Raw genomic sequence first — 112,592 nt, 5'->3', positions numbered from 1 at the left:
CACTTTAAAAAAGTGAAAAAAGTTTCTCGGGGTAATCAACTTCAGTTAAACACGTTTTTCTGACCATATTCTCGATTAGTGGGCGTTTTTTTCTCATTTCAGCGTGCAACGACATTTTTTACTTTCTCGCTTCACGTAATGCCGCTAGTTCAGCTTCATGGTCGACTTCTTTGTGAGCACTTGCACTTTCTAAATCGGCTAAGGCTGCATCCGCACGATCTCGCATTGCTTCCTGTAAGAACCCTATCTTCTTTTTGAAAAAGGCAAGATGCAGGTACTCTTCCGCTCGCGTAATGCCAACATAAAACAAGCGACGTTCTTCTTCCCAGTGAGGCAACCCTAAACCATCTTTATCTGGTTGCGGTATCCGCTCATCTTGACAGCTGAGTATTGCAACGTTTTTGAACTCCAACCCTTTCGAACCATGCAGTGTTGCTATTACCACTTCATCATCGGAAATCTTCTGGTCTTTTTTGGAGGTAAAACCTGCTATCCGGTCATGAAACTGATCTATCGCTGCTTTGAAACTGTTAAGGCCTTCGGCAGTTCGAGTGATGATGTCTGCCATAGCCCCTATTGCACCAGGACTGCTCATGAGCCTCTGCGCCATAATCATCGATATAATTTGACGTTGATAGTGAGCAGTTTGCTTTTTATCCTGTCCATTGGGCAAGTCTTCATGGAAGTAGTGTTGCAGCGCAGAATGGGAGTGGATACCAAGGCCTCCTGATTGCTTTAGGGACGTAATAATGTTGTCAAAACTTATCCCACTTTCAATCATGTCTTTTGCTACGTCGATGGATAATTCTGACTCATGCATGTAGCCCATAAAGTCAGCAAGATATCTACTGTTTCGGTGACAAAACATCCACATCAATTTGATGTACGCTATCACATCTGGCGCATCAAAAAAGCTTTTGCCACCGAGACGTTTTATCTTAAGTTTGTGCTTTGTTAGCTCAATTTCAACGGTGTCTATTTCTTTGTTCGTTCGAGCTAGAACTGCCCATCCTTTGGGGTCCACCAGTATCTTCTCAACGACCTTCTCTACCTGATCGTCTTCGTCTAGATAGCCTTTGCAGTCAACCTTACCTCCAGTCTCCAAATGGGATTTCAACTGTTTGGGGATGCGTTCCTCATTGTGTTCAATAAGATTATTGGCCACTTCAAGAATGGCTGGTGGACATCGATAGCAGGTTTTCAAGCTATAAGCCTTAGCAGCTAACTCTGCCTGTAGGTTGCGAAAGTTGTTCACGCCGTTGGCATTTCGAAAACCATAGATACTCTGATCATCATCACCAACAACGAAGATATTGACCCCACGTTTTGCATGTTCCAACAAAAACAGATATTGAAGATCATCACTATCTTGAAACTCATCGGCGACAATGTGTGTTACACCCATGGTTTCACTTAGTGGACGTATCGAACCATCACGTATACCTAAAATAACGTCGCGAGATATTTGATTTAGATCTATTCGCTTTTCCTTTTTCATGATGCTTTGATAGGTGTGGAAAAGCTTCAGTTCCATTGTGTTGTATTTGGACCGATCGAGTTTAAGCTCCTGCCCCATCTTATCGATGGTGGCAAATGCTTGGTCGAAATCCATGGCGCTGCTGCATGAACGCATCGAGCGCTCAACATAAATGTTCAGATGTCCACCCATCACAATTCGCTTGTAGCTATTCAGCTGACGCCACATTTGAACCGCAGCCGAATGAAATGTACTTGGAAATGCACGTACAGATTGCGACTTGTTTAACGACCCCTCCAGTCTTCGTTTCATGTTTTTCGCCGCTGCATCAGTAAATGTGAGCATTGCGATAGCGTCGGTTGGACTAATGGTCAAAATACGTTCAGCGTAACGGACGGACACCTCTGTTTTTCCAGAGCCCGGAATGGCTACTACCATGGTGTGGCCATCCGCATTGACGGCAAGTTTCTGGTCTGAATTGAGCATTAATGGTGTACCTGATTGATTTCGATTTCAGTTATTTACACCAATGTAACGGTTAATTAAGTAAATAGTGGTTATTAGAGAGCGAAATTTATGCCGCTAATCCCTAAATCCCAATCTTATTGGGTGTATAAATGGCCTAAACAACAATGACATTCTCTTTGAAATGGAGTCCACATGGCGTTAGATAAAGCGAAGTTGAGAGAAGTAAGACTTAAGAGCGAGGCGAAAGCTAAGAAATGGTTTCCAATAGCACTTTTCATCACGTTGGCGCTATTGGCTACTGCCATCTACCTAATTTGGGTCAATGAATCAGAATCGTTTCCTGTAGGGGTTTTGATCTTAGTTGTACCTATAATCTTGTCTATGTATTGGACAATCGATCTCTTCGCATCTTTGAACCCAGATCTCGAAGCAGGTGATGAACTGATCGACCGAATAAACCGCAGGTTTGAGGAGTGATGAATAATGTTCCGCCTGTAACAACGCTCATATAAACAGCTAAATAGCTAAGTAAATGAAAGTTGATTCCAACTGAATTGAATGTATTAGGAATAAAACATGAAAAAGGCACTCATAGTTGCATCTGCATTGCTTGCCGCCCAGGTAAGCGCTAAATGTACTGAACCATCTGGTTCAATTAACTATCTCCCAATGGATATAACGGCCGAGTATTGCTTCGACTCTGATATTGAAAAATGGACATACACACCGTCACTCATTACGTCAAAGGGCCTTACTGCAAATAGCTTTTTCGTAACCCCTAGAGATAGCGGAGTGCTCTCGAACATCATTGTATATCTTCAAGACGGGACAAGGCATGAGGTCAATATTCTCTCGCTAGCTCGGGCTGAGGTTGAACGTGTAGAAGTCATTAAAGTCATTGATTGACTGGAATAGATACATTTTCAAAACTATCTCGATATGTTGCCTTATGGGGCCAAATGCCCCTCCTCTCTTTTCACAATATCTCTCACCAATTCTAATTCTTTGATGTTCCCCCCCTTTTCCCCCCGTTTTTGACCGTGCAATTTTTCAATTCTGCTCCAGCTAATGTATAACTAACTGTAACAACGCTCATATAAACAGCTAGGACGTAGATTATGAAAAACTTTAAAACAATTGCATTACTTACCGCAGCATCTTTATTGACTGCTTGCGCATCAGGACCCAACATCGCGGAGAAAGAAGACTCCAGTGAGGCACTACAAATCGTTACCTCCGCTGGCGCTTATGGCATTTTCCGTGACAAAACGGTGCCGAAAGACGAAGTTGGTGACGTAGGTTTAACCGGTTACGTGGGCTCAACTTTAATGGGCTTATCGCTCGGTTCTGCTCAAACTGGTTTTGCTATCGCTTTGATGGCTGACTCTACGTTTGGATGGGAGTATGAAAACTACGTCATGTACCTTGATGCCAATGAAGTTAAAGGCAAAGATAAGTATCAAGTCTGTGAGTTAGTCATTGAAAATATGGCTAAAACTATGCCCAATGACTTACAAACGCTACAAGCATTTTCTAAAGCACCATTGACCGAAGCCGATAAATTTACTGAATCACAGTACAACGGTGGAGCTTATCAATGCGTCGATGGTTACAAGCTTTCAGACCGTGAAGACTCGTTGAGTGAAGTCTTTTTCAATCGCGATGAGTTCTTAGTTGGTACGAATGTGATTGTAAGAAGCGTGTCTGAACCAATCGATACGATGAAGTTTGATGACGATCTTCGTAGTAAAATGCCAAGTGGTAATGTAGTCGCGGTGCGTTACTTCTATGACTCAAGTCATATTGCTGACCGCCTGTTCTCGAAGAAAGTAAAAGGTAAGTTCGTCAATCCAGATGGCTTGTATACAAGCCCAAGCATTACCTTACCACCAGCTACGTTCTTGAGTATGCCGCGTAAGCAGTTCATAGCCGAAGGTATGCACTTGAACATGATTTCAATGGTACGTGATAACGATACTGCCTATCTGTTTGTGAAACCGGATAACGAGGTTCCACAATCTATGCCTCTCGCTGATTATCACGAACAATTGGTTAAGAGTTATGAAAGCATTTTAGCCAAGCAATAACATTGCCTTTCACTTACTAAAAGCCCCGCTATTTTGCGGGGCTTTTTAATTGTCTCCTCGGTTACTCTGGACTTAGAATCGATAGTGGTGAGTCACAGACTGGCGGTCGTGGATACACCGAACAATCGACGTTATCTGGCAACGCAGAATCGTGATTTTCTTTGAATGTGTCACTCGCATTTGTTGAATCAAATCGTTCTTTGTTTAGGTCAACTGGATTGAGAGCATGGTCATTGTTAGGCATCCATGGCTGACTAGACAGTGTGTCGATATCGAGTTCATTATGAGTAACAGGTAACCCCGAGGCCATGATGAGAGCTTCCCACTCTGAAAGGTCAATGTCATTCTCCCAATCTAACGTGCTGATTTGGTCAAACGTCATGCCTGAACAATTACCATTTCTTGGATCCAAGCTAATACCCAGAATCGGTGCGGCTTGCTCCATAATAATGCGTCCAAGTGGGCTTGGATAACAACAATAATGTCTTCTTTCAATCCAACAGCCGAATAAGGTATCAACATGGCAAGACGTATTCGAATAGATACACTGACCCATATCGAGTTTTATACCCATTCCAGACTCTTTGTCATCACACTCTGACACCATCATTGCTGCAAGTTTTACTAACTGGTAGGCAGCATACAACGCCATGATCGTGGACATGGCACCTGTAATAGCAGGGTTCATCGTGATCACCGTTGCACCAGTACTTGTGGTGGTCTCTGTGAACAAAATCTTGTTCAAAGCATCGGGCAGTATGTTTTGGATTTGTTGCATGATTTGCTGTTGTATTCCAGAAAAAACAGCTTCGCTCGTGGCCTCTGTCGCTACCCCTTCTACCGTTTCACCTGTAACGTTACGTACAATGGCATCCCATCCAGAACTTACCGCATCGGTGACGTATGATACCGTGTCGTTAACAGGCGTTGGGAAGTGAGTCGCCCAAGAGCCATAGGTGAACCCGCCTTCTGCCGCCATCGCAATTTGCTGTATCGCATTCTCCATAGAATACTGATCCATGATGCCTTTGATGTAGTCGAACTTATTCACTTGACCCGCCGTCAATGAACAACAGTTAAAGCCAAGGCCGGTCTTCTCCACGCCGCAGTATGACGCTTCACCATTAAATACTTTACAAGTGCTAATATCGTCGGGGTTATCACACTCCATGTTTTGCTTAAAGTCTTCAAGCATTTTGAACACGGCCATGGCTTCACCAAAGTCCCCGTTGCTCTCTAATGTTGAATAATCACAGTCTCCCGCAACACATTTCATCTCTCCCGAACACGTCTCTTCCTCAACGGTATATTCATAACTGGCATCAGTATACGTGTTACATTCATAGACTGAGTTGGTTACGTAGGAACGTCCCGTTACAGGGTCTTGGAATGACGGCGAAGATGATATCAGCGAACAATCACCGCTCTCGCGATATGGTGCGCACCTATCCGGTATTCGGTCGTTCATTTCAGCGAATGTGCCACATGTCCTTTCTTGGCTCTCTGGCCAGTTCAACATCCCACAAATTTCTTGTCCGGGTAGTGGGTTACATTCGTAATTCTCCGCGTTGACCTTGGAGCACTCTTTACCATTAGAAGTAACGCCACCCAATGTAATTGGAAGACTACTAACCGCATGTTGATAGGTCGGTGGAGAGTCTTGGTACTCCACGCAGCGCCATCCATCAAACGTACACATAGCAGATTGCGTCCCGTTGCCGCCAAAGGTGTAGTCGGCATCACACTGAGGATCAATGAAATTTGGAGTGCCTGGGGTTCCGTAAGTGTCACAGGTACTTCTAGGTTGTTCATAACCAAGGTGAGTCGCACACCCTGCCGGTTTTTGCTCTATGTACTCTTTAGGTGCTGCACGGGTACGCGTTTTGATTTCAATTTGGGAATATGAGTAACCAATATCATGAGCAGCAACACGGTTTCTGAAGTTAATGAAGCCATTACCTGTTGATCGAGCTTCGTTAAATAATGCAGTTACATCCCCACCATTTGGGAAAGAACCATGTCGACAACCATCACAAATTTGCCATATGGTGCTCTTTTCACATCCACTCCAAGTTCCATCTGGCCTTGGGTTCAGATCCGTGTATGGGAAACCTCCATTCCATCTTCCCCACGCAAATTCCATAATCTCAGTGTCATTGAGGTACACCTGAATATGGTCGTCAAATTGCGCCTTAAGTAATCTTGCCGACTCAATTTCTAGATCATCTCGCAGTTTGATCTGCACGGAGCGATTATATTCTCTACAATATCCCGTCAGTGCCTCTCCGGGATTACCAATTGTCAGTCTGAACGTATAATCATCGACAAATTCAATACTGCCTGTTCCACCTGTTTTTAAGATTGGGTAATCCACAAAACGATTGATTTCACAGCTGCTTAAGTTTGTTCGGTCAGGTTCTTGGCATTCGTATTGGACTTTCCCGATGTATTCTCGCGACTCTGTGTAGGTGTTGGTCACCGTGGTGCATTCTGAGAAAAAATCGGAATCAGGGTCCGTGAGGTCGTCAGCCAAATCCGAGAGAATTTGGTCAGCATCGGTCATGATGGTGTCGTCTGACTCAAGTTTGGTGAAGTTATTTTGATAGTTCTCTTTCAAGGTATTATAGGCAGCAGCATCATAGTCCGTCTCGTTACCTACAACATTGTTTCCTATTCTTGTCGATAGACCGTCAGCAGATTGTCTCAAACGACTTTCGTTCTGATACGCTTGGTCGGCATCAAAATGACCTTCGTTTTTGGCATCAGTGTAACCGCGTCCAAACAGCTCACCATCGGCAAACGTTACGCCACCAACATTCGAATTGTCTCCCCCCATTGAAGGCGTATTGTAACCGTTAAACATCTCATCCAGTGTCATGTTCTGCGCATAAACCACGGGAGCCGTTGCCGCATACAACACCCCTATGTATGAGATGTGAAACAACTGCGTAAAAAACGCGAGTAATGAAAAGTGAGTGAGTATTTTTTTGAACATGACCGCCACCTAATATGGATTACTTAGACAGCGTATAAAAATTGTCAGATGTTTTAGGCGATTAGAGGGCTTTTTTTCAGCCATTAAGGGGGCAAGCTTTCAGATCGAATCAGCCCCAGGTACAGGACTCTGGGGCTGACTTAGGTGGTAATGAGCGCAAAGCTACCTTAAACAGCAATCGTTCCACGAATACATCAAGTAAACAAACGCTTCCCTTCCGGGGATCAACCTAGCATTACCCCATTTCAGGGTGCTATCACCCAATTTATGGCAACATCCACCAGCAGCAGGTACGTTGTTACCATGAAATGGCGGTGTTGAACTCGACTCACGCACAGGATAGAGCATCGACGCACGGTACTGTGGTTTCGGAATCATTGGGGAATACTCAGGTTCACACGACCCCGATGTCATATGATTGCCCATGGTTTTTAACGCTTGCCCTTTCCTATGAAGACCTGCAAGCAATCGAGTCGTTAAGAGGTCAGTACCGCGAATTGGGTCATCTGAGTATTGATTGTTACCTGTTAGCGGGTACATGTTCCCTGCACAACCAGCGCAGAAATAGTTCGCTTCTACCGACCCTCCGGCCATGATGGTCGCACAATCAGCAGTACAGATAGAGGTCGCAATAGGGTTAGCAAATATGGCGGTTTCCGGCGCTAATACAAAAGCAAGCATATCCGATTGGTACAGCGGGTCTGCTTCCGAAAAGTATGCCAAATCAAGGGTAGTCATTGGATCATAGGTACAATCTGCATTGGCAAACATTTCTATCATCTGCATGACTGGGAAGACCCAATACTTATAATGAAAGAACGAAGTCTCAGTGTCATCTAGTGCTGTTTCTGTTCGTCCCTGACCTGCACGAGTGTTGTCGTCAGAAAGTCGTGTTCCAAAGGAAGGCATGCAGTACGGTGTAGGACTAAAAGACACGATGCGATTAGGCTGGTAAAAACCCAAAGGCATGCCAATTTCAGGTATACCCCAATCATCCATGCAGGCACAAAATGGAGAAGGCGAAGAAGCTCCGTTCGGTACATCGGTACCGCCAACGCCAGCAAGCCGAATTGGCAACAGACAACTCCAACAAATCCCGTCAATGATGGATGAGAGAATATTGGCATTAGGACATAGATCCCCAGCCATCTCATTCGCTTGTACTGGCTGAACACTAGAAAGCGCTATCAGGCCGGCTACCAAGCATACTTTGATACGCTTCCACATAACCTTACTCTCTGCTTTCGTTGACTCTATCCATTACCACTTCTGCAGCATCCATCCCCTGCCTTGAAATGGTTTGGACCGACTCTGCTAGTTGGGGATTCTCATTCATAACGTTTTGAGCAGCATCCAGCGTGCTATTGGTAATGCCACGAACAGATTCAGCTATTTGCGGATACGAGTCTGCTAACCAAACGCCTATAGCGACTCCGATAAATACTTTGATTAGGTTACTGAGCATAGTTTCGTCCTTAGTTGTTTAAGTTGATCATGGGTAGTGATTGATTGCTCGAATCCTTATTTAACTTTGATTCAGTAATCTTGGATGTCGTGGTCACAAGGGCTTTGTCAGCTTCTATCATGTTGTATTGCACGACGGATTGACGCGAGTATTCGTTAATTTTGAACATCCCTTCATCCGTACTGACCAAACGCGTTGGGGTCACCTCGATGTCAAATCGATTGATAATGTCCTCTGTCAACAACGTGACAGGAATCGTGAACTGTTTGTTGAGTTCACTGAGATGGTCGAAGCCTCTATTTCGGTCAATTTTCGTTGCTAGAAGATGCAGTAGTCCTCTCGAATTATTCACCGACATGCTTTTCACAAATGCGACTTCATTTTCATCGGTAGCGTCAAAGACATACATCGTCATATGAGCCGGTACAATGTCGTGACCTTTGAATGGTTTCAAAGGGTTTACGACGTCTCCTTTACTCGCTAATACGACACCATTAGTTGCGACCACATCATCAGTTACCACGACAGACGGGTCGAAGATGTACTCGCGGTCTTTCGTAGTAGGCGGCAAAGTATGGAACCTACGCTTAACCCAGTAGCGTTTTAGGGCTTCCTCCTTCATCCTCTCCATGTCTAAACGTTCTAGTCTCGCCTTTACTTCTTCTATCAAGCTTCTTTCTACGATATCGAAGGTATTACCCATTTCTCCCAAGTAGATATCTCCACCATCGTGATTGGGCATTGAAGCAAGTTTCTCCACTTCACTTTGCAGAAAGTCTCCACTGATCAACCCGCGTACTTTACCTATCTGCTTTGTACCATCGGGTCGCATGCGCTCGTAAACCATCATCGGCGCTCTATCAATCCCAAATCGGTCAAATGCCATTGGATCGATATAGATAGATGCCTTGTTGATTTCTTCCATAATCTCTGGATTATCAACATGCATCTTCATGTCATCTTGCGTCTCAGCGAGTTTGGTTTTGAGTTTCCAAACACCACGTATCATGTCATTCAATGAGTGGTCTTGTGGACGCAGCCCTCGGTATACAACGCGAGCTCCCCACAATGACGCCACGTCCAAAACAGCTCGCATTTGATGGTCAGGCATTGAGCTAGAGACAAATATCCACATGACCATTGGGTCACCAGCATTGTCATAGTCTTTGTTTTGCAGTTGGTTTCCATTACTGGCCACCCCTGCTGACTCATCCACTGGCAATAGTGCAAATGAACCATCTGCATCAAAGCCGGTCGGATTTGCATTTAATACTTCAGCCATGGCTTCGAAATTAATTTGCGGGACTTGGTTCGAATCTGATGAGGTTGGATAGGTGATAATGTCACTGCGAGACAATGAACCATTCAGTTTCCGCGCATGGTCTCTCATCAAGCTAAGCTCTTTGTTCAACTTTTCAGATACTTGGGGCGGTTCTAACAGTGCTTTCAGTTCTTCATTATCGTGCGCTTGATTAATGATTTCGTAGCTATCATCTACGGTATCCAGATCGGCCTGTGTCAGTTGCCCGTTATTGGCAGCCACACTTGCTGCGATGGAAAAAAGGCTGATAGCCAATACTGATTTACAAAATTGCATATCCAACTCCAATGACATCACTTTGCTTCACTAATCCCCAGTAACGTGAATCGAATGATGCAGGTAAAGTACCCAGTGCGAAATACTGCCCTTCAGGCACGACAAACTCTCTTTTGATATCGCTTTCGGACAACTTTGTATAAGCCAACATGCGAGTTGCTGAAGTGTCGTAGCGGATCACTTCTCCTTCGGGACTGGTTACCGTGACGCCATCTTCATCAATGGTCACCGTATCTCCCGCAATACCCGCCGCAATCTTGACGAAATTGGTTCCCTCCGCAAAATATGGCTCAGCTTTGCGAATCAAAAAGGACATTAGGTGTCCTCTTTTGGGTGAGTGATTTCGTGTATCAATCATTGCAGCTGTGATTGGCAAACAAGCGGTAGCAGACTGAGTAATTGAGATCTGGTAACGCTGACTAAAGCCAAGCAAAAGCATCACCATAATGAGCATTGTGATAGCAACAGTCAGGTAACGTTTCGTCATGTTCAACATCTTCGTTCCGTGATTAGTTAGGGTTATATGCAATGGTGACCCAAAATTAAGCGGTTTTAGCCGATTAAAGAGCTTAATTTCGTCGACTAATCTGTAATCTGGTTTTTTTCATTGAAAGCCGACAGATTCCAAGTGCATCAGGTTGCCCGGTCTCCAATTGTGTTGACTGTTTGCCTTGATTGTCTTTGAATGACATTCGAACGATTGATGGGCATTGTTATAAATCCAGTCCGGCATCCTAAACTGGTGCTTTTCACTAGGAACATAACAAGCAAAACTAGATATAAACGCTTCGCTTAAACGATGAAGACAACTCTCTATCACTTCTCCCGAGTGCTCAAGTTCAATATCTGTCACGTTAAAGCTCACTATTTTCGGCTGCGAGTTGGTATCCGTCGAAGAAGAGGCTATTGCACTCATCATTGCAAATAGGGTGATTTGCAGCGCTGCTTTGGGGCTCAAGCATGAGGTGTCGAATATTACCGCCCTACCGAAATGCTGCTTTGACCATAAAGGCTTTGCAGGATTATTGATTATTTCAAGATCTGAATAGTTGGCGCGGTACAACTCCACAAAGTGACTCATCCGTCTATCTTGAATTTTGTCACAGGCTTGTAAGAGCGTTCTTATGGTAAATTGGCTGTCATTATGGTGGTCTCTAAACACGGCCGGTAACTTACACCTAACTAGAAAATCTTCTTTGAGCTCAAGGCCTGCTAGCATCATGGCCACTAGTAGGTCTGGCTGTGTTCCAAACTGATTGCTTGTTCGCTTTTGGGTTAATTGATGCCAAAGGGATACGACATCAAAACTATAACCATTACCTTTGTCTGTGAAAGTAACGATATCCACGTCATCCATTGCAGCCAGACTAGGATAATCTTCAACCCTGCCTATCACCCAGGGTTGTATCGGTTTAAGGTGTTTGGGATGTGCATAGTGAGTGAGCATTGAGTCAATGACCTGATAAGATTCGGGTTCTTGAGTTCCCAATGCATGGCTGATTACATTCTCAAAACCAAATGGATCATAAGCCACCATCTCGTTCAAATCGCTTTTGAACAAATACGGCTCTCGTTCACTGGTACAGTTAGTCATGGTAAAAGCATCAATGTCCGGTAATACCTTGGCTAACTCATTGTGATCAAACTTACGTTTTTCATAATTCAGTCGTAGTCCATTGTAAGTTTCGGTATTGTCCTCCAATGACAATTGCACCGTTCGTTCGTTTTCAATCAATGCGCCCCAGTTATGGCAACCAATTTGGATTGTGATATGGAGTTCGAAAATATCGTACAACGTGAGTTTGCGACATTCTTGTAGATTTCTGAGTTCGTTCTCATCCTTGGACGAATGGTCAAATGAAATAGTTACTTCATAATACTCACAGTCAAGAGAGTGAATGAGACAACGTAGATTCTCGATGCTGCGGAGCAAACTGGGATTGACGATAAAGCGTCTTGAAAAGAGTTGGAGGTCTTTCTGTTTATCTTGACTGTCTGGAATTAGCTGAGTGTCGAGTATTTCAGTCGCTAACCTCCCTGTTTGGTCTTCAACCAAAGACTTACTTTTATAGAGATCAGTATCTTGTTTCTCTCGTTTAACAACAAAACTTGCCGGTATCGATTGAGATTTCTCGGCCGATAAGGAGAGATGATCAAGGTATTCGAGATAACACTCCAGCGCTGACTGAGCAGTGTGTTCACTTAACCGATAATATTGACGATTATTGAAATGGTGCATCTGGATAGCCCTTATAATGGAGACACCCAGATATTTTTGCACCTCTAGTTACAATTTTTTACGATTAACGAGGGGAATTTCTCGTTATGGAATGATCACGCATCTGTTTTGAAGTACTTAACTATGCGTAGGACATGACTGTGACTGCGCCTACTTAAAATAGTATCCAAACGCTTTACTTAGCTGCCCCTAATCAAGCTTTAGAGTTGTATTTTCAATTAGCAACTCAAGCAAGGAGACATCAATACTAGCCTTCTCGTAGCCCACTTCTTTTGCATATCGGACAGCTTCCCGTACTACCGCCATTTGTGCTTTAAGCTCTGATTCGTAAACTGCCAACTCATTAGTTTCCATTTCGTTCTCCTATATTACTGTTTATGGTCTGATGTGCTCTGATGCCCCTAGCTATCGACGATTAGAAAGACCATGTATGTAGCTAAGACCTCTCTTGTATTGCCACAGAAATTCTTTAACTACTTCAAATTGCGAGAGATGCATAACCAACGACATAATCAATATCGAAGTAGACAGTAAAATTCCTAAAGCCCAGAGGCTGATCTCATTTTGTATTATTGCTATTGAAATTAGAAAGAACATCAGTGGCGCCATCACTGTCACCACCGAACACCTGCGATCCAAAACCCTTTTCTTTACGTGCCTGTTCTTCTGTGGAATTACTCATACCCACACTCCCTGTTGATAAGCCTGACTCTCAATCAAAGTCTGAATCAGTGGCTTTGCGTAACGTTAAATACGCCCCGAAGTCGACATTATGTGTAACTCGCGTAACCACATACCTATGGAAGACCTGTTGCGAGACGGGAAGTTGTTTTTGATATTTGGGTAGCAACGTAACGATGTCACCTCTACTGGCAGGAACAGTCAATTTGAACCAATTTTTTTCTAGTTCGATTCCCTCACCCTTTTCAAAGGTGTAGTAGTACTTATATCCGAACATATTAGCCCCCTGTTTTCTACGGCCAAGAGAGTTCTACTCAACTATCCCAGTCTATTGGTCTTCTAACGATATTCTCTGCTAGTGATCTCATTGCAGTTCGCTCATCGTCAAGCCTACGCATGCTTTCCCTGTGCTTCGTGATTATCAATAGAATAAAAGAGAAGACGGCCAGCATTAGCGTACAAGTCAGGAGTACCAAAATCTGTTGCTTCCACGCCAATTTATCTAACCATGTTGCTGCACGAGCCACTACCTGCGTAACGCTCACAAAACCAACAAAGATAACCAACCCTAGCCCTATAAAAGCCTTCCTCATGTCTGTACCCCCCCAACTATCTAATAAAGGTTAAGCGCAACCGTGAGCACAAATGCACAGAATCCAACCAACATCATCTGCTTGCCGTACTGAACATTTTTCAACGTAGAGAAAATTCCAAAAAAGAAAACGCTCGCGCAAATGTAGGGGGCTGATGTAATCGGTGATGTTGGAGTTATAGGCTCACTTAGTAGCTTAGCAATAGCGAGCACCGCGAGAATGAATGCACCAAGCGCAGATCCAAATCCAACCACCAGCCATACCTTCCACAAATGGTGATCGATAAATAATTCTATCTTCCTCATCGTATCTGGAGATAGGTCTTCGGCGTTGGGATTAAAGAAAAGGACTATAAGGTGCAATCCAATGACGATGGTGGTAACGGACAATGCGATTTCCCCGAACGGGTTCTCACCTACCTCAATCAGTAACCATGAAGCCAGTATCGAGGCTGTCCCTATAACGAGCACCTTCCACTCTCTGCAAAGCGCCTTGCCAAATATCTTCCAGTGATCAGATTTCGCGATTCTAGTACCCATCATTTTTCTCCTGAGTAGCATTGTCGTGTGCTTTAGGTGCTTCATCCCCATATTTACGAAGATCTTTCATTTGAGCTAAACCCAGCGCAATACACGCAATACCACATATTCCAATCGAGGTATGTTGAGTTAGATGGCTTACTGGGATTAGCACAAGACCTAGTGCAAGTGGGATTGAACCGACGATGAGCGAATGATAGAACGATAGGATCCATTTTCTCATGGTCTCGCCCCCAGGGAATTTCCTCTTCGCGGAAAATAGCTAGCAGTCGTGTTTGGGTTTTCTTGAACACCTGAACGTAATTTTAATGAACCAAGACCTACATCGATGATAAAGCTCATACCGCTACGTGCTGCCCCAAAGTACGATTGATTAAACTTCTTTAGCGGGTTCCACCAACTAGCCTGAATCGCACAGAGAAATGGTATCGAATGCCTTTTTCGAGTACCCATCGCTATGACAATTTTGTTGTGTTTCATGCATGCCTCACTAACCTAGTTAACTGACGTTCTCCAACAAGGCTAAATCTACCTCTAGCCTCCGTGCTTTAGATATACATGTTTTGTGCTTGTTTTTTAGCGAATAAAGAGCGTAATTTTGTTCCTTAATTCCTATTTTTTTGGTGTATCACATGGGTACCTAACCCCACAAATCGACAGGTGATTACCATGAATACTCAAGCATTTAAACCGGGACCGCGACCTGTACAGAAGCCTCAAAACCATCCTTCTCACGCAGCAAACGAGTCATCTAGCACTGTTCATAACATGCCTACACCTGCGCCTAATCAACCTGCGGTATCGCAAAATTCTGGACATGCATTGCATCAACAACCACCTCAGAATCATTCCATGACACCGAGCCCGTCGCATTCTAAACCTTTTCCTTCAGTTCAGAGTCATTCAGGGACTTCGAGTCAGCCGTCACCGGAGAGTAATGCCAAACAAAACCCATTCAAGAAGCAAGGCGCTAATCCTACTGGAAGTCAGAATAATCAAAACACCGACTTTAGAAAGATACACTCCCATGGGTATAAAGTTCATGGTGGACGAGCTGCACTCGAGATTAAACCCGACACAAAGCAGAAAGCTCGTGACGCGGGGCTCGTTGACGAGAATGGTGAGGAAAATATTTTCCATACTATAAGGCTTGAAGCGGCACAGAGTAACAACTCGGGTGACCGAACCTATAACTGGGGTAATAAGATTGCACTGCAACTTACCGATATAGAACTCCCACTCTTTATCGGTGTTTGTATGGGGTACTTCCCAAGGATAGAGTTTGGCAATCATGGGGTGGGTGGAGAAAAGTCGTCTAAATCATTTACTGTGGAATTTCAGAAAAATAATTTGTTCGTTTCCTTATCACAAAAGGATAAATCGCTCTGTGCTGTCCCAATTAATTTTGTTCAGGCGAATCACATTGGCTTAATTGCTTTGGAAGTGTATACCCGAAATTTTTCAGGGTTGGATAGTCAAACGGTGCTCAACTCAATCATCAATCTCTGTTCAATGTACTTGGAAAAAGGGGATAGAAGTATTAAAGACCGAGCATAATTCTCGGGATAAAGTAAAGGAAGGTTCATAAACGACACTCATTGGGGCTCATCGAGCCCTAATTTAGACGCTGAATCAAGGAGTATTGAACGAGTTAGTGAATTGCTAGCGACTTCATTAGTTGAGATACTTCTAGTTCACTTCCGTCAGCTTCCCACCGTCAGTCTTTGGAAACCGAGTTGACAGGACAATCAAATAGTATTCATTTTCACTATATCGATCTTTACTCGATGCGTAGTTGTATCCATTTCTTACCACATGAGCGTAAACCCCAGTCGCGACTTCGAAACAATCGCCTAATCGCAGAGAGTCTGGCAAAGACTCCCTAAGCCACGAAAGAAACTCCTGCTTAGCCCAAACTCGTGGCATGTCATTCATACATGACTGTGGGAGGGTATTAAGATGAGCAATTGCAGTGTGAACGTCGGACTCGGAAATAAGCAGTTGACGTTGGGGATGATTGTAAGATTGCCTGTGCTCTACAAACCGCGTCAAACCATAAAACAGCAATCCCACCAGCGTGAAACTTACAAGCTTATACGCACTGAAATCTACTACAGCGAGCGTTCCCAAGCCAAGATAACAAGCACTGGTAACAAAATAAATCATACTGGTAAAAAAGAAAGCACCTGAAACACTATAGTTTCCTGTTTGGTTCTTGCCCTTCACCGATTCTAGAAGTCTCATGCTCGATATTCGCTCTTTTTAAGCTTGCCATGCACCGACATCGTGACGGTACCATTTATATTGGCAGTCTTGCTTATTTGAGCGAATGCACTTCCCATAACAATACAAATCATGGCTGCAGATGCACTGCGCCAATCACCATTAGCACTTCCTAAGTACAATCCAATGCTACCAATGATGATATTGATTATCCCAAGTAGCTTAAGCCCACCCAATGAGAGTACTTTGTTCATGCTCATCTCCTATTTCGTGCTTATGCGATACCTTGGATGATACGAGTCCTCAGTCGGTGACTCCCCACATCCTGCGAGTAGGGTCTATCCTTTTATCTTGAACATACGGTCGAATACATTAATCATGACCGTATCGTCATAGTGGTTAACATACATTGCGTTACCATTGAGAGGTTTAGTGTTTTGGCCGCTATAAAGGACTGTGTATCGATATCGGTTAGGATTTTGAAGGTCAATGAGAACCGCACCATAATCGTAGCTACTGAAATACTTCGATTTCGCCTTAGTAAATACCAAAGCATAAGGTTTATTGTTCACCGTAATTGCTGTTTCAAATTCGAATTCGACGAACTCTCCAAGAATTGCTGTCCGTGCTTCTATTTCATCCCACTGCACGCGACCTTTGTATCCGCGATCGTTTAGCGGTATTTGTTTGATATTGACCGTGTTTCGTTTTTTACTTTTGGTCAACACCATCGCATAGTTTTTGTCGACAACCACTGAGGGGTTATCCGCTGTCTGTGCAAGAAATGCAATATCGGGGTGAGCAAAACGGTTGTTGTTAATGTCTGCGTGCCTTACGACGTACAAAGACTCTTTGCCAAAATCCTCCGCCATCAGCTTATATCTATCTGAATCGCGCTTTATATGTACTTCACCATCAACGGTTGGCAGCTCGTATGTCTTTCGATTAAAGTCATTGACAACCATCGGCTCATATTGTCGTACTTCACTGGCGTAATGTTGCTGTTCACCGGGCATGCTATATGTCGTGACACAGTATTCGTCTTGATCGGCTGCATGAGCAGCGATTGTCATCAAAGCACTCGCCACGGCCACTGTAAGGATCTTGATTTTCATTGTCTGCTCCCTCTTTTGATAAACCTAAGTCTAAAGAAACCACACTTCGTAAATCGCGATTAGTGGGCTTATTTTTGCTCACTAACGAGTAACTTTAAAAATTTGTCTCAATTAAACAGGCAATTGATGTATAATTTGAAACTGAACGGGATGACATTATGTTTGTTCTAGTTCCTCCAAATAAATCCAAGCGGAGAGGGGTCTTCGTGACGGTCAACCTTACGGTTGAAGTCTCTCGGGAGAGGTCCTGTGAGCAAGTAGACGGCTCCCTTCGGGGGGCTGTTTCCTTTTCCACCCTAGCACTACTACTTTCCTATTATGCTTCAGCATTTCCCAACTTTACTTATTAACCTGTCTTTTTTTCGCCACTAATCGACAAAAACAAACCTTTCTTCCGATATCTTCTTATCAATACGATCAACATGATGGAAATATCTATGAAATTACAAACCCTTCTGGCCATACTCCTTCTACTAGTCACTAACACCAGTTTTGCAGCTATTGAAGGGTTTGAGTTCGTTGATACCAATAATACCGATCGCCTCATTCCAACGAGTACCAATACTGCAACATTGATAAACAACAGTAGTTCCATAGGCGTTCATATCAGTGCAGGCCTCGATAGAAAAATCGAAGTAAAGGTACTCGAAGAAGGTGCTCTCATTGGTTCAGCTTCTAGTGGTGTCATTACCATCAATGACTCATATTCACCATTTGGAAATGAATATTTTGGAACTTATCTAGAAATACCTTTGCCACTGGATGGAACCTATGTCATAGAGGCGACTACCCTGTCCTTGTCAGGGGATGTCGTTGATACGACTTCAACTTCTATTATTCGTGATACCAAACAACCGTCCGGTGACGACTTGAGCGTCAAGTATATGTATGGGGGCCATATCAATTCATTATTACCCCAAGGAAGTTGGTATTTGAGCGCTCAGATGGGGTCATATACCTCTACTCTAATCCAAGTGTCTAATATTGAAGATACATCGGGTATCCGCTCAGTAGACTTTGAGTCCTTCACCTTAGATTCAAGCGGGAATCCTGTATTCTACAAAAGTGTAGGTATGACCTATTCAGTTTCACTTCAAACTGCTGAAGTGAACTTGAGCAGCCACGGTTCCATATTTCCTTCGTCTAATGGTGATGTTCCATACGCAGCTCGAGCGAAAATTACCGATAATGCAGGAAACATTAGTTACACCGCGTACCAAAGTGTCTATTGGGATTCTGTCCGTACAGATACTTTGGAGGCATACGGTGTGAAAGTTCCCGGCAGTACGAACATCATGGCAGGATTAACCGGTTTCGACCCATACGTAAACTCTATGGAGGTCGACGAGAATCCTGTAACGATTTTGTACCGAGTCGCTGCATGGAACTATCGGGATAGCTCAGGAAATTTTAACAATCCAGGTGGCTTGATGGTTTCAGGAGCAACGGCCATCTATACCGACCGCGATGATGGATACGTCTATTTCACAGATACGGGTCCTATCGGTTCAATTACAATCCACTGGCGAAACCAAGCTCACTACCGAAACGTCACAGGACCGAGCCTTTACACCGTAGTACCTTCCGATAAAGCTCCTATCACTCCTAGAGCTCTCTATGGCCAATACTTTTATTCCGATTGGGGTACTTTCGGTAACTGGAGTCGACGTGTATACAAACATGAATTGCCATTAAGCATTGAGAAAATTCGACTGCATGTTGAACCAAGAAACTTTGAACAAATTGCACGTCATGGTGGGTCAGTCAGCTGCATTATTCCAGTAGGAGAAACCTATTGTGATGCAGTATTGGCAACTCCATGGGAAATGACGGAAGGTAGCGCACGATATTTCCATGACTACTTTAATGTAAGAAACACCGAAGAATCACTTGTCTCAAACCCCACATACCCTGTTGGCTCATACAACGACCTTTACTATCCATCAATAGAGAACACGGCCTTCGACTCTGAAACCAAAGAGTTGTTTGTCCGAATCGTTCAAGACTGTCAAGACTGCTATCAAAAACGAATTGGCCTATCCAAGTACCAATTGCAAGACATCAATGGCAATAGCCTCGGGTTATCACCGAAACAAGTATCACAAAACGCGGGAACTTTTGAAGTCGTATACGACCTTACCCAATTACCTGAAGGGGCATATAGCATATACGCTTACGCCGAGGAACGTCACGGTCCTTCAGATACAACATTTGCTCTCGACTACAACAGTGATAAGACAGCACCAGTCATCTCGTTTGGTTACGAAGGAGGGGCTATCCCGTCTGAAGTTTCAGATTTACGTAATGTTTCTTTCACCTTAACGGATCCGTCGTCAATTTCAGAAATTGAGATCCTTCTTACTGGTTCACGTTACCAAATCGAATATCAACTAGGTTACTCACTACTTGACCAACAAGGCAATTCGACTAGCTACACTCTCGAATTACCGAAGCTGTTCCCTACATTGGAGGAAGGAGAAACCTACCAAATACAAGTTAGTGCTGCTGATGAATATGGAAACCGGTCTTCAAAAACAGTCAACATCTCGTACAAGCCAGACAACCTGATCATTATGGAGCCCTTCTATTACGTCCCTTTCACGCCTAGTACGCCAATTTATATCGCAGATGGTTCTCCTCTTGGCTTGATCTATACCAACTCAGCTCTAACCCTTGAGAACAGTATGTTAGCCACAGGTGTTCAAACTGCAGAGATGACCAATAACGCGGCATCGAGCTTTCCAATTGGTATTGAAAGTGACTCTGGCTGGGTAGAGATATTGCCCGGACAGACGAAGGAGTTTGGTATCGACCTTGGAAATGGCGAGCCTCTTTATGTAGAGATCTATCCCATTACCAACGGCAATGAAGGTACAGCGGATTTCATCTTCAACATCAACCAATTGACGTCAGAGCATTTACATTCGCAGCCATAGAGGCATGAACGTTTACGCAGCAAAGGGCAATTGCGCCTTAAGCAGCTAAATTTCAGCCTCTATTCGACATTTTCTAAAACAAACTCCTTTACAATCGAGTTATTTTGTAATCAATGAGTTGCACTATGATGAGATACCGACCTATCCGATTGTCTGTTGCTATGACGCTTTCTGTACTTTCAAGCGTGTCTCTTGCGGGAATAGAAGGAACGTCGTTTACTGATACAAATGGCTCACACATCGAGAGAAAAGTCTCTCCCGTGGGCGAAACTTTTTTCAATAACCAAAGTGCACTCAAACTTTACATCAGTTCAGGGCTTGACCGACGTATCCGCGTGTCCGTCAATTACAACCAAGCCCAAACTGGCCAGATGACATCTCATATTATTGGTATCGATGACCGGCTAACGTATCAAAACGATACCTTTTACGGCGTGACGTTTGATATATCAACTCCCAATGATGGTACCTACGAGTTATTCATTGAAACACTCGACCTTACTGGAACGGTCGTAGCCACTGAAACCGTCGTTTTAAAGCGAGATACACAAGGACCAGTGATCGGAGAACTCAACGGTTATGGGTATGGCGGCTATGAAGGACACACCTTTCAACCCGCTAATTCTTGGCTTTGGTCAGCTTGGAATGACAACTATCTCGAGTATCAAGGAATTACCGACGCTGATAGTGGGATCAGCAAGGTAGAACTGGAAACCTTTGTGATGGAGCCTACGCAAACCTTGTATAAAACTCGCGTACTTGCTTACTCCGAATCAACACAGACCGCCCGATTTACTTTATCTCAAGATAGAGGATTTCTGCCTCAAGGTGATAACGCGGAAACCCCGTTTGGATTTCGCTACAAAGTCACTGACGTTGCAGGTAACGTCAGCTACTCACCTATCCAAACCATTTACTACGATACATTCGCTTTCAACCCTGGAGAGAACGTTGTTCACGCGGTCTACGACCCCGATAGTTCCAATGTCATTGCCGGACTTTCAGGGTTCGTACCCTATCAAAGTGGGATGACGGTCAAAACCAATCCTATCCAATGGCTGTATAAAATCGACAACAACAACTATTCCAGCTTTGCACTCGGAGGGTTAGGCTGCGTTGGTGCAAAACAGGTAATTCTAGATTACAACAGTGAAGGATATACCTATTGCTTATACGACCGTTCGTACAATTATCTGAACGGTAACTATGTTCGTTTCAATCAACGTGCCACTTGGTCTGTAGGCTATTTATCCTACAACCTAGTGTTAGCTGACACCGCCCCACTCTCTCCCGTTAACAATGGCTCTCAATATCGCTATTCCGACCGTGGGTGGGGAAGTTGGTTTAGAGAAGTGAAAATAAGTGAATTGCCGGTTCGAATTGAAGCAGTTAAAAGATTTGCAGAACCGCGAAGTTACGTCCAGGTCTTCAAACATGCTGGGGTTGAATGCCAAATACCCATCGGTGAGACAGAATGTACGGCAGAGTTCCCTAGAACTGACGCATGGGAGTTAACCATGGGGGAAATGGTGTACTACCATTCCGGGTCAAGTCTCACCAATCAAGAAGGTACCCTCGTTAGTGGACCTAGTTGGGCTGATGTACATACCAATGCCAAATACGCTCCAGAATTTCGCTCAGTGACATTGGATGAGGTTAATAAGACCTTGGCCGCGTCTATTCATCTTGAACCGGCTGGTAGTTACTTTGACAGAGTTCGCTTAGGCAAAATTGAGCTTCATGACACCACAGGAAATCTTAATGTATCGCCGTCTTGCGTTAGGCAATCTCAAGACTGGGAATGCGTATTTGATCTAAGCGCGTTAGGTCATGGTGTGTATGACCTAAATGTTTATGCTGAAGCCAGAATGGGGATGAATCAGCGCAGTGAAGGAATAGACTACATTAGTGACAAGAAAGCACCAGAGTTAAAATGGTACTACGAAGACTCTGAAACGGTACCAAATCGTATCAACGATTTGCGGTCACTGTCATTTACCGTCACTGACGATAGTGCAGTCAGCGTTACGGAACTTAGAATCGAATCTCCCGCCTACAACCTTGACTTGATACTGGGTCATACTGTGCAAAGTGTTGATGGGCAAACAACGGCTTACGCCATCGAGTTGCCTCGGCTCTTTCCGTCGCTTGAGGAAGGTCAAGATTATGTGATCACGCTGGTTGTCACGGATGAATACGGAAACAGCACAAAATCAGAATTGCTAACGGAATATGAGCCTAGCAATCTGATAACGTTGGATGTTCAGCCATTCTTGGATATTGACCGAAACCTAGAAACCGTTAACGGGGACTCTTTGGCGAGGATTTACAGCCAAAACCCACTCGTTCTTGAAACCGGACAGCTGGCAACTGGCGTTCAAACGGCGGAATTCAGTGTTGCTAATAACGCAACATACTCGCTGGTGGTTGGCGCTGATAGTGGCGATGTCGTTGTCCGTCCGGGAGAAACAAAAACTATTCAGATCGACCTTGGTACCGAGGGGGAACGATTGGATATACATATCTACCCTGCCGTCGCTAATGCAGAGGCAGAGGCTCAGTTTCTCTTTTCCATTCCACAACTCAGATCTATTTATAACGATTAACTAATCTGCTTAAGAAAGCGTTATTTCGTGTATAAACGAAACACAGCATCAATGATCGGTCAAATAAGGGATTAGAAGTATGAGAATTGACATCAAGGTTTTCACTATGGGTGTAATTGTTACTTCGCTCATTTGCCTACTTCATTTTCTATTAGCTTGCGGTTATCACTACCTAACGACGTCATTAGATCCATTCGGGCTATTCGACTTCTCAACGTGGTCACATCCATTTCGAAGGACAGTCGTCGGTTTTAACTTTTCAGTATTCTTCGTTGGCTTCGTCTGCAGCACAATTGTCTCAATGAGCATTTGCCACAAAGGTGTTCAATCATGAAGGTCAACGTGCTTGATTTTATAACCAGTGATTGTGGGCAAACAGCCTTTGCAACAATGAGTTTTGGTAAATATGAAATTTTCTTGGGACGAAGTTCTTGGGGAGCTCAGCTCACCTTTGGTCAGCAATGCATCATATTGTCTCGATCCATAGGCGTGTCAAAAGAGCAAGCTATTGCACTATGTCAGAGTGATTTTGAAGCAAGGGTCATGGCATGTGTGACGTTATCACCCTCGCCTAGCGATGTGAGTTAGCTACAGCGAGACATCATGTATTTAGAAACACAGATACCGCGCAATAAAACTAAGAGACTAGAGGACAAATCTATGGGATGGGATTTATTCAATCGTGAGAAGGTAAGTCAATTAAAGAAACAATTGGAGCTCGCCAACCAAAAAGTCGCGTCACAAGAGTCTGATATCAAACTTCTTGAACGTGAAAACTATGAACTAAAAGTGCAGCTCGGCAAGCATCCAAAGGTGTCAGCCAAGGTCAGCTCGACAGAGAAGAATTGGATGTCAAATCAGAACAGCAATGCTCGTAACACACCTAGACCATCTGTGTCTGATATTCCTAAAAATGAGGTAAGCCGCAGTCATACTACCTCTCACTCCTCATCCAATGACAATTTGGTTGAAGGCATGATCATTGGTGCTGCGGTCGCCACTGCCGTTTCATACTCCGATGATGCTTCTACGGACTGTTATGATAGTTCTTCTGACACGAGTTGTGGTGAATAACAAAGTTGCATTGAGAGACGGCAACCCATCGCTAACGAAATGGTGATTTCTGCCGATACAACGAGAAAGGAATTTAAAGATGCATGTGAAACTCGCAGATGCAAGCGTAAGCCGAATACAAGCCATGGATTTTACGACCTCGGTTTTAGCTGAAATTCACCTTCAAGGAATTGAAGTGCCCGTGTTAGAAATCGATGACGATAGTGATAACTTATTTGTCAAAATTACTGACCCAGATGACGAGTTGTTCGGCAAACATTACCTGAGTATTAGGTTCGATTCGGATTACTACAGCGATACCCCTGTCTACTTCGCTGAATGTCGATTGAGAATGCACTCTGGGGGGGATTTGTATATCAACGAGGACCAAGACATTGAGATCCTTCCAACAGAGTTAGAGGCAAACATAGACGCCGTATGTCAACTTTATCTCAGCCTTTTAGAGCAGGTTAAATAAATCAACCTGACTCGTGAGGTGTTTTGATATATTTTTGGTTCAAGTTGAAGATTCACATTCATAAACGGCCATACACAACAATAGAGACCGACAGAAGCAGCACAACCGGCGATTTGAATGTATTGCGCTGACAATCGATGTCTCCGTTAACGATATTAAATGTAACTACGGCAGGACGACAAGAACTGCTGATCAACAAAAGGATTTACTAACATGATACAAGGTACCGTCGTTTTTTCAGGTAACGCTAGACAGCCCTGTTTGGCTGATTACATCATCAAACTGGATGATTCTAAGACAATTCAGTCAATGAAAGTCCTACTTAGTGAGAACGAACAATCTAAGAGCACTTTCATCAACAACAATGATTTCAGTACCTACAGCGCGGTCAAAGCCGTACTTGAGAACTGCTGCTATGGGGTTCGGTTTGATTTTATCGATGTCTATTATCTGCACCCAGACTTTGATAGCTACCCTAAGAACAAGTTACCCGACATTTCGAAAATCCCCCTCAAATGGAAGCCAACCATCGACGAGTTTAAGCCTTTATCACCGATACAAAAACTCATTGCTGCATTTGGCGGAACTGTTACCCGGACAGCCGAAATGTCCAGTTTTGACACTGTAGTTGGCCAAAACGAGTTCTTTTGTGAAGAACCTTATTATGCTGCTAGGGATTTTAAAGCATCAGAAAGAGATGAAAAGTATGCTGAACTCTGTCGCCTATTTGACTTGTAGTACTCATTATTAGCAGGTTCATCGAACCTGTACTTAGAACATGCCACGGCTTTGGTATGCAGCGCCCGTTTGCGAACAGTTGGATCTGATAGCTCAACTTAAATCAACCTGCCCATTTAATTGATTGAATGGCTTCGGGCGCGGCTATCCTAACCAACGTTCGTGGAGAACAACTATGCGTATACCTACCATCCAAAATCTAAAAAAAACCGCCAAGCGTAACAAGAAAAAGTCTGGCAATACGCTGTCCTATGAGCAGCAACTACTCGCTAAGAAATATGGCTATTCTTCATGGGAGTCATTGCTTGCAAACAGACATTCCTTTATCTATCACTTCGACCAAGTTCCTTTGGTACCGTCAGACGAGACCAACGAATATTCACTCGCTCAAGTATCGTTATCACCTCATCTGAGGAATGTTGGTTCACTCATTGGCCCATCGGGTTCAGGAAAGAGCGTACTGGCAGCAAACATGGTCGAAAAGGCATTAGAATCTGGCTACGACGTTACTGTCCTTTCGCCTGATGGCGGGTATATAAACTCTAAACAGAGACAACAAAGCTACATTGAGCGTTTGCAATCGTATTCCGACTGTCGGGATATGAGTTATGGCATTTGGGCTCGACTACAAAATCAATACCCAGGCAATCTTCAAATCATCGAGGACGTCGAACCGACATTAACCTCTCACCAATCTAACCCTATAGAAACGCGATTACTCGTGATCGAGGATGGTACAGCGTTACTATCTGACGACTTCGTACAGGTGATTTGCAATGAGGCCAACGCTGGTGGACAAGTACTCGTTTTAGAGCAGCATCAGTTCGATGCCTCTCGGTTAACCAACCATATCACAAAGGAACATATAGGCTTTTTGTGTATCAACCGACAGGGTATAAAGAGATGTCATGACCTCTCTTTACCATCTAACCTCACCTCTAATGAACATAGCCTCAATCGAGATTGGATTATTCTCTCCAACAAGGGTAACAAAGCAATGATGGGAATCGGCTCTGACAGAGAGATTACTAAATCAGAATTAGTTCACAGCCTCATCAAGTAGGGTGAAAAAAGAGCTCCTATTGCTTTGGGAGCTCTTCCTTATGTACTAAATAGTGTCGAAACACTGGTATAGCCTATCTCGAATAGTCAACGACTAGGTTACATTTGCACTCGCATTGACCCTACTCCTAACAGTAGAAATCTGAATCTTCTATATGTTCAGGGTGCAACAACAAGACATCCCTGATCGAGCCTCCCCCAAGCGAGTTAGCAAAATCCTTCAATACGTTTGGTGGCACAAAATCAGAGAGTTTCTTTCTTGCAGAAATAACACCTCCGCGAGCCATATTGATGTCGACTAAAAAATCAACCAAGTCTACCTTTGGTATATCCGTCAATACAGGCAGTAATATGAGTATTTCATCGGTACTCGGTGCATGTTCTTTCCAAACCATATGGCGCACTAGCGAAGCTAGGTCCGATATTTTACTGATCTCCTCAGTACTTTTAATATCTAGTTTCTCAATACAATCCTGAATGAGACTATACATATTTATTGGCATGGGAGTTGGACCGGCTAGTCGCAAACGGGGGGATTCCAATCTACTGAACTGTGACAGATAAGTGAGCACACTTTGATCTACATCGTTGATTGAAAACAAGCTCGCCGGTGATGGATCTTCCATGATAACCAACATAACAAGATGTTCGGCTACTGTTTGTGTAATGAAACTTTCGGACTCAATATGCGTGGTAAATGTATCGTCGGCATACTCCCATGAAATTTCAAATTCGCTGACGCGTCCAAGATGGCGACCTCCACTAAAAGTGGTATTAAAAACTTCCATCAGCGCAGCGTATTGTGAGCAATAACCTTGTGCAGAGACCGTCTCAATTACGAACAACCGATCGCCAGATTCACTGTACAAAGTATGGCTATTAGTCCACATATCACCGTCATAACCAGATATCTGCTCAGCAGTACTACAGGCAAATACCCCATTGGATATAAGAAACGTTGCTAAGTCTTGATACGACCAATTAATGGCCTCTGATAACGTACGATTTACTTTTTTTTCAATAGAGTCATCAACATAGTGGAATATCACTGTGTGATTGCTGTCATTCAAATCAACGGTATAGGCTTCAATTTCATAATCAATTTTGAACGTGTAGTCATCGTACTCATCCATTTCTTTGAGTGTATAGAGCACTTCATAAGGAAAGGTTCCAAGTCTCTCGACGTAAGCAAAATCAAAAGTCCCTAACCCTTTACATGGTTCGGATACCGTCAGTGTTAGCGTGCGGTCTTCATTGTCAAAATGGATAGAAAAATATAGACCGCATATATCTAGAAACGACGATTCGTCTGTAATTGTGGATAGGCAATTGTATTGATGAGATGCAATCATTCGGATCGCGTCATCCTGATCTATTGGCGCGGTTATAGGCTCCATACCTTCATAATGTTCGTTGAATACGTCAACAGAATCTTTACTGTTGTTGTCACCTTTTAAGATCGGAAACCACTCACAATTATGATTAATAACTCTAGCTGTAATCGTGTGATCATTATGCGAGTATTGAACAAATTTAGATTCCGAGCTTATGTCTATTGTTGTGTCTGAATTGGACCGAGCATACAGAGTAGCGAAGCCTAAACCAAGGTGTTGACCACCTTCGTAGCCTTCCAAGGTAGCGAATGTGCTTACGATAGGGCCAGCGTTAAAAACCTCTCGGATGCCTTCTATATCATCAATGTCGAATTCGGATCGAGAGACCAAAGGTATTTCACTGCCACCATCAGTCAATATTCCAGCTTGAGCCAACCACACATCGATATCTGGGGCTGCATCAATTAATCCTTCAATTTCTTCTCGTTCATGATTCGATGGTTGTTTTTTAAAATCTAAGCAGTTGACCTGAGACGAAAAAATCGGCGTGGCGATCTTGACAACTTGTAGCTCTAGACGATGGACATAAGCGGTGTCCTCGACATAGGGGAACGCATCCATATATTGTTGCTTAAGCGTATCTATTTGGTCATCGGATAACTGACCATCTGTGATAGAAGAGTTGATCACTTCCACCAGCAAAGGCAGCTTGATGCATATGTTATAGTCCCCCCAATTATCTACGGTTGCAGAATAGGAATCATAAGACGTGTTATAAGCGTGCAGCTCTCGATACTCTTCTAGGCTTAGCTTATCGTGTATCACGGAGTGTACGATTTCGATGCTTTTATCAAACTGACTTACACTGTTGATAAAGAAGTGGTTCATCTCGATTTCCTTGTTTCAAAACTGCTTGGCCTAACATCTACCATTAGAAATACTCGGGGTCATCTTATCGTAGATGGCTCATCAACGTCCTGTAGCTTCCAATAACGTTCCACTTCGTCTCGCCAGTTTTGGTTCTTTACCTGTGGTACAAGTTCTAGCAAAAACATTGGGCAATCATAAGCACCAGGCCCTTCAGCCTCGCCAATAGGCTTTATACCCCCGACGAGCCAGATTATTCGGCGCTCTGCGCTATGGTTATCTTCCACTACAAGCCAGTAGCTTTCAGATGACTCCCCGCCTACCTCTATTGATATTGAGTTATGGTTATAGCTCTGTGGATACACCACAAGTGGCTTATAGCCAAGTTCCCTTGCAATGCCTTCATATAAATCGGCTAGTGCCATGCTATTTCCTACCTAGTTGTAAATACGCTTACTATATAGCCCATCGCATAGAAACAGCAATAGACTCCAAGTACGAATAGTGCCGTTTGTGTTAACGGTCGTTCATTAGCACTTGCAATCACCCTTATATTGAAGACCAATCCGACTATCCTACGCATCTACTCGGTTGGTTCGTAAACCATAGTTTGGGTGTAAACCCTATCCAACAGACTAGTTTCAACTCCTTGTTCGCCGTATAGATCCCACCCCCTCTGCTGCATTATTGAAATAGAGTTTTCTAGTGTCTTTTTGGAACGGTAGCTTAAGAGGACCGTTCGCTTACCTAATGGTTTACCGAAAATTTCAATTCTGTCTGAACGTATGAACTCACAAACGCCTCCGTGTTTTGTCACCATGTTGAATAAAGCGTTCTCTAATGCGACGTGTTTAGGGCATCGAATACAAACTAGTTGATTCGAGCCTATCAATGACATCACCTTTTTATCCAAATTATCAGGTGCGCCTTTGACGTATAAGTAAGGAGGCATGCCCCCGCCAAAATCGAACATTAACTTTTGGTAGTCTTTGTTGTTCTTGATTATTAAGCCGTGCACCATTGCCACTATGATAGCAACGCTTAAGTAGGGGAATAAGTGTCCACCAAAACTCTCATGCGCGAGAAAAGCCAACGCTAGCAAACAGAAAAATGTAGTTGATGGGAATACCCCCACGGCCATCATCACGATCCTATATGACCTTCTCGCTCCAGATTTTGAGGCCTGCACTATGGTATCTGATGTAGAGTCCAGTTCTTTGTGTATGTCTTGTTTAATGCTCATGCAAGAAGTCTCCTATTTTCAGCCCTAGTTAATTAAACGAGGAATCAAGAAGAGTGCTAGACCAATCAAACAAGTTGCTAGAATGGGATAGTTGACGATTTTTTTATGTTCTAAGAAATACACACTGAGGGCCATTAAAGGACAGCCCAACATAGCTAATGGCATCCATAATGGCATTTTGCTCGTGTTCATGAACCCAAGCATAGCCAATGCAAGCATACAGGCGCTCATGACCAAAACAATCCAACCAAATAGGTTGTGTGGTTGCCAAGTAGTGGTCGAGTTACTTACGTCAGCCATATTCACGTATTTCCTTATTTACAAATCCAAAGAGATTGATGGTTGTTCGACGATTGTTTCTAATGCTAGAGCTGTAGCTGTATCAAGAGATACCTCTCCATTCCGGTATGCCTTAACCACTGCGTTAAACTTGTGGTTGTCGCACACACAAAAAGCTAGATTTATCTCGTATTTGCTATTCATCAGACTTGCAATATGACTGATTGCCTCTGTACTGCGCATGTACTTATCCTTGTTGTCCTGCGAACTGCCCCTCAATTAATGCACGTCCAATGTGAAAGCAAAGTCCGATTGACAACAATCGCACTGAGTTTCGTATTCCGTGAATGACACCAACCTATCGGTTTCGTAGTCACTCGCTTCCACTAGGACGTTCTCTGTACAAAAAGGACAGTCAACACACACACTAAAAACCGTTGCTTTAACGACCTTCAGAGGCTCTTCATTAACAGTTTTACTCGCCATTAGGTCTTCTCTGTTATTAAACACTTTTACCGGATAGATCCCCGAAGCCCCGAGGTAATTTGCACCTCTCTCGCCTGCGTTGGAGCCGCATAATCCATGACGTTCGATAGTTACCAACTGGCTTAACGGACGTTTCGAACAATCCTCGCTGTAAATCTGATACTCGGGTTTTAATCATGCCATGGCCTTAGCTTTCCATGTATTTAATTAACGGATTGAACTCGCATGTTTGTGCTGCATCAACTTGCCTGATAATGAGGAGTTCTGGTGCCATCAGCACTGAAAAACTATTCCAACTTGGAACAATTATTGACACTGCTTTCATCGGCAAGAGATGTAGGTGATCACGCCAGGTTACTTTAGCCCCTGTACAATAAGCATTAATGGCTAAGTCCAACTCTTGATATTCAGTCAGCCCAAAATGGTTCGTATCATCCAGTATTTCTCTTAATTTACCCTTGACAGGTATAGGAAAAACGTCAGTTTCCAGAAGTTCACTGTAGGCATCATGAACAGTAATTTTGCCTGTCCCTTTGTCACAACCAGCAAGAGTTAACACCACAAACAATGCAAATATGATTAAGCGCATCACTTACTCCTCTTCATTAGCTCTTTTTAGGGCATCGATTGAGTAATATTGCGCCGCAATACCTTTAACCGTCTCATCACCGTCACTTGACTTAAAAGCCTGTCTATCAGCGTCACTTACTATTGTATTCGCTTCGAGACTAGCATCGTCTTCCGAGTTTAAATGACCCTCATAAAGCGGATCTGCACCAATGTAGATTGCCTCTGGTGCTTCTGGCCATTCGTCTCTTAGCACATCAAACTCACCCTCATTCCACAACCGAAGGAAATTCATGCCATCTTCGGTTTCTAGAGCAAACTCAATCGCGGCTACTGCGGCATTACACATGTGTTTTCCTCGATTTGTTGTCACTGATTTCGAAAAGATCTTGAATGTCTTTACCGACAACTAAGACAAAGATTGCAAATAGAGCCAACATTCCAAAGCCTCCCACCCCGGCTATTAACAAGTCGTCAAGCGTGGCTTCTAATATAAGAAACTGCCATGGGGTATCTGTGTCAGTACTCATCTCAGCACCAGTCATAAAAAGAGCCACAGTAAAGGCGAAGAAACACATGGCTCCACCTTTCCCACCAGCACTAATTTGCACAACCTTTATAACGGCAACAACCGTCAGAAGTACCTTTATACAATTCATTAGAATATCCAGATGCACCCCAAACTCTCCCGTTGTTTCTGACTCTGTATCGCCAGCATCTAGCAAGACTTAGTTATGTATTAGATGTCTTTCATTGACTGTTATACACAGAATCATCACGACCTTTAGCGATTAGAGGGCCTAATATCGTCCGTTATTTGCAGTTCGCGTTGATAGAAACTGATAACGTTACAAGAACGAATGAGGTTGATACCGGATGGAACGGATTTAGTGCTAAGTCTGAGATGTATGATTGTATAAACCAATCTAAAGCACGTTAGCAGGCAGCAGTAGGAGTATTGCTTGCCCATGAAATTACTAAGGAAATTTGCTCATGTTTAGAAAGTTTTTAAACTCAAAAGCATTTGGCGTCATCTGCATAGTCTATGGCCTAATATCACTTGATGCAGCATTGGCGATCACCCCTTTTGGAGACTACTTATCAGGGGTTCAAAATGAAGTCTACTCAATTTGCCTTCAGCTGATTTCAGAAGTTGGCTTTCCAGAAGGACAATGTTCTTGGTATTTGATAACTGAGTTAGCAATTTTCAGAATAGTCGCTATTTTTAGCCTTTTGTTTGGCTTGATGTGCATCGTAACTAAGAGACCTACCCCTCCTAAAAATGAAGCAATGTAATATAACAGGACATCTGATCATCGCTGATTAACTGCTCTCTCGTTACTGAGGTTGTAAACTTATTAACTACTCACCAATCCCCTTCTTTGAAGCGGTTCATCATCTCGATGTTCTGCTCCTGCTCATATCTCGGTCTCAAATATTGCTCTTGAAATAGATGAATATTAGCGATATCGAGGACGGTGACTATTCCCACATTTTCAAAGATGTACTTTATGTGTTCTTTAGACGGTGGAAGCAGGTTTTTGTCCTTATTCACCAACTGATCAAGTTCAAGCGCTGTAAGCTCATAATTCGCATTGGTCACCATCCATGACTTATAGGGTTTGAAATCATTTGGAGACTCGATAGGTCTGTATGTCAGATTCCAAGCGATGTATGGATAAGATGCCATTGTTGCAATAAGACCAAGCACGATGAGGCTTGCGCCAACGACAAGATTGTTTGTCATTGCTGGAAGTCCAAGCAAGATAAGAAAGCGAGAAAAATAGAGTATCCTTAGAAAGTGGCAAAGTCCCTGCATTGATATATAACTTTGATGTTTCATCGTAGTAATTCCTTAAAACGCCATTTGTTTCGATTCATGCTCGCGATAACGATTAGGTCTCATCAAAAAATCGTGGTCAGCGTCGGTATGTTAAATAGAAATTCGGCTTTACCCTCTGCGCTATCTGTCGGGTAGATATCGACAGCCAGTGGTTCTCCACTCGTACCCAAGTCAATCGTTGTAACGACTGTTTGCCCCGGTTCTATGACAACGGTACCCGATGCAGAATCGACTGAGATACTAAAATCAGAGTCCAATCGATTAGTAAGCTCTACTTGTTGTGGTCCCGTTGCTAACTGCCCGTTATCTAGAGCCAGCGGCTCATCACTGTAGATTTTCGCTAGAGCATTCCCATTGACGTCATACAGCTTTTGTCCGTCAGCCGGTAAATATTGCTGCAAATCGACCACGATCAGGTTACTTGGTGTGTACCCAAACGTGACGGTCTTGGTCGTCTCATTTCCTTGACTATCTTGTGCTTTAACAATTAATTGGTACCTTTCCCCTGCCTCATAGTTGAGGGTCGGAAATATTCTCGGTTTCGACACTGACCATGTGCCATCGCCATTGTCGAATATAGCAAGGTAAACGTCCTCATTAGCGTCCGAGCCTTTTAGTTGAGCACTGATCGGCTCCGCAGGTGAAAAGTCGGTTACCTCTAAAGAGATGTACTCAATATCAGCGATCACATCTGGGAATGGCTGTCCTTCATAGACAACGTTCAAATATGGAGAGACGGTATCTATCGTATACAGTTCTGTTGTCGTTGTGCTGTTGTCATAACTGTCCGTCACCGTAAACTCGAATGGGACGTCAGCTTCTACATCAAGACCACTGACATCAAACGTATAGACCCTATTGTTGTGGTCAATCCATTGATAGTCCTTTTGTGGTAGCGTGACAGTGCCACTTGGAAGAAGCGCCTTGGCGGTCACGGACTTAATTACCCACATCCCAGATGTCCAGTTTGAAGTGGTATCAGCATCGTAAGTTCTTACTGTTATGTCCTGAGAACTTTCGTTGTAGCTGAACCCATTGAATGTCGGTGCATTAAAATCCCAATAGGTATAAAGATATCCATAGTGCACGGACATGGAACCGTCTTCTTTTCGAGCATGCGTCGAATATGGTGAATAGCCTTTCCCAGACTCCCGAACATAGTTCGTGTTGATATCGCAATACGTGTCACCCACTTCAATAAAACACTCACCGCCGCCGCTTACTGTCATACTTTGACGATAATTTCGTGTCTCGGCGAAGAGTCTCACCCAGTTAATCGTCAACGGGACATTCGTTCTCGGCGTATGGGACTTGACCCAATCATTAGACAAGGTGGTTTTGTGCCATACACCTGTCCCCCTCGGTGCTTCGTCCACTCCCGGTCCCAGGGAGAAATTGAAATTCCGATAATGGTCTGTATAGCAAACATGCCCAGACTCTTAAAAGAACTAGCTGGTACAACTTGTAAGTATATGGATAAGGTTCACAATAAACACAATAAAAGCAGAGAGTTAAATCATAGTTTCCACTTACAATTCCCACTTACATAGATATTTTGAAGAACGAAGAGTGAAATCTGATTTCCAGTTTGTGCTTTTACAACTCAAGCGTCATCTGCGTACTAGCTTGCCCCTCTTTGGGCTCTAGCCCAACAGTTAAACCAATTAAGCGAATGCCACGACCCTTCGCTCGTGATAGCGCTTCTTGTAATAACGCTAGAAAAAATGCTTTATCTAGACTAATTTGCTTATGTTCCACAGTAGTTTGCTGAAAATCATCGAACTTCAACTTAACTCCCTGCCTGACTATCCTTTTATCATCACCAATTTTAGCAAAACGTCTTACTAGTTCATCATAAAGCGTTTCAACCGCATCGGCACACTCTTGTTCGGTTTTAATATCTTTGGCAAACGTCCGCTCTACACCTAGGGACTTTCTAACGCGTGTTGGTGTTACTTCTCGCCGATCAATCGCATGACTACGCTCCCAGAGAGAAGTACCGAACTTTCCAAACTGCTTAATCAGCATATGCTGATCATAGTTTTTTACATCAATTCCTTTGTACAAACCAAGCTTGTTAAGTTTCTCTAGTGTCACCTTTCCTACACCAGGAATCTTACCTAAGTCTAAATTATCTACAAATTCTTCAACTTCATTCGGCGGGACAACACAAATGCCATTTGGCTTATTAATATCAGAGGCTACCTTTGCAACAAACTTTATGGGAGCAACACCAGCACTAGCCGTAAGCCCAAGTTCTATTTCGATGGCTCTGCGAATATCCTCGGCTATCAATGTAGCTGACCCTTTGAATAGCTTTGATTCAGTTACATCAAGATAGGCTTCGTCAAGTGATAGTGGTTCAATCATGTCAGTGTAACGAGCAAAAATCTTATGAATTTGCTTGGATACAGCTTTGTACTTTTCCATGTTTCCGCCTATGACCGTCAAGCTTGGGCATAACTTCAGTGCATGAGCGGTCGCCATTGCTGAACGAACACCAAATTTTCGAGCAATGTAATTACAGGTAGAAATAACACCGCGCCGATTTTGAGAACCACCAATCGCTAGAGGTATGTCTCTTAGCTCTGGGTTATCTCGCATTTCAACTGCGGCATAATAACAATCGAGATCTATGTGGATAATTTTTCGGGTCATAGTATGCGGTGCGGTGAAACTGAAAACCTAAGAAGAGAAGATACGTATGTTTATCCGTGTCAGGGACATGTCTGAAAATTATAACCCAACCTGAAGCACTGTACAAACAAACAGTAATATTTATCTAAAACCCGATTCCCGTCTATCTGTCCGAAAATAGAAAAAACGGCCTGTTGAGGCTAATGCCAGTCAGTTAAGCTGACTGGCTTTCTTTTTATTAGGGTATTTCTTTGCTTTAGGTTTTATAGCTCTTGGGTACACTCTGTCTTCATGCTTAATAGGGAGAACATGGTGGGGAGCTTCTTCAAGCAAGTGGGTTATTCGTTTCGGTATCGTCCCAGCAGATTCAAGCCAGAAGCTATGAATTAAGTGGATAATTGCATTTGCACTTGTCGTGAAGCTCAGCTGATTGGGATGTAGCCCCGGAATTTGTTTCGCCATATTAATCATCTGATACCGGATGATATTGTAACTCAGCAGCAGTCCCCATAACTCTTGGCGTATCATTTCGGGCGGTTTTGTCGCAAAGTTTAATTTTATAGGTTCGGGTTTGGCCAATTTCGACTCAATCCCTTAATTATAATGTTTAAAGGCTGCCACTTTCCCTCTGAAGTTATTCTCGAAACCGTTCGCTATTACCTCGCTTACAAACTCAGTTATCGCGAGATTGAAGAAATCCAGAGGGAACGTGGTGTGTGTGGAACATGCAACTATTAATCGTTGGGTTATCAAATTTACACCTGTTTTAGAACATAAAGCGAGATCAAAGAAAAAGCCTGTCTCTACTTCGTGGCGCATGGATGAGACCTACATCAAAGTGAAAGGAGAAGGGCTTTACTACTATCGAGCGGTCGATAAGTTTGGAAACGTCATTGATTATTATCTTCGCTCCAATCGCGATGAAGCTGCTGCCAAGGCCTTTCTGAATAAGGCGATAGCTCAACATAGCCTCCCCGAGAAAGTGGTCATTGATGGGAGTAAAAGCAACTACGCGGCTATCGATGCAATGAATATTCAACTCTGGTTAACGGGTTTCTTTATGTTGTCACTGATTGAGATATTGGATATCAAATATCTCAATCATATCGTGGAGCAAAGTCACCGTTGGGTAAAACAGAAGACGTGCCAAGCCCTTGGGTGGAAGTCATTAAGGGGAGCAACAGCGAGCCTTCACGGCCGAGAGTTGTGGACGATGTTGAAGCGTGGTCAGATAGAGATAGTTGGAGAAACCGCCTACGAACAATTTTATGCACTTGCAGGATGATTGCGTCTAGAGAGTGGCTCTGCCACGTCTTTATCAGAATTTGCGACAGAACCCGTATTGTTCGTGTAGTGGAACCACGTTCGTTTGAGCTTAGTGCTCTGCGACTTGGGATACTAGATTCGCCTCTAGCTCTTCGGTGTATATCATGTTGCTACCTTGTTCTAGTTGTCTTTTCCGCACGGTATAGCAGCTACCAATCTCCGTTGGTTTGGACTGCCATTCTAGCTAGGTAAGCTGAAGAGTGACAACATTTACGGATTACAAGACAAAAATAAGACCACCCAAATTAGATGATCAAAACAACGCCTTTTGGCTTAATGCCATGCTGTCTAGCAGACAACTAACTAAGGTATGTCTTCGTGGGACAAATCAAGTATGTATTGACAATATACGAGATGGATAATGATAAATCAGTACGCCATGATTTTATTCGTTGCAGGTAACAGAACCAAGGCGCGAACTGGGAAAGATTTTGGTTATTTGAACTCCTTAACAAGTGCTTGCTTCAGTTCTGTCATTGCCATCTGGTTGTTGATGATTGACTCTGCTGTGAGTCGTTCTGCATGCTTCAAGAACACAGTGCGGTCGATGTCTTCAACCTTGATGTTGATGTTGCTTACGATTGCAGAACCAAGCACTGGGTTGTAGCCGTTGATGTAACCTGAAATCGTTACTTCTCCAAGGCGCTTACGACCAAACGCATTCGTCAATGAGATATCCATGTGAGTCTTAATTGGTGTGAATCCATCTTTGTCTTCGATCTCGGTAGTGCTGCCGATTGGCTTGATGTTCAAGATAGAATCACCAACGAACGCTACTATCGCATCAGCTGCTTTTGGGAAGGCCACATTAGCAATGGTTTTGTTGCTTTGCCGCTTTTTAGCTGAGTAGTCATTCATCATTTGTTGTGTGCCTTCGTCGAGCTTATCGAAGTAAGTCACGGCTAATTGGTTTTTAATGGCCTGCTGCTCCGCAATGTCTAGGTCGAACTTGCAAGCCAATGCACTGACTTCTTTCTCAACCATAGAATCAACTTTGTCTTGAGCTGCCATTGCGAGCGCTTCGTACTCATATGCACGTTGTTGCCTAATTGAGTCGCGAGTCAGGTCAGGGTTTGCCTTGCGGAACTCGATTTGTTGTTTGGCTTCTTTGGCAAACTTTGCATAAGCAGAAGACTTGCTTGAATACTTGCTGTAATAGTCATAATTCTTTTGAAGCTGTTCGTCAGTGTCATAGCCAAACTGATCAAGTTGGTTGCTCAACTCTTCGTACTTATCGCTAGTGCCAATCAGTACGTCTTTGGCTTCAATAACTCGCTTGATGAACGCCGAGCTATCGAACGTTGTGCGAACTTGTTCAATTAGTTGCCCTGGCGTCTCTGTACTTGCACCATCAACACCACAAAAAGATGTAACACCGCTGTTCACTTCAATGCTTGGGTTAACTGTTTGTTGGTAGTAAGTCTCTCTGATCATGTCTTGGTTCACGACTGCAGTTGTTGCTACTAGGGTGATTGCTGTTGCTGCTACTAATTTTTTCATGGTTGTTACTCTTCGTTATCGATGTGGCGTTCAGCGCGGTCGAAAAATTTGGTTGTTTTGGTTAGTGCAAAAAGCACGAAAGGCGCGATCAAAGCTAAGTTGAAAAGGTAGTAACCCGCTTTAGCCAATCCAGACCAGTCACTAAAGAACTGGTGTTGGTTAATGAACGCCACGGGGTTGATTAAGTCTGCAATGCTGCCAGCAGCGTAAGCCACTGCTAACAACATCACCCAACGAACCACGTTTACTATCTTTTCACCCTTGCTTTCCATCTCAGTATCCTGTTGTGTCTATGTGTTTGCCGATGTTCTTTTGTTCGCGCTTGGTAAGCTTGTTCCAAGCTATCAGCGCTCTTTCGTGTGCCAGATGGCACGTTAACGTCTCGTCTTTCCCCATGCTAATGAACCATTTATAACGTTCGTTCTGGGAGACAAAGCGGTTAACAACCGCTTGCCACTTACTTGGGTTAATTGCCTCAATTTTCACAGAAGAGTTCCTTCTTTTAGAGAGTAGTAGCGCTCTCTACCACCTGTTAATGTAATCTGCAGCTCATCAAGCTCTGGGGAAACGTAGTAAAGGTGTTCACATGCAATTGCTGTTGTCATTTTCTCTGTAATGAAGTTCATCGCATCACTTTTCTCAGCGAAGTGGTACTTGTTAACATCCCGAACCTCATCATCAAGAACGCTCTTCACTTCAACAATCCAAAGCTCTGGCTTCTCAAGCATCTCTATCACATTTAGCAATGCGCGAGCATAGCCTTGGCTATAGTTAGCACGGAGGTCTTGACCTTCCTTTTGATGCTTCTCTGCCATTTCGTTGCGCGCTTCGTAAATCTTCTCTAGCTGTGCGTGACGGTTTGTGTTTAGTACTTTTATTATTTCTTCTCCCCTTTAATTAGTGACCAGATGTAAGAGCCTGCAATAACTGCAACGATTAGTGGCAGATTGGCTCCAAAGTTTTGGATCATGGAAAGGAAGCCATCAACGCTAGTTAGGCCATTAAATAGATCGAGTGAATCGCCAAAGATGTAGTTGTTTAGAAAGTTCATTGCATTGCCTCGCATAGTTAAATCAAAAACGCTGCACCGTAGTGCAGCGGATGAGTTAGACTATACGCATTTATTTGCGTTTTAAACACTTTTTGCAAAATATTTTTGCATTTTATTATTACCACTCGTAACCAACACCAACATATTCAGTTGTTGAGCTAGCCACAGTCTCGTAACCTAGGCCTGCTTTGATGGTTAACTGCTCTGTTACTCGATAGCCAATACCTGCAGCGATTGCAGACTCAGAACCAGAATGACCAAGCGCCACTGTAGTGTTGATGTGACCAACACCATAAGGTTGTACCAAACCAGCGAACGCGCCTGCTTGTGCTTTAACGCCGTTCATCTCGTCGGCCATCTTCTCGAAGTCTTGGCGCAAGCTTGCGATGTCCTGTGAGTTCTTAGCGATTGCCTGCGAGTTGTGGTTGATAGCAGTACGGTTGCTAGACACGTGTTGGCTGTTGCTACGAATAGATGTGATGTTGTCTTCGATGGCATTCCAGTTCTTATCGATTACCGCGATGTTCTCTTCAACTGCATCCCAGTTCTCTCTAGCCATCTTGTTGTTGTCCTTAACACGGCTAGCTAGCTTCTTAACTTCAGATGCACTTCTAGCAGCTTGCACTGATGCACGGTTCTCAAGGTTAGCGATTCGCTGAGCGTTCTGGCGTGTAACAGTCGCTTGGTGAGTAGACTTCTTACCTTGCGCTTTTTGAGTCTTGATAGCTTCACGACCACCAACAACCATCTGGCGCATTACTTCACCTTGGAACTCCACCTGTTCATTTACTAGCTCTATTCCTTGAGCATTTTGATCAACACCGCTAGCCAATGCCATGTCACGTACCAAACCGCCTTGCTGTGTCGCTTGAGCTGCCTGCTGCGCTTGGCGAATAGCAGTGCCTTGGTGTGTCACTTTCTTGCTTTGGCGTTCTACTCGCTTGATGTTGCGGTACGTAGCTTCTGCAGTCGCGTCTTGGGCATGGGCATTGTCTTCGATAGCCTGCTGATTAGTTTGCGCCAAGAACTTAGCGTCTTCAGCTGCTGCATGTGCGATACCCGCTTCAGACAGAGCTGTGTTGGCGGTCATGTGCGCCTCTTCTACCAGTTGGCTTTGCTCGCCTGCGCGTTCTTGCATGCCTGCAATGCGCTTGGCTTGCTTTGCGTTCTGGTTTGCTACCTTGGCGATCACATCTGCGTTACCTTCACTCTGTGCTTGCACATCGTTGATTAACTGAAGCTGACTAGCCGCCGTTTGCTGAGTGTCTGCAATAGCTTCAGCATTGGCGATAATCGCTTGGTCTTGGCTAGCGGTTACACCCGCTTGGTGATCAACTTTCTTAGCTGCTTTAGCTTGCTGCTTCTCGATCATTCGAGTGGTACTAGCTACTGCATCAACATCACCACGAACTGTTTGAATCTCGGTGCGAACGCGACCAATTTCTTGGCTGTTGCCATCAGCTTTGTTTTGCGCCTCTGTGATGCGGCTCTGGGTACGACCGTTCGCTTGTTGCATGTTGTTTAGAACTGCAGTGTGCTGCGATAGAACCTGCTCAGTGGTAGTAACGCGAGCGCCAACAGCTGTAAGGTCACTGCCTTGCTGTGCGATGGCTTCTTTGTTTGCCTGTGCGCTACCACGAACATCTGACAAAGCTTCATTGATTGATGGAAGCGTTTGACGCTGGAAGCGCTCGTTCACTGCTTCGTGGTTCAATACCATCTCTTGGATAACATCATCTGGAAGAGAAGCTGTACGGTGACCGTGGGTATTCATTTGACCGGCATTCTGGTTCGCTACGATGTTGTAAACTGGACCTGAAGTTTGGTGCTCACGAATATCGCGGATTTCTTTCTGAACGTGACGGTCAAGAACAACCGCTTTAGACTCTTGTGGCGCTGGCTCGCCAAGTGGACGAATTTGACCGAAGTGGCTAGAGATGTCTGACGCCATTGCTGAAGCTGCAAAAGTTGAAGCGATTGCGGTTGCTAGAATTACTTTTTTCATTTGGTTAGTCTCGTTTGGTTAAATTTAAATTGTTGCGCCAGCTTCCACTGCCGATGTTTGTTGTTAGCCTTCACACTCTGAAACGTGAAGGTCGCAATAGTTGTCTTCTGCTTTGGTGTCCACTTGGGCTACCCAATCCATTAGTTGTTCAATTGTCGCGTCTGTGTCTGATTTTAGCTAACCGTGCTCCCCCTGAAGTTGGTCCAACTTGTGCACCAGAATCAATGTGGATTCTTTCAAAGCGCTAACTTCTCTGTGTAGCTGTGCTGTTTGGTAACCACTGAACGCGATTAGTACTAATGCCACTAGGCCGAAAATAATCTGTTTCATTTGGTAACCTGACTAATAATTCCCAAAACCTGCGTAAAATCTTCAAGCGGTACGTAAAGGCGCTTGCGAAATGTTGACTGACTATCTAGCTCAGCTCGTACGGCGAGCTTTTCAATTTCCTGCTGGAAGCGCATAAACTTTCCACTCAAGAACAGATGAACCGTTCCATCTTGGCGATGACCAATCCAAACGCTGTCACGGCATTTGGTTCCACCTTCTGACCATTCAGGGATAGCGCGCCAATATCTTTTTTCTGGCTGAACGTCCACCTTGACGCCGTGAGTCATGCGTACCAACGACTGTAGTACGCCATCTGCTGCTTCGTTACTCATGCTCATTGTGATACCTCTACCTTTTGCCAAATGCCATCTGTGTATGGTGCTTTCCAGTGACTATCTTGGGGAGCCAATCCCCACTCTAGGTAAACTAGCGCGACAATCAGTAATACAATTCTTAAACCTGTCATAAGTACCTCAACAGTTGCTAAACACGTGTCCGTCATGCTCTGTGAAATCGCCGCAGAACAGGTCACTGGCATATTGCTCATAATCAAAGTAACGCACCACTTCGCTTGGTACATCGTCAAGCAAACCAGAGTCTTCAACATACTGCATTGCGAAAGCTTCTTCGTTTTCGTACTGACCTCGGTAAGCATCGCTGGCGCTCTCGATACTGATTCCGCAAGAACAGCCGCCTGAACTACATCAAAATCAACGTTGGCGTTTTAAACAGCTTCCTACTTCGACCAATCAAAGCTGAAGATTGTTGAACAGAAGTCTGCTTTTTCGCCGCTGGTATCCACCAATTCCCAATCGTGAGCGAGAATAAAATCAATCTCTTCCTCGTCCAGGTCAACGTAGTCTTCTAGGAACTCGTGCATGTCGCTTCCGTAAAACCTCCAGCAAAGCGCCTCTTCCGTTGTTGTGATGTTTCATTCTTTCTGAGCGAACTTTGTTACGATTTCAAAAGCGTTCATAACTTCAGTCCTAACCTCTATCGTTGTCCCCCTGTGCAGCGGATGAGCTGAACTATAAGTTGATTGATTTCGTTGTAGTTTTTCTTTTCTTCAGTAAAAAGACAAATATTTTGTCATTTACTTGGTTTGTAGCAATAAAAAAAGACCGCTAGCTTGCGGCCTTTCCTGGGCTCAATCAGCTAGTCAGCTTGAATATTAAGAGTGTTGATCACATCAAGGTTTTGAACCTGCTTGTAACCGAGCACCATAGCGATAAAAGCTTTTGGGTTGTTCGCGTGTTTGTCGCGCAGGTTCTGGGTTGTTACTTGGTAAAAACCTGCAACCTCATTTAGCGAGGCGCAACCAAGTGTCTTGGCTAGTGTTGCTGTCTTCATTGTCCGATCCTATAAGTGCGCTTTAGGTTTTCTGGTAAGTTGGCTTCCATAAGCTTAACTCTGTTAGCTCGTTCCCTTCCTTTATCAGCCCACGGTGGTGAATGGGGAGATGCGCCGTAAGCTGGACTGATTAATCAATGTCTTTGTTTGGGTGCTTCTCTTGGCACATTTTCACGCGATACAACAACTCTTCATCAGTTAGCATCGTGGTAAGTGTTAAACCAGCCAACTGCGTGAGCAGAACCCAATTGCTTTTATTTGATCTGCTTCTCCGGGTTGCTGTCGTTCATCCAGATATTCAGCGTTCTATTGTTCTTTGTTTGTAGGCCAAGCGCGTAACAAATATCTGACTTGCTAAAACCGCGATCGGTTATCGAAGCAACAACCCGGCGCACCATTTCTTTATCTGGTAGTTCAAAATCAACGTGCGAAGGAGGCAAGAAGCAAGGCAGGTTTAAATTGAAACCGTGCCGAACATAAGCAATATGACCACGATGAACACGAAACCGCGTGTTTAAATCAATTAGCCTAGCCGTTGTTTCTGACATGCGCTCTTCGAACTCTTCAAGCGAAACCATCTCGCCAGATGTCTTTTTCATATGTCTATTTCCAGTAGTTCCTCAATTGAAGAAACCGCATCAAAATCCCCCCGCCACGTGGCGTAATCCAAAAAGGAAGCTAGCGCCAGTTTATCCTTTCCGGTGATTTCCAACTTCAAACACTTACTTTCCATCAGTTCTTGGGTGAATACCTTATCTACAAGATTGAAATAGATGTCAGCGTTCTCAGTTGTTTCTTTAAGTCTGTTGTGCAGTTTCATTTAAGTGACCTTTATAGCCCGACTTAGCAGTGATTGCGAGTTTTCTTGGTGAGCCTCAAATTTACTACCGGGAACTAACCAAATAAACAGGTTATGTCACTATTGGTGACATATTTGATAGTTTTTACGTCATTTATAATGACGAAAAATACTTGTAAAATAGAGTAATTACTCAGTTAAGTTCGTCCTCATTGTAAGCAATGGCGCTTACTTTGGAAGTGCATAATTCTGCACACTTTGATTTCAATTAGGTATTCATGAGCGCTATGGAAGAGGGGCGGGATTTTAAAATGCTCCTGTTAAATGCCAGGCACGGACGGGGAAATGTTCTTATTGACAGTCAGTTAGTGACAGCAAAGAAGCTTCTTAAGGAAGGTGCAAATCCAAAGGCGCTAACAATTGTTTTTGGCTGTACCTACAAGGAACTAAAGACAGCATAGAACCATGGACAACAATGACGAACTACAAACTCAATTGCAGAACGCTGACTTCATGATGAAGTTGTTTGATAGTGCCGAAGTAACACCAGAGCACCTAGGTCGCGTGAAAACCGTAATAACCAACTCAGTTGACGGCTACCAGCAGCAAAAGCGCAATGACAAGATGAATGCAATTCTTGAGCAGATGCGTGACTACAACATCACTGAAGATGAGTTGTTTAGTTTCATGACCAAGCCACGCAAGCGCACTTACGCCAAACGTTCAGCTTCTTATGTGTTCGCCGTTGTTGATGGTCACGAAGTAAAGAACCAAGGCGCATTACCAAAAGCTGTTCGTGCATTGGGATTCAATTCTAAAGATGACGTCCCAGAACTTTACTGGACCAAAGAGCGCTTCGACAAGGTGAAGGAAGATGATTGATCTGCTTTGGTCAATTGGTCGCAGCATCATTTATTTGCTGCTTGGACGTTTATTTACTGGAGTAGCAATTGGGTTTGTTGCTGCCCGTTGGCTAGAACTAAGAAACCGTTATGCGTGGTGAAGTTGTTTATCTAATGGCGAACGAATTTGGGATGGTAAAGATTGGTGTTTCGGTGCATCCAGAAAAGCGCGTCAGACAGTTAACCAATGCTTCAGGGAAAGTGTTTCGCTTTCCCCATGTTGGTTCTACTGCGCGTCAGGTGGAACAAGATATGCACTATCTACTGGGCGGAATGCGCACCTGTGGTGAGTGGTTTCCACTGTGATGCTAACTTTGCCTTGAATGTTTATGAAGAGCACTTATTAGGAGTAACACCCGAATGAAAAAAGTAATTGCACTTGCGCTAGCTACTAGCGCGCTGGTTGGGTGCTCAACCTTGCCAGCTAATGACCAGTATCAACCGCAGGAGATGACATCAACTATCGCAGCTCGACACGCTCAGAACGTTCGTGACCGCGAGTTGGGTAATGAGGTAGCAGCTATCACCATGATCCGCTTTGATACTGAATTTGATGGCTGGAAGTACCAAGAGCAAGCTTACTTTCTCATTGGTAAGAACAAGAAGGCTATCAATGGCTGGCAAGAGTGGGCAGATGACACAGCAGCTAGTCAGTGCGAGAACCTGACACGCGAGTTCGCGCGCCAGTTCACGAACGTTCATCAAGTTGAGTCTGTTGTTACTGCTTATATCGAAGGAGTGGATAGACCTGTCTTTGGCTCATCACAATGCAAGTTACACCGATGAAAAAATTTTTCCTATCAATTAGTGCAATTAATCTAAGTGGTTCAGCTTTGGCGCATACGCAGTCACCTCCGAACCCGCAGGTAACCACGTTCAATGAAGTGGCTAGCGGTCGAATCAAGATACACAACGGTCGCCAGTTTGACGGCTTATTCACAATCGATATTGATGAAAAGGTTTTAGGTGCAGTGTTCTTCACCAACGCTATTAATGACAGTAGCGTACTAGCACTGCAGCGTAACGCCACAAAAGACAACTATGTTAAGTTCAAAATCTCGTCAAGCGCAACTAACCACCCAACAATTCAGAGCAGCAGCATGACCACGAATGGCGGTCTTTCAGACCAAGTTACCGATGATAACAACACAAAAGCTTACTTTGGCAAAGTCGGAGGTGACGGTGCATGGTGCTATTGTTTCATCATCAGCCCGGCCGATATCAACATAACAAACCCAGATAAAGTTTACCAAATGGCTCTGTTTACCACGCTGACACAGCCAACGCATGCAGGCGACCACGGTGTTGATCTTACAGTAATGGCAACTTGCGATGCTGGCGCATAACTAATAAGGAAATTCAATGTTTATCTAACTAACTCTGATTAGCACTCTCGTTCTACAAACCTAGTCCAGATTGTAGCAGCGGTCTGGACTAACCCAACGATTAACACCCCTTTCTAACACCTTTTTTGTTAATCAAAGAGAAAACCATGAGCAGAGAACTTATCCGTTGCTCGATGTGTGGCAGATACAGCCACTTACCAGAAGCCGCAGAGAACGAACCGCCAAGCCTTGCAAAGGTATGCGCCAATTGCAGAACGGTTGATTTAGTAAGGCGAGCCAACTTTAAACCAAGCAAAACTCTGGAACAGCTGGCTAAGCGACCGAAGAGAAAGCGGAAGCCGATAACTACTCCACCACAAAAACAGAAGTACTCAGAAAAGTCGGAGAATAAAGTGAACATCCAAGAAATGAGCGACAGTCAAATCACCGATACGTTCGCAGCAACTTTGCAGCGACCGAACCGCCAGAACGCAGCATTCAACAAGCGCCAGATTTATTTGATCATCAACAAAGAGCTTGGGCTAGCGAAGGTTGGAATCAGCAATCGTCCTGACCTTCGCCTTGATCAACTTTGTCAGACAACGCCGTTCCCGTTGAACATGGTATGGAGTGTGCCACTGAACAACCGTGTTAATACCGAGATTATTGAGAACATCATTCACAACGAACTGAAGAAGTACCGCGTGTTCTTTACGGTCAGTGACAACAAGACAAGCTTCAGCAGAGAAGTACTGGCAGCTCACGAACGCATCTTAAAATCGAAGCACCTTATTGGTAACTACCTTGATCGCTCTGGATGCACGATCCGCTTTGGTGGGTACACCGAGTGGTTTGCTATCGAAGCTATTAACGGTAAGCACAGCAATTTCCTGAACGGAGTCATCAAGTCGAACGATCTTCTAACCGAGTACTAAGCAATGAAACGAGCAGCAATTTTAATTTCACTACTGGCAGCTGGCGCGGCTCAAGCCGATAACCGCGCTTCTTTTGGCGTTGAGCTTTCCCCTAGCGACTTCTGGGGATTGAACTACAGCTATTACCGTCCAGATAACTTTGGACTCGGTTTAGCTCTTGGTAATAACACGGAAGCTGCGCCTGATGTGTGGGACACGTATCCTTCTTCATACTTCTGGCACTACGCAAAGCCAGAGAACGACATCACGCAAGGATCATACTATTCGGTTGGTAGTAACTACACGTGGGAAGTAGACCAGAACATCCGTGTTGCTCTGGACTTTGGCGGAACTCTATTTCAAAAGAGACTCTATCGCGGAATGCACACGCCCACTGGCATCTGGGGGCATGAAGGTGATTACTGGAAGGAGCCAGAAAGAACGAGCGAGTATGGCGTATATATTGGCACCACATACATGTACAAGTATTTAAGTGTTGGTACTAAGTATGACTCAGCACTTGGCGCTGTGTTTGGTTCTGTTGGGTTTAACTGGTGATTGGTATGTTCAGATTCTTCAGAAAGTTTCGCCTAATCAACGGCGCTACAAATGCCCTTCTTCAACTTGGGATAGACGCTTCAGAACGTAAGCAGATCATGGAAGCCGCAAGAGCAAGTAGCGCTATCGACGATATGGTTGATTTGCCTTTCCCGATGAATAACAGCCTTCGCTCGGTAGCTATCGCAGCCAAGGGAACCATGATCATGTTCGTCATAACTGAAGATGAGTACTTGGCGAATCTCTTTGGTGTGCTGCTTGAAGCAATGATGGCGCAAATAGAACTTGAGGCAGATTCTAGCTTAGCATCCAGCATCATTGATGCGTTCGTAGCTGACGCTTGGCCTGTGGGTGAAGAGCTTAAGGAGATGGCAGCCTAATGATCGAATATAGAGAATGCACCAAGTGCGCCAAGCTGCGTCATAAGTCTGAGTTTGAGTTTTGGGAGTGGCGTGGAAGCCGCCCCAAGTGCCTGCACTGCAAGCTGGAATCTGGCACGGTTCGCAAGCTCTCAGCTCAGCACATTCGAATAGCCAACCGATTAATGAAGGTGAAAAATGCGCAAAACTAAAGGTGACTTAGCACCAACTCAAGAGCAAATTGATAAGAACATTGAGCGCTTCAGCAATCACAAGGTGAATAAAGCTACTCTGTACAAGTTTCTCAAACTACAGAAGGTTCTGGAGAAGGCAGAAAATCACAACCCAGTGATCATCATGAAGAAGATTTACGGTTCTGTCGCAAATTCTGATAAAGACGTGGCAGAGCCACTCTCTAGACGCAATCATCCTGCAAGTGCATAAAATTGTTCGTAGGCGGTTTCTCCAACTATCTCTATCTGACCACGCTTCAACATCGTCCACAACTCTCGGCCGTGAAGGCTCGCTGTTGCTCCCCTTAATGACTTCCACCCAAGGGCTTGGCACGTCTTCTGTTTTACCCAACGGTGACTTTGCTCCACGATATGATTGAGATATTTGATATCCAATATCTCAATCAGTGACAACATAAAGAAACCCGTTAACCAGAGTTGAATATTCATTGCATCGATAGCCGCGTAGTTGCTTTTACTCCCATCAATGACCACTTTCTCGGGGAGGCTATGTTGAGCTATCGCCTTATTCAGAAAGGCCTTGGCAGCAGCTTCATCGCGATTGGAGCGAAGATAATAATCAATGACGTTTCCAAACTTATCGACCGCTCGATAGTAGTAAAGCCCTTCTCCTTTCACTTTGATGTAGGTCTCATCCATGCGCCACGAAGTAGAGACAGGCTTTTTCTTTGATCTCGCTTTATGTTCTAAAACAGGTGTAAATTTGATAACCCAACGATTAATAGTTGCATGTTCCACACACACCACGTTCCCTCTGGATTTCTTCAATCTCGCGATAACTGAGTTTGTAAGCGAGGTAATAGCGAACGGTTTCGAGAATAACTTCAGAGGGAAAGTGGCAGCCTTTAAACATTATAATTCAGGTATTGAGTCGAAATTGGCCAAATCCTAACCTATAAAATTAAACTTTGCGACAAAACCCCAAGAGGCTACCCAAATGGCAATGACAGGAACAGAACGCGCAAACAAATCTCGCAGAACTAGACGAGCAAAGCAGTACTTGGCCTACAGCTTCAAAGAGAAAGAGATTCCAGCACGCGTCGATCCATATATCTACATCCAATCATTCGAGCACTTTCTTTCAGATGAGCACAACATCAAGAAGCAAGAGATGTCAGAAGAATGGCGCAAAGCGTTCCTTGCTCGCGTTCGTGCTATGTGTATGAACCGCACCAACTACGTGAAGCTCATAACTTTGTTGATGAGCAACTTAAGCAATAATCTATATCCAATTGATTTATACGGTGTTACGTTTTGAAACATCTTAACGCCGTGATCCAGCCCCAAAACTTCCCCTTCCTTACAGACTAAACCGTATTGCCAACGCTAATATCCCGCACAGAAAAGTGAACCAAGAATCACAACAATAACAGTGACATACGTCTTATAAACAAGAAAAAGCAGTGGTATTAGAATGAAGAAATTAGCAGTGGCAGCAATATTAGCTGCAGGTATTTCAGCACCAACTTTGGCGCAGGATGGTAAAGGTTTTCGAGCAGAGATTGGTTTCAGCTCAAACTGGTATGACGAATTTGGTTATGAATCGGATAGTGAATCTGGTTTTGTTCTTCGTGGTGGGTACGATTTTAACAAGATCGTCGGCGTATCGTTGAGCTATGAGAAAGTTGGCCCTTGGAGTGAGAACTATGGTTCGTCTACTTCAGAGATTGAGGTTAGTCGTTTTGGTGCGCAGGTTGAAGTTGGTTATGACTTCCAGAACGCCGGGTTTGCAATCAAGCCATATATTGGCTTTGGACTTGCGAACACCAAAGCTGAAGGTACGTTTACTGATGTCTACTGCGTCAACTGGAACTGCTACAGAAGTGAATATACAGCAAAGAACAGCGAGACAAGCGCAACTGGTGCATTTGGCGTTCGCATGACGTTCAATGAGATCATGACGTTTGGCTACGAAGCAAAGGCGCAAGAGTTCTCAGATGTTGATTTATACACTCACCAACTACTAGTTGGCCTTAAGTTCTAGGGGGAAGTAATGACTAAGTTTAAAAAGACCTCACTTGCAGTTGTCATTCTGGCGACTGTTTCAATGACTGGCTGTCAAACTACCCAATCATCACGCAATAGCTTAGATAGCTCTGTTGTTGATGTTAGCGACCGTGTTGTTTCTATGAAGCGCGGCGTTCTTCTGATGGCTGACCATGTTCAGGTTACGAACAAGCAACTTGAAGACCAACAAAAGAGCCTAGCGGGTGGTGTTATGGGTGCTGGCGCTGCTACAGCCGCTTATGGTGGTCTTAGTGGTAATCGTAACGCTGCGGCAATTGGTGGTGCTGTAGCTCTGGTTGGTCTAGTTGGAATGGCTGCACAGTCAATGTCAGACAGCAAGAAAATTGACGCTATTCGCTACACCGTTGAGTACCAAAACGGCGGTATGATCGAAGCATTCCAAATCGATGACAACCCGATCATGGTTGGCTCTCCAGTGTTCGTGCGCCAGTTCCGTTCTGGCAAACTCAACATCAGTCTAGACACGACAGCTGGCGTTCAGTTCCAGCGCGCACAGAAGACTAACTATGCAGGTGATGCCGAGAAGCAGGCCAAGGCCGATGCTGAAGCAGCTCGAATCGCAGCTGAAAAAGAAGAAGATCGCCAGTTCGCGCGTGAACATGCTCGCCGCAGAATCGAAGCAAATACTTCAACTCAAGAAACCATTGCAGACAAAGTTGGTGACACAATCGATGCTAGAAACGAAGCAGTTCGCGGTAGCAATGAGCGCACAATTAACATCAATGCGACTGGTCTGTAGACAAAGCACCACAATGTAATACATAGATGGCTGTCAATGTGCAGCCATGGTTTTATCGCTCACCAGAAAACAAATGATCATATTTATAGTAGTGACTCAATCCTAAAGCATTCCGATCTCTGCAGACCAATCGGTATTACTAACGGTATTGCCGCTTGCAGGATCATGGCAAAGAATCACAACACCACCAGTAAGTTAGGTTTGACCAGAAATAAAACAGCAGTGGCATAAGCATGAAAAAAATAGCACCTCTTATAGCGTTGGCATCGTGCCCAGCAGTATCAGACACCGTAAGGGAAGACTTTAATAATTGGACAGCGCTACTTAACCAAGTGACCGATGACCACAGAGCGGCAACGGTGATAGGTTTCGATAATAACCACAACCAAGCTTTGTCGTGGGAGTGTTCAGTAAGGAACGATGGTTTTGCGCGAGAAGCGTTCAAGGTAAAGGTTCCAAACAGAGACTTATCTTATGGCGTGAATTTTAATACCGATGTTGGCTCTGGAAGCTTCTACATGCCAAATCAAGGAACTGATTCATGGAATTGGTCAGAGGTAAGTAACCTAAGCTTCATCAAATCCATGCGTGATTCGATGTTGGCTCGACTAGAGTTCAAAGGATACGAGCGTAGCGAAAATGGTTCAATCGACCGTGGAATAACGCGAGTTGCTATAGATATGACAAGCTCGGACAAAGCAATAGAGCGAGCTAGAGCGTTCTGCAACAACACTAGATTCTTTGACGTTAGCTATTCGGACAATGAGATACTGGTTGATGGCAAGCCGATAAGCAAGTTCTGCTACGAACCATTAGCTGGAACAATGTCGGGCGACGCTTTTATCAAGCAAATCTTTATCACTAGACCTAGTGAATTTTCAAGAAGCTGCTCAGATGCAAATCAAGAAGCACGATGGCGCGAGCATGAGGTTACTCACATTGGGGGTAACAGGTTCGAGATTGCCGTGATTGATGGTAGGTCAACAATCACGTACAGAGCCAAGCTTAACAATGTTCGAATGTATGATCATGACTCCGTGATAATGGAGCGAATCAGCAATGTTGAATAGACTGACCGTGCTGGCTGGGCTGGTTTCGCTTCCTTTCGTAGCCTCTGCCAGCCTTCTGTATCTTGACTGGGACACCAGACTACCTAACGGAACAGCGACTCGAATCAATGCAGATTCAGGCACAATTGAGCACTACATGGCTCAAATCAAGCACTTACCAAACGGAGGCAGGACAATTCAGTTTACGCATATGTCGAGCATCTTTGACATTTGCTCTGATCGAGAGTTTGTTGTTGATGAACCATACGATGAGTTATTTACGATTAACGGCATTCGAATCCAGATGGCTGCAGTTTGCAGAGATAAAACTAAGTCTGGACGCCGTGATTTGGTGTACATGACAGCAACACCCAAGAACGAAGAAGATCTAGAACTCGTAGTTAATGCATTCACAAAGGGTAAGAACGTTCTTGTTCTATTCCCAATTGACACAACCAACGGTTCTGTGGACTTCAATGCTATGGGGTTCTCTGCAGCTTGGAATAAATAGAAAAATCAGAATGAAAAAATTAACAGTGGCAATCGCAGTAGCTGCTTTGGCGGGTTGCAATAGCAGCGACGAAGAAATAGAAGCAACACCAGATTCACCAACCGACACACTTGGCGCGTGTGTGGGTAAATATACTGCTTACGTTCAACCAGACGGCATGAGCTATCACCTTGTAGGTGCAATCTCCAAGCGAGAAAATCCTGCTCTTCCTTATAACTGGGACTCAGAGTACGATGGGAAAGTTAACCTAACAGTCGAGTACGATGAATCGTACTGCAGTGACTTTGACGTAGATACGGCGATTTACATCTCAAAGAATTCTGACAGCGATTACTTTGCTTTTGAAAGACAAACGGATGTCAGCGCTGCTCAGGCGAATCTAGAAATGGCATTGATGGCTCCGCATCAGCACTTGGTTGTTGATAGCGATATAGCCGTTAAGGTGATACGAGTTGTTGGCGTTCAAAAGGTGTTTGAGTGGAATAGCGACACCCAAGAAGAACACTATCGAATTGAAGACACCCACAGCTACACAGCGGATTATGGCGATGATTTTGTATTTGCTACTTTAAAATACGCTCGGTTCCAGCTGGATGAGAATGCTATGGAGTTCTCGACCAGATCCCAACTTGAAGGTCTTATTGGCGACTGCGCAAACGTTGGTTCTGAATGTTGGGCTGGCTATTTCCATCGAACGTTTGATGCATCCCAGCCCCAAGTATACTTTGCCAAGAAGTTTAAGATTGATCCAGATTACGCGAAGGCGATAGTTGATATGTACTTTGACAGTGTTGAGGTTCCACCAATTCCAATGCCAGTGGAGTAAGCATGCGTAGAGTTCTAGTTTTCATCCTTAAGTGGGTAGCATCAATGATCGGCGTGGCGTTCTTTGCTGGTTATTGTGCAACGATTTGGAAAAGCGAATCAGGCCAATTGCTTGTGCTGTGGATTTGGGTTTCTATGTCGCTTGGCATTACTTGGAAGATGTTCAAGAACCACTGATGCAAAGATGGCTGCCAATGTGCAGCCATTGTTTTACTTGATATCCACGCAGTCGTGACCTTTCTGCATGCTTTTCCTATATCGATTAATTGCCAAGTCCAGTTGGTGAACGCTGGTTAGCTTCTGCTTTCTGATGAATCCTCAGCAAGCTTTGGGTATCTCATTATTTTCCCAATATCGATTGTGAGTAATAAATATTGTCAATTAGAAGCTTTAAATCTTGTGAGTGTTGTTCGAGGTTAGTGAAGCGCATCGCTTCAGATACTAGCGGAACGGTAAGTCATTAACCTTCCAACTTAGTCGAGCACTTAGTTGTGTTATCCGTTCAATCTGATGTCTTCACCTAACCCTTCTCATGAATGAATACTCAATTAAACGTTAGGTGCGATTACTGATTCAGTTACAGAAATTAGATAAAGAATGAAACTCTTATCTCAAGCAGTTATGTCCCAAACATTCATACTTCACATGTAGCTCAGTGATCTGCTTTTGCTAGCCCGAAATTTATTGGAGGTCACAGTTCATCAATCAAATCCCATACTTGTCGATATACGAAAGTCGCTACTCTAGTTGTATGAACACAAAGACCTTTCTTCTAGCCCAAATACATCGAGCAAGACTAGACTGTGACAAATGCTTAATCGAACTTCTTGATATGATGAGCCTAGCCGTGATGCGAAACAGTTCAGTAGAAATCGATAGGCATTTAATGAACGACATGTTCGAGGGTGACATACTTCTAATCATTGCACTGACCGACACAAACTTATCGATCAACTTTAACGAATTTGTACTAATAGAGTCGGTGCAATATGTTATGAAGTTTGGCCGCGCATTACCAAGTTAATGCACAAGCTTGGGCTGCTTTGCTCCTTAACCATGCCGCTAATATGCAATAACCATAGTGGCATGGTTTTCACCTTATTTGCGGACATGCTTGTTTGTTACGTAAGCACCTTTTTAACGTCCTTTCCGCGTCAAATCACAACATCACCTTAAACTTTACGCTTTACGTCATACTGAATTGTAAAAGTGTAAAGTGAGCGATGAGATATGGATGTTAAAGTTCAGAACGACAATCAAATGGCGATTTTCGCTGCATGTGAGGTAGTCAAATCAGATAAGATCACCTCCAGAAAGGTCTCAGAAAGAGTTGGATGGTCACACGCCACCTGTGCACAATATGTAGTGGATTGGAGTAGCCAGAGGGCAAAGAAAGAACGCGATGCTGCGAAGAAGACTCAAATGAGCAGTAAATTTGTCAGAGCTTTGCATGATGAGGTTGATGACATAATTGGTCGCCTCAGAACTGTTGATGCAATAGGGAGTCGTTCATCCTGAAATCAAAGTAGTTCTCTGCCTAAATGACGTAACTCGCATCTGGAAAAACCTTTTAGAACAATTACTTAAATTAGAAAGATGCTGATAACTTTAAGAATGGGGAAAGTCGCTTAGTGAAGCGTCCAAATTTGCGGGTGCGCATCACTTCGTGCTGCTACTAGGTTGAACTTGTTAAAAGCTTAAAATATCTAAAAAGGGTAGCTGTAAGTGTGTTGTCCGTAAGCAAATCTGAAATATTGGAAATGTTCCATTTCCTGCTCTCTATCTAACTTTCTGATTCTCCTGTCAGTTCATAAATTCAACAAATCAAACTAAGTTTGCACCTACATTAGAGTAAGCGCTCTAATGTAATGTGCGCTTCATCACATTTAACAAGGTATCAAACTATGAACACCCTAAAACTATCTGCTGTGACCGTAATGATTGTTGCAGGTTCACTAACAGGTTGTGCTCAACGTCCACTAGCAACAATTCCTACTGATACTACAGTTATGATTCAAACTAATACCGCTCCCGAAGCGATCTATGAAGCTGCTGTTCAATGCGTTTTGGATAATGTTAATCCACCATCATCAGGTCAACTATTCACTTATCAGAGTGAGAAGAATAGTCAGCTAGCTTTTGTTTACCATGATCGTGCTGCCTATATGCTTCTGGGTAATCCTCAATCAAACGAGTTTAAAGCAACAATCCGCATCAATGGGAAGAAAGGTGAGATCAAATCTCAAGGCATCCAGTGGTTTCAAACTCCATCTCAATATGTAACAGGTGGTTGGCAAGATCCTCATATGCTACACAATCAAGAGTACGTAGATAATATGTATAGTGCTGTTAATGATATGAAGAATAAGCTCAATACGTGTATCACTCAATACGCTTCAAGTTAATAGAGGTTAAGTTGTGAAAAAGTTAATTGCATTTTCAGTGTTAGCCGCATCTATTCTATCGGGTTGTGGTGGAGATGGTGGCACTGATGCACCATCTTCAGTAAAGGTCGATATGTCAACTCAAGAGTACCTTATTAATAACACCCCCGTATTTACCCATGCAGAGAGCGTAATACTTCCTAAAACTCACGATTACTATGGTGTTGATCAATCTAGTCAGATTAGAGTGGATATAGATTTATATTTCACTGGTGAATATCGACTGCGTACTTATCCATTCAATGACAATATACAAGAGTTTGAGAATACCCCTTCGTTTGAACACTTTTTCGATCCAGAGGTAACTTGCAAAGATCAGCTTGTTGACTCCCTTAGTGGAGAACGTAGTGGATTCATTACACCTTCAGGTGGTGCTTGTCGTGTAACATTGATTAATATGGTAATCAAAGATACAAAAGCACCAGTAAATGTATGGTTTACGTTAAAGAATGGTACACCAATATCAGCAGGTTCAAGAGATCCGGATTCTGACGAGGTTATTTTAGGTTTTGGCGAATAGATAATTGTGAAACGTATAGAACTAGCTTTAGCTTTCATGGCTCTCTTGCAAAGGCAAGTTACAGTTTGACCATGAGCTAGCCACTCAAGCAACTAGAAGATGGACAGAAACGCACTACATTCCTTTATCTCTCACATGCCCCATATAGCCGTCATCCTCGCGAAAATGAGGATCTCATACCACGTGTAGGTATATAAAAATATTCGATTAAGTCACGTAGTTTAACTTTTCAACGCGCTGAATGAGATCCCCTTTTTCAAGGGGATGACGGTGAATTTGGTATGGTTTGAGACGCCGATAGGGGTAAATGCATATTACAGATTTTGCTAAATTAGTAAATAATGAATTAATTTTTGTATCAAGAACCACTAAAATTATCCGGACCACAGTAAACACTATACCCAACGATGGAATGAAAAATGCCAAGCGTTGATAATTACTCTTAAATGCTTGTTAGCTTTTGTATGTAATAGTTGGCAGTTCATAAGCTCGATTGTGTTTCTTTGCAACCAAATACTGATGCACTTGATAGTAAACCGCACTGATTTCGATATCACTAAAACCTGCTATTTTTTTAGATAACTCAAAACTATTTATTTGAAACAACTCTCCATCACCTAAGTCCTCTAACGAAATTACTAATTCTCGTCTCATATAAGCCAATGAACTAGTAAGCCTATATGGTGTACTTTTGGAAACAAACGCTTCCGCTATTAACAACCATTCAGACTCATATAAATCAGGTGTATTTTTCTTCATAAGTTCATCAAATAAGATGAATACTGCTGAAATCGTTGGCTCAAACACATCATCAGAGCCGGTTGCCAACCCTTTCTGTTGTTTTTTATCAACAAGATTAAAGAGGATTTCTCTTGATGAATCATTAAAAAAGAAATCTATTAGATCATCTTTTTTCATTGTATTCTCCTTGAAAACTAACGCTTTATGTACAGTAACAAGCCGCCTTTCCCACTCTCATCTTGCCGCCAAACAATAAGACAAACATATCAAGGATATCGGCAAAATGTATAGCATAGCAGCTGTGCGTGATTTAATTCTCGTAAGCTGATTCGCAAAACCATCTCAAGCCAACTGTACTCATAATCAGTAGGTTCTACGCCTCTTAGTATCTCGCTCGCACTTGATTTGCAGATTGAAGACCCGGCGTTCAAATAGTTCGTGCTAAAACCTAGCGCCTTCATTTGTCGCTTAATCTTTGCGTTCAGTGGCCGGGAAAGAGTAGACATAGTTGCATCCTATAGACGTAAAAAAAACGCCCTGAAGACTAGGCGGTCTAATACCTTGCTGCATCTTCAAGGCGAGACAAGTATCGCTTTTATGCCATGCGTGGGCAAATCAGCGCAGGGCATACCTTTCTGCACACGTTCTTCCATTAAATGCGCGTCTTGGCTCCAAGTGGAAAGCTGCATTGGGAATACTAGACTGAGCGTTGATCGCATCCCGGGACATCGCAATTTGCTCCTTGATCCGTGACTTCATCTTGGCTCTGTTCGACCAACCAAACGCATGACTGATAAAGTAATCGCCAGCCTTCTCAAACTGAGACTCATTAGTAATCTCCAACATCATAAACGCATTCATCGCGCATTCTGTGTTCGCTACCCTCAAGTCATCGTTCGCCACTGCAGGAAGAGAAAATAGCGCCACTGCTAACGCTGTTGTTCTTAGTTTCATTATTGTTCGCCTCTTATTTGGGAGGAGGATTCTAGCAGCAGGTAGAAGGGAGGATGTTGATCTGACACCAATCAATAAAATTAATGTCAATTTGACTCGAATATTTATTAAAGAGTCATTTTGATCCAAAAGAAAACATGTCATTTAGACACAAAAACAAACAACGTAGAGCAAGTTAATTCATCAATAACAGCAAGTTACAAACTTGGCATACGCCATGCAAAGTAGATGGCGTTCATCATAAAAATTTGAAAAAGCTAAAACGGTATGAGTATCCAAGTTAAAAACAATGTTAAATGGGTTGGTGTGAAGGACACTGTAACTAGCCACTTCCACGGCACTGAATACAAGATGGGGCGCGGTACAACTTACAACAGCTACTTAATCCAAGAAGAGAAAACGGTCCTTATCGATACAGTGGATCACAAATTCGATGAGCAGTTCCTTGCAAACCTTGAGCAAGAGATTGACCTAAATCAAATCGACTACATTATCACTCAACACGCAGAGCACGACCACGCTGGCGCACTATCTGCACTAATGGCTAAGATTCCAGACACGCCAATCTACTGCACAGAAGCAGGTGTTAAGAGCATCATTGGTCATCACCACATCCCGAACTGGAACTTCCGCACTATCAAGACAGGCGACACCCTAGATATTGGTAACGGCAAAGCGTTGGTGTTTGTCGAAATGCGAATGCTTCACTGGCCTGACTCAATGGCAACATACATGACAGGCGATAATATCCTGTTCTCTAATGACGCATTTGGTCAGCACTATTGTGACGGCAATCTCTTCAACGATGAGATGAACCAAGACGAACTCTACGAAGAATGTCAGCGCTACTTCTCAAACATCCTGACACCATTCGCGCCATTGGTTAAAACGAAAATTGAAGAGGTTCTTTCTCTTGGTGTGCCTATCGATATGATCGCCACATCACACGGGTGCATCTGGCGCACCAACGCAACTCAGATTGTTGAGAAGTACTATGAGTGGTCACAATCATACAAAGAAGACCGCATAACTATCGCCTACGACACAATGAGTGGCAACACTCAGATGATGGCACAGGCCATTGCTGAAGGCATCAAGCAGGAAAGCCCAAGCACAACAATCAACGTCTACAACATTTCACATAGCGACAAGAACGTAGTGCTAGCAAATATGTTCCGTTCTAAAGGTGTTCTGTTCGGCTCATCAACTATGAACAACGTCATGATGCCAAAAGTTGCAGGAATGATAGAAGAAGTCCATGGTTTGCGACTAGCAGAGAAAACAGCGGCGGCATTCGGCTCTTCTGGCTGGACAGGCGGAGCAGTAACTCGCATTGACCAACGCTTGAGGGAAGCTGGCTTAGATACATCAGCACCAATGCACCTTCATTGGAAGCCAGACACAGACGGTATTGCTGAATGTATCGAGTACGGCAAAGCACTGGCAAAAGAATGGAACCAGAAGCACGAAGGCGTGATTGCGCCAGCTCAAGATGAAGAACCTGAAGTCGAGCATTCTGCCGACTGCACTTGCTACAAATGCACAGTTTGTAACTGGATTTACGATCCAAAAGAAGGCGAGCCAAATCAAGGTATCGAACCCGGCGTAGCATTCGATGACTTGCCAGATTGGTTCCTATGCCCTGAATGCCAAATCGGTAAAGAAGTTTTCGTGGAGATCAAATAATGAGTAGACCAATAGTAATTATTGGAAGCGGCTTTGCCGCTCTCCAAGTCGTCAAAATGCTGCACCGTTCTGGCTGTACAACTCCAATCAAAGTCATTACATCTAGTGACGGCAGTGAGTACAATAAGCCAGACCTTAGCCACGTATTCAGCAAACAGCAAAAACCTGAAGAGCTAGTGCTGAAAACAGCCAGCGAGCTTTCAAGCGAGTACGGTGTTAAGTTCACCACGAACACACGTGTTAAGACTATTAATCCAGACCTCCACGTTGTTGAGACTGACGAAGGTTTCTATAGCTACTCAAAGCTTGTTCTGGCTACTGGTGCTAATACCTTCGTGCCAACAATCAAAGGCATCGATTCAAAACACATTGCTACGCTAAACAGCTTGGAAGAGTACTCTGCAAACAAAGACAAGATCGAAGCAGCCAATAGAATCACAATAGTGGGCGGTGGACTTATCGGTGTGGAGCTTGCCGTTGACCTAGCAAAACTCGGCAAAGAGGTCTCTATCATCGAGCCTGCAGCCACTTTACTTAGCAACTTAATCCCTGAATTTGTGGAGAACGAGCTGGTTCATCACCTCGAAGAGCGCGACATCGACATTTACACAGACAGCGCTTTAGTCTCTGTAAATGCTAACCCTACAGGTCTAGCCGCAATCACTAGCCACGGAAAGATGATTGCAACAGATATAATCCTTTCTGCGGCTGGTATCAAACCAAACACCGAACTCGCAAAACAAGCAGGCATCGAAGTGAATCGCGGCATCGTAGTAAGCGACAAGCTAGAAACAAGCGCGCCTGATGTTTTTGCTATTGGGGATTGCGCGGAAATTAACGGTCGCGTAATGGCCTTCTTGCAGCCTGCGGTAATGTCAGCCACAGTTCTGGCAAAACAACTTTTGGGTTATGATGGCTCGCTAAACCTCCCAAACATGCTAGTAAAAGTCAAAACGCCAGAGTACCCAATACAACTGGCAGGCGTTGCAGCTCATATGGTCTATCGCTGGCAGGCGGATATCAAAGGCACCGGAATCATGGCTCGGGGGTATGACGAAAAAGACAAGTTGATTGGATTTGTCTGCACAGGGGAACAAGCAAAACTCGCCTTCCCCATGCTGCGTGAACTGAACGTTAACTAAAAAAAGAGGCATAAAGCCTAATGCCAGTCAGTTAAGCTGACTGGCTTTCTTTTTATTAGGGTATTTCTTTGCTTTAGGTTTTATAGCTCTTGGGTACACTCTGTCCTCATGCTTAATAGGGAGAACATGGTGGGGCACGCCCCAAAGCTCCCGCCGAATGCGAAAGCCACTGACTCACCCCTAAGTAGGAATATCCAACCTAGCATAATAACTACCGATTTCAAGAAGGCAGTGCTATTAACTTGATCACGGCAAGTTAAGGCTAATTTACTAAAAAGGCTGAAATAACTCGCTTATTGAATGCTCCTAAATGAAGTTCATCCGCAAGTTTTACTGAGTCTCGCATTGTAAGCTCGCTTGTCGAATTGACACCCCAACTCACGTTTTGTTGAGTGTGTTCTGGATCACATATAGAGCTCACCCGAACTATAGGACTTTGCCCCCCAAGGACTTCTGAGTCTGGAGCAACAATCTCCTTTACAAACAAACATGTCTCGGGAATATCTTGCTCAATACGTTCAGCAAACTCGATTAAACTGTGTTCAGCGAACGTAAACAACCACGCTTGCTGACTTATGCCATTGTTTACTCGGAGTATGCGTCCTAGCACTTGTCTAAAATATAACTCCGTCTTAACCGAGCTCATATGACAACAAACTTGAAGTCTCGGAATATCAGTACCTTCACTGATCATACCGACACTAACTATCCATTGAGTATCATTCTTGCGGTAACGTTCAATAGTGGCCAAAGGCTCGTCATGGCGGTAGGTCACAATAGATACACTTTGTTGGTACTTTTGGAAAAGAACTTCTTTGATCAGTTGTGCGTGCTTAACAGAAGACGCGACTACTAACCCACCGGCAAAAGGGTTTTGAACTCGAATCTCTGCTAGTTTTTTACAACCGAGTCCAAGCAAGTATTCCATTGCCTTTTGATTATTTATCACACTCTGATAAGAAATTTTGGTTTCCTTAAGCATCTCGAAAATTGAAGGAAACGATTCAATTCTCTGATCGTTTGTTACCGACAGCTTCTCATTATCAACTAGCACAATCTTTGGTGCTCGACACACGCTTTCGACAATAGCTTGCTTTAAAGTGTATTGATAATCGACTAACAGCTTTCCGTCTGGGTCACTGTAATGAGCCATTGCAATAGGAAGTGCATCTGACCGCCAAGGCGTTCCAGACAGCGCCAAAGTATAGGTAGCTAAGCCTTGAATCTTAGTCAGGATTTGCTGTCCCCAAACGTTCCCGTTGCCCAGCTCGGAACCAGAGCAGTGATGTATCTCATCGAATACTACAAACACTCGATGGTTCCGTAAGGTTTGCCAAAACTCTTCATTGAGAAATTGAATAGATTGGTATGTTAGCGACTGACCAATAGAACCTAAACCACCATTAAAGGAGCAACCGAGAACTTTTGAAAAGGTTCTTTTTATACCATTTGAGACTGTTAAAGATGGAGAGAAACACAAAATAAGATCCACCATGTCATCCTCTATTAGCCTTAAAGCAACACTTGCAGCTAAAAACGTTTTACCTGCCCCAGGTGTTGCCTGGCAAAAAAAATGGCCTTGTCTGCCTTTGTACTTTTGTAACGCTTTATCAGCGCACTCTTGTTGCCAGCGCCTCAACATTTTCTATTATCCGGCATAAGAGTTTTGAGTACTTTTGTAAGTACGTTAACTTTTCCAAGCAACTGCGCAGAATGCTCCCTAGCTTGTTCCAATAGAGGCCTCAACTTCTTTTCCAGCTCAGGAAAACGACCTAAGAGTGATTGATACTCATCAATCTCACCCAAAACAATCTCTAGCTCACCTTTGTATTGATTTCGTTCATGAACTAAAACTGAGTAGTCACTTACAATCTTTGTGGCTAGCTCTGCACTTTCAGATCTCGGTGTCACATAGAGAGAATGAAACAAATCTGTTTGAAAGTATCGTCTCTGTCGCCCTTCACCTTTGCACCCAAGCCAGTTGTTCTTCATGAACCGGAGAATCTGTCGATAGACCTTTCTTCTTGCCTCATCGGGATCCACTTTGCATTCACTTGTCGAGAGATAAGCGTCGCGTAGTTCAATAACCGAAAAATCATCCATACCTTTTTCAATCAATAAGTTATGCATAATCGCATTGATTTTTGTCGATTGTTTCATTGTAAACTCGTTCCGAACAGAAAACTAAGGATTGCTTAGTATACAAAAATCAACAAAACTAAGAAAATCTTAGTTAATGAAGGTTTCGAACAATGAAACGAAAATGTCATTTATCAGCCCAATCCCGTTGCGGCTCAAAGAAGCACGCAAAAAAGCCAAACTCTCCCAAAAAGCCTTGGGAGTGAGAATCGGTATGGATGAAGGTTCAGCAAGCGCGAGAATGAATCAGTATGAAAAGGGTAAGCATAGTCCGGACATTCAGACTCTTAAATTGATTGCAAATGAGCTAGGAGTCCCGTTGAACTACTTTTTTTGCGAAGAGGAAAGCACTGCTCAGTTAGCTTGCATAATCGCAAGCTTGAGTGAGGAAGAACGGCAAAAACTTATCAATACGCTGACAGGAACCGAGCGCAGCTAGTACTGTTCAAATGCACGAGAAACACCTCAATATGAACAACAAGCTTATTTCTACAATTAAGGCGACACTTATAATAATTACAAACCTAATTTTAGCCTCAGATCCAGAGGCATCTTATCGATAGCCAAATCCAGTACCTGTTTGGTCGTTTTTGCTTTGAGATCCCTTAATTCAACTTTCATATCTTGTTGAATCTTTACGATTGCATCTTTCTTCTTAGTCCTGATACCAGTGTTTATCTGTCTTCGTACTTGCCTTGTCTGTTCTTTCTGATGCAAGTCTGACAACATTGCGTTGGTTTCGTCAAAAAAATCAAGAATACTCGCACTGAACTTAGAAGCTCTAAAGATGCTTTGAGCGCTGATATTTACGTCTCTCGCCACTTCAGCTTTTGTCATCTCAAACAATGCTTTGGGGGTTTTACGGCTCGCTACCTTCCCATAATTTTGGATGTTCTTCTTCTTAGTTTCCGTTAACGCCAAAATCGATTGCCACACCCGATATGTCGTGTGTGTGATATCCGGAACCACCCAGTTCGGAGGAGAAGAAACATCACTAATAGGACTATCACACTCTAGACTATTCAAAAAGTCATCACTCATTAGTTCATCTAAGCTACTATTATCATTAATCATATCGATACATCTCCTCTTCTAACTTTTGCTCGATAGCATTTATAGAACAAAAAATCTTACTCAATATCTGATCTACGGATTCGGGGGTTGGGGACGAGGACCGCAAATCCTTGATCCTCTTATATGCTGAACGTAACGTCGGAAGGTGATCCTGAACCATAAAACCCAATGTCTTATCATCTAAGGCTTCTTTTACCATGGGTAAAATTGTGACCCATATTCCTCGAATATTGCCCTTCGTAACAATAGCGTGCGTGCAGTTTAAACAAAACTCAGGCTTAGCGTCATGAGGGTTTATTCTTTCAAACGTTGCGCACTTTGCCTTATTTTCTGCACCTTCTCTTGGTATACAGGTGGCAAAAATGTTAGTCTGCAAATCGATTATTCGTCCATTAATGCTCTCTCTAAGCGCTAGCGCTTCATTTTCAGTTAATGGTTTCGTCAATTCTTTAGCCTTTTGAACATAACGAGTAAAGCCACCAACATAGTCTTCGCCGATCTTGTCAGATTCCACTAACAACGTATCTACGATAGCGTTCAAATATCGTTGCTTCGCTCCTCTAATTAGGCTGCTAGCTTCCTTGTCACGGAGATATGACATGAAAAAAGAAGCGTCAAGATGACAAAACTGATGTCTGATCACAGTCCCAATATCGCCTTGATAACGCGTCAAAACAGCTTCAGCCCATATATGGCGGAACGCATGAGGGGTAGGGTAGCGAACACCTTGTAAGATTTCGTTTGATATATCATTCATCGTTTTTCGATCTAAAACTATAGTCCTAGCACGAAGCAGAGCCTTCGACTTTTCCGACAAATGAGTCTCTATCACCTTCATGTGTATAGGATCACTGACCTCCCCTTTCGCCATAAATTCCTTAAGGGATGACTTAAAACTCCTTTGAGCGAGAGCACCATTAAAAGATGTACAATTCAGTCTTAACCAATCACCTTTTATTTCATTGGCTGTTTCTACAATGATTTTATACTTTCGACTGGTGACATCATATTTTGCCGAAAGTCTCTTCAACTCGATACGTTCAACATCAGAGAGTAAGTTTATGTCTTTCAATAAAAACGACTCAAGTTTTAGACATTCATTGAATGGTTGATAGTCATAGACAAACCTATGCCAGTTTGCTTTAACGCGCTTTTCAATAAATGTAGCTGACTGCTCGAGGTTCTTAATACGACCACTAGTATCTTGGTATAAACAGGGCTCGCCTTCGTTTGCATTGAATAAGTCGTTGAGTTGAAGAGAAATTTGAAAACACTGAGATGTTATCTCTCTATCTATTTTTGTGCGACCGTTTGTTTTCGGAACATACCACTTTAATTTAAAACGAAAAGGGACATGCGAGCTATCCAGTATATCATTATTGTTCTCGATTATTATAGCATTAAGTGGAAAACCAAACTCTGTTTTCCTGTATCCTAACCACGCGACAATTAGTGTACTCATTGCATGCGCTTGAGCATTTAATTCAACCATAAAAGATTGGTAGGTTGAATCCGAAGCATTGTCTATTAACTGCCCTACAAAACTTCTTAGCTCTAACAATTGTTCTTTCTGATCTAACTTTTTAGCCAGAATAACCTTTTCCATTATATCGTAAACATCTGATGCAGTGATAGTTTCTAACTTGTTGTTAAAAATAAAAGTTCTATCTAGAGATGCTAGATAACCTTCCCAAACTTGTTCTGGCGTCTTATTACAATCAAAAGAATAGAACTTTTGTAGCATCAAAATTCGAACTACTTCAACGGCATCAAACCTCATCCCTAGCCCCAAAATTAACACTACTTTTTCTATGTAAAACTCGTTTAACGACATTGCATGATTGTAGTTACTTTCATATTGATAATAAACCGTTTGCTTTACGCTTTGAAAGAGTTCAAGGTGATTTACTCCACTACTATTATTTCCTTCCACATCTAAATTCTCTCCTCTCAACCCACACATCACTACCTTGAGTAGTCTATTATTTACCATGCTATCAAATGAACCGATGCTATATCTGTCCCTAATATCATCGATTGTTTTTTTACATACAACCAAATTGAGATAATTCTGTTGATATAGATTTCTTAAGTAATCGACATAAAACTGACCTAACTCAAGTCCTAGTGCGTTAAAACTACCTCCCTTCTTATACTCTTGTAGTGACATGCCAATTTGAGACTTGCACACGGCAGAAAGTGCATTGTCACAATTATTCTTATTGATATACTTGCTAAACACACCCTCTACACCAATTGCCTGTAGCTTATTTCGGATCGCTGGGAGTCTAAAAGGATGTATCGAACCGCAGTAACTAGGTGGAGATATGCGATTGCGAAAAGACCCTTCCTTATCCAGAGTTCTCAAAATAAATGAACACCAGAAGTCTTCTAAGTTATTCAGACTTACCTCGCTATCCCCTATTTCTTTGATAAACGCGATGACATGCGCAATGATAGTATAGGCTTGATATACATTATGGGCTGTAGTAGCGGATATTGCTACCGAGAAAAATAACTTGGCATAAGATTTAGATGATAATGTGTATTCAAATCCATCTATCGTTAAGGTCGCGATATCCCTACATAATAAAGAAGGTTTATCGAACAATGAGAAATCGATTTCAGTGAGTCCACAATTGAAATGATAAAAGTATATTTTATCATCTTGAATTAAGCCGCGACTTTTGACAAAACCCGGATGAGACATCAAGATTTTATTCTGATCCTCCCAAAAAAGATCATATAGAGTGTTTGATGCTTTATTTTTCATTAATAAACCTTGTTATAATAAGTTGAAAACACTCACTGTTACACCTTCTTTTTGCGATTTTAAAAACATTCTTCGGCCCTCCTTCACATTTTCTTTACCAAGCATATTTAATGCATACTCTGTCCATTCAACTGTAGGAATTACCGTTCTATAGAAATTCTTAGGATTTAGTGACAGTAACTTCCTATAGTTTTTCTTGAATTCGTATAAATAATTATAGAACTTCCAAGCTGTTATTGGGCTATCTTTGATATATATCGGTTCAAAGAAAGAAGATTGATTCAACTGAGTTCGGATATTTACTCCTACTTGTTGTAACTTCCCCTTATCTTTACCTGTAGCCAATTTAATTCTCGAAACAAACTCGCCCGTCCTGTAGGATATTTCATCAGAAACAGCTAGGAATTCACTGTTAAAGCGTTTTACAGAATCAGTTTCCTCCGTTGAAGCTAAGTTTTCAAAACATAAGGAAAACACATTGTTAATAAGGTCAATCATAACCTCTCTTGTGATACGACCTGAAGAGTTCAGCCACTCTTCGTTGTCGCTGTTTAAATAGTGCTTCCTCTCTGTTTTATTTGAATGAGAGTTTCTATTGACGAGATAAGTGTAGGTAAATGGGTCACTAAATGCGTGAACTGAGCTATTTTTAATAGCTTGCAAACCAAATAGACACTTTTGACATGCGGTTCCAGATTCAATTACGAGAGCTCTTCTCTGACTGATAGATAAGTGAGAACAATTTCTACCTGCAAGATTGTGGGCATTCAGACCGTTTTTAAACAACGCAACAAGTGCACTTGGTATAACATAGGGTAAATCTCCTCGTTTTTTATGAACCAACAACAGTTCATCGCGAATTGATGTCATATTTAGCAAGGCATTAATTGCGCCACTTTTAGATCTAACTCCTTTAAGAATTTCCACATCTACAAAGCCACTAACTAATTTTTCATGTGGATCTCGCGTTGAAAGCATAAGTAATATCGCTTTACCTTCAGGAGAGTCACCAGACACAGAGTTCGTTGTGTGAAATAACTTTGAGCGTCCTTTAAAATATTCCGTCTCAATATGTTTTATCCTGTCGCCTTTTTTCAAGAATCGAAAAGATCTGTTTGTAAGCTTACTTATATCACTAGGTTGAACTGCTAATGATGCCATTAACCAGGAAAACATTAATTCCTCAATCTTAGTTACAGCACAATTTGGGCCTCCATCAGACAAAAGCCTCAACACGCTAAAGTCAAACAGAGCCGAGTTGCTTCCAGCTGTGAAGTTAAGCTGTAGGAAACGCGTGTTGATCTGCGTACGGTCTCTCTTAGGGTTTAAAAAAATCCTCTGACATTTCTCTTTTGAATCAAACGCTTTAAAAATCAAATCAATACAATTATCGTTGCTAACATTTGAAATTATTATTAATTTTAGCGCAGTTAACAAAGCGTCACTTTTATTTTCAATGTCGTGATAGTGGTTTATAATCTTGTATATTGTCTCACCAACAAACTGCTTCTTTTTGTGACAAGAGTCCTCAACTGGCAATTCTAGTATGTGTTTATCCATACCGGAACCATTGAAAAAATCCACTATTTCTTGTTTAGACTTATTTATTTCATTAATTAAGACAGAAGCCGTTACCTTAAGTGAGTTGACTGTTATTCTTGGTGACGCCAGCGCTACATACAACTCATTGCCAATCCCCACATCATCGCGCCGCAACCAATCTAACTTTCCAAAATAGCTAAATAATGAAATTTGCTTCTTATTAAGGTTTGGGCTTATCGGTGTAGCCCTTAATTGTTGAAGATATAAAATCTCTTTTTTATCAAGCTCAATTTGCAATTGGACTGAGTAATCTAAGGCATATGTAAATAGTAATTTTAGATCACTTAGTACACTTCTCCCCCCATGGTTATTCAGCATGTCGAAACGATATGATTCATATTCTTTAAGTAACTCATATTCATTATCTATTTCTTTCGAATCAAGCCATTCAATAAACGTATGGGCATGTGCTGAGCATTTTTCTTTTGCAGTTATAGATGCACCTTTATCAAAAAATGCGTAATTGCAAGCAGCTATTACGACTTTAAACAGAGTTATTTTAAAAGGAGAATCTGCATTATTTAATACAATTTTACGTTCTGGAAAGCTACTAGAGCCATTTATTGGCGGTAAGAGTATGCTCTTAGCATTCATAGGAAATTGCATTTCCACAATTGAGCGACTATCGTCAAACTCATTCTGTAGCTTTTTCTGGTAGTCTTCCGAGTTCTCAACCGTCATATCATCCCCCACGTGACTGAGTATTCGCAGCTTCAACACTCATTGACTCACACATCAAACGATCTCGGTGACCACACGAGTGAATATAGGTCTTCGTGACTTGGTTGACGTATCTACCATCAACTTTATGCCCCATACGCCTGGCCGTTTCCAGAAAAACTACAGATTCAGTACTTATCGATTCGTAGTCCTTTCCTCTTGCCTCACACTCTCCATAGAAAACATCTGTTCCGAAAGAATGTCTCAGGTGATGGTAAACACTATCCAAGGTAATATTCTGGAAGTTTCCGTATATCTCTTCGTTTTCTTTTATTTCCGGGATTAATTTCTTCAATGTCTTTTTAAAAACTGCCGTTCCAAAACTACGTGATATACACTTACCTTTTGAATTATTACTTGAGTTTGAAATTAGCAGATGCTCAGAATCAGAATGAGGCCTTTCTAGTTCATAGTAGGTCTTAATTTTAATTAACATTGCTCTAGGTATATACAACGTCCGAGAACTACCTCTCTTGGCGAACAATGAGGGCAAATGATATTCAAACTCTTCACTATAGCTGTCGCGCTTCAATTCCTTCATTAAAGTTAGTATACCTTTGTACTTTCTTCTACCCTCGTAAAAATCGTTAAGAAGAAAGCCCTGATTTTCCGCTGTCCTACATCCTAAATCACCACCATTGCGAAGCACTATTTCCTCAAGTAGTGTCTCTGTATACCTATAAATAAGTTCACGCGTTTCAGGAAGCAAATATTTTACAACCAGTCTCTTCTTGTTGTTATTACGACAAATTTCTCTATTTTCAGAGAAAACGTATATTTCCTTATAGTTATTATTAAGATAGTAGTGAAGCCAGTTATAATAGCTCTTTAACGAATAAACCGCTCTTTCAACGGTAGTTTCCCCTTTACCTTTTTCCTTTATTAAGTAGTCATTTATATACGCGTTAATAACATCACTCGGTAGAGCAGTATGATTTACTAAAGAAATTTGTGAACCTAGTTTATTACGGCTTTCTACCCATTCAAGAAAGAGGCCTAACTGATTCCCTCGGACATACTGCCCTTCTGAACCGATTTCTTCTTCTTCAAAAGAGTGTTCTATTCCGTTTAGTACTCGATCTCTTTTAACACGAAGTTGTATCGAAACACCTCGTTGGTGTGTGTACCTGCTGTAGAGTGAAGGGATGATTAGGGGAATATTTTCATCGGTGAGATAAATCCAATGTCCATTTATGTCTTTGTCATACAGCCTTTGCATGTATCTCTCCTATTCCCAACTGTCACTAGTTGCTAAAGAGAGATTAGTTCATAAATGTAAACTTACAAGTATTGCCTATTTTTTATACCCTAAAGTTAGAATAAAATGGATGTCACCGTACCCAACACCGTGACTTGGATGCTGTTCATCATTGATGTCCAAAATGGCAACGCCTCAGTGAGCAGTTCATAGTTTTCGAATAAAGCCCCTCCCAGTTTAAGGCTGATATCTGACGTAAATATATGCTCCCTCAAGCGCGTCGATAGAATCGCTGACCAGAGAAAAGGAAAGATACTTAGAAACGCACATCCGATGAGGACCGTGTGAAATAGGACCTTTCCAATCCAGTTGAATGTCACCGACAGCCATTCTTTAGGCTGAGTACAAGGCAGTCTTTCTGTCGTAGTGTTCATGATTGCTCTCCTAATCCTTTACGTCCAAAGGCCATAAAATGAAGGGCAGTAATGCCGAGTATGATAACGAAAAGGATCCAAGACATTGCCGAAGCCCAACCCATATCGAGCCATTCCCAGCCTACTTTGTAGAGGAACATCGAGATGGTCAAAGCTGAGTTACCAATACCACCGGTACCATTGGTTAAGATGAAGGGTTCTTCGAACATTTGCAGACTGCCGATAATGGTGAGTGTCATACCGAAGAAAATAAATGGACGTAGGTGTGGCAGTGCTATGTAGAAGAAGCGTTGTCTGCTGTTTGCTCCATCGAGTATCGCTGCTTCTTCGATATCTTTAGATAGTGTTAAGATCCCTGAAATGTAGATAACAAGGTGGAAGCCGGTGAATTTCCAAAATTGAAGAATGGCAATAGCAGGTTTGATTAGCACCTTATCCTCAAGCCAACGCAGTGGCATTGCTTCTTGTATCCAACCAGTAAACCAACTGATACCAGGCAGATTAATAACGACTTCTATCGCTTTATTGATGATGCCCACGTTTCCTGAATACATGAACGAGAAGATAATGGATACTGCGACCGTCGAGGTAATGAATGGCAAGAAGAAAGCTGATGTAAGTATGTGGCGATACTTGTTGCCGAGCTGTACCAAAATAAAAGCCATTGGAATGGCAAACAGGTGTTGGCTTATCCCTGACGCAAGACCTAGCCAAACTGTGTTGTACAAAGATTGATAGAAAACCTCATCTTCAAGTGAATAAACATAGTTTTCCAAACCAACAAACTTCATTGAGCCGAGACCAGCAACAGGGTTCCAGCTTTGAAAAGATAGGTAAAATGAAAACAAGAATCCGAAAACTTGGAAAACGATGAATAGAATTAAAAATGGGGCGAGAAAAGTGTAGGGGGCTAGCACTCTCCCTATGCGAGATACATAATCCTTACGTGATGCGACCATGTCACGCCTTCCTCTGGCTAAACTCATAATAATGAATCCTTAAAAGGGGCCGGAGCCCCTAAAAAATCTTACAGGTTGCGCATTCGGCGCTTAATTAGTTTTTCTGCGTCGCGAAGCGCTTCTTCAACATCTTTGCCATCTTCAACTACGGCTGGTAGGGCTTGTTCAAGTATGACTGCGCGAGCGATGTTGTCGGCCTTGTATGGCGTGATGGGTTTGATGTTCTGAGCAATCGTTGCCCATTGGCGGCGTGCCTTTTCTCCACCTAAGAAAGGCATTGGTTCATCAAACATAGGTTCGTCGTAGGTTTTTAGAAGTCCAGGGAAAGCGGCGTTTTCTTTGAACTCATAGATAACTGGTGTTTCATTTTTCGCGAGGAACTCCATTAGCTTGTATGCTGCCTCTTTGTTTTTACTTTGTGATGGGATTGCGAGCAGCGTACCGCCCCAAGAACCGTAGTTACCAGCGGGTAAGTCAGCGCTACCCCATTTACCCCCTGTGGTTGGAGCAATCCATGACTCCAAGAAGCCTGCCAACCACGCGCCAGAGAACTGAACAGCGAACGTACCTTTGTTCAAACCGTCGATCCATTCGCCGCTCCAGTCTCCGATACGACCATCCAAACCTAGTTCACGTGCTTTCTGGGCAATAGTGAAGGCTTTGACGAAACGCTCATTGGTGACAATAGGTTCACCCTCTGGAGTGAAGTAGATACTGTTACCGGCTTCAACTTCAGTGTTAATAATGGCTTGCGCTAAGCTGCCAGCATGTCCCACAAGAGGGATGCCTTTTTCTTTAAGTTTGACACCGTAGTCGAGCAACGAGTCCCAATCCTTAATGACCTCATTAGGGTCAATGCCGAGGTCTTGCATATGTTCACGACGATAGAACATAACACCCGGACCAATGTTGAGCGGGTAGGCGTATTGATTGCCATCCATGCCTTGACCTTGAGTCCAAGCAAATTGTGCAAATAGAGGCTTGTCTTTGGATGCATTAAATTCTTTGGTGAGGTTGGCGAAACCACCGCTGTTCACGATGGGACCAATTTGCTCGGTATCGACACAAACCAAGTCACCAGCCCCGCTTCCTGTTGCTAATGCAGTTGTGAGTTTGTTGTGATGATCTACCCAGTTATTTGAAAGCACTTTAATTTTGATATCTGGATTTTGTTTATGGAACTCCGCCATGATGTCTTCATTACCGATGGTTTTATCATGGTTTGGCCAACAATCGTAACGTATCTCTGTTACGGCGCTCGCGCTGCCTGTCGCTAGCCCTAATGCTAGGCAGAGACCAAGAGAAGGCTTGTTCATATCTTTTTCCTTATAGATAAAATGAGTTCACGTTGAGTTAGGGGTATCAACACTACGTGGTAACCAAAGGCAGTGAGGTTTGATGTACTACATAGACAAACGTAGGTGAACACTGAGTGGACGAGGGTGCCACTTGTGTTGGTTTTGTTTTGTTTCTACTCCAAGTCGCATCATAGGCAGTATCTAGAGGTTTGAAGATAGGACGACAGAGTGATGTGTGAAGGCGATAGACCTCAATGTTATGTAAAGAGAGTAAAAAGAGAGCGAGTTAACGAAAATAGTTGCGGGTTAGGGATTATTAGGAAGATTAGGCTATGGATACTGGTTAGCTCATCGTCAAGCAAAAACAAAGCCCCGCTATGATACGGGGCTATTGGCTAATGGGAGGCATAGGCGGGTTTAGTCGGCCGTACTGATAGACGCCTCTCGGTATTCTTTTGGAGTTTGGTCCAAGTTCTTTTTGAAGACTGTGTACATATACTGCAGTGAAGGGTAACCACACAACTCGGCAATCTCGACTATCGGTAGTTCAGTGTTGCCAAGCAGGTTGCATGCACGCTTGAGCTTGGAGTTGTGGATTTCTTGATGGATTGAGTGTCCACGCTCCGCTTTAAATCTCGCCTCCATATTAGAGCGAGAGATACCCACATAGCTTAGCACTTGATCAACTTTAATCCCTTTGCAGGCATTGTGGCGAATAAAGTGCATGGCTTGAATAACATAGGTATCTTTTAGCGCTTGATAGTCAGTACTTTGACGTTCGAATACCTGAGTTGGTGGAACCATAACTCGGGCATGTTTCAATACTTGGTTTGGGTTAGCTGTCTCGTCTTTGTCTTTGGCATCAAGCAGACGATGAAGCATCTTAGCCGCACGATAACCCATCTGTTTAGTGCCTTGCCCTACAGAGCTCAATGATACTCGCGTGAGGTATCGTGCAAGTTCCTCGTTGTCGATGCCAATAACGGAAACCTTATCTGGCACCATAATGTTGAGGTGCTGACATACCTGTAACAGGTGACGCGCTCGTGAGTCAGTAACGGCAATGATTCCTGTTGGGGTGGGTAAGCGTTGTAGCCAATCCGCCAACCGATTCATATCGTAGGTCCAGGTTCTAGAGTTGGTCTCACTGCCTCGATAAATTGAACCTGTGTAACCCTCTTTTTTGACAATATTTGAGAAAGCTTTTTCGCGCTCGTGCGCCCAGCGGTTGCACTTGTCGTGTGGCTTACCGTAAAAGGCGAAGTTTTCTAACCCTTTTTCCCTTAAATGTTGGTATGCCAGCTCGACGAGTGCTTGATTATCGGTAGCAACATAAGGAATATCTGGGTAGTCTTCATCTTTCTCATAAGATCCGCCTACGCCAACAACCGGTATATCTGAATCTTTTAGCAGTTCCGCAATTTTGGGGTTGTCGAAGTCAGCGATGACGCCATCGCCTTTCCAGTTATGAAAGTTATCTAGGTGAGTTGTGAATTCCTCCTCAAGAAAAATATCCCAATCGCATTGAGATGCTTGTAGGTATTCACCAATACCTTCGATGACCTCTCGGTCATAGACCTTATTGGCATTAAATAGCAGCGTAATTCGAAAACGTTTATCCATGGTGCCCTGATTTTTATTAATGGTGTTATCAGTTTCGAAATTGAGTTTATCAGCGACTCGCTGCGCGTGGTGTGATCTCAGACTCACTCGTGAAATCCGTGAATTCACCTGTAAAAAAACATAATTGTTTGACACGCCTGCTAGGCAGATACTGAATACAGATTAGACGCAGTAGGCTATGCGGAAAAATGCATGTCTGATCGCGTAACGAAATATGAGAAATTAAAGGAAACAAATATGTATATAGGTATCGACTTAGGCACTTCGGGAGTTAAGTCTATCGCGATGACGGAGCAAGGTGAAATCATTGCTTCTTGTACCGTCTCTTTGGAGGTATCTCGCCCTAAGCCATTATGGTCAGAGCAAGATCCTAGCGCTTGGTGGGAAGCGACATGTGAATCTATTAATGGTCTCAAAGCCTCAGTCAATCTGAGTGATGTTATTGCGATTGGTCTATCTGGACAAATGCACGGTGCGACGCTAATTGATGCAAATGGTGATGTATTGAGGCCTGCGATCTTATGGAACGATGGACGTTGTGAGGCGGAATGTAAAGAGCTTGAAGCGGCAGTGCCAAACTCTCGTGATATTACCGGCAATATTATGATGCCTGGCTTTACGGCACCGAAGCTAAAATGGGTGGCAAACCACGAGCCTGAAGTGTTTGCAAAAGTCGATAAGGTACTGCTGCCTAAAGACTATTTGCGTTTCAAAATGACCGGAGACTTCGCGTCGGACATGTCTGATTCTGCGGGTACTTGTTGGTTGGATGTAGAGAAGCGTGCGTGGAGTGAGGAGCTTCTTGTTGCAACGGGGTTATCTGTCTCTCAAATGCCAGAGCTTTTTGAAGGCAGCGCAGTAACTGGTATTTTGAGTCCTGAGATCGCGAATGCATGGGAAATGCCTCAGGTAGCTGTGATTGCTGGTGGCGGAGACAATGCTGCGGGTGCGGTTGGCGTAGGGATTACTCAACCAGGACAAGCTATGCTATCGTTGGGAACATCTGGTGTCTATTTTGCGGTAAGTGACGGCTTTGTCTCGAATCCTGAATCAGCGCTGCACAGTTTCTGTCATGCGCTGCCGAATACCTGGCACACCATGTCCGTGATTCTTAGTGCGGCTTCCTGCTTAAGTTGGGTCGCTGAGCTGACTGGGTTTGAAGACGTTGGTGAGATGATCGCAGACGTTGCCGAGAACGCAGATGAGTCGTCACAGGTGGTGTTCTTACCTTATCTATCGGGTGAAAGAACCCCCCATAACAACCCCAATGCAAAGGGCGTATTCTTCGGAATGACTCACTCAACAACCAAGCTTGAACTGGCGCAAGCAGTCCTTGAAGGCGTTGGTTTTGCATTTGCAGATGGATTCGATGCCTTGCACGTAACCAAGAATACTCCAGACGAAGTGTCGCTGATTGGTGGCGGTGCTAGAAGTGAGTATTGGCGTCAAATGCTTGCCGATATTGTTGAAATGCCGCTGGTTTACAGAAAAGGTGGTGAAGTTGGTCCTGCGCTTGGTGCTGCAAGACTTGCTGTTCTTGGTACAAAAGAGGGCGCCACTTTATCTGACGTGTGCCCAGTACCTGAACTCGTACAAAGCCACACGCCAAATCCAGACAAGCAAGCTTACTATCAAAGTAAACGAGCAACTTATCAAACACTGTACAAACAACTAAAAGGTCTGTTTTAAAACAGTCTAAGTCAAACCATTGCCACCCACTCGGGTGGCATTTTTCAAGGAAGATAACGATGATTGAATCTCGCAAATTAGGCGACATTGAAGTAAGCGCGCTCGGTATGGGCTGCTGGGCTATTGGCGGCCCATTCTGGGAAGGGGATACGCCTCTTGGCTGGGGAGAAGTTGATGACAGAGAATCTATTCGAGCTATACACGAGGGGCTCGATAACGGCATCAACTTGATTGACACTGCGAATATTTACGGGGCAGGGCACAGTGAGTATGTCATTGGTAAGGCAATCGCAGGTCGCCGAGACAAGGTTGTGCTTAGCAGCAAATTTGGCTTCGATGCCAACGAAGAGACCAAGCAAGTGCTGGGCGCATTTCATCAACCCGGTGAGATTAGAGCCATGCTAGAAAACAGCCTTCGTCGCCTAAAAACGGACTACCTAGACATATTCTATTTCCACATCGGTGACCACCCAGTAGAGCATGTTGATTGCGTGGCTAACACGCTAGATGTCTTAGTAGCAGAAGGAAAAATTCGCAGTTATGGTTGGAGCACGGATGACATAGAGCGAGCTGAGTCACTCACTGACCGCAACGCTTATACCTCTGTTCAGTTTGAAAGTAATGTGTTCAATCGAAATCATGCCATGATGGCTGTCTGCGAAAAACATAACTTAGCGGGTCTGAACCGAAGCCCTCTTGCAATGGGACTCTTGACTGGTAAATACACCGATGGCTCAAGCTTGTCGTCGTCAGACATTCGAAAGATCTCTCCGGAGTGGATGACCTATTTTAAAGATGGCAAACCAGCGCCAGAGCTTCTGACGAAACTTGAACAACTCAAGGCAATTTTGACTAGTGATGAGAGAACATTAACTCAAGGTGCATTGGCATGGCTTTGGGCTGCAAGCCCAAATAATGTTCCCATCCCGGGATTTAGAACGGTAGAGCAGGTGCGTGGACATATTGGTGCGTTGGAGAAAGGAGCACTGACTCAGTCACAATTGTCTGAGATAGACCTACTGCTGTCGAAGTAGTTGATCTATGTTGTTACGGTAGAGTCAGCACTAGCTGAACTACCGTAAACTCACTTATTCGTCCCAAACATTTTCTAGCGTATATGGGCTCCCCTCCATCACCCAGAACTCACCGTGTAGATAGCGATAATGTCTGTCCATCGCCGCGATGTCAGCCATGTCACTCTCACTCAAATGCAGCGCCGAAGAGGCTAAGTTGAGTGCCTGCCTCTCAGGATTACTCGACTTTGGAATGACGGTCAGCCCGCGATTGAGTTGCCAGCCGATAAGCACTTGCGCTTCGGTCATTTGATGCTTTGTCGCTATACGCTTGATTGTTGGATGATCAAGAAGTGATGGTTCATCGAGTTTTGTCAATGAATCTGGACGATCACCTGAGCCAAGCGGCGCGTAGGCGGTAACACAAATTTTGTTATCGAGGCAAAACTCTACGAGAGAGCTCTGTTGTAGATAAGGATGCGACTCAACTTGATTCACTGCAGGTATAGTCGAACCTGCACCGATGATTTCCTTTAACTTTTTAACGCTAAAGTTAGAAACGCCAATGTCTTTTGCGAGCCCTTGTTTTACTAGATTTTCCATCGCTAGCCACGTGACGCCTAGAGGTAGCTCATCTAGAGAAATGAAGTCACTGCCTTTCTCAGGAAAACCAACATGCGATTTAATAGCCACTGGCCAATGCATAAGATAGAGATCGATGTAGTCCAGTTGAAGATCGTCAAGGGTGCGTTCAAGAGCTGGCTGCACATCATTTGGGTGATGAAAAGCGTTCCATAGTTTAGAGGTAATAAACAGCTCTTCGCGAGTTATTTCTCCCTCCGAAATCGCGTCTTTAACAGCGAGACCGACTTCCTTTTCATTGCCGTAGCCAGAAGCACAGTCAAAATGTCGATAACCCAGTTTTAGAGCGTTTCTTATCGCATTGTAGGTTTCATTAGGTTGGTCACTTTTCCACGTGCCTAAACCTATACTGGGCATTGCTCTACCCGTAATGAGATGGTGCGTAGGTGTCATCTGTTTATCCTTTTACTGAATGAAGTAACGCAATGGAATTATGTTATTTCAGCGAGTAAGTGATAGGAAGATGGACATTAGTTTTCATAATGGGACTGATAGATCTGGTAAAGAGAAGTGAGATCTGAAAAGCAGCGAGACAACTTGCGCTGTTGTCCCGCTGAATTGGCACGATTAACCAAACATAAAGCTATATAGATAACCTGCACTGATAGCCATGCCCAGAATAACCACCAAGAATGCTGCAATCATCTGATTTTTAAAGATAGATTTTAGCAAGATGACTTCCGTTAGACTTGCACCTGCACTACCAATGATTAAAGCCATTACTGAGCCTAGCGCCATGCCTTTCTGCACAAGTGCTGCGCTTAATGGGATTACCGCTTCCGCACGAATATAAAGTGGAATACCAATTACCGCTGCAATAGGAATCGCATACCAAACCCCTTCGCCAGCGTATTGCGCGATAAGGTCAGTTGGAATAAATCCATAAATAAATGACCCTAGAAGGATACCAACCATTAGGTAAGGGAAAACCTGTTTAAAGTCTTTCCACGTTGATTTCCAAATGCGAACCCAGCGGTTATCTTCTTTTGGTGTTGCAGCCATTGTGTCACAACAAGCCGTCCCGTCAGCATTGATTTTAGTAATAGCCGGCTCTGGCGTTTTCTCCGAGCAGCAAGATGTCGCAGGAGCTGGCGCTGAGCAAGAGCTGTCTGTCGTACAACTAACTGCCACAGGCTTTAATGACTCAATCTTCGGTGAACCACAGCTTGTTGATGTTGTACAAGATGATTGTTCATCTTTGGCAGGTTTGCTGTCACCACATGATGTGCCGCATGAACTCGCAGCTTGTGCCTCATACGCCTCGGGTTTTACATAACGTTCAAAGCCGAGTTTCTCTAGTACATAGCCTGCAGACACAGAAACAAACATAGCAATCGCAAAATAGAAGACCGCTACCTTGATACCAAATGTCACCACAAATAGTCCAATGATTACAGGGTTAAGTAGTGGGCTTGCAAACAAGAACACCATCATAGGTCCAAACCCTGCACGAGCGCGAAGCAGTCCTTTTAAGAAAGGAATGGTCGAGCATGAGCAGAACGGGGTAATAGAACCAAGCAAGGCTGCGACAAAATAGCCTCTGCCATTTTTTGAGCTCAGGATAGATTGGATCTTTTCCGGAGTCAGAAACTCTTGTAGTACACCGACGATGTAGCTAATTGCCAAAAACAGAATGATTAACTCAGTTGCGAGAAAAGCGAACATGTTCGCTGTCTCGGTCGCCATGGAAAGGAATTCAGGGCTCATATTAGTTTCTCCTAATAATTCGATATGTGTCGAATTATAGAAATAACCAGGCATAGATCAAGCTTTTGTTTCGATAAAATTCGAAATAAATATTAACTCATTGAATATAAACAAAAACAGCGCCATCAGGCGCTGTTTTACTCGAAAGGTTTGTTAAGCAGGTTAGGCTTTCGCCTCTTCGAGTGATGCTTCTTTCTTTTTGAGCAATCGACTTGTAATAGTACCCGCTGTCATTGCACCAGAAACATTTAGTGCAGTACGCGCCATATCAATAAGAGGCTCGATAGAAATCAACAATGCAGCGATCGTAACAGGCAGTCCCATTGCCGGTAATACGATTAGGGCTGCAAACGTTGCACCACCACCAACACCAGCAATACCAAATGAACTGATGGTAATGATAGCAATCAGAGACAGGATGAAGTTGATGTCCATAGGGTCGATACCAACCGAAGGAGCAACCATTACCGCTAGCATTGCTGGGTAGATCCCCGCACAGCCGTTTTGACCGATTGTCGCGCCAAAAGAAGCTGATAGGTTGGCAATCGCTGGTGGTACGTTAAGTTTCGTTACCTGAGCTTCTACGTTAAGCGGAATAGTCGCTGCTGAGCTACGAGATGAGAATGCGAACGTCAGCACAGGCCAGATCTTCTGGAAGTACTCTTTTGGGCTAACGCCAACTAGTGACACAAGCACACCGTGTACAACAAACATCAGGAAGATGGCTAGATAAGATGCAACGATAAATCCAAGTAGGTTTAAAATATCACCAGCGCTGGATGTCGCGACGACTTTTGCCATCAGTGCGGCAATGCCGTATGGAGTAAGCGCCATAATCATCTTAACAAGACGCATCACAACAGATTGAGTCGCTTCCACAAATGTGCGGATTGGGGATTCGAGTTCTTCTTTTTCTGCCATGACTTTACGGGCAGCAATACCCGTTAGTACGCCAAAGATAACCACGGCGATAATAGAAGTAGAACGAGCGCCAGTTAGGTCAGCAAATGGGTTAGTAGGGATAAAGCTTACTAGCATTTGCGGAATCGTTAGGTCGCTAACACGGTCAACTCGGTTTTCAAGTACTGCAATGCGAGCCGTTTCACGAGCGCCTTCTGTCAGACCTTCGGCGCTTAAGCCAAACGCTTGAGTAACGACAATACCAATGAGTGCAGAAATCGCCGTAGTAGCGAGTAGGACAGATATTGTTAATCCGCTGATTTTGCCTAGTGAACCACCTTTTTCAAGCTTCACTACCGCTGCAATCATAGATACCAATACGAGCGGCATGATGATCATCTTCAGAAGACCAACATAACCACGACCGACTACGTTGACCCACTCTAATGTACCACCAATTGCTGCGTGTCCTTCACCAAAAATTAGCTGAAGCGATAAACCAAAGGCACTACCTAATACAAGACCAAATAGCACGAGACGGGATAGAGTATGGTTTTTTTGTTGCTGCCCATACAAGAAATAGAGAATGCCCAAAAATACCGCTAGCGATGCGATAACTGCAATTGACATGTAAATATCCTTTTTTATTTCAACTGACGTAATCCCTATAAAGAATATGGGGATTGGATGTGTAGACGGCTAAAATACCGTTTGATGAGAAACGTTCACAATAAGTAAATGTTATGAACTAGAACTGAAAGTTATATTAATGGACGTGGTTCGTTGGTTTTTGCGAGTTACTTTGTATATTGGTTAAGAAGGTCGCGCATGTTTGCAGAGTTATATGCGACTGACTTAGCATCACTCGTCTCTAACACACTGTAGAGCATTGCTTTTGCGACATAGTCTGCGGGGATAGGAGCGATAGCACGCAAAGGACCACGCATTAAAGGTGAAAGTACGGTAAATAGCTTCTGTACAAATACCTCATCTGATCGGATCTCTTCTTCACGCCCTGCCAAAGGACCGGGACGCATAAATACCACTTTCTCGAAGCCCATTTGATTGACTCGGCTTTCAACTCGGCCTTTACATTTGAGGTAATGTGAAAGAGAACGCGCTGATGCGCCAAGACTTGAAACCACAGCGATACGTTTTACACCTACCATTTTCATGGTTTGTGCCACGTCGCAGACAAGATCAACATCCACTTTTTCAAGTGCTTGCTTGCTGCCCGCTTTTTTAAGCGTGGTACCCAAACAGATAAAGCCAAGCGTTGGAGTAGGGCGACTGTCATCCCATTGAGTGACTCTAAGCGCGCCATCCATGATCTGAGTGGTTTTGCTATGTTGATGGTTTAGAGGAGAGCGGCAGAGGGCGTAGATAGACTCGATGTGGTCAGTTTGCTCTAGTAAAGTCAGCAGTTTGCTGCCTACCAGACCAGAAGCGCCAGCGATCATTACTCTAAAGTCATTGTGCATTAAAAAGTCCCACTCATCGAGATGTAGTGGGACTATAGTCAATTATTCGCTAACGTGTTGTGATAGAGGCAAAATTAATCAATTTCTGCGGCGGTAAGATCCTGCTTTCTGAGCTGATCACGCAATGCTTCCATCGCCACTTTTTGAATCTGCCTTACTCGCTCTCTTGTCACACCAACGATTAATCCGACTTCCTCAAGCGTTTTTGGCTCATCATCGAGAAGACCAAAACGGTGGTAGAGGATAGTTTTATGCTTATCCGGTAAGCCATCTACAAGGTTGACCAATGCCTTGTTCATATTTTGCGTGACAATGTCACGTTCGGGAGGTTCGAACACATCATCGTCATCGATCGTTTGAAGGTGGTCTTTCTTGTCCCCGTCGTCATCCCAACCATTGTCTAGAGATAATGATTGTTCAGAGAGTTTAAGTAGTCTGCTTACTTCCTCTGGTGAGCGTCCAGTTTTTTCGGCGATTTCGGCTGACGTCGGTTCGTGTTTGCCCTCTTTACGAAGTTGGTGCGCCGCTTTACTGCACTCACGAATTTGCTTAGTCACGTGTACTGGAACACGAATCGTACGACCTTGATTCATGATGGCACGATCAATAGATTGCTGAATCCACCACACTGCATAGGTGGAAAAGCGATATCCAAGCTCTGGATCAAATTTGTCCACGGCTTGTATTAATCCGATGTTACCTTCATTAATAAGGTCGTAGAAATCGAGACCGCGATTAGAATAGCGTTTGGCAGTTCTAATAACTAAACGTAAATTCGCGTTAATTAAGCCTTGTCTCGCTTGTGTATCACCCGCACGAGCCTTGCGTGCTAGTAATTTCTCTTCTTCAGCTGTTAACAGGTTGTGGTTAGAAACCTGTTTAAAATAGCTAGTACCAATATTGGCAGCGTCTTCCCTGTTCGTTGAACTGTGGTGAGTATGCTTCTCTACTACTTTCAAAATACCCCCTTACCAACTGCTTAATTGGTTATTATTAGATTTATAAACGACATGAATTTCGTTTCCTGTCGAAATATCAAATTACTATATTTTTTTATCGAATGACAGCCCGCGTTAATGAAAATCAAACACGGCGTTAACATTTTTTTAAGCAGCTATTTAGATTAAAGACTCAATAGAAACTGAGTCAGGTGGCTGTTATAGCAGTCAGGAAAATTTATAAAATTGGATGCATATTTATCTTGTTGATAAATAAGGGTTAATATTATTGATAATGATAATTAATATTGAGGGCAATAATAAGGAGGGAATATAACGATCGCTTGTAAACCATAATGAAAATGCAAGGTTTACAATAATTCGTTAATTGACTAACTGGTCACTAATGCTTGTTCGTTCGCTTTGGGTAACGAAAAGTTCTAAAAACCTACCCTAATTTTGTATTATCTACTTTTTGTTTGTAAGGGTTTGGAGGGTTTTGTCGTATTTTTGTAAGGGCAAAAAAAATGTGACATTGTGCCCAAAATACTTTGTAAGAGAGAGAAGTGTAGGTGGTTGTTTTACAAGAATATTACATAAGTGAGTGACTTTATATAATTTATATAAATATGTAGAATATGATAAACCTATCACTTTTAGTTAAGTTATATGTCGAAACGGCACAACGACTTAAACTTTAGTCTAAGCTAACGATAGAATGCTTAGTTTCTAGTTTGGATACAGTTACAATGAATGAACAATTACAACAAAAACTCGAAGAGCTACTACTGCTCGCTAAATCACAAGGTGTTTCTATCGTAGGGGTCGTAGATATTCCAGGCGCAGAAGAATGCCATATATTTAAGAACATAGAAGCTGACTGCAAGGCAGGAACACGAAACTTAGACAGCGTGTTGATGAGTCAACATTGCACACAAGGGCAAAAAAACTGTCAATCTTGTCATCTATCAAAGTCAGGAATCTCTGATGATGGACTGGCACTCCTGTTCACTGAGTTGAATGCAAACGAACCCGCTTAATCGTGTTCAAACCCTTTCCTATAATTTATTGCGGCATATCTAGTGTTGGTTTGTCGCACTGACATGCGTACACTACGTCTTAAGGATTAAATACATACAGAAGTGCATGTATTTTTGTAAGTATTGCCACCTGGCACTCTTTAAGAACGGAAACCATGTTAGACACACAATTCGATGTTCAAATTCAAAACCATATCGACCAAAAAACGAAACCTCTGGGCGCACTTGGGCAACTCGAGACGATTGCTGCTCAGCTTGCTCGTATCCAGAGCCAAGCATCAGGCTCTTTTCCCACGTCGATAGATATCTCTTCTCCAAAAGTTATCGTTTTTGCTGGTGACCATGGCATCAGTGAGCAGGGTGTGAGTATCGCTCCGAGCGCAGTTACCCAGCAGATGGTAATGAACTTCTTAGCGGGTGGGGCGGCTATCAACTGTTTTTGCCGTGCCAATGATATTGACTTTCAAGTAGTGGATTGTGGCATGGTTGCTGCGGTTGAATCTGATTCTGACCAGTTAGTATTGAGTAGGCTTGGAGAAGGCACCAAGGATTTTTCAGCCTACCCAGCGATGACTGCGGCTCAATTGGAACAAGGACTGAACGCTGGCTCAAAGATTGCAACTCAAGCGATTAAAAACGGAACGAACGTTTTGATGTTTGGTGAGATGGGGATCGGTAATACCAGTTCAGCCTCTGCCATACTGTCAGCTTTGACACCGTTAGCTATCGAACAAAGTGTTGGTCGCGGCACAGGTATAGATGCGCAGCAATTGGCTAAGAAACAAGATCTAATTGCAACGGCACTAAATCGATTTGACCAACGCGATGTGAAAACGGTTTTGCAGCAGTTAGGTGGCTTCGAAATCGTTCATATGATTGGCGCGTTTCTAGCCGCTTATGAGCAGAAAGTACCCGTACTGGTGGATGGTTTCATCGTATCTATCGCCGCCCTTGCTGCCTGCCAAATCGAGCCAAACGTCAGAGATTATTTGATATTTGCCCACGTCTCCAACGAGTGTGCCCATCGCTTTGTTCTAGAGACACTCAATGCGACCCCGTTGCTCGATTTGTCGCTGCGTCTTGGTGAAGGAACGGGTGCAGCGTTGGCGTATCCACTTCTGAAATGTGCTGCTGAGTTCTATAACTCAATGGCGAGTTTTGAAAGCGCTGGAGTCACCGTGTGATTAATTCGGAATCAACATCAGGCTGGCGATATCAGTGGCAGCTATTCTGCCTTGCCGTGAGTTTTTTCTCTCGTCTACCGATTCCAAGTAATACGCCATATTCATCAGAACGAATGAACCGTGCTGGGCGGTATTTTGCTCTGGTCGGTCTATTGCTTGGCGCACTGTGTGGCGCCGTCTTCACTGTTGCTGACTGGATGCTACCAACCAGCGTTGCTGTCATTCTAACAATGATCTTTAGCTTACTGTTAACTGGCGCATTCCATGAGGATGGGCTAGCAGATATGGCTGATGGGATCGGCGGTGGAATGACTCAAGAAAAACGCCTGTTGATCATGAAAGATAGTCGACTTGGTACCTATGGTGTCGTCACGATTGTATCCGCCTTATTACTAAAGTATGCAGCGCTTACCGAGCTTGCTGTTGGCAAACCCCTGTTTCTAATTTTCATCATCGCCTATTCATTTAGCCGAGCGGTTGCCGCATCGTTGATATCTGCAATGCCCTATGTCTCCGACCCAGAAGGTAGCAAAAGTAAGCCACTAGCCAACACCCAAACCCAAACGGAGCTTGTGATTTTGGCAGTGTGTGGCCTTGCACCTGCTTTGCTGTTGGGGCTTGATTTCACCATCGCCTTGATAGTGACAGGTTTGATATTTCGCGTGTTTTTTACGAAGTGGCTTACAGCTCGTCTTGGTGGGTTCACCGGGGATTGTTTGGGCGCAGCTCAGCAAATTGTTGAGCTGTTAACTTACCTCCTTATGCTCGTTTTCTTAGTAAATTAATGGGGTGGTGGAATGTCGATTGAATTGGTATTGGGGGGAGCACGTTCGGGTAAGTCCCGGTTTGCTGAGCAGCGCATCAAGCAGCGTTGCGATATGCTCCCAAATGTGACTAAGCACTATATCGCCACATCGGAGCCTCTTGATGATGAAATGAGAGCGCGTATTTCTCATCATCGTCAACAAAGGGGTGACGGCTGGATCGAGTGGGAAGTACCTGTTGAGCTTGTCGATACTTTGTCCAAGTTTGATAAGTCGGATGTCGTATTAGTCGATTGCTTAACTCTTTGGCTGAATAACGTGATTTATTATTTGGGTGAGTCAGTTAACAACGATGAAATTGAGCAGGCAGTGTCGAAGCTAGCTGATGCGTTAAGTCACAGCGACGCGCACATCGTGTTGGTGTCTAACGAGGTGGGGCTTGGTGTCGTCCCCTTAGGTGAAGTCTCTCGTATGTTTGTTGACAACGCGGGTCGCATGAACCAAGAAATCGCAAAAGTTTCTGATAGCGTCACCTTAGTTGCAGCGGGATTACCTCTGGTGCTCAAGGGGAGCGAGCGATGAAAGTGAACATCTTGCTTCTTCGTCACGGTAAAGTTAACGGACCTGCCGCGCTATATGGTCATACCAATGTGCTTGTTGAGCCGAAGTTGGATAACCAAACAATCACAGCCCTGGTTTCCAAGACGCTGCGTCTTAGCAAGATTGTGAGCTCACCTTTATCGCGATGCTCTAATCTCGCCAAGCAACTGAGTTGTGAGCTTGGGATAACACTAAATATCAACCCTGACCTAGCCGAAATGAATTTTGGCAGATTTGATGGTGTGGCATTCGATTCTATGTCATCGGAGGATTGGCAGCAGCTGACACCTTTTTGGGATAGACCCGCAGAGTGTGCGCTGCAAGGCGGTGAGCGATTGGTTGATTTTCACCAACGAGTCGTTTCAGGATGGAGAAAAGTACTAAAAACCGAACAAAATACCCTAGTGGTTTGCCATGGAGGTGTGATCCGTCAAATATTGGCAGATGTCCTAGGCCTTGATTGGAGAAACCCGAAGCTCTATTCGTCATTAGCGATCGGCAACTCGACCATTACACAGATCCAATTTGATACCGACTACCCAGAAAATCTTGTGATTAAAGTTATCGGGCAGCCTGCGCAAGATTTTAACCTAATACCATAACGCGATAAGCAAAAGTACCGACAACACGAGGGAAATTCGTTGCCAAAACAGCACAGGGTTTCTCTCGGCAATAGGTAATTTACCACGCTTTTGACTTTTTGGATTGGGTACTTTTAGGTCGAAGAGAAACTCTGAGACTTCTTGATAACGTTTTTCAGGTTCAATTCTGACCGCATTTTTAAGAGCATAGTCGATCCAGTGCGGTACCTTTTGATTGATGCTCGGAGCGGGGATATAACGAAGTTTGCCTTGTGCTTTTACAGTGAGTGATTTCGCAACATCTGTACCATACGGAAAGCGCCCAGTTAGCATGAAGTAGGTCATGATGCCCAGAGAATAAATATCAGACCGAGTGGTTCCGAAGTAGCCAAGAAGATACTCGGGCGCGGTAAACAGCGCAGTGCCGGGGACCATTTGATCCATAGGCGCCATTTCCTCTAACCCTTTTACCTGTGTTGCCCCAAAGTCAATGATGGTGACGTGTTCATTCGCGTCTATCATGACGTTTTCTGGGCGCAGATCTTGATGAATCATTTCATGTCGATGCATGGTCTGCAGCCCCTTACATAGCTGACCAATTATATGCCGAATCTTGCTAAGTGGTGGGTTTGGGTTGTCTTTCACCCATTGCGCCAGTGTTATCCCTTCGACAAAAGAAGCCACACTGTAGGTATAAGAGTGACGTAAACTCGGTTTGTAGGCTTTGAGCAGGTGAGGGCTGTTTAGTCGGCTCGCTATCCAGCTTTCCATCAAAATAGATTCAACGTGTTGGGGATCATGACGACTCTCCGCGGAAGGCGTCTTTAATGCAACTTGCTCATTATTGCTGAGGTCCTTTGCCAAGAATACGTGGCTTCGGCTGGTGATTTGAAGAGGGCGAAGGATTTCAAAATTGTCGATGCAACGCCCTTCTTCAAGCTCTGGTGGCAGCGGGAGTGTAAACAGTGACTCTTTCCAATCTTGGAGTGGATTATCTGGCAGAGCCTCGATACCTAAAACGATAGCAGAGACATTATCGTGACTACCGTTTTCCAATGCTCGCTTAACCAGGACATCTGCTTTTGTCTGTTCACAAATCGACTCTTGGTTGAGGATCTCTGATATTTCGTGTTCGGTGACGTAATCATATAGCCCGTCGGTGGCCAGAAGTAATTTGTCTCCAACTGACAGCTCTATCGCAACATGCTCTATATCAACAGACGTATCCATACCAAGAGCGCGAGTGAGGTAACTCGTCGTTGGGTCGATGAAATGTTGATGGTCGTGGGTGAGTTGTTCGAAGTCATTATTGCTTTGGCAATAAACCCGCGAATCACCGCAATGAAACACATAGGCAGTGTGGGATTTGATAATGACAGCGCTGGCGGTGCATACATAGCCCTCGTTGAAATCAAACCGATATTCGCTATTTTTGGTTTGTGCGAACAGCCAATGGTTTATCGATTTTAATACACGCGTTGCCGAGTTCTTTACCGACCAAGCATCTGAGGTGGCGTAATAGTCTTTGATGAATCCAGTGACCGTTGCCTCACTGGCAACTTGGCTCACTGAACTTGAGCTGATGCCGTCGCAGATAATGGCAGCAAGCCCTTTACTTTCCAGCTCTAGATTAGATGGAATAAAGCATCCGATAGCGTCTTGATTAACAGGCTTCCGTCCCGCGACGGAAGCCTGACTAACGCTCACTTTGAGTTTGCGTTGCACAGTAATTAATCCGAGCTAATTAGTTGGCTGTGCTTTTAGAAAGCGACATTTTACGCTCTGGGTTGGTACGGACGTGTGTTAGGTAAAGCGGAAGACCAACCATCAAGAAACCACCAACTAAGTTACCTAATGCTGTTGGGATTTCGTTCCAGATCATGTAATCCATAATCGTGAACTCACCACCCATGATCATTGAGAATGGGAATAGGAACATATTAACGATCGAGTGCTCAAAGCCCATAAAGAAGAACAGCATAATTGGCATCCACATTGCCATCATTTTGCCACTTGCAGACGTCGAGATCATCGCGCCAACGACACCCATAGAGACCATCCAGTTACATAGCATGCCGCGAATGAAAATAGTAAACCAACCCGCGGTGCCATGCTCTTGATAGCCTAAGGTACGTGACTCACCTATGGTGCTTACTTTCGCAGCGAGCGAGCCGCCATCAGTGTTATATCCGTAGGTCAGAATAAACGAAGCGAAGAAAGCGACGGTCAGCGCGCCAGCAAAGTTGCCAACGAAGACGAGTCCCCAGTTTCGGAAAAGCTGGTCCATGGTACAACCGCGTCGTTTATCTATTACTGCAAGAGGAACGAGCGTGAACACGCCAGTAAGAAGGTCAAACTTCATTAAATAGAGCATGATAAAGCCGACAGGGAAAAGAATGGATCCAATTAAAGGGCTACCTGTCTTCACGATGACCGTGATAGCAAAAAAGGCAGCAAGTGCCAAAATTGCACCCGCCATGAAGGCTCGTACTAGAGTATCTTTTGTCGACATAAAGACTTTTTGCTCTCCAGCATCGACCATTTTTGTTACGAACTCTTTAGGTTCTACATATGACATACTTTCTCTCCTTAGAATAAAAGTCATTATCGTTTTAGCGAGTTTCGTGCCATGTCGATAAAGTTGTTAATAATCAGTGCCTTGAAATATTTTGATACATCCTGTCAGTTAGTAAGTCATTGATTATGATGCAAGGTGCACAACTCAGGTGCGCTCCAATGTACCTCTAAAGTGGTATTTGGAGGTTGTTCTTGAGAAGTTGTTGAATTAGAAGTCATTGATTTTTATCTGGTCTAGCCCCATGTTATCGGTATAGATGGTTTGTCCATCAGTCTTTTCGCCAATCTATTACGCTTGAGTGGCGACTACAGAATTAGGGAAAGCATATGAAAAACGCGGTTTGGGATTTATCTATTGCCTACAAAGGATTGAATGACCCAAAAGTCGAGCAAGACATCGAGCTTATCCAACGCTCTATCTCTCTTCTTAACCTTCACAAAGACGAGCGCCAACATGTTGTCGCGATGCAAAATGCGATACAGACTATGGAAGCGGCTGGTACCTTGTTAGCGACGGTGCACACACTCGCCAACTGCTACGCTTCGACCAATGCTCAAAACTCACAAGCAAAGCAACTGATTGGTCGTATTGCCCAGCTTAGTTCTGAGCTTGAACAGGCATTCAGTCCTTATGAGGACACGCTGTCTTTTGCGGATGTTTCGTTCATAGAGCAAGTGCTAGACCATGACAATCCGTCAGTTGCAGGGCAGGGGTTTCAAATTGAGTTGTTGCAGCGTAAGGCGCAAACACAGCTTTCAATTGGTGAAGAGCAGCTTTTGTCAGCCATGCAAGTTGATGGTCGAGACGCGTGGGGTCGTTTATATGACAACATCACGGGTTCATTATTGATCGACATTGAAAGCGAAGATGGCATCGAGCAAGTGGGCTTTTCAACCGCCGCGAGTCTTCTTTATGGTGGAGAGTTCACCAAACAAGAAGCCGCTTGGAAGGGCATTCAAGCAGCAATGAGAGCGAATGAGACTTCGTTTGCGGCGATTGTGAATGCTTTAGCGGGTTGGCGACACAATGAAGGCAAAAAGCGCTCACTACAGCAAGAAGAGCACTTTTTGGACTCAAGCCTGCGTGCAAACCGAATCCAGCGCGATACCTTAGATGCCATGATGAATGTGGCAAAGACTAACAAGCATATAGGGCAAAAAGCGGGACGCTTAATGGCTAAGGTTCACGGTTTGGAGAGCATGACTCCGTGGAATCACCTCGCTGCGATGCCGCCAATGAACAACAGTGAGGCCAAAGTTTACGAGTTTGCTGAAGGTATTGACGCCATCAAACAGGCTTTCGAGCAGGTGAACCCAGAAATGGCAGAGTTTGTACAAACCATGGTTGATAATGGCTGGATAGATGCAGCGCCTTCTGAGAACCGCCGTTTAGGCGCTTATTGTACCAAACTCGCTGCGACGCGAACGCCACTTGTGTTTATGACGTGGGGCGGGAGTCGTTCGGATCTGCTGACTTTGGCTCATGAGTTGGGGCATGCTTTCCACAACTGGGTAATGCGCGACTTGCCGCTGTGCCGAACTGAATACCCAATGACGTTAGCGGAGACTGCATCTATCTTTGCAGAAAACATTGTCCGAGACTTCCTGTTAGAGCAAGCTCAAACACCGGAAGAAAAGTTAGAGATGCTGTGGGAAGAACTGTCTTCAGCGTATGCGTTAACGATCAACATTCCAGTCCGATTCGAGTTTGAAAAAGCCTTCTATGAGGCGCGCAAAGAAAGCGAGTTGGATGCGAGCCAGTTGTGTGACTTGATGTCGACCACATGGGCTGACTGGTATGGGGATTCCATGAAGGGAACCGACCCGTATTTTTGGGCTAGTAAACTTCACTTTAGTATCTCTGAGTTAAGCTTCTATAACTATCCGTACCTGTTCGGCTACTTGTTTAGCCAAGGCGTTTATGCTCAACGTGAGCAAAAAGGTGAGCAGTTCTATGCTGATTACGTTGCTCTGTTGCGTGATACTGGCTCGTATTTAGCTGAGGATGTCGTGGTCAAGCATATGAATAAAGACCTGACCGAAGCGACGTTTTGGCAAGAGAGTATGGAGAGACTGTCAGACAAACTCGATGAGTTTGAGAACCTATTCAATCAATTGAGTAGTTAGGATTTTCGCCTCTCTGGGTCGTGAGAAATCATGACCCAGAGAAGGGTGTCAGAGCGCCAAAGTTGGGGGTTTTTCAACCAGATTGGAGTTTTTATCTCAAAGAAGCGCGACTTACTTCGATAAACGCGATCATATCCGTATAATTTTCTGTCTTGTTTCATTACCATACCGCTGTTAGATAGGGAGCAGCGCATGACGAAATCGTTTTTTCGCCAATCATTTCTGAAAGATACTTTAGAAACCGAAACTGAATTCACCGCAACATCAATAACCACACCAGACGGTGTGAAGTTAGATCATCGCTACCGTGGCGTTCTTGAAGTCACGCCGAGTCACATGGACGAGGACAGCGAGCACATCATCATTTCTTGTGGCATCCACGGCGATGAAACCGCGCCCATGGAACTGGTTGATAAAATGGTCGATGACATCGCATCGGGCTTTTTGAAGCTTAAGGCGCGCTGTCTTTTTATTATTGCTCATCCTGAGGCGACCAACCGCCATACTCGTTTTATCGATGAAAACCTTAATCGACTATTTGGTAACAAAGAGCGTGCGGTTAATCGAGAGGTGGCGATAGCAAAACATCTCAAGCAACTTGTAGAGGCTTTCTATCAAGATACGGCAGTAGCGCGTCGCTGGCACCTTGACCTTCACTGTGCGATTCGTGAGTCTAAGCACTACTCATTTGTTGTGAGCCCTAAAACGCGCCACGCAGTTCGTAGCAAAGCATTATTTGACTATGTAGCAAGCGCTCATATGGATGCTGTTTTGCTCTCTAACGCTCCTTCAAGCACGTTTAGTTGGTTCTCTGCAGAAAACTACGGCGCTCAAGCATTAACTATGGAACTTGGTCGTGTGGCAAGAATTGGTGAGAACGAACTAGAGAAACTGCTTGCCTTTGACTTAGCAACGCGCGATTTGCTTGCAGCGGAACAGCCAGAGCACCTAGCAAAAGCACCAATCATGTATCGCGTCTCTCGCACGATTGTGCGTCATCACGATGACTTCGACTTCCTATTTGATGATAACGTTGAGAACTTCACCGAGTTTAAACATGGTGAAGTTTTTGGTCACGATGGTGATAAACCTCTAATGGCGAAGAATGATCACGAGGCGATCGTATTCCCAAATCGTAAAGTTACGATTGGTCAACGGGCTGCACTTATGGTGGTTAATGTCGCAACTCGCTATGAGGATGACCAGCTGGTCTACGATTAATCGAAAAGCAGTGGCGTTCTCTCGCGCTGCTGTTATGCTTCTCTAATGGAATTCAATCAGTTACTGAATCAAAACCAGAGACGCTGGCACACGCTTATGCTCGTGATGTTTGGCGTCTTAATAGGTTGCGCTTTTCTTCATCTCTCCGTGGGTGAGATATTCATCAATCCTTTCTCACCGCAAACTGCACTCGAGTCTCGGCTTCTTTACGACTTGCGTTTACCAAGGTTACTCGCAGCGGCTGCAATTGGCGCGGCGCTCGCTCTTTCGGGGGCATCTTTGCAAGTGCTGTTAGGTAACGTCCTTGCCGAGCCTGGTGTACTTGGTATTTCGGGAGGGGCAAGTCTAGGTATGGTATTGATCCTATTCGCCTTTCCCGCCGCCGCAACTCCGCTAGGGTTTATGCTGGCTGGCGTGGCAGGTGCGTTAGGCTTTACTTTAATTTTGGTGTCGATGGCGAGAACCCTCAGGTTGACAACGACACGTTTGCTGCTGGTGGGCGTGGCGCTTGGAATACTATCGGGAGCAGTAGTTACTTGGGCGTTTTACTTTAGTGATGATTTGAGTATTCGCCAGCTCATGTACTGGCTAATGGGAAGCGTCGGGGGCGTCAGTTGGTATCAACATATTCTCACTCTGGTGATGATACCCGTTGGAATTTGGCTGTGTCTGAAGGGGACGATACTCGATAAACTCATGGTTGGCGAGATCCATGCTAAACAGCTTGGCGTCGATGTTATGCGCATACGGTGGCAACTGATTTTAGCGGTTTCATTGCTCGTAGGCGGCTCCGTTGCTCTTGGCGGTGTGATTAGTTTTGTTGGTCTTGTTGTGCCACACTTGCTTCGTTTGTCTTTTGGAACAGAGAATCGTTATTTGCTGCCGCTGTCTGCATTGACGGGCGCAGCACTTCTAGTTGTTTCAGATATCTTGGCGCGCACTGTTCTTGATTCAGCTGAACTCCCTGTTGGCGTTATGACGACGACTATCGGTGCGCCAGTGTTTATATGGATGCTATTAAGAAGCCATGATACAAGCTCATAACTTATCGGTTGGAACTCGCTTATTACCCGTTAGCCTCTCATTACCCGAAGGGAAGCTTACTCACATCATTGGTCCGAATGGCAGCGGAAAAAGTACCTTGCTCGCTGCGTTATCCGGTGTGATGAGCTATCAAGGCTCCATTAAAGTGGGCGACCTGGATTTGGCTCAAATGTCACTCCCCGATATCGCTTTACTGCGTGCTTATCTTGCTCAGTCCGCTCGACCTGCGTTTAACATGCCCGTTTACCAGTTTCTGTCGTTGTCGATCCCCAGCAATAAGCAGTGTTCAGATGAGATTCTCAATCAAGCGATAGCGGAGATCACTGAGCTACTTAATATAAATACTATGTTGTCTAGAACGGTCCATCACTTGTCGGGTGGTGAGTGGCAACGTGTTCGGCTAGCCGCATGTTGTTTACAGATTTGGCGTCCGATCAACCCTCTGGCTCGAGTTCTGATTCTAGATGAACCAGCAGCACCATTGGATATTGGTCAAGAGAAATACTTAAATGAGCTGATAGATATCGTAACTTGCCAAGGGACATCGGTCATTGTGGCGAATCATGACCTTAATACCACACTAAGACGTGCCGATTACGTAGTCCTACTCGCAAATGGGGTAATGGAGGCTGTAGGGACGAGCGAAGAAGTGCTGACGGAAGAGAACATAAGCTCGGTTTACAAGACCACAGTTAAAAAGATTGAGTTTGAAGGAAAACCCTTGCTTATCTTCAATGAGTAGAAATGAAAAACGGTCTCTAATATAGAGACCGTTTTGCTATTTTTTGTTTAGCTGACTCGCTGAATGCAGCTTAACTCACTCTAGCAATTAAACCAGTGGAGAAAGATCAGCAGGGCGGTAGTAGACCGACTTCAAAACCTTACCTTTGCGAATAGTCTTCGCTTCAGACACAAAGTCTTCTGCACACTTCGCGATGATGTACTCACCCTTTGTCACCGCCATTAGTTTGATACCTTGCTCAGCGTAGTGCGCTTCTGTTTCTTGGTATTCGCTTTCGTTACGGCATACTTTACTCATGTTGCTAGAGTGAATCTCATCCCAGCATTTGATGAAGTCGATATCGCGGTTGGCAGCTACGTGCAAAAGCAGTTCAATTAGATAGCTAATTGCAACGTTATCTTCGACTTTGCTATCGCCTAGGTGAACCAAACGACCCATCAAAACATAGACTGAATCGATGATAGCGTCCGCTTGTTCTACTTTACTGTCCGCTTCTGCCAGTTCGGTCATTTCTTCGATAGCCAGTGAGCTGTGTAGAGTGTCAGCGGCATCATCTAGCGACTCTGCATCATTCACAGGCAAATCAAATGTAGTACGGAACTCAGTAATGTCGCGGTATAGGTGATCGAAGATCGGTTGGGTAAGTTTGGTTAGTTTCATCGATTTTGCTGTTTGATAATTGGTGACAAGATCCTATCAGAGCGGGAAGCCATTCGCTACACCGATGAGCATTTTCTTGGCGTTAGGATATTGAACTACACTGATTAGCGATGTCAGATATTGTTTTAAAGTCGGAATACGGTTAACATTTCTAAACAATTCAAGTGGTTGAGTGGTTATTAGCTCACTATTGATACGAATATTGATGAGATGAGCGGTTTTAGGGCTAACCATCTTATTCCCAGTTTCAAAAGGTACACGTACTTTTTGGAAAACGACGTTTCGGATTAGGGTCCCGAGTCGTCGTATTTAAAGGCCACCTTTCGAGGTGGCCTTTTAACCTTCTTGGAACTCTTGATAAAAGCTATCAAAATTTCCCCACATCTCCAGTAGCTGCCCAACGTATTTAGCATCGATAAACTTACTATCTATATGATCGTTATCTTCCAAAAGAACAAGGTAGTGCAGTGTGACTTCTTTTGCTCGAGGGATCTTGTCCCATACTTCAAGTACATGTGATGAAGATGGGGCTTGGTAACTCGCCAACTCAACACCGTTGTCACCGATATTAGTAAAAATAGTGAGCGCTAGACTCATTGGTTGTTCTTATTAATGGCTATTAATGATTTGTGAAGATTATCAATTGAACTGGCGTTAGGGAAGGAAAGGAATGTAAGAGTTCCGTCTGCACCCTGAAGCCAGATAGATAATTCCCACAATTAATCGAAATTACTTTGTTTGCTCGATGACAGTTTGCTGTGAAGCGGGTTGACTGTGATTGTACTGGTCGACGACGTCATAAATAATCACGTAGCTAACCAAAAGGCAAAGCGGAATAAACTTGATCCAAGGTTTCATAATGATGCTCATAGTCGGATAGATGCTACTACCTTAGCAGTGGCTTTGCCTATTGAGTATCTACATTATCGCAACCTAATATTGACGCTATCTATTGCAAGTAGAAGATAAACGCAACTATGACGGATCGTGCCTAGGAGAATAAGTAAGGGAACAATCGTTTTCGCTCGTGTTCGTCGAGTTCACTGACACGTGCAATGTTGTTGTCAGGGATCGCCTCTGGATCGGGATAGTGTTTAAGTACTCGCTCCATACTTTCTTCGCGAATAAGGTGGAAAATGGGGTATGGTGAACGGTTGGTGAGGTTTTCTGGATCCTCAGGTTCAGCACCACCAAAACAGTAGTTAGGATGGAAGGTCGCGACTTGATAAATGCCTTCCCAGCCATTTTGTTTTATCAACGCCTCAACCCAGTCGATGAAGAAGTTGTAATCGACAAAATCATGCAGCATCTTAGGCACGACAACTAATGTGGTTTCTAGATCTCGCGCATCTGTTTGCTCTAGCAGCATCAGTTCACTAAGAATGTCTTCTAGTAACCCTTCCTCTTTGTCTGCAAGGCTAACAAAGGTCTTAATTTGCTTATTGCGTTCAGGTTTGGCGGCGAAAGGGCATAGGTTTAACCCGATCACGACCTCTTTTAACCATTGCTGAACTTGTTGCTCGATCTTTACTACTTCTTCACGTAACGACATAACACTTACCACTCTTAACACTATGGCAATTATATGCTGCTAAGCGGTCGATAGCGAACGTTTCTCGCGGCTGGCGCCATGATCAAGCGTGCTTGATGGGCTTCTCTGAGAGCGTATTACGTTGATCGACTTGATATAACTTGTAGCAGAGCCCGAACAATGCGGCGTAGAGTAAAGCACCTCCCTCAACGACGCTTGGCCAGCGACCGACTTGCCAGCAATAGAGTAGGAAAAATCCGCCTAAGCTTCCGCCGATATAGTAGTGGACCAAGTAAAGCGCTGTTGCTGTCGCTTTCGCATGTGTCGCCTTTTGGCTTACCCATGCATAAGCGAGGGTGTGAGTAAAGAATGCACCACCACTAATGAGGAGTAACCCTAACAACATGGCAGGAATGGATTCAAATAAAGCGACCAGCATACCCAGCATGCTTAATAATGTACCCAATACCATCCCAGGAATAGGTGGATATCGCTTGCGCCAGTTTGCGCTAAGTTTTGATGATAGCGTTCCGGCCAAATAGCACAGAAAAATCAGTGAACTTAGGGCGATAGGAAGGTTGTGTGGCGCTTCAACTAAGCGAAATCCCATAACTGAATATAGGTTAACGAACAAAGCGAAGTTGATGCCTCCAATCAGCATGGCTATCCATACCGTAGGATTAGAGATATGAGCGACTAGACTTCGATTGTGATGATAGAAAAGCCCTCTGGTCGGCTTAAAGTGCTGCTGTTTTGGTAGTATCGCGACGACAATTAACGCCGACGCTAAGGTAAACGTAGCGATAACAAACACCGCGGTTTTCCAGTCAAAGTAGCCGGTTAACATACCGCCAGCGACTCGTCCGGCAATACCACCAAGGGAGTTTGCTGCGATGTAACCGCCAATTGCTTTGGTGAAGGCGTCGGGTGAGAGTTCTTCTACCATGTAGGCAACGGCGACTGACGCAAATGCCGCTAGAGCGACCCCCATTGCCGCTCTCAAAAAGACAATCGCAGTCAGGCTTTCAGTCAGCATCATCGCATAACCGATGATAGGCAGAGCCAGCAATCCCCCTAGCATTACTGAGCGACGCCCGATACTTTCAGAGGTGATTGCCCAAGGCACAAGACACAATGATAGTGCGAGCGTAGAGGCTGCGAATACCCAGTTGATCTCGGTTTCAGACACACCGAAATGAACACTCAATTGAGGTAAAATTGGCTGGAAAATATACAGATTGCAAAACACCAGAAACGAACCTAAAGCGAGTGCGAGAGTAATTCGTCGATATTGAGGGGAGTGCAATTCAATCACGGTGAAGCCTTACTGCTAAATGGTGAACTATGTGATCAAATTAGCATTGCAGTTTGGATTAATGAAATATATTAAAAATATGGTTTGAATATATTTTATCAATAATGGACGTTAAGCAGCTCACGCATTTCCTCGCCGTTGTCGATCATCAGAACTTTACCCGCGCTGCGCAAGCCGTGATGATTGCGCAACCTGCACTGAGTATTTCAATTCGCAAGTTCGAGCAGCAACTCGGTATTCAATTATTTACCCGACTCGACAAACAAGTTCGCCTGACCCAAGAAGGTAGAGCGCTTGAACCACATGCAAGAAAGATCTTGCAGCAGGTCGAAGATGCGAAGCTTGCAGTGGATGAGATGAAGGGACTCTTGAAAGGTGAAGTACGCCTAGGCACACCCAGTATGATGGGGTCGTACTTTTTCCCAGAGATAGTGATGGCATTTAAGACGGCTTATCCTCATCTTAAAATGACGGTTGTCGAAGCGGGCACGCAAGATATACGCAGAATGCTACTCAGTGGTGAGATTGACCTCGGGGTGATTAGAAACAAAGAGGTGCCTGATGATTTAGAAGTTGATCAGATATTTCGTTCCGAAATGGTGGCTGTCGTCAGCCAACATCATGCCTTTGCTCAAAGAGATTCGTTGGATTTTGATGAGTTTTTTGACGAAGAACTGGTGATGTTTAAGCCAGGTTATTTCCATCGAGACTTTATTGATGAAGAGTGTAAAAGAAGACAAATAGAAGCAAAGTTCTCTTTTGAAACCAATTTACTACCCATGATTCTCTCGATTGTAAAACATGAGTACGCGATTACCGCTTTGCTGGAACTGGTCACCGAGCATGAACCCGAAACTCGCGGTATTTCATTTGAGCCGCCAGTTTTTGTCGACTTGGCGCTAGCGTGGCGAAAAGACGGTTATTTGTCTCGCGCCGACCGAAGCTTTATCGACTTTATTAAAAAGCAGATGTAGCGCAGAGCTGTTGGGGTGTTAGTCGTCGTAAAGCGGGTTCGATTGATGTCACCTGATAGCGATTGAGTTCATTGGCGTGACCTTGGTCTGTAACTAATCCAACTAACGTCGTTTTCGCTCCTATTAAGCTAAGAACTGGGGTTCCAGAGACAATCTCACTCAGCTCATCGCATTCGGTTAGCCAAAGCTTCCCATTGCTTTCGGAATCTAATAAGCACGTCTCAACAGACAGTACATCGCGTGCTGTATCTAGAACAGCGATTTGAACGGGCTCAGCGTCCCATTTCTTGCTTGCCATATTGATTAAGGTTGGCAGGTTCTGGTGGCAGCCTAACTCAGCGTCTACTTCTATAATAGCCCAGTCTTCTTCTGCGCTGACGTTAGATAGCTTCTGATGATCCGTGGTTACGGATACAACAGATGCGTAGGTGTACCTGTCATCCTGAGAAAACAGCGGCGTAAGCCTTAGGTGTCGCAATGGGTAGAATGTTGAGTCTGAGCTTGAAAACACACAATGAGCGGGCACGAGTAAGGTTTGATTGCCTACCTGTGTCGCCAAGCAGTTTAATGCTGGGTACTCGGCCTCTGTGAGCTGTAGGTTGTAGAGCCGCTGATTGGTAATTCTTGCTTCGTCGAGAGGGAGGGTTGCGTTTGCTGTCTTGCTTATTAGTAGCGCCGATATGAGGGCAGTGAAGGTGACGACTAAGCGTCCGTAAAAGCAGTTTGGCATAGTGCGCCCCCATCTCAGTTAAGGATAACTATCACGTGATAGGGGCAGTATAGGAAATAAAGCGTTAATTGCTGTTATACATACGCTCAAAGTTTTTTGGGTTCCAGCCGATCATATAGCGGTCACCAATTTTAAGAACAGGCAATGAGCGAGCGCCGATAGCGTCAAGCTCTTTTCTGCCACGCTGCATCTTGGCGTTAGTGAGGCGATATTTATAGCCTTTGCTATCAAGATAGCGCTGTGCATCTTTGCAATGCGGGCATTTGTCTTTTACATAGAGAACAAGTCGTTTCATGTTGATCGCACTGTAATGAATAAGTGGCCGTATGGTACGTAGTTAACTCTAGAACCTCAAGCCACTTTCGATCTCAATGGTTTTAATCAAGAACCATTTTTCGCTAAGTTTTGCAGTCTATGGTGTTTGGCGGCTTGAATGGTCTGAGGTACGAGTGACATCACGATCATACCCATCATTAGCGCGTATTGGGTTTGTGTAAACGACTCACCAAGCAGAACAATACCGCAAAGGATACCTGCAATAGGATTAGCGATACCACCAAAGGTGAAATCAACCACACTCATGCGTTGCAGCAACCAAACGTACATCCCATAGCTCAGTGCTGTGTTCAGACCGACAACCCAAAGCAGACCAATGAGGTTTTGTGTTGAGAAGTTAGCTACCACCGATTGATAAACCTGTGGCTCAAACGATGCATGAACGCCTGATACCAAGCCCAGTACGGCACCGCCTAAAATCAGCTGCCAAGTGAGAATGGTCCACCAGTGAATACGACTGCCTAATGCCTTAGTAATTCCGCTGCCCGCTACGATACACATTATGGCGGCGAGCATAGCCCCTAAGCCAATAGGATTGAGCGAAATAGTACCCGGTGAAAACAAGAAGAACGCAAACAATACTAGCGCCAATCCACTTAGCGTTTGCACCCAACTTGGACGCTTTTTATTGACTAACCATTGGTACAACATAGCGAATACAGGAACAGACACCATACCGACGCCGGATATGGTAGAAGGTAGAGTCTGCGCCATAACGAAGATGAGACCGAAGAAGGTCGCAATGTTGACCGTTCCTAAGATGAACAAGACTTGCCATTCACCTTTTTTAGGCAACGACGGTTTAACTAATAGCAATAGCAAGCCCGCCGGAAGTGCTCGGAGCGCTCCCAGTAGGATTGGTGGCCAGTCTGGAAGCGTGAACTTCGTGACGGCGTAGGTTGTGCCCCAGAAAAATGCAGGGATCATTGCTAGAAGTATATTCATGTCATTTATCTTTACGTTAAGATATCTGCCGCCACTTTAACGATCTTTGGGCTGCCTGTAAAGTATCTTTATGTTAAGCTAGTTTGAACAGACATAAGACAGTGGGAAAACATCGAAATGGATGCGATTGATCGAGTGGTCGAGCAGTGGGCAAAACAGAAGCCAGAGCTGGATACAGACCCAATGGCGATGATGGGACGACTCATGCGGATCGCTAAGTACATGGAAACGAAAGTTGCTGATTTGCATAAGAAGTATGACCTAAAACTCGGAGAGTTTGACGTACTTGCGACACTGCGTCGTAGCGGTAAACCTTATCGATTAACACCATCTGAACTTATTGACACTATGATGTTGACCTCGGGTGCAATGACAAACCGTCTTGATAAGCTTGAAACTAAGGGGCTTATTTTGCGCGAGCACAGCAAAGAGGACCGTCGTAGCGTTACCGTGCAACTCACAAAAGATGGACTCATACTGATTGATAAGTTGATTGAAGAGCATGCGGATGTGCAAAAAAGTCTCGTTAAATCTATGACGTCTGCACAAAAAAAGCAGGCAAATCAGTTGCTGAAGGTGTGGTTAAGTCAATACGAGTAGTTTAGGTCAATAGAATTAATGGTTGTGCCTCGTTTCCTAGAATAGCGCTCGCACCTGTCTAGGAAACGAAGAAGTACATCCGTTATGCGGCTAGCTCATCACTAAATAGATCGGCAGCGGCAATACCTATTAATGCGCAGCGTTCGTCAGCATCGGAGAGATCCCCACTCACGCCAATTGCACCGATCACCTGTTGCTCTTTGTCCCGAATGAGCAAACCTCCTGGTACTGGTACCATATTTCCATGTGCCAATACATTAACTGCTGAAATAAACGCAGGTCTTGCATCGGCATCTTGTGCTAATTTCCTAGACGAGCAACCAAGCGCTAGCGCTCCCCATGCCTTTGCGATGGCAATATCGGGTCTCATCATACTCGAACCATCTTGGCGCTGAAGAGAGATGAGCTTGCCACCGCTATCGAGAACCGCTGCAGTTAACGGCGCGCATTCGTCGGTTTTTCCTGCCTGGAAGGTGGCGTTAATAATAGTAAGTGCTTGGTTAAGAGTTAAACTTCCCATGTTGTTTCCTCGTCGTCTAGTCGCTTGCGCTAAATCTTCTAGGAGGATTAGCCAACGTTGTTTACGTTGGCTAAACGGCAAAACCTAAAGAAGGGAATAGCTTGGAAGGGTCAGGAAGCTAGCAAACTGTTTCGATGTAGACAGCTCGTAGAAAAGGTCAGCGGTTTCGTCAAAGCGTCCAGCAAAGTAACGAGTATCACCCACTTCCTGTTGAATAGTACTAAGCTCTTCGTAGAGCCAAGTGTGAAAGAGTTCGGCAGTAAATACCTGACCGTCATCGAGCGTGACACCATGATGTATCCACTGCCAGATATTGGCTCGAGAGATCTCTGCCGTTGCGGCATCTTCCATCAATCCGTAAATAGGCACGCAGCCGTAACCTTGGATCCATGCTTCAATGTAGTAAAGCGCGATACGTATGTTCTTGCGAACGCCGGCTTCATCGCGAGTTCCATTACATGGTTTTAGCAGGGTTTCAGCAGTAATCTCAGTGTCCGGACTAACAAAGTCGAGCTGATTCGTTTTGCCACCAAGATGCTTATCAAAGGTAGACATTGCCAAGTCGACAAGTGCAGGGTGCGCGACCCAAGTGCCGTCATGACCGTTTTGGGACTCACGTTGCTTGTCTTCAATAACTTTTGCTGTAACGCGTGCCATTTCTTGCGGATCTTTTGCTGGGATGAACGCAGACATGCCACCCATCGCCAGTGCACCTCGAGCGTGGCACGTTTTAACCAGAAGTTGGCTGTACGCATTGAGGAAAGCTTTATCCATGCCAATACCGTGGCGGTCGGGCAGGATACGATCTTTATGATTCCTTAGGGTTTTGATGTAGCTAAAGATGTAATCCCAACGACCGCAGTTCATGGCAACAATATGGTCTTTCATTGCATACAGGATTTCATCCATTTGAAATACAGCGGGTAATGTCTCGATGAGTACAGTCGCTCGAATCGTCCCTGTTGGTACACTAAAGTAGTTTTCGGTGAAGGAGAATACATCATCCCACCACTTAGCCTCTTCCATACTCTCTAGCTTTGGAATGTAGTAATAAACACCGAGTCCACTTTCTGCACGTGATTGGTAGTTATGGAAGAAATACAGCGCGAAGTCCATCAAACACCCAGCGATAGGCTGGCCATTAAAAAGAATCGATTTTTCAGGTAGGTGAAGACCCCTTGGACGAGCGATAAGCAGTGCTGGGTTTGCATTCAGCGTATAGTGCTTGTCTTTGTTTTCATCGTAATGGCTGATAGTACCTTGATTGGCATCTCTTAGGTTTATTTGACCATCAACCATATTGCTCCAGGTCGGCGCAGATGCGTCTTCGAAACAACACATGAATACTTTAGCGCCAGAGTTTAGTGCGTTTATCACCATTTTACGGTCTACGGGACCGGTAATCTCAACACGGCGATCGAGCAACGGCTCTGGAATCGGGCGTACTCGCCAGTTTTTGTCGTCCCGAATTGATTGCGTATCTGTGCGAAAGTCAGGTAATTCTCCAGCATCAAAAGCGGCTTGTTTGATTTCTCTCTGCTTTAACAACGCGTCTCTTCGGCTGCTGAATTGATTGACTAGCGCATTGAGGAAAGTCAACGCCTCTTTGCTTAATATTGATTCGTAGTCACTGTTGCATATCGAGCCGATGATGTTCAATTGATTCGCCGATGCGATTTTCGTTCCTTCGATTACGGTCATTACCTGTCTCCTTTACACAATATTTTTATTTTTTGTATACAAAACTGTATTGCATATCTACTTATATGAGAAAAAACACAAATGATCAAAGACTATTTATCATTATTTTAACGAAGAGAAATATGGAAATTATTTTTACGTAAAGATAGTTTATGTAAAGTATTTATTTTCAGTGTTTATGGGGTTAGTGGTTGCTTAGTGTATCTACTCTATGTGAATAAAATGTGAAATTATTGCTTGCCAATGCTCCATTTTGGTTCATAGTACACAAAGTGATCGAAAATTGTACACAATCCAGTGGAGGGGTTGGAATGGCAAGAATGAAAGCAATAGAAGCAGCAGTAGCGGTACTAAAAAAAGAAGGGGTGCACATTGCGTTTGGTGTCCCAGGAGCGGCAATCAATCCTATGTATGCGGCAATGAAAGCATTAGGTGGCATTGAGCATGTACTTGCTCGTCACGTCGAGGGTGCTTCTCATATGGCAGAAGGGTTTACACGCACAGAACAAGATAGCATTGGAGTATGTATAGGAACATCGGGTCCTGCTGGTACGGATATGATCACTGGCCTTTATTCCGCATCGGCGGACTCGATCCCTATTTTATGTATTACAGGCCAAGCGCCGCGAGCTCGTCTTCATAAAGAAGATTTTCAAGCGGTTGATATAGAGTCAATTGCCAAGCCTGTCACTAAATGGGCTACGACCGTATTAGAACCCGCTCAAGTACCGCGTGCGTTTCAAAAGGCGTTTCATATCATGCGCTCGGGACGTCCGGGTCCAGTATTGATTGATTTGCCACTCGATGTGCAGTTGGCAGAAATTGAGTTTGATATTGATACTTACGAACCCTTGGATGCTTATAAGCCGTCAGCAAGTCGTGAGCAAATAGAGAAAGCGCTCGATATGATGAGTGCTTCAGAAAAGCCGGTCATTGTTTCTGGTGGTGGTGTCATTAACGCAGGGGCTTCTGACTTGCTTCAGCAGTTTGCGGAAATCACTGGGGTACCCGTTATCCCGACTTTGATGGGGTGGGGTTCTATTCCTGACGACCACGAGCTAATGGCTGGCATGGTAGGTCTGCAAACGGCGCACCGCTATGGTAACGAAACCTTACTTGATTCCGACTTTGTATTTGGTGTCGGAAATCGATTCGCTAATCGACACACTGGTTCGCTCGACGTCTATACCCAAGGTCGAAAGTTCGTTCATATTGATATTGAACCCACACAGATTGGCCGAGTGTTCTGCCCTGATCTTGGCATTGTTTCAGATGCTAAAGCGGCATTAGAGCTAATGGTAGAAGTCGCGAAAGAGCGAGTGGCGAAAGATTTGCTACCAGATCGTGCTCATTGGGTAGGCACATGTCAGCAACGCAAAGCAACCATGCTTCGCAAAACCCACTTCACCGACACCCCGATTAAACCAATGCGCGTCTATGAAGAAATGAACAAGGCATTTGGTCCGGAGACATGCTATGTCAGCACGATTGGGCTATCGCAAATCGCGGCGGCTCAGTTCCTCCATGTCTATAAACCAAGACATTGGATTAACTGCGGACAGGCAGGTCCATTAGGTTGGACGATACCTGCAGCACTGGGTGTGAAAGTCGCCGACCCACAACGTGATGTTGTGGCCATCTCTGGTGACTACGACTTCCAATTCATGATTGAAGAGTTGGCGGTTGGGGCTCAGTTCAACCTTCCTTACATACACGTGGTCGTGAATAACTCTTACCTTGGTCTCATTCGCCAAGCCCAGCGCCAATTTGACATTGATTACTGCGTGCAATTGGCATTTGAAAACCAGAATTCGCCGGAGGTTGAAGGCTATGGCGTCGACCATGTGAAGGTCGTTGAAGGTTTGGGTTGTAAGGCGATTCGCGTTACCGATCCTTCCAATATTCAAAGTGCGTTTTCTGAGGCGCGAGCATTGATGGCGGCGCACAGAGTGCCCGTCGTGGTTGAAGTGATTCTGGAGCGCGTGACCAATATATCCATGGGTACTGAGATCAATGCCATTAATGAATTTGAGCCGCTCGCAGACACTGATGGTGATGCACCGACGGCGATGGCACACCTTAACTCACAACAGCAATAGCACTTACGACAGCAATAGTGTTTTCAACTTAAGGTTATCAAGGAGAGTCAAATGCCAAAATTCGCCGCCAATTTGTCGATGCTGTTTACCGAATTCGACTTTTTAGAACGTTTTGAACAAGCCGCGCAGGCTGGATTTCAGGGGGTCGAGTACCTATTCCCCTATGAATTTAGCGCGCAAGCGATCAAGGAAAAGTTACAGGAGAATCGGATAGAGCAAGTCCTTTTTAACTTGCCTGCTGGCGATTGGGAGCGCGGAGATCGAGGTATCGCTGTTGACCCAAATCGCATTGAGGAGTTTCAACGCGGTGTCGCTACTGCAATCGAGTACGCAAAGGTGTTGGGAAACACTCAAGTGAACTGCCTTGCTGGGATTGTACCCGAAGGAGTGACCACGCAGGATGCACACACAACGTTAGTCATCAATCTTCGCTATGCGGCGCAGCAGCTTCGTGCCTCCGGCATTAAGTTGGTAATTGAAGCCATCAATACCAGAGATATTCCCGGATTCTTTTTGAACACCACCGAACAAGCCCAGTCTGTGATTGATGAAGTGGGAAGCGACAATTTGTTTCTTCAGTACGATATCTACCATATGCAGATTATGGAAGGTGACTTGGCGCCCACGATATCAAAGAATCTTGCGAGTATTGCACACATTCAACTTGCGGATAACCCAGGACGTCATGAGCCGGGTACAGGGGAAATCAACTATGACTTCTTACTACCGCATATTGATGAACTTGGTTATCAAGGTTGGGTTGGATGTGAGTACAAACCAAAGGCGAGCACACATCAAGGCCTCTCATGGCTGCACAAATTTCAGTAGCTGGATTTTAAAATTATTAGGTTTTCAGGAACGAGGAACATTAAGGAGAATATTCTATGAAAGTTGCATTTATCGGTACGGGAATCATGGGTCTGCCTATGGCTAAAAACCTACAAAGTGCGGGCTATGAGTTGGTGTTATCTGATCACTTTACACCGCCTCCTGCAGAGCTAGTGACCCATGGTGCGACCGTTTGTCATTCGCCAAAAGAGGCCACGGAAATCGCAGATGTTACGATTCTAATGTTGCCTAATACCCCGCAAGTTGAAGAAGTGCTGTTTGACGCTGACGGTGTTGAACAAGGTTTAGCCAACGGTAACAGCAAGCTGGTTATTGACATGAGCTCTATCTCACCGATGGCTACTCAGTCATTTGCTAAGCGTATCAAAGAGAGTGGTGCTCAGTACCTCGATGCTCCAGTGTCGGGTGGTGAAGTTGGAGCGGTGAACGCGACACTCAGCATTATGGTGGGGGGGGAACAGAAAGCGTTTGATACAGCCAGACCATTGTTTGAAGTGTTAGGCAAAAACATCACGCTGGTGGGTGATAGCGGGGCAGGACAAACTTGTAAAGTCGCCAACCAGATTATCGTAGCACTTAATATTGAAGCGGTATCAGAGGCATTGGTGTTTGCATCGAAGGCTGGTGCTGATCCTGCACGGGTGCGTCAGGCACTGCTCGGAGGCTTTGCGAGCTCAAAGATACTCGAAGTACACGGAGAGAGAATGATCGAAGGCAGTTTCAATCCTGGCTTTAAGATTGCGCTTCACCAGAAGGATCTCAACCTCGCCTTAACGGGCGCAAAAGAGCTGGGTGTCGCGCTGCCAAATACAGAAAATGCACAGAACTTGTTTGACGAGTGTGCTGATCAAGGTGGAGAGAATTGGGACCATTCTGCGCTAATTAAAGCGCTTGAAATGCGTTCTAGTCACTCGATTCGCAATGATTGAATCTCATTGAGTTAGAGGCCACTTTTACCTTTAGTTTCCGCATAAATCGCGTAGTTTTGTCTCCTTTTATACGCGTTCCCGAAGTTATACAAACTGCGCAGAAGTTTTCGGCTTCAAACTTCAATAACCAGGCGCAGAACGTATTGGCTTCGGGATTTTTTATCTCTTGCGCTTGCTCAGAATTCAACACCTCACGCTTTGTACTTAGTGTTTAAATTCATTAAGATGAACCAAGCATGAGTAACGACAGTAAGGACAAGCATGTCGCGCATTAGACGGAAGAATCAAGATCTTATCATTGAAGTGGCCAGTGAGCAGTTTGCCACACATGGTTACGCCGCTACCAAGATGGTAGACATCGCTAAGGCGGCAGAGATTCCTAAACCTAATGTATTCTATTACTTCAGTTCAAAAGATAAGTTGTACTACGCGGTCCTTGAAACTGTAACCCAGCCGCTGCTAGAAGCATCATTGCCTATTGAAGAGCTTGATGATCCTGTTGAAGCACTTACACAATACATTCGAACAAAACTCATGATTTCCAGAGATCACCCTCACGCATCTCGCGTATTCGCCAGTGAAGTGATGTCTGGAGCCAAAGTACTGCCCGAGAGGATTCGAACCAAACTATTTCAACAGTCACAGCTCATATTGGAAAAGTTTGCAAACTGGGCAGAGCAGGGGTTAATGGACGATGTGCCACCACATCATTTGATGTTTGCCATATGGTCTGCAACTCAAACCTACGCCGATTTTAGTTGGCAGATCTGCAGTGTAATGGATAAGCCAGAGTTAACAGACAGCGATTTTGATGAGGCTGCAGCGTTTCTGACCAAGATGGTGATTCAAGGGTGTGGTGTAAAGAGTCGGGTATAAGCTCATGTTTGAAAGGAGATAGTGATACACAGCTGCTCTATTGGGGTGAATAGAATAGGAGCAGCGGTGTCCTTATATTTATCGTTTTAACTCTATGAGTAAGCTACATACTCAATGCTTTCTGTCTTAGGCGAAGTGCGGCTGCTTTATGTCGCTCAATGAGCTGTGGCATATCCACGCCCATGACGGCACCATCGTGAACTCGCCATTGGCCTGCAACCATTACGCGGTCTGCCTGTTGAGCTCCACACAATAGAAGAGCAGCGAGTGGATCGTGACTGCCAGAGAAACGAATGTCATCGAGCTTAAACATGGCAATATCTGCTTGTTTACCGACAGCGAGTTCGCCTATATCTGTGCGGCCCATAGCGCGAGCAGAACCTGACGTAGCCCAGCGAAGCGCGTCAAAGTGCGTTACGTTGTTAGAGCCGTAGCGAAGGCGTTGCAAATACATCGCCATACGAACTTCCGCTATTAGGTTGGAACCGTCGTTAGAAGCCGAGCCGTCTACCCCTAAGCCTACTTTCACACCGGCTCTCTCAAGCTCGTTATTTTTACAGATACCAGAAGCTAGCATCATATTAGAAGTAGGGCAGTGACTTATTCCTACCTCTGCTTTACCAAGTCTGCGAATCTCTTCACTGTTAAAATGGATACCATGAGCTAACCAGGTGCGCTCATTAAGCCAACCTACGTCCTCTAGGTAATCTACCGGACGCATACCAAATTTCTCAAGACAGAAATCTTCTTCGTCTAACGTTTCACAAAGATGCGTATGCGTCATCACCGATTCATTTTTGGCAATTCGCGCCGTCTCTTTCATTAAATCCGTGGTCACAGAAAATGGGGAGCAGGGTGCGAGCGCGATTTGAGTCATCGCGCTATTCTCACGTTGATGATAGCTATTGATTAAGCGCAAGCTATCGTCAACGATGGTTTGTTCCATTTGTATTGTGTGACGCGGTGGCAGTCCGCCATCATCTTCTCCTAGACTCATCGAACCGCGAGTAAATATGGCTCGTATTCCTAGCTTTTGCGACGCCTCAACTTGCAAATCTATCGCATGTTCAAGGCCAGTTGGGATTAAATAGTGATGATCCGAGGCTGTCGTACAACCCGAGAGTAATAGCTCAACAAGTGCCAGTTCGGTGGCGACACTCATCATCTCTTCGTCGAGATTTGCCCATACTGGATACAAGCTTTTCAACCAATGAAACAGCTCTTTGTTAAGTGCATCGGGGTAAGCTCTGGTTAGCGTTTGATAGAAGTGATGATGGGCATTAACGAGCCCTGGCGTGACGACATGTTGTGACGCGTCGATAACTGAAGTAATGGTTGTGGTGGGTTCTTGGTTGCTTGCTACTAGCTCGACAATTCGACTGCCAATTACGACGATACCGCCGCCAGCGTCTTCTGTCGTGCCAGTGTAAATAGCAAGTGGATTCTTAATCCATACGGTTTCCATTCATAATAATCCTTAGCCATCTCAGCCTTTTCAGGGAAGAGGGTCTTTTTTGAGTTTTTAGTTGATGAAAAGTGCTCTATATCATTGATTAAGCAATGTATTAGAGCACGACGGTTATAGCCACTTTGTTGTTAGTAAGTGTTAATTATTGCCTTTTGCAGACAGCTCTGTCTGTGATACTTCTTGGTTTTCTTCTTGTTGCTGAAGCTCATGAATTTCTTGCTTAACCATAGCGCGGCTCTCTTCGTGCGCTTCTTGCTCTTCAAGCTTGCTTGATTTTGGTAAGAACTGATGCAAAAGCACGGTAACGATCGTTCCGGTAGTAATCCCTGAATGAAGGAAATTTGAGAGCTCATGAGGGAAGTGTTGAAGCAAGCGAGGTTCAAACGTGACCGCCAGACCTGATGCCAAACCAACGCAGATGACGAGGGCGTTACGTTTAGTATCAGCCGCTTTAATGAGCATACGAATACCCGCGTAAGCTATCATGCCAAACATGACAAAACCTACACCACCTAATACTGGTTTTGGGATTGTGACTGCAATCGCCGCCAATTTCGGGAACAATCCGCCCAAGATAAGCAATCCACCTGTTGCTGCAACAACGTAACGGCTAGCGACACCAGTGATACCCACTATGCCCACGTTTTGACTGAATGATGCCAACGGCATTGCCGTTAAACAGGATGCTAGCGTGCTGCCCAGGCCATCACCCAGTAATCCGCGCTTAAGGTCTTTACCATCGATTTTAGTGTGACAGTTGTTTGCGAGTGCCATGAAATCACCCGTTGCTTCGGCGATGACAACAATATAAACCAAACTCATACTGACAATGGCGCTGGCTGAAAACGTGAGTCCATACTTAAATGGCTCTGGACCGCCTACCCATGCCGCCGTGCTTATTTGGTTGAGGTCGACCATACCCATGGAAAGAGCGACGATGTATCCACCTGCAAGCCCTATGACAATAGCAGAAGCCGCAACTGCACCTTTACAATAAACAGACACCGCAATCACAATGCCAAGTGATACAGCGGCAAGAAACAGTTTAGGCAAGGTGGCAAACTCACTGCTAACGGCGGGGGCATCACCAACCCAGTTCATGGCAACGGGGAGTATGGTCAGTCCGATCAAGGTAACCACAACACCACTCACAACTGTTGGAAAGAGTTTGCGTACTTTGTCCATATAGAAGCTCGCCAATATGACGACAAACGAGCCCACCAAGGCTGCTCCCATAATGCCGGATACGCCGGAGTCTTTTCCGATGGAGATAGCAACGCCAAGAAAGGCAAAGCTTGATCCCATAACAACAGGTAGCTTAATTCCGATTGGACCGAAACCGACGCATTGTGCGATGGTGACGATACCAGATGCAAGGAGGGCGGCGTTAATGAGCGAGACGATTTCGTCATTTGGTAAGCCAATTGAGGCGCCAACAATTAATGGTACAGCAACGATACCACCGATAGAGGCCAGCATATGTTGGACGGCCAGTAAAAAGGTCATGCCGTGAGGCGGTTTTTGGTTCAGGGTGTACAGAAGTTTCATACTTATTCCTTTAGAGAGCGATGAATCGACTCTTCCTTGGTGGTGAGATGGTGACTTCTACAAACTGCGTAGTGATAGTTATCCTGCTCGTCTTTTGCGCTGACCTAAACGACAGGGATGAAAACAAGCGCTAACCGTTAAGCACGATTACCGCTTGAGATTGGTTTAGCCAATGAATACCAGTTTGGCGACGAAAATGGCGCTTAGAAGGTACATTGAAATAGATACGTCTTTGGTTTTACCTGTTGCAACTTTAAGAACGGTGTAAGTGATAAAACCAAGGGCGATACCATTAGCGATAGAGAAAGTAAGCGGCATCATTAGCGCCGTAATGGCTGCTGGAGCACCATTGGTAAAGTCTTTCCAATCGACGTGCTGCATACTGCTCATCATGACGAACGCGACATAGATAAGAGCGCCAGCGGTAGCGTAAGATGGGATCATACCGGCCAATGGAGAAAGGAAGATTGCCGCTAGGAATAAGGCAGCAACGACAATCGCGGATAGTCCGGTTCTAGCAC

123 protein-coding genes and 4 pseudogenes (1 of these 127 running past the window's edge) are annotated in these 112,592 nt (G+C 44.2%); 53 read left to right on the top strand and 74 right to left on the bottom strand.

All coding sequences use genetic code 11. The annotated features are described in order from the left end of the window. Window positions 1–118: 118 nt before the first annotated feature. On the bottom strand, window positions 119–1,963 hold the full coding sequence (locus J4N45_RS09965) for an ATP-dependent helicase (RefSeq protein WP_252011250.1): 1,845 nt from the start codon (window positions 1,961–1,963) through the stop codon (window positions 119–121). Window positions 1,964–2,137: 174 nt separating this feature from the next. On the opposite strand from J4N45_RS09965, the gene J4N45_RS09960 reads away from it, so the two are divergent. From J4N45_RS09960 to J4N45_RS09950, 3 genes are all read left to right on the top strand, one after another. Further along, entirely contained in the window at window positions 2,138–2,422 is a 285-nt protein-coding gene (locus J4N45_RS09960; protein ID WP_252011249.1) for a hypothetical protein, read from the top strand. Between the two features lie 99 nt (window positions 2,423–2,521). Continuing rightward, a complete protein-coding gene (locus tag J4N45_RS09955) occupies window positions 2,522–2,851 on the top strand; it encodes a hypothetical protein (protein WP_252011248.1) in 330 nt (109 codons plus the stop codon). A 212-nt stretch (window positions 2,852–3,063) separates the two neighbouring features. Then, the gene (locus J4N45_RS09950; RefSeq protein ID WP_252011247.1) at window positions 3,064–4,032 is read left to right on the top strand and encodes a hypothetical protein; all 969 of its coding nucleotides are present in this window, start codon (window positions 3,064–3,066) and stop codon (window positions 4,030–4,032) included. A 61-nt stretch (window positions 4,033–4,093) separates the two neighbouring features. On the opposite strand, the gene traN is transcribed toward J4N45_RS09950, so the two are convergent. From traN to J4N45_RS09905, 10 genes are all read right to left on the bottom strand, one after another. Beyond that, on the bottom strand, window positions 4,094–7,027 hold the full coding sequence (gene traN, locus J4N45_RS09945) for a conjugal transfer protein TraN (protein WP_252011246.1): 2,934 nt from the start codon (window positions 7,025–7,027) through the stop codon (window positions 4,094–4,096). A 162-nt stretch (window positions 7,028–7,189) separates the two neighbouring features. Beyond that, on the bottom strand, window positions 7,190–8,254 hold the full coding sequence (locus J4N45_RS09940; protein WP_252011245.1) for a TraU family protein: 1,065 nt from the start codon (window positions 8,252–8,254) through the stop codon (window positions 7,190–7,192). A gap of 4 nt (window positions 8,255–8,258) precedes the next feature. Beyond that, the gene (locus tag J4N45_RS09935; protein ID WP_252011244.1) at window positions 8,259–8,492 is read right to left on the bottom strand and encodes a hypothetical protein; all 234 of its coding nucleotides are present in this window, start codon (window positions 8,490–8,492) and stop codon (window positions 8,259–8,261) included. Window positions 8,493–8,502: 10 nt separating this feature from the next. Continuing rightward, window positions 8,503–10,089 (bottom strand): TrbC family F-type conjugative pilus assembly protein, encoded by a 1,587-nt coding sequence (locus J4N45_RS09930; protein ID WP_252011243.1) that lies wholly within the window; start codon window positions 10,087–10,089, stop codon window positions 8,503–8,505. Beyond that, window positions 10,076–10,576, bottom strand: coding sequence for a S26 family signal peptidase (locus J4N45_RS09925; protein WP_252011242.1), 501 nt, complete (start codon window positions 10,574–10,576; stop codon window positions 10,076–10,078). Before J4N45_RS09925 ends, J4N45_RS09930 begins: the two co-directional genes overlap by 14 nt. 117 nt (window positions 10,577–10,693) lie before the next feature. Next, the gene (locus tag J4N45_RS09920) at window positions 10,694–12,328 is read right to left on the bottom strand and encodes a hypothetical protein (RefSeq protein WP_252011241.1); all 1,635 of its coding nucleotides are present in this window, start codon (window positions 12,326–12,328) and stop codon (window positions 10,694–10,696) included. A gap of 189 nt (window positions 12,329–12,517) precedes the next feature. After that, window positions 12,518–12,682: a hypothetical protein gene (locus J4N45_RS09915; protein ID WP_252011240.1), complete on the bottom strand. Its 165-nt coding sequence runs from the start codon at window positions 12,680–12,682 to the stop codon at window positions 12,518–12,520. Window positions 12,683–12,887: 205 nt separating this feature from the next. After that, a complete protein-coding gene (locus J4N45_RS27200; RefSeq protein ID WP_286036862.1) occupies window positions 12,888–13,010 on the bottom strand; it encodes a hypothetical protein in 123 nt (40 codons plus the stop codon). Window positions 13,011–13,622: 612 nt separating this feature from the next. Then, the gene (locus tag J4N45_RS09910) at window positions 13,623–14,141 is read right to left on the bottom strand and encodes a hypothetical protein (protein WP_252011239.1); all 519 of its coding nucleotides are present in this window, start codon (window positions 14,139–14,141) and stop codon (window positions 13,623–13,625) included. Continuing rightward, complete coding sequence (locus J4N45_RS09905; RefSeq protein WP_252011238.1) at window positions 14,131–14,364, bottom strand: hypothetical protein; 234 nt, start codon at window positions 14,362–14,364, stop codon at window positions 14,131–14,133. Before J4N45_RS09905 ends, J4N45_RS09910 begins: the two co-directional genes overlap by 11 nt. A gap of 446 nt (window positions 14,365–14,810) precedes the next feature. Between J4N45_RS09905 and J4N45_RS09900 the strand changes: the two genes are divergently transcribed. Beyond that, window positions 14,811–15,698, top strand: coding sequence for a hypothetical protein (locus J4N45_RS09900; protein ID WP_252011237.1), 888 nt, complete (start codon window positions 14,811–14,813; stop codon window positions 15,696–15,698). 132 nt (window positions 15,699–15,830) lie between these two features. Here J4N45_RS09900 and J4N45_RS09895 read toward each other — a convergent pair whose 3' ends face one another. The 3 genes from J4N45_RS09895 to J4N45_RS09885 form a co-directional block, all read right to left on the bottom strand. Next, window positions 15,831–16,385 (bottom strand): hypothetical protein, encoded by a 555-nt coding sequence (locus J4N45_RS09895; RefSeq protein ID WP_252011236.1) that lies wholly within the window; start codon window positions 16,383–16,385, stop codon window positions 15,831–15,833. Continuing rightward, entirely contained in the window at window positions 16,382–16,618 is a 237-nt protein-coding gene (locus J4N45_RS09890) for a hypothetical protein (RefSeq protein WP_252011235.1), read from the bottom strand. Before J4N45_RS09890 ends, J4N45_RS09895 begins: the two co-directional genes overlap by 4 nt. A gap of 84 nt (window positions 16,619–16,702) precedes the next feature. Continuing rightward, window positions 16,703–17,479: a hypothetical protein gene (locus J4N45_RS09885; RefSeq protein WP_252011234.1), complete on the bottom strand. Its 777-nt coding sequence runs from the start codon at window positions 17,477–17,479 to the stop codon at window positions 16,703–16,705. Window positions 17,480–17,916: 437 nt separating this feature from the next. On the opposite strand from J4N45_RS09885, the gene J4N45_RS09880 reads away from it, so the two are divergent. The 6 genes from J4N45_RS09880 to J4N45_RS09855 all read left to right on the top strand — a co-directional run bounded on the left by J4N45_RS09880 (window position 17,917) and on the right by J4N45_RS09855 (window position 26,353). Beyond that, window positions 17,917–20,415 carry an Ig-like domain-containing protein gene (locus J4N45_RS09880; RefSeq protein WP_252011233.1) on the top strand — a complete coding sequence of 833 codons (2,499 nt, stop codon included), beginning with the start codon at window positions 17,917–17,919 and terminating at the stop codon, window positions 20,413–20,415. A 125-nt stretch (window positions 20,416–20,540) separates the two neighbouring features. Then, window positions 20,541–23,021, top strand: coding sequence for an Ig-like domain-containing protein (locus tag J4N45_RS09875; protein ID WP_252011232.1), 2,481 nt, complete (start codon window positions 20,541–20,543; stop codon window positions 23,019–23,021). Window positions 23,022–23,681: 660 nt separating this feature from the next. Then, window positions 23,682–24,095 carry a hypothetical protein gene (locus J4N45_RS09870; RefSeq protein ID WP_252011231.1) on the top strand — a complete coding sequence of 138 codons (414 nt, stop codon included), beginning with the start codon at window positions 23,682–23,684 and terminating at the stop codon, window positions 24,093–24,095. A 79-nt stretch (window positions 24,096–24,174) separates the two neighbouring features. Beyond that, complete coding sequence (locus tag J4N45_RS09865; RefSeq protein WP_252011230.1) at window positions 24,175–24,552, top strand: hypothetical protein; 378 nt, start codon at window positions 24,175–24,177, stop codon at window positions 24,550–24,552. A 213-nt stretch (window positions 24,553–24,765) separates the two neighbouring features. Further along, entirely contained in the window at window positions 24,766–25,290 is a 525-nt protein-coding gene (locus J4N45_RS09860; RefSeq protein WP_252011229.1) for a hypothetical protein, read from the top strand. A gap of 175 nt (window positions 25,291–25,465) precedes the next feature. Then, window positions 25,466–26,353, top strand: coding sequence for an ATP-binding protein (locus J4N45_RS09855; protein WP_252011228.1), 888 nt, complete (start codon window positions 25,466–25,468; stop codon window positions 26,351–26,353). Window positions 26,354–26,480: 127 nt separating this feature from the next. On the opposite strand, the gene J4N45_RS09850 is transcribed toward J4N45_RS09855, so the two are convergent. The 9 genes from J4N45_RS09850 to J4N45_RS09810 form a co-directional block, all read right to left on the bottom strand. Beyond that, window positions 26,481–28,574: a hypothetical protein gene (locus J4N45_RS09850; RefSeq protein WP_252011227.1), complete on the bottom strand. Its 2,094-nt coding sequence runs from the start codon at window positions 28,572–28,574 to the stop codon at window positions 26,481–26,483. Window positions 28,575–28,633: 59 nt separating this feature from the next. Further along, window positions 28,634–28,978 (bottom strand): hypothetical protein, encoded by a 345-nt coding sequence (locus tag J4N45_RS09845; RefSeq protein WP_252011226.1) that lies wholly within the window; start codon window positions 28,976–28,978, stop codon window positions 28,634–28,636. Between the two features lie 158 nt (window positions 28,979–29,136). Beyond that, window positions 29,137–29,796, bottom strand: coding sequence for a hypothetical protein (locus J4N45_RS09840; protein ID WP_252011225.1), 660 nt, complete (start codon window positions 29,794–29,796; stop codon window positions 29,137–29,139). 24 nt (window positions 29,797–29,820) lie between these two features. After that, window positions 29,821–30,096, bottom strand: coding sequence for a hypothetical protein (locus J4N45_RS09835; protein WP_252011224.1), 276 nt, complete (start codon window positions 30,094–30,096; stop codon window positions 29,821–29,823). 18 nt (window positions 30,097–30,114) lie between these two features. Further along, complete coding sequence (locus tag J4N45_RS09830; RefSeq protein WP_252011223.1) at window positions 30,115–30,318, bottom strand: hypothetical protein; 204 nt, start codon at window positions 30,316–30,318, stop codon at window positions 30,115–30,117. A 36-nt stretch (window positions 30,319–30,354) separates the two neighbouring features. Beyond that, a complete protein-coding gene (locus tag J4N45_RS09825) occupies window positions 30,355–30,561 on the bottom strand; it encodes a hypothetical protein (protein ID WP_252011222.1) in 207 nt (68 codons plus the stop codon). A gap of 187 nt (window positions 30,562–30,748) precedes the next feature. Then, a complete protein-coding gene (locus tag J4N45_RS09820; protein WP_252011221.1) occupies window positions 30,749–31,150 on the bottom strand; it encodes a hypothetical protein in 402 nt (133 codons plus the stop codon). Window positions 31,151–31,153: 3 nt separating this feature from the next. Continuing rightward, entirely contained in the window at window positions 31,154–31,477 is a 324-nt protein-coding gene (locus tag J4N45_RS09815; RefSeq protein WP_252011220.1) for a hypothetical protein, read from the bottom strand. Next, entirely contained in the window at window positions 31,470–31,787 is a 318-nt protein-coding gene (locus tag J4N45_RS09810; protein ID WP_252011219.1) for a hypothetical protein, read from the bottom strand. Before J4N45_RS09810 ends, J4N45_RS09815 begins: the two co-directional genes overlap by 8 nt. A 334-nt stretch (window positions 31,788–32,121) precedes the next feature. Here J4N45_RS09810 and J4N45_RS09805 point away from each other — a divergent pair, with 334 nt between their 5' ends. Then, the gene (locus J4N45_RS09805) at window positions 32,122–32,424 is read left to right on the top strand and encodes a hypothetical protein (RefSeq protein WP_252011218.1); all 303 of its coding nucleotides are present in this window, start codon (window positions 32,122–32,124) and stop codon (window positions 32,422–32,424) included. A gap of 70 nt (window positions 32,425–32,494) precedes the next feature. On the opposite strand, the gene J4N45_RS09800 is transcribed toward J4N45_RS09805, so the two are convergent. The 4 genes and pseudogenes from J4N45_RS09800 to J4N45_RS09785 form a co-directional block, all read right to left on the bottom strand. Then, complete coding sequence (locus J4N45_RS09800; RefSeq protein WP_252011217.1) at window positions 32,495–32,971, bottom strand: hypothetical protein; 477 nt, start codon at window positions 32,969–32,971, stop codon at window positions 32,495–32,497. 62 nt (window positions 32,972–33,033) lie between these two features. Beyond that, complete coding sequence (locus tag J4N45_RS09795) at window positions 33,034–34,347, bottom strand: Ig-like domain-containing protein (protein ID WP_252011216.1); 1,314 nt, start codon at window positions 34,345–34,347, stop codon at window positions 33,034–33,036. Window positions 34,348–34,567: 220 nt separating this feature from the next. Beyond that, complete coding sequence (gene dinB, locus J4N45_RS09790; RefSeq protein WP_252011215.1) at window positions 34,568–35,629, bottom strand: DNA polymerase IV; 1,062 nt, start codon at window positions 35,627–35,629, stop codon at window positions 34,568–34,570. A gap of 189 nt (window positions 35,630–35,818) precedes the next feature. After that, window positions 35,819–36,151, bottom strand: a pseudogene (locus J4N45_RS09785) (IS4 family transposase); the annotation flags it as partial. Between the two features lie 60 nt (window positions 36,152–36,211). Between J4N45_RS09785 and J4N45_RS09780 the strand changes: the two are divergent. Beyond that, window positions 36,212–36,893, top strand: a pseudogene (locus J4N45_RS09780) (IS6 family transposase). A 476-nt stretch (window positions 36,894–37,369) separates the two neighbouring features. Here the strand turns inward: J4N45_RS09780 and J4N45_RS09775 are convergent. From J4N45_RS09775 to J4N45_RS09715, 14 genes are all read right to left on the bottom strand, one after another. Further along, window positions 37,370–38,434 carry a hypothetical protein gene (locus tag J4N45_RS09775; protein ID WP_252011214.1) on the bottom strand — a complete coding sequence of 355 codons (1,065 nt, stop codon included), beginning with the start codon at window positions 38,432–38,434 and terminating at the stop codon, window positions 37,370–37,372. A gap of 5 nt (window positions 38,435–38,439) precedes the next feature. After that, window positions 38,440–38,706 (bottom strand): hypothetical protein, encoded by a 267-nt coding sequence (locus J4N45_RS09770; protein WP_252011213.1) that lies wholly within the window; start codon window positions 38,704–38,706, stop codon window positions 38,440–38,442. A 1-nt stretch (window position 38,707) separates the two neighbouring features. Next, window positions 38,708–38,920: a hypothetical protein gene (locus tag J4N45_RS09765; RefSeq protein WP_252011212.1), complete on the bottom strand. Its 213-nt coding sequence runs from the start codon at window positions 38,918–38,920 to the stop codon at window positions 38,708–38,710. Continuing rightward, window positions 38,917–39,249: a hypothetical protein gene (locus tag J4N45_RS09760; protein WP_252011211.1), complete on the bottom strand. Its 333-nt coding sequence runs from the start codon at window positions 39,247–39,249 to the stop codon at window positions 38,917–38,919. Before J4N45_RS09760 ends, J4N45_RS09765 begins: the two co-directional genes overlap by 4 nt. Before the next feature lie 62 nt (window positions 39,250–39,311). Next, window positions 39,312–39,485 carry a hypothetical protein gene (locus J4N45_RS09755; RefSeq protein WP_252011210.1) on the bottom strand — a complete coding sequence of 58 codons (174 nt, stop codon included), beginning with the start codon at window positions 39,483–39,485 and terminating at the stop codon, window positions 39,312–39,314. 118 nt (window positions 39,486–39,603) lie between these two features. Continuing rightward, window positions 39,604–41,490, bottom strand: a complete 1,887-nt coding sequence (locus J4N45_RS09750) for a YadA-like family protein (protein ID WP_252011209.1) — start codon at window positions 41,488–41,490, stop codon at window positions 39,604–39,606. Window positions 41,491–41,667: 177 nt separating this feature from the next. Continuing rightward, entirely contained in the window at window positions 41,668–41,820 is a 153-nt protein-coding gene (locus J4N45_RS09745) for a hypothetical protein (protein WP_252011208.1), read from the bottom strand. Next, window positions 41,817–42,158 (bottom strand): hypothetical protein, encoded by a 342-nt coding sequence (locus J4N45_RS09740; protein ID WP_252011207.1) that lies wholly within the window; start codon window positions 42,156–42,158, stop codon window positions 41,817–41,819. Before J4N45_RS09740 ends, J4N45_RS09745 begins: the two co-directional genes overlap by 4 nt. Then, entirely contained in the window at window positions 42,155–42,286 is a 132-nt protein-coding gene (locus tag J4N45_RS27195; protein ID WP_286036861.1) for a hypothetical protein, read from the bottom strand. The genes J4N45_RS09740 and J4N45_RS27195 overlap by 4 nt, the downstream gene beginning before the upstream one ends. 7 nt (window positions 42,287–42,293) lie before the next feature. Next, the gene (locus J4N45_RS09735; RefSeq protein ID WP_286036904.1) at window positions 42,294–42,491 is read right to left on the bottom strand and encodes an antirestriction protein ArdA; all 198 of its coding nucleotides are present in this window, start codon (window positions 42,489–42,491) and stop codon (window positions 42,294–42,296) included. 65 nt (window positions 42,492–42,556) lie between these two features. Further along, window positions 42,557–42,700 carry a hypothetical protein gene (locus tag J4N45_RS09730; protein ID WP_252011205.1) on the bottom strand — a complete coding sequence of 48 codons (144 nt, stop codon included), beginning with the start codon at window positions 42,698–42,700 and terminating at the stop codon, window positions 42,557–42,559. A 275-nt stretch (window positions 42,701–42,975) separates the two neighbouring features. Continuing rightward, entirely contained in the window at window positions 42,976–43,170 is a 195-nt protein-coding gene (locus tag J4N45_RS09725) for a hypothetical protein (RefSeq protein WP_252011204.1), read from the bottom strand. Window positions 43,171–43,424: 254 nt separating this feature from the next. Continuing rightward, on the bottom strand, window positions 43,425–43,769 hold the full coding sequence (locus J4N45_RS09720; protein WP_252011203.1) for a hypothetical protein: 345 nt from the start codon (window positions 43,767–43,769) through the stop codon (window positions 43,425–43,427). Then, a complete protein-coding gene (locus J4N45_RS09715; RefSeq protein WP_252011202.1) occupies window positions 43,766–43,990 on the bottom strand; it encodes a hypothetical protein in 225 nt (74 codons plus the stop codon). Before J4N45_RS09715 ends, J4N45_RS09720 begins: the two co-directional genes overlap by 4 nt. Window positions 43,991–44,434: 444 nt before the next feature. Between J4N45_RS09715 and J4N45_RS09710 the strand changes: the two genes are divergently transcribed. The 10 genes from J4N45_RS09710 (at window position 44,435) to J4N45_RS09670 (ending at window position 48,471) form a co-directional block, all read left to right on the top strand. Further along, the gene (locus tag J4N45_RS09710; protein ID WP_252011201.1) at window positions 44,435–44,851 is read left to right on the top strand and encodes a hypothetical protein; all 417 of its coding nucleotides are present in this window, start codon (window positions 44,435–44,437) and stop codon (window positions 44,849–44,851) included. Next, complete coding sequence (locus J4N45_RS27190; RefSeq protein ID WP_286036860.1) at window positions 44,844–44,972, top strand: hypothetical protein; 129 nt, start codon at window positions 44,844–44,846, stop codon at window positions 44,970–44,972. Before J4N45_RS09710 ends, J4N45_RS27190 begins: the two co-directional genes overlap by 8 nt. After that, window positions 44,962–45,177: a GIY-YIG nuclease family protein gene (locus J4N45_RS09705; protein ID WP_252011200.1), complete on the top strand. Its 216-nt coding sequence runs from the start codon at window positions 44,962–44,964 to the stop codon at window positions 45,175–45,177. The genes J4N45_RS27190 and J4N45_RS09705 overlap by 11 nt, the downstream gene beginning before the upstream one ends. A 54-nt stretch (window positions 45,178–45,231) precedes the next feature. Continuing rightward, window positions 45,232–45,657 (top strand): hypothetical protein, encoded by a 426-nt coding sequence (locus J4N45_RS09700; protein WP_252011199.1) that lies wholly within the window; start codon window positions 45,232–45,234, stop codon window positions 45,655–45,657. After that, on the top strand, window positions 45,654–46,217 hold the full coding sequence (locus tag J4N45_RS09695) for a hypothetical protein (RefSeq protein ID WP_252011198.1): 564 nt from the start codon (window positions 45,654–45,656) through the stop codon (window positions 46,215–46,217). The genes J4N45_RS09700 and J4N45_RS09695 overlap by 4 nt, the downstream gene beginning before the upstream one ends. A gap of 146 nt (window positions 46,218–46,363) precedes the next feature. Beyond that, window positions 46,364–47,131: a GIY-YIG nuclease family protein gene (locus tag J4N45_RS09690; protein WP_252011197.1), complete on the top strand. Its 768-nt coding sequence runs from the start codon at window positions 46,364–46,366 to the stop codon at window positions 47,129–47,131. Window positions 47,132–47,134: 3 nt separating this feature from the next. After that, window positions 47,135–47,668 (top strand): hypothetical protein, encoded by a 534-nt coding sequence (locus tag J4N45_RS09685; protein WP_252011196.1) that lies wholly within the window; start codon window positions 47,135–47,137, stop codon window positions 47,666–47,668. A gap of 5 nt (window positions 47,669–47,673) precedes the next feature. After that, window positions 47,674–48,048, top strand: a complete 375-nt coding sequence (locus tag J4N45_RS09680; protein WP_252011195.1) for a hypothetical protein — start codon at window positions 47,674–47,676, stop codon at window positions 48,046–48,048. Next, a complete protein-coding gene (locus tag J4N45_RS09675) occupies window positions 48,048–48,239 on the top strand; it encodes a hypothetical protein (RefSeq protein WP_252011194.1) in 192 nt (63 codons plus the stop codon). The genes J4N45_RS09680 and J4N45_RS09675 overlap by 1 nt, the downstream gene beginning before the upstream one ends. Further along, complete coding sequence (locus J4N45_RS09670) at window positions 48,226–48,471, top strand: hypothetical protein (RefSeq protein WP_252011193.1); 246 nt, start codon at window positions 48,226–48,228, stop codon at window positions 48,469–48,471. The genes J4N45_RS09675 and J4N45_RS09670 overlap by 14 nt, the downstream gene beginning before the upstream one ends. Here the strand turns inward: J4N45_RS09670 and J4N45_RS09665 are convergent. Next, window positions 48,453–49,134, bottom strand: a pseudogene (locus J4N45_RS09665) (IS6 family transposase). The gene J4N45_RS09670 and the pseudogene J4N45_RS09665 overlap by 19 nt on opposite strands. A gap of 84 nt (window positions 49,135–49,218) precedes the next feature. On the opposite strand from J4N45_RS09665, the gene J4N45_RS09660 reads away from it, so the two are divergent. The 11 genes from J4N45_RS09660 to J4N45_RS09610 all read left to right on the top strand — a co-directional run bounded on the left by J4N45_RS09660 (window position 49,219) and on the right by J4N45_RS09610 (window position 56,397). Continuing rightward, window positions 49,219–49,539 carry a hypothetical protein gene (locus J4N45_RS09660; RefSeq protein WP_252011192.1) on the top strand — a complete coding sequence of 107 codons (321 nt, stop codon included), beginning with the start codon at window positions 49,219–49,221 and terminating at the stop codon, window positions 49,537–49,539. A gap of 156 nt (window positions 49,540–49,695) precedes the next feature. Then, entirely contained in the window at window positions 49,696–50,265 is a 570-nt protein-coding gene (locus tag J4N45_RS09655; RefSeq protein ID WP_252011191.1) for a porin family protein, read from the top strand. 9 nt (window positions 50,266–50,274) lie between these two features. Continuing rightward, on the top strand, window positions 50,275–51,048 hold the full coding sequence (locus J4N45_RS09650) for an acetate kinase (RefSeq protein ID WP_252011190.1): 774 nt from the start codon (window positions 50,275–50,277) through the stop codon (window positions 51,046–51,048). Between the two features lie 233 nt (window positions 51,049–51,281). After that, the gene (locus J4N45_RS09645; protein WP_252011189.1) at window positions 51,282–52,118 is read left to right on the top strand and encodes a hypothetical protein; all 837 of its coding nucleotides are present in this window, start codon (window positions 51,282–51,284) and stop codon (window positions 52,116–52,118) included. Further along, the gene (locus J4N45_RS09640; protein ID WP_252011188.1) at window positions 52,108–52,608 is read left to right on the top strand and encodes a hypothetical protein; all 501 of its coding nucleotides are present in this window, start codon (window positions 52,108–52,110) and stop codon (window positions 52,606–52,608) included. The genes J4N45_RS09645 and J4N45_RS09640 overlap by 11 nt, the downstream gene beginning before the upstream one ends. A 10-nt stretch (window positions 52,609–52,618) precedes the next feature. Further along, the gene (locus J4N45_RS09635; protein WP_252011187.1) at window positions 52,619–53,434 is read left to right on the top strand and encodes a hypothetical protein; all 816 of its coding nucleotides are present in this window, start codon (window positions 52,619–52,621) and stop codon (window positions 53,432–53,434) included. Window positions 53,435–53,436: 2 nt separating this feature from the next. Continuing rightward, window positions 53,437–53,610, top strand: a complete 174-nt coding sequence (locus J4N45_RS09630) for a hypothetical protein (RefSeq protein ID WP_252011186.1) — start codon at window positions 53,437–53,439, stop codon at window positions 53,608–53,610. Window positions 53,611–54,184: 574 nt separating this feature from the next. Then, the gene (locus J4N45_RS09625; RefSeq protein ID WP_252011185.1) at window positions 54,185–54,457 is read left to right on the top strand and encodes a hypothetical protein; all 273 of its coding nucleotides are present in this window, start codon (window positions 54,185–54,187) and stop codon (window positions 54,455–54,457) included. A gap of 206 nt (window positions 54,458–54,663) precedes the next feature. Further along, complete coding sequence (locus J4N45_RS09620) at window positions 54,664–54,951, top strand: hypothetical protein (protein WP_252011184.1); 288 nt, start codon at window positions 54,664–54,666, stop codon at window positions 54,949–54,951. A gap of 386 nt (window positions 54,952–55,337) precedes the next feature. Next, window positions 55,338–55,838: a hypothetical protein gene (locus tag J4N45_RS09615; protein WP_252011182.1), complete on the top strand. Its 501-nt coding sequence runs from the start codon at window positions 55,338–55,340 to the stop codon at window positions 55,836–55,838. Window positions 55,839–55,851: 13 nt separating this feature from the next. Then, window positions 55,852–56,397: a hypothetical protein gene (locus tag J4N45_RS09610; protein WP_252011181.1), complete on the top strand. Its 546-nt coding sequence runs from the start codon at window positions 55,852–55,854 to the stop codon at window positions 56,395–56,397. A 453-nt stretch (window positions 56,398–56,850) separates the two neighbouring features. Here the strand turns inward: J4N45_RS09610 and J4N45_RS09605 are convergent, their stop codons facing one another. Beyond that, entirely contained in the window at window positions 56,851–57,315 is a 465-nt protein-coding gene (locus J4N45_RS09605; RefSeq protein WP_252011179.1) for a hypothetical protein, read from the bottom strand. A 438-nt stretch (window positions 57,316–57,753) separates the two neighbouring features. Further along, window positions 57,754–58,092 carry a hypothetical protein gene (locus J4N45_RS09600; RefSeq protein ID WP_252011177.1) on the bottom strand — a complete coding sequence of 113 codons (339 nt, stop codon included), beginning with the start codon at window positions 58,090–58,092 and terminating at the stop codon, window positions 57,754–57,756. A gap of 267 nt (window positions 58,093–58,359) precedes the next feature. Here J4N45_RS09600 and norV point away from each other — a divergent pair, with 267 nt between their 5' ends. Further along, complete coding sequence (gene norV / locus J4N45_RS09595) at window positions 58,360–59,778, top strand: anaerobic nitric oxide reductase flavorubredoxin (RefSeq protein WP_252011176.1); 1,419 nt, start codon at window positions 58,360–58,362, stop codon at window positions 59,776–59,778. Next, window positions 59,778–60,920 (top strand): NADH:flavorubredoxin reductase NorW, encoded by a 1,143-nt coding sequence (gene norW, locus J4N45_RS09590; RefSeq protein WP_252011174.1) that lies wholly within the window; start codon window positions 59,778–59,780, stop codon window positions 60,918–60,920. The genes norV and norW overlap by 1 nt, the downstream gene beginning before the upstream one ends. A 474-nt stretch (window positions 60,921–61,394) precedes the next feature. Here norW and J4N45_RS09585 read toward each other — a convergent pair. Together J4N45_RS09585 and J4N45_RS09580 are read right to left on the bottom strand one after the other, a co-directional pair. Next, window positions 61,395–62,562 (bottom strand): annotated as a pseudogene (locus J4N45_RS09585) (DEAD/DEAH box helicase); the annotation flags it as partial. Next, entirely contained in the window at window positions 62,556–63,080 is a 525-nt protein-coding gene (locus tag J4N45_RS09580) for a VspR family transcription factor (protein WP_252011169.1), read from the bottom strand. The gene J4N45_RS09580 and the pseudogene J4N45_RS09585, both read right to left, overlap by 7 nt. 103 nt (window positions 63,081–63,183) lie before the next feature. Between J4N45_RS09580 and J4N45_RS09575 the strand changes: the two genes are divergently transcribed. Continuing rightward, window positions 63,184–63,498, top strand: a complete 315-nt coding sequence (locus tag J4N45_RS09575) for a helix-turn-helix domain-containing protein (RefSeq protein ID WP_252011162.1) — start codon at window positions 63,184–63,186, stop codon at window positions 63,496–63,498. A gap of 77 nt (window positions 63,499–63,575) precedes the next feature. Here J4N45_RS09575 and J4N45_RS09570 read toward each other — a convergent pair whose 3' ends face one another. From J4N45_RS09570 to J4N45_RS09535, 8 genes are all read right to left on the bottom strand, one after another. Further along, window positions 63,576–64,133, bottom strand: coding sequence for a hypothetical protein (locus J4N45_RS09570; protein ID WP_252011160.1), 558 nt, complete (start codon window positions 64,131–64,133; stop codon window positions 63,576–63,578). Continuing rightward, on the bottom strand, window positions 64,126–66,906 hold the full coding sequence (locus tag J4N45_RS09565) for a hypothetical protein (protein ID WP_252011158.1): 2,781 nt from the start codon (window positions 66,904–66,906) through the stop codon (window positions 64,126–64,128). The genes J4N45_RS09570 and J4N45_RS09565 overlap by 8 nt, the downstream gene beginning before the upstream one ends. 12 nt (window positions 66,907–66,918) lie before the next feature. Further along, on the bottom strand, window positions 66,919–69,189 hold the full coding sequence (locus J4N45_RS09560; RefSeq protein ID WP_252011156.1) for a hypothetical protein: 2,271 nt from the start codon (window positions 69,187–69,189) through the stop codon (window positions 66,919–66,921). Between the two features lies 1 nt (window position 69,190). After that, on the bottom strand, window positions 69,191–70,447 hold the full coding sequence (locus J4N45_RS09555) for a site-specific integrase (protein ID WP_252011154.1): 1,257 nt from the start codon (window positions 70,445–70,447) through the stop codon (window positions 69,191–69,193). A gap of 95 nt (window positions 70,448–70,542) precedes the next feature. Beyond that, window positions 70,543–70,860, bottom strand: a complete 318-nt coding sequence (locus J4N45_RS09550) for an ABC transporter permease family protein (protein ID WP_252011152.1) — start codon at window positions 70,858–70,860, stop codon at window positions 70,543–70,545. Beyond that, window positions 70,857–71,846, bottom strand: a complete 990-nt coding sequence (locus J4N45_RS09545) for a carbohydrate ABC transporter permease (RefSeq protein ID WP_252011151.1) — start codon at window positions 71,844–71,846, stop codon at window positions 70,857–70,859. Before J4N45_RS09545 ends, J4N45_RS09550 begins: the two co-directional genes overlap by 4 nt. Window positions 71,847–71,887: 41 nt before the next feature. After that, on the bottom strand, window positions 71,888–73,135 hold the full coding sequence (locus tag J4N45_RS09540; RefSeq protein WP_252011149.1) for an ABC transporter substrate-binding protein: 1,248 nt from the start codon (window positions 73,133–73,135) through the stop codon (window positions 71,888–71,890). A gap of 399 nt (window positions 73,136–73,534) precedes the next feature. Continuing rightward, a complete protein-coding gene (locus J4N45_RS09535; RefSeq protein WP_286036859.1) occupies window positions 73,535–74,827 on the bottom strand; it encodes a XylR family transcriptional regulator in 1,293 nt (430 codons plus the stop codon). Window positions 74,828–74,977: 150 nt separating this feature from the next. Between J4N45_RS09535 and xylB the strand changes: the two genes are divergently transcribed. Both xylB and J4N45_RS09525 read left to right on the top strand, forming a co-directional pair. Continuing rightward, window positions 74,978–76,429 (top strand): xylulokinase, encoded by a 1,452-nt coding sequence (xylB, locus tag J4N45_RS09530; RefSeq protein WP_252011147.1) that lies wholly within the window; start codon window positions 74,978–74,980, stop codon window positions 76,427–76,429. 59 nt (window positions 76,430–76,488) lie between these two features. Next, entirely contained in the window at window positions 76,489–77,463 is a 975-nt protein-coding gene (locus J4N45_RS09525; RefSeq protein WP_252011145.1) for an aldo/keto reductase, read from the top strand. Between the two features lie 54 nt (window positions 77,464–77,517). Here the strand turns inward: J4N45_RS09525 and J4N45_RS09520 are convergent, their stop codons facing one another. The 5 genes from J4N45_RS09520 to J4N45_RS09500 all read right to left on the bottom strand — a co-directional run bounded on the left by J4N45_RS09520 (window position 77,518) and on the right by J4N45_RS09500 (window position 83,131). Beyond that, entirely contained in the window at window positions 77,518–78,477 is a 960-nt protein-coding gene (locus J4N45_RS09520) for an aldo/keto reductase (protein WP_252011143.1), read from the bottom strand. A 174-nt stretch (window positions 78,478–78,651) separates the two neighbouring features. After that, window positions 78,652–79,791, bottom strand: a complete 1,140-nt coding sequence (locus tag J4N45_RS09515) for a permease (RefSeq protein WP_252011141.1) — start codon at window positions 79,789–79,791, stop codon at window positions 78,652–78,654. 162 nt (window positions 79,792–79,953) lie between these two features. Next, a complete protein-coding gene (locus J4N45_RS09510; RefSeq protein ID WP_128649488.1) occupies window positions 79,954–81,321 on the bottom strand; it encodes an L-cystine transporter in 1,368 nt (455 codons plus the stop codon). Between the two features lie 167 nt (window positions 81,322–81,488). Beyond that, window positions 81,489–82,172, bottom strand: a complete 684-nt coding sequence (locus J4N45_RS09505) for a Rossmann-fold NAD(P)-binding domain-containing protein (RefSeq protein ID WP_252011139.1) — start codon at window positions 82,170–82,172, stop codon at window positions 81,489–81,491. A gap of 74 nt (window positions 82,173–82,246) precedes the next feature. Further along, entirely contained in the window at window positions 82,247–83,131 is an 885-nt protein-coding gene (locus J4N45_RS09500) for a sigma-70 family RNA polymerase sigma factor (RefSeq protein ID WP_252011137.1), read from the bottom strand. 728 nt (window positions 83,132–83,859) lie between these two features. On the opposite strand from J4N45_RS09500, the gene J4N45_RS09495 reads away from it, so the two are divergent. From J4N45_RS09495 to J4N45_RS09475, 5 genes are all read left to right on the top strand, one after another. After that, a complete protein-coding gene (locus J4N45_RS09495) occupies window positions 83,860–84,150 on the top strand; it encodes a hypothetical protein (protein WP_234495809.1) in 291 nt (96 codons plus the stop codon). Between the two features lie 155 nt (window positions 84,151–84,305). Next, window positions 84,306–85,334 carry a nicotinate-nucleotide--dimethylbenzimidazole phosphoribosyltransferase gene (gene cobT / locus J4N45_RS09490; protein WP_252011135.1) on the top strand — a complete coding sequence of 343 codons (1,029 nt, stop codon included), beginning with the start codon at window positions 84,306–84,308 and terminating at the stop codon, window positions 85,332–85,334. After that, window positions 85,331–86,119: an adenosylcobinamide-GDP ribazoletransferase gene (locus tag J4N45_RS09485; RefSeq protein ID WP_252011133.1), complete on the top strand. Its 789-nt coding sequence runs from the start codon at window positions 85,331–85,333 to the stop codon at window positions 86,117–86,119. The genes cobT and J4N45_RS09485 overlap by 4 nt, the downstream gene beginning before the upstream one ends. 12 nt (window positions 86,120–86,131) lie before the next feature. Continuing rightward, window positions 86,132–86,680: a bifunctional adenosylcobinamide kinase/adenosylcobinamide-phosphate guanylyltransferase gene (cobU, locus tag J4N45_RS09480; RefSeq protein WP_252011130.1), complete on the top strand. Its 549-nt coding sequence runs from the start codon at window positions 86,132–86,134 to the stop codon at window positions 86,678–86,680. Then, entirely contained in the window at window positions 86,677–87,300 is a 624-nt protein-coding gene (locus tag J4N45_RS09475) for a histidine phosphatase family protein (RefSeq protein ID WP_252011129.1), read from the top strand. The genes cobU and J4N45_RS09475 overlap by 4 nt, the downstream gene beginning before the upstream one ends. Here the strand turns inward: J4N45_RS09475 and J4N45_RS09470 are convergent. After that, on the bottom strand, window positions 87,289–89,004 hold the full coding sequence (locus J4N45_RS09470; protein WP_252011128.1) for a bifunctional protein-serine/threonine kinase/phosphatase: 1,716 nt from the start codon (window positions 89,002–89,004) through the stop codon (window positions 87,289–87,291). The two genes, J4N45_RS09475 and J4N45_RS09470, sit on opposite strands and share 12 nt — an antisense overlap. 19 nt (window positions 89,005–89,023) lie before the next feature. Further along, the gene (locus J4N45_RS09465; RefSeq protein ID WP_252011126.1) at window positions 89,024–89,857 is read right to left on the bottom strand and encodes a formate/nitrite transporter family protein; all 834 of its coding nucleotides are present in this window, start codon (window positions 89,855–89,857) and stop codon (window positions 89,024–89,026) included. A 326-nt stretch (window positions 89,858–90,183) separates the two neighbouring features. Here J4N45_RS09465 and J4N45_RS09460 point away from each other — a divergent pair, with 326 nt between their 5' ends. The 4 genes from J4N45_RS09460 (at window position 90,184) to btuD (ending at window position 94,990) form a co-directional block, all read left to right on the top strand. Further along, window positions 90,184–91,983, top strand: a complete 1,800-nt coding sequence (locus J4N45_RS09460) for a M3 family oligoendopeptidase (RefSeq protein WP_252011124.1) — start codon at window positions 90,184–90,186, stop codon at window positions 91,981–91,983. A 192-nt stretch (window positions 91,984–92,175) separates the two neighbouring features. Further along, window positions 92,176–93,204 (top strand): succinylglutamate desuccinylase, encoded by a 1,029-nt coding sequence (locus J4N45_RS09455; RefSeq protein ID WP_252011122.1) that lies wholly within the window; start codon window positions 92,176–92,178, stop codon window positions 93,202–93,204. Between the two features lie 45 nt (window positions 93,205–93,249). After that, a complete protein-coding gene (gene btuC, locus J4N45_RS09450) occupies window positions 93,250–94,248 on the top strand; it encodes a vitamin B12 ABC transporter permease BtuC (RefSeq protein ID WP_234495817.1) in 999 nt (332 codons plus the stop codon). Next, a complete protein-coding gene (btuD, locus tag J4N45_RS09445; RefSeq protein WP_252011120.1) occupies window positions 94,232–94,990 on the top strand; it encodes a vitamin B12 ABC transporter ATP-binding protein BtuD in 759 nt (252 codons plus the stop codon). Before btuC ends, btuD begins: the two co-directional genes overlap by 17 nt. Before the next feature lie 87 nt (window positions 94,991–95,077). Here btuD and J4N45_RS09440 read toward each other — a convergent pair whose 3' ends face one another. The 5 genes from J4N45_RS09440 to J4N45_RS09425 all read right to left on the bottom strand — a co-directional run bounded on the left by J4N45_RS09440 (window position 95,078) and on the right by J4N45_RS09425 (window position 98,496). Beyond that, window positions 95,078–95,650 carry a nucleoside triphosphate pyrophosphohydrolase family protein gene (locus J4N45_RS09440; protein ID WP_128650266.1) on the bottom strand — a complete coding sequence of 191 codons (573 nt, stop codon included), beginning with the start codon at window positions 95,648–95,650 and terminating at the stop codon, window positions 95,078–95,080. 336 nt (window positions 95,651–95,986) lie between these two features. Next, a complete protein-coding gene (locus J4N45_RS09435) occupies window positions 95,987–96,247 on the bottom strand; it encodes a hypothetical protein (protein WP_252011118.1) in 261 nt (86 codons plus the stop codon). Between the two features lie 132 nt (window positions 96,248–96,379). Then, complete coding sequence (locus J4N45_RS27185; protein WP_286036857.1) at window positions 96,380–96,508, bottom strand: hypothetical protein; 129 nt, start codon at window positions 96,506–96,508, stop codon at window positions 96,380–96,382. A 133-nt stretch (window positions 96,509–96,641) separates the two neighbouring features. Continuing rightward, entirely contained in the window at window positions 96,642–97,202 is a 561-nt protein-coding gene (locus tag J4N45_RS09430) for a DUF1415 domain-containing protein (protein ID WP_042472588.1), read from the bottom strand. Between the two features lie 82 nt (window positions 97,203–97,284). Beyond that, window positions 97,285–98,496, bottom strand: a complete 1,212-nt coding sequence (locus J4N45_RS09425; protein ID WP_252011116.1) for an MFS transporter — start codon at window positions 98,494–98,496, stop codon at window positions 97,285–97,287. A gap of 104 nt (window positions 98,497–98,600) precedes the next feature. Here J4N45_RS09425 and J4N45_RS09420 point away from each other — a divergent pair, with 104 nt between their 5' ends. Next, on the top strand, window positions 98,601–99,470 hold the full coding sequence (locus tag J4N45_RS09420; RefSeq protein ID WP_234495821.1) for a LysR family transcriptional regulator: 870 nt from the start codon (window positions 98,601–98,603) through the stop codon (window positions 99,468–99,470). On the opposite strand, the gene J4N45_RS09415 is transcribed toward J4N45_RS09420, so the two are convergent. The 3 genes from J4N45_RS09415 to J4N45_RS09405 all read right to left on the bottom strand — a co-directional run bounded on the left by J4N45_RS09415 (window position 99,454) and on the right by J4N45_RS09405 (window position 101,481). Continuing rightward, window positions 99,454–100,200, bottom strand: coding sequence for a hypothetical protein (locus J4N45_RS09415; RefSeq protein WP_252011114.1), 747 nt, complete (start codon window positions 100,198–100,200; stop codon window positions 99,454–99,456). The two genes, J4N45_RS09420 and J4N45_RS09415, sit on opposite strands and share 17 nt — an antisense overlap. A gap of 64 nt (window positions 100,201–100,264) precedes the next feature. Continuing rightward, window positions 100,265–100,495, bottom strand: coding sequence for a glutaredoxin family protein (locus J4N45_RS09410; protein ID WP_042472593.1), 231 nt, complete (start codon window positions 100,493–100,495; stop codon window positions 100,265–100,267). A gap of 86 nt (window positions 100,496–100,581) precedes the next feature. Further along, window positions 100,582–101,481 carry a DMT family transporter gene (locus J4N45_RS09405; RefSeq protein WP_252011112.1) on the bottom strand — a complete coding sequence of 300 codons (900 nt, stop codon included), beginning with the start codon at window positions 101,479–101,481 and terminating at the stop codon, window positions 100,582–100,584. A gap of 117 nt (window positions 101,482–101,598) precedes the next feature. On the opposite strand from J4N45_RS09405, the gene J4N45_RS09400 reads away from it, so the two are divergent. Further along, window positions 101,599–102,081: a MarR family winged helix-turn-helix transcriptional regulator gene (locus J4N45_RS09400; RefSeq protein WP_042472598.1), complete on the top strand. Its 483-nt coding sequence runs from the start codon at window positions 101,599–101,601 to the stop codon at window positions 102,079–102,081. A gap of 82 nt (window positions 102,082–102,163) precedes the next feature. On the opposite strand, the gene J4N45_RS09395 is transcribed toward J4N45_RS09400, so the two are convergent. Continuing rightward, window positions 102,164–102,601 (bottom strand): GlcG/HbpS family heme-binding protein, encoded by a 438-nt coding sequence (locus J4N45_RS09395; protein ID WP_128650261.1) that lies wholly within the window; start codon window positions 102,599–102,601, stop codon window positions 102,164–102,166. An 84-nt stretch (window positions 102,602–102,685) separates the two neighbouring features. Further along, window positions 102,686–104,302 (bottom strand): malate synthase A, encoded by a 1,617-nt coding sequence (aceB, locus tag J4N45_RS09390; RefSeq protein ID WP_252011111.1) that lies wholly within the window; start codon window positions 104,300–104,302, stop codon window positions 102,686–102,688. Window positions 104,303–104,613: 311 nt separating this feature from the next. On the opposite strand from aceB, the gene gcl reads away from it, so the two are divergent. The 4 genes from gcl to J4N45_RS09370 all read left to right on the top strand — a co-directional run bounded on the left by gcl (window position 104,614) and on the right by J4N45_RS09370 (window position 109,055). After that, the gene (gene gcl / locus J4N45_RS09385; RefSeq protein ID WP_252011109.1) at window positions 104,614–106,401 is read left to right on the top strand and encodes a glyoxylate carboligase; all 1,788 of its coding nucleotides are present in this window, start codon (window positions 104,614–104,616) and stop codon (window positions 106,399–106,401) included. A gap of 51 nt (window positions 106,402–106,452) precedes the next feature. Then, on the top strand, window positions 106,453–107,229 hold the full coding sequence (gene hyi / locus J4N45_RS09380) for a hydroxypyruvate isomerase (protein WP_042472604.1): 777 nt from the start codon (window positions 106,453–106,455) through the stop codon (window positions 107,227–107,229). A gap of 56 nt (window positions 107,230–107,285) precedes the next feature. Beyond that, window positions 107,286–108,179 (top strand): 2-hydroxy-3-oxopropionate reductase, encoded by an 894-nt coding sequence (locus J4N45_RS09375; protein WP_252011107.1) that lies wholly within the window; start codon window positions 107,286–107,288, stop codon window positions 108,177–108,179. A gap of 261 nt (window positions 108,180–108,440) precedes the next feature. Further along, window positions 108,441–109,055: a TetR/AcrR family transcriptional regulator gene (locus J4N45_RS09370; protein WP_252011105.1), complete on the top strand. Its 615-nt coding sequence runs from the start codon at window positions 108,441–108,443 to the stop codon at window positions 109,053–109,055. A 103-nt stretch (window positions 109,056–109,158) separates the two neighbouring features. On the opposite strand, the gene J4N45_RS09365 is transcribed toward J4N45_RS09370, so the two are convergent. The 3 genes from J4N45_RS09365 to J4N45_RS09355 form a co-directional block, all read right to left on the bottom strand. Then, the gene (locus J4N45_RS09365; protein WP_252011103.1) at window positions 109,159–110,520 is read right to left on the bottom strand and encodes an 8-oxoguanine deaminase; all 1,362 of its coding nucleotides are present in this window, start codon (window positions 110,518–110,520) and stop codon (window positions 109,159–109,161) included. A 141-nt stretch (window positions 110,521–110,661) separates the two neighbouring features. Then, window positions 110,662–112,071 carry a nucleobase:cation symporter-2 family protein gene (locus J4N45_RS09360; protein ID WP_252011101.1) on the bottom strand — a complete coding sequence of 470 codons (1,410 nt, stop codon included), beginning with the start codon at window positions 112,069–112,071 and terminating at the stop codon, window positions 110,662–110,664. 165 nt (window positions 112,072–112,236) lie between these two features. Continuing rightward, a protein-coding gene (locus tag J4N45_RS09355; RefSeq protein WP_042472615.1) for an NCS2 family permease crosses the window boundary here: on the bottom strand, window positions 112,237–112,592 show its 3' portion. It continues 988 nt past the right edge of the window; the window shows 356 of its 1,344 coding nt (coding positions 989–1,344); its start codon lies beyond the right edge, outside the window; the stop codon is at window positions 112,237–112,239.

The organism is Vibrio sp. SCSIO 43140 (genome assembly GCF_023716585.1).
Lineage (GTDB): Bacteria > Pseudomonadota > Gammaproteobacteria > Enterobacterales > Vibrionaceae > Vibrio > Vibrio maritimus_B.
Note: the sequence above shows the minus strand (reverse complement) of the source record. Positions and strands in the feature narration are given on the sequence as shown.

Excerpts from the sequence above, each read along its gene's own strand:
- J4N45_RS09965 (WP_252011250.1), bottom strand. The coding sequence starts at position 1,963 with ATGCTCAATTCAGACCAGAAACTTGCCGTCAATGCGGATGGCCACACC.
- J4N45_RS09960 (WP_252011249.1), top strand. The coding sequence starts at position 2,138 with ATGGCGTTAGATAAAGCGAAGTTGAGAGAAGTAAGACTTAAGAGCGAG.
- J4N45_RS09955 (WP_252011248.1), top strand. The coding sequence starts at position 2,522 with ATGAAAAAGGCACTCATAGTTGCATCTGCATTGCTTGCCGCCCAGGTA.
- J4N45_RS09950 (WP_252011247.1), top strand. The coding sequence starts at position 3,064 with ATGAAAAACTTTAAAACAATTGCATTACTTACCGCAGCATCTTTATTG.
- traN (WP_252011246.1), bottom strand. The coding sequence starts at position 7,027 with ATGTTCAAAAAAATACTCACTCACTTTTCATTACTCGCGTTTTTTACG.
- J4N45_RS09940 (WP_252011245.1), bottom strand. The coding sequence starts at position 8,254 with ATGTGGAAGCGTATCAAAGTATGCTTGGTAGCCGGCCTGATAGCGCTT.
- J4N45_RS09935 (WP_252011244.1), bottom strand. The coding sequence starts at position 8,492 with ATGCTCAGTAACCTAATCAAAGTATTTATCGGAGTCGCTATAGGCGTT.
- J4N45_RS09930 (WP_252011243.1), bottom strand. The coding sequence starts at position 10,089 with ATGCAATTTTGTAAATCAGTATTGGCTATCAGCCTTTTTTCCATCGCA.
- J4N45_RS09925 (WP_252011242.1), bottom strand. The coding sequence starts at position 10,576 with ATGACGAAACGTTACCTGACTGTTGCTATCACAATGCTCATTATGGTG.
- J4N45_RS09920 (WP_252011241.1), bottom strand. The coding sequence starts at position 12,328 with ATGCACCATTTCAATAATCGTCAATATTATCGGTTAAGTGAACACACT.
- J4N45_RS09915 (WP_252011240.1), bottom strand. The coding sequence starts at position 12,682 with ATGGAAACTAATGAGTTGGCAGTTTACGAATCAGAGCTTAAAGCACAA.
- J4N45_RS27200 (WP_286036862.1), bottom strand. The coding sequence starts at position 13,010 with ATGAGTAATTCCACAGAAGAACAGGCACGTAAAGAAAAGGGTTTTGGA.
- J4N45_RS09910 (WP_252011239.1), bottom strand. The coding sequence starts at position 14,141 with ATGGGTACTAGAATCGCGAAATCTGATCACTGGAAGATATTTGGCAAG.
- J4N45_RS09905 (WP_252011238.1), bottom strand. The coding sequence starts at position 14,364 with ATGAGAAAATGGATCCTATCGTTCTATCATTCGCTCATCGTCGGTTCA.
- J4N45_RS09900 (WP_252011237.1), top strand. The coding sequence starts at position 14,811 with ATGAATACTCAAGCATTTAAACCGGGACCGCGACCTGTACAGAAGCCT.
- J4N45_RS09895 (WP_252011236.1), bottom strand. The coding sequence starts at position 16,385 with ATGAGACTTCTAGAATCGGTGAAGGGCAAGAACCAAACAGGAAACTAT.
- J4N45_RS09890 (WP_252011235.1), bottom strand. The coding sequence starts at position 16,618 with ATGAACAAAGTACTCTCATTGGGTGGGCTTAAGCTACTTGGGATAATC.
- J4N45_RS09885 (WP_252011234.1), bottom strand. The coding sequence starts at position 17,479 with ATGAAAATCAAGATCCTTACAGTGGCCGTGGCGAGTGCTTTGATGACA.
- J4N45_RS09880 (WP_252011233.1), top strand. The coding sequence starts at position 17,917 with ATGAAATTACAAACCCTTCTGGCCATACTCCTTCTACTAGTCACTAAC.
- J4N45_RS09875 (WP_252011232.1), top strand. The coding sequence starts at position 20,541 with ATGATGAGATACCGACCTATCCGATTGTCTGTTGCTATGACGCTTTCT.
- J4N45_RS09870 (WP_252011231.1), top strand. The coding sequence starts at position 23,682 with ATGGGATGGGATTTATTCAATCGTGAGAAGGTAAGTCAATTAAAGAAA.
- J4N45_RS09865 (WP_252011230.1), top strand. The coding sequence starts at position 24,175 with ATGCATGTGAAACTCGCAGATGCAAGCGTAAGCCGAATACAAGCCATG.
- J4N45_RS09860 (WP_252011229.1), top strand. The coding sequence starts at position 24,766 with ATGATACAAGGTACCGTCGTTTTTTCAGGTAACGCTAGACAGCCCTGT.
- J4N45_RS09855 (WP_252011228.1), top strand. The coding sequence starts at position 25,466 with ATGCGTATACCTACCATCCAAAATCTAAAAAAAACCGCCAAGCGTAAC.
- J4N45_RS09850 (WP_252011227.1), bottom strand. The coding sequence starts at position 28,574 with ATGAACCACTTCTTTATCAACAGTGTAAGTCAGTTTGATAAAAGCATC.
- J4N45_RS09845 (WP_252011226.1), bottom strand. The coding sequence starts at position 28,978 with ATGGCACTAGCCGATTTATATGAAGGCATTGCAAGGGAACTTGGCTAT.
- J4N45_RS09840 (WP_252011225.1), bottom strand. The coding sequence starts at position 29,796 with ATGAGCATTAAACAAGACATACACAAAGAACTGGACTCTACATCAGAT.
- J4N45_RS09835 (WP_252011224.1), bottom strand. The coding sequence starts at position 30,096 with ATGGCTGACGTAAGTAACTCGACCACTACTTGGCAACCACACAACCTA.
- J4N45_RS09830 (WP_252011223.1), bottom strand. The coding sequence starts at position 30,318 with ATGCGCAGTACAGAGGCAATCAGTCATATTGCAAGTCTGATGAATAGC.
- J4N45_RS09825 (WP_252011222.1), bottom strand. The coding sequence starts at position 30,561 with ATGGCGAGTAAAACTGTTAATGAAGAGCCTCTGAAGGTCGTTAAAGCA.
- J4N45_RS09820 (WP_252011221.1), bottom strand. The coding sequence starts at position 31,150 with ATGCGCTTAATCATATTTGCATTGTTTGTGGTGTTAACTCTTGCTGGT.
- J4N45_RS09815 (WP_252011220.1), bottom strand. The coding sequence starts at position 31,477 with ATGTGTAATGCCGCAGTAGCCGCGATTGAGTTTGCTCTAGAAACCGAA.
- J4N45_RS09810 (WP_252011219.1), bottom strand. The coding sequence starts at position 31,787 with ATGAATTGTATAAAGGTACTTCTGACGGTTGTTGCCGTTATAAAGGTT.
- J4N45_RS09805 (WP_252011218.1), top strand. The coding sequence starts at position 32,122 with ATGTTTAGAAAGTTTTTAAACTCAAAAGCATTTGGCGTCATCTGCATA.
- J4N45_RS09800 (WP_252011217.1), bottom strand. The coding sequence starts at position 32,971 with ATGAAACATCAAAGTTATATATCAATGCAGGGACTTTGCCACTTTCTA.
- dinB (WP_252011215.1), bottom strand. The coding sequence starts at position 35,629 with ATGACCCGAAAAATTATCCACATAGATCTCGATTGTTATTATGCCGCA.
- J4N45_RS09775 (WP_252011214.1), bottom strand. The coding sequence starts at position 38,434 with ATGAAAAAATTAGTAGCAGCAACAGCAATCACCCTAGTAGCAACAACT.
- J4N45_RS09770 (WP_252011213.1), bottom strand. The coding sequence starts at position 38,706 with ATGGAAAGCAAGGGTGAAAAGATAGTAAACGTGGTTCGTTGGGTGATG.
- J4N45_RS09760 (WP_252011211.1), bottom strand. The coding sequence starts at position 39,249 with ATGGCAGAGAAGCATCAAAAGGAAGGTCAAGACCTCCGTGCTAACTAT.
- J4N45_RS09755 (WP_252011210.1), bottom strand. The coding sequence starts at position 39,485 with ATGAACTTTCTAAACAACTACATCTTTGGCGATTCACTCGATCTATTT.
- J4N45_RS09750 (WP_252011209.1), bottom strand. The coding sequence starts at position 41,490 with ATGAAAAAAGTAATTCTAGCAACCGCAATCGCTTCAACTTTTGCAGCT.
- J4N45_RS09745 (WP_252011208.1), bottom strand. The coding sequence starts at position 41,820 with ATGAAACAGATTATTTTCGGCCTAGTGGCATTAGTACTAATCGCGTTC.
- J4N45_RS09740 (WP_252011207.1), bottom strand. The coding sequence starts at position 42,158 with ATGAGCATGAGTAACGAAGCAGCAGATGGCGTACTACAGTCGTTGGTA.
- J4N45_RS27195 (WP_286036861.1), bottom strand. The coding sequence starts at position 42,286 with ATGACAGGTTTAAGAATTGTATTACTGATTGTCGCGCTAGTTTACCTA.
- J4N45_RS09730 (WP_252011205.1), bottom strand. The coding sequence starts at position 42,700 with ATGCACGAGTTCCTAGAAGACTACGTTGACCTGGACGAGGAAGAGATT.
- J4N45_RS09725 (WP_252011204.1), bottom strand. The coding sequence starts at position 43,170 with ATGAAGACAGCAACACTAGCCAAGACACTTGGTTGCGCCTCGCTAAAT.
- J4N45_RS09720 (WP_252011203.1), bottom strand. The coding sequence starts at position 43,769 with ATGAAAAAGACATCTGGCGAGATGGTTTCGCTTGAAGAGTTCGAAGAG.
- J4N45_RS09715 (WP_252011202.1), bottom strand. The coding sequence starts at position 43,990 with ATGAAACTGCACAACAGACTTAAAGAAACAACTGAGAACGCTGACATC.
- J4N45_RS09710 (WP_252011201.1), top strand. The coding sequence starts at position 44,435 with ATGGACAACAATGACGAACTACAAACTCAATTGCAGAACGCTGACTTC.
- J4N45_RS27190 (WP_286036860.1), top strand. The coding sequence starts at position 44,844 with ATGATTGATCTGCTTTGGTCAATTGGTCGCAGCATCATTTATTTGCTG.
- J4N45_RS09705 (WP_252011200.1), top strand. The coding sequence starts at position 44,962 with ATGCGTGGTGAAGTTGTTTATCTAATGGCGAACGAATTTGGGATGGTA.
- J4N45_RS09700 (WP_252011199.1), top strand. The coding sequence starts at position 45,232 with ATGAAAAAAGTAATTGCACTTGCGCTAGCTACTAGCGCGCTGGTTGGG.
- J4N45_RS09695 (WP_252011198.1), top strand. The coding sequence starts at position 45,654 with ATGAAAAAATTTTTCCTATCAATTAGTGCAATTAATCTAAGTGGTTCA.
- J4N45_RS09690 (WP_252011197.1), top strand. The coding sequence starts at position 46,364 with ATGAGCAGAGAACTTATCCGTTGCTCGATGTGTGGCAGATACAGCCAC.
- J4N45_RS09685 (WP_252011196.1), top strand. The coding sequence starts at position 47,135 with ATGAAACGAGCAGCAATTTTAATTTCACTACTGGCAGCTGGCGCGGCT.
- J4N45_RS09680 (WP_252011195.1), top strand. The coding sequence starts at position 47,674 with ATGTTCAGATTCTTCAGAAAGTTTCGCCTAATCAACGGCGCTACAAAT.
- J4N45_RS09675 (WP_252011194.1), top strand. The coding sequence starts at position 48,048 with ATGATCGAATATAGAGAATGCACCAAGTGCGCCAAGCTGCGTCATAAG.
- J4N45_RS09670 (WP_252011193.1), top strand. The coding sequence starts at position 48,226 with ATGCGCAAAACTAAAGGTGACTTAGCACCAACTCAAGAGCAAATTGAT.
- J4N45_RS09660 (WP_252011192.1), top strand. The coding sequence starts at position 49,219 with ATGGCAATGACAGGAACAGAACGCGCAAACAAATCTCGCAGAACTAGA.
- J4N45_RS09655 (WP_252011191.1), top strand. The coding sequence starts at position 49,696 with ATGAAGAAATTAGCAGTGGCAGCAATATTAGCTGCAGGTATTTCAGCA.
- J4N45_RS09650 (WP_252011190.1), top strand. The coding sequence starts at position 50,275 with ATGACTAAGTTTAAAAAGACCTCACTTGCAGTTGTCATTCTGGCGACT.
- J4N45_RS09645 (WP_252011189.1), top strand. The coding sequence starts at position 51,282 with ATGAAAAAAATAGCACCTCTTATAGCGTTGGCATCGTGCCCAGCAGTA.
- J4N45_RS09640 (WP_252011188.1), top strand. The coding sequence starts at position 52,108 with ATGTTGAATAGACTGACCGTGCTGGCTGGGCTGGTTTCGCTTCCTTTC.
- J4N45_RS09635 (WP_252011187.1), top strand. The coding sequence starts at position 52,619 with ATGAAAAAATTAACAGTGGCAATCGCAGTAGCTGCTTTGGCGGGTTGC.
- J4N45_RS09630 (WP_252011186.1), top strand. The coding sequence starts at position 53,437 with ATGCGTAGAGTTCTAGTTTTCATCCTTAAGTGGGTAGCATCAATGATC.
- J4N45_RS09625 (WP_252011185.1), top strand. The coding sequence starts at position 54,185 with ATGAACACAAAGACCTTTCTTCTAGCCCAAATACATCGAGCAAGACTA.
- J4N45_RS09620 (WP_252011184.1), top strand. The coding sequence starts at position 54,664 with ATGGATGTTAAAGTTCAGAACGACAATCAAATGGCGATTTTCGCTGCA.
- J4N45_RS09615 (WP_252011182.1), top strand. The coding sequence starts at position 55,338 with ATGAACACCCTAAAACTATCTGCTGTGACCGTAATGATTGTTGCAGGT.
- J4N45_RS09605 (WP_252011179.1), bottom strand. The coding sequence starts at position 57,315 with ATGAAAAAAGATGATCTAATAGATTTCTTTTTTAATGATTCATCAAGA.
- J4N45_RS09600 (WP_252011177.1), bottom strand. The coding sequence starts at position 58,092 with ATGAAACTAAGAACAACAGCGTTAGCAGTGGCGCTATTTTCTCTTCCT.
- norV (WP_252011176.1), top strand. The coding sequence starts at position 58,360 with ATGAGTATCCAAGTTAAAAACAATGTTAAATGGGTTGGTGTGAAGGAC.
- norW (WP_252011174.1), top strand. The coding sequence starts at position 59,778 with ATGAGTAGACCAATAGTAATTATTGGAAGCGGCTTTGCCGCTCTCCAA.
- J4N45_RS09580 (WP_252011169.1), bottom strand. The coding sequence starts at position 63,080 with ATGAAACAATCGACAAAAATCAATGCGATTATGCATAACTTATTGATT.
- J4N45_RS09575 (WP_252011162.1), top strand. The coding sequence starts at position 63,184 with ATGTCATTTATCAGCCCAATCCCGTTGCGGCTCAAAGAAGCACGCAAA.
- J4N45_RS09570 (WP_252011160.1), bottom strand. The coding sequence starts at position 64,133 with ATGATTAATGATAATAGTAGCTTAGATGAACTAATGAGTGATGACTTT.
- J4N45_RS09565 (WP_252011158.1), bottom strand. The coding sequence starts at position 66,906 with ATGAAAAATAAAGCATCAAACACTCTATATGATCTTTTTTGGGAGGAT.
- J4N45_RS09560 (WP_252011156.1), bottom strand. The coding sequence starts at position 69,189 with ATGACGGTTGAGAACTCGGAAGACTACCAGAAAAAGCTACAGAATGAG.
- J4N45_RS09555 (WP_252011154.1), bottom strand. The coding sequence starts at position 70,447 with ATGCAAAGGCTGTATGACAAAGACATAAATGGACATTGGATTTATCTC.
- J4N45_RS09550 (WP_252011152.1), bottom strand. The coding sequence starts at position 70,860 with ATGAACACTACGACAGAAAGACTGCCTTGTACTCAGCCTAAAGAATGG.
- J4N45_RS09545 (WP_252011151.1), bottom strand. The coding sequence starts at position 71,846 with ATGAGTTTAGCCAGAGGAAGGCGTGACATGGTCGCATCACGTAAGGAT.
- J4N45_RS09540 (WP_252011149.1), bottom strand. The coding sequence starts at position 73,135 with ATGAACAAGCCTTCTCTTGGTCTCTGCCTAGCATTAGGGCTAGCGACA.
- xylB (WP_252011147.1), top strand. The coding sequence starts at position 74,978 with ATGTATATAGGTATCGACTTAGGCACTTCGGGAGTTAAGTCTATCGCG.
- J4N45_RS09525 (WP_252011145.1), top strand. The coding sequence starts at position 76,489 with ATGATTGAATCTCGCAAATTAGGCGACATTGAAGTAAGCGCGCTCGGT.
- J4N45_RS09520 (WP_252011143.1), bottom strand. The coding sequence starts at position 78,477 with ATGACACCTACGCACCATCTCATTACGGGTAGAGCAATGCCCAGTATA.
- J4N45_RS09515 (WP_252011141.1), bottom strand. The coding sequence starts at position 79,791 with ATGAGCCCTGAATTCCTTTCCATGGCGACCGAGACAGCGAACATGTTC.
- J4N45_RS09510 (WP_128649488.1), bottom strand. The coding sequence starts at position 81,321 with ATGTCAATTGCAGTTATCGCATCGCTAGCGGTATTTTTGGGCATTCTC.
- J4N45_RS09505 (WP_252011139.1), bottom strand. The coding sequence starts at position 82,172 with ATGCACAATGACTTTAGAGTAATGATCGCTGGCGCTTCTGGTCTGGTA.
- J4N45_RS09495 (WP_234495809.1), top strand. The coding sequence starts at position 83,860 with ATGAATGAACAATTACAACAAAAACTCGAAGAGCTACTACTGCTCGCT.
- cobT (WP_252011135.1), top strand. The coding sequence starts at position 84,306 with ATGTTAGACACACAATTCGATGTTCAAATTCAAAACCATATCGACCAA.
- cobU (WP_252011130.1), top strand. The coding sequence starts at position 86,132 with ATGTCGATTGAATTGGTATTGGGGGGAGCACGTTCGGGTAAGTCCCGG.
- J4N45_RS09475 (WP_252011129.1), top strand. The coding sequence starts at position 86,677 with ATGAAAGTGAACATCTTGCTTCTTCGTCACGGTAAAGTTAACGGACCT.
- J4N45_RS09465 (WP_252011126.1), bottom strand. The coding sequence starts at position 89,857 with ATGTCATATGTAGAACCTAAAGAGTTCGTAACAAAAATGGTCGATGCT.
- J4N45_RS09460 (WP_252011124.1), top strand. The coding sequence starts at position 90,184 with ATGAAAAACGCGGTTTGGGATTTATCTATTGCCTACAAAGGATTGAAT.
- J4N45_RS09455 (WP_252011122.1), top strand. The coding sequence starts at position 92,176 with ATGACGAAATCGTTTTTTCGCCAATCATTTCTGAAAGATACTTTAGAA.
- btuC (WP_234495817.1), top strand. The coding sequence starts at position 93,250 with ATGGAATTCAATCAGTTACTGAATCAAAACCAGAGACGCTGGCACACG.
- btuD (WP_252011120.1), top strand. The coding sequence starts at position 94,232 with ATGATACAAGCTCATAACTTATCGGTTGGAACTCGCTTATTACCCGTT.
- J4N45_RS09440 (WP_128650266.1), bottom strand. The coding sequence starts at position 95,650 with ATGAAACTAACCAAACTTACCCAACCGATCTTCGATCACCTATACCGC.
- J4N45_RS09435 (WP_252011118.1), bottom strand. The coding sequence starts at position 96,247 with ATGAGTCTAGCGCTCACTATTTTTACTAATATCGGTGACAACGGTGTT.
- J4N45_RS27185 (WP_286036857.1), bottom strand. The coding sequence starts at position 96,508 with ATGAAACCTTGGATCAAGTTTATTCCGCTTTGCCTTTTGGTTAGCTAC.
- J4N45_RS09430 (WP_042472588.1), bottom strand. The coding sequence starts at position 97,202 with ATGTCGTTACGTGAAGAAGTAGTAAAGATCGAGCAACAAGTTCAGCAA.
- J4N45_RS09420 (WP_234495821.1), top strand. The coding sequence starts at position 98,601 with ATGGACGTTAAGCAGCTCACGCATTTCCTCGCCGTTGTCGATCATCAG.
- J4N45_RS09415 (WP_252011114.1), bottom strand. The coding sequence starts at position 100,200 with ATGCCAAACTGCTTTTACGGACGCTTAGTCGTCACCTTCACTGCCCTC.
- J4N45_RS09410 (WP_042472593.1), bottom strand. The coding sequence starts at position 100,495 with ATGAAACGACTTGTTCTCTATGTAAAAGACAAATGCCCGCATTGCAAA.
- J4N45_RS09405 (WP_252011112.1), bottom strand. The coding sequence starts at position 101,481 with ATGAATATACTTCTAGCAATGATCCCTGCATTTTTCTGGGGCACAACC.
- J4N45_RS09400 (WP_042472598.1), top strand. The coding sequence starts at position 101,599 with ATGGATGCGATTGATCGAGTGGTCGAGCAGTGGGCAAAACAGAAGCCA.
- J4N45_RS09395 (WP_128650261.1), bottom strand. The coding sequence starts at position 102,601 with ATGGGAAGTTTAACTCTTAACCAAGCACTTACTATTATTAACGCCACC.
- aceB (WP_252011111.1), bottom strand. The coding sequence starts at position 104,302 with ATGACCGTAATCGAAGGAACGAAAATCGCATCGGCGAATCAATTGAAC.
- gcl (WP_252011109.1), top strand. The coding sequence starts at position 104,614 with ATGGCAAGAATGAAAGCAATAGAAGCAGCAGTAGCGGTACTAAAAAAA.
- hyi (WP_042472604.1), top strand. The coding sequence starts at position 106,453 with ATGCCAAAATTCGCCGCCAATTTGTCGATGCTGTTTACCGAATTCGAC.
- J4N45_RS09375 (WP_252011107.1), top strand. The coding sequence starts at position 107,286 with ATGAAAGTTGCATTTATCGGTACGGGAATCATGGGTCTGCCTATGGCT.
- J4N45_RS09370 (WP_252011105.1), top strand. The coding sequence starts at position 108,441 with ATGTCGCGCATTAGACGGAAGAATCAAGATCTTATCATTGAAGTGGCC.
- J4N45_RS09365 (WP_252011103.1), bottom strand. The coding sequence starts at position 110,520 with ATGGAAACCGTATGGATTAAGAATCCACTTGCTATTTACACTGGCACG.
- J4N45_RS09360 (WP_252011101.1), bottom strand. The coding sequence starts at position 112,071 with ATGAAACTTCTGTACACCCTGAACCAAAAACCGCCTCACGGCATGACC.